102 protein-coding genes and 1 pseudogene (2 of these 103 running past the window's edge) are annotated in these 115,343 nt (G+C 52.1%); 35 read left to right on the top strand and 68 right to left on the bottom strand.

All coding sequences use genetic code 11. The features are described 5' to 3' along the window. From B051_RS0101540 to B051_RS0101500, 9 genes are all read right to left on the bottom strand, one after another. On the bottom strand, positions 1-1,843 hold the 5' portion of the coding sequence (locus tag B051_RS0101540; protein WP_018476413.1) for a peptidylprolyl isomerase. The gene continues 269 nt to the left of window position 1, outside the view; 1,843 of the gene's 2,112 nt are visible here — the first part of the coding sequence; the start codon lies at positions 1,841-1,843; its stop codon lies beyond the left edge, outside the window. Between the two features lie 81 nt (positions 1,844-1,924). After that, on the bottom strand, positions 1,925-3,217 hold the full coding sequence (locus tag B051_RS0101535; protein ID WP_018476412.1) for a hemolysin family protein: 1,293 nt from the start codon (positions 3,215-3,217) through the stop codon (positions 1,925-1,927). An 18-nt stretch (positions 3,218-3,235) separates the two neighbouring features. Further along, complete coding sequence (locus tag B051_RS22345; protein WP_018476411.1) at positions 3,236-3,406, bottom strand: hypothetical protein; 171 nt, start codon at positions 3,404-3,406, stop codon at positions 3,236-3,238. Further along, positions 3,406-3,957 carry an LPS export ABC transporter periplasmic protein LptC gene (lptC, locus tag B051_RS0101525; protein WP_018476410.1) on the bottom strand — a complete coding sequence of 184 codons (552 nt, stop codon included), beginning with the start codon at positions 3,955-3,957 and terminating at the stop codon, positions 3,406-3,408. The genes B051_RS22345 and lptC overlap by 1 nt, the downstream gene beginning before the upstream one ends. A 133-nt stretch (positions 3,958-4,090) precedes the next feature. Further along, positions 4,091-5,383 carry an OmpP1/FadL family transporter gene (locus B051_RS0101520; protein ID WP_018476409.1) on the bottom strand — a complete coding sequence of 431 codons (1,293 nt, stop codon included), beginning with the start codon at positions 5,381-5,383 and terminating at the stop codon, positions 4,091-4,093. Continuing rightward, positions 5,376-6,095 (bottom strand): type III pantothenate kinase, encoded by a 720-nt coding sequence (locus B051_RS0101515; RefSeq protein ID WP_018476408.1) that lies wholly within the window; start codon positions 6,093-6,095, stop codon positions 5,376-5,378. The genes B051_RS0101520 and B051_RS0101515 overlap by 8 nt, the downstream gene beginning before the upstream one ends. Before the next feature lie 7 nt (positions 6,096-6,102). Further along, positions 6,103-7,461 (bottom strand): pseudouridine synthase, encoded by a 1,359-nt coding sequence (locus B051_RS0101510; RefSeq protein ID WP_018476407.1) that lies wholly within the window; start codon positions 7,459-7,461, stop codon positions 6,103-6,105. An 89-nt stretch (positions 7,462-7,550) separates the two neighbouring features. Beyond that, the gene (gene scpB, locus B051_RS0101505) at positions 7,551-8,111 is read right to left on the bottom strand and encodes an SMC-Scp complex subunit ScpB (RefSeq protein WP_018476406.1); all 561 of its coding nucleotides are present in this window, start codon (positions 8,109-8,111) and stop codon (positions 7,551-7,553) included. Between the two features lie 12 nt (positions 8,112-8,123). Continuing rightward, positions 8,124-8,513: a TraR/DksA family transcriptional regulator gene (locus B051_RS0101500; protein ID WP_018476405.1), complete on the bottom strand. Its 390-nt coding sequence runs from the start codon at positions 8,511-8,513 to the stop codon at positions 8,124-8,126. 347 nt (positions 8,514-8,860) lie between these two features. Between B051_RS0101500 and B051_RS0101495 the strand changes: the two genes are divergently transcribed. Next, the gene (locus B051_RS0101495; RefSeq protein ID WP_018476404.1) at positions 8,861-9,457 is read left to right on the top strand and encodes a DUF3575 domain-containing protein; all 597 of its coding nucleotides are present in this window, start codon (positions 8,861-8,863) and stop codon (positions 9,455-9,457) included. 73 nt (positions 9,458-9,530) lie between these two features. On the opposite strand, the gene ribH is transcribed toward B051_RS0101495, so the two are convergent. The 3 genes from ribH to pdhA form a co-directional block, all read right to left on the bottom strand. Then, positions 9,531-10,007: a 6,7-dimethyl-8-ribityllumazine synthase gene (gene ribH, locus B051_RS0101490; RefSeq protein ID WP_018476403.1), complete on the bottom strand. Its 477-nt coding sequence runs from the start codon at positions 10,005-10,007 to the stop codon at positions 9,531-9,533. Positions 10,008-10,174: 167 nt separating this feature from the next. Next, positions 10,175-10,888, bottom strand: a complete 714-nt coding sequence (locus B051_RS0101485) for a tetratricopeptide repeat protein (protein WP_018476402.1) — start codon at positions 10,886-10,888, stop codon at positions 10,175-10,177. Between the two features lie 117 nt (positions 10,889-11,005). After that, complete coding sequence (gene pdhA / locus B051_RS0101480; protein WP_018476401.1) at positions 11,006-12,052, bottom strand: pyruvate dehydrogenase (acetyl-transferring) E1 component subunit alpha; 1,047 nt, start codon at positions 12,050-12,052, stop codon at positions 11,006-11,008. Between the two features lie 132 nt (positions 12,053-12,184). Here pdhA and recF point away from each other — a divergent pair, with 132 nt between their 5' ends. The 5 genes from recF to B051_RS0101455 all read left to right on the top strand — a co-directional run bounded on the left by recF (position 12,185) and on the right by B051_RS0101455 (position 16,726). Further along, positions 12,185-13,291, top strand: coding sequence for a DNA replication/repair protein RecF (gene recF / locus B051_RS0101475; RefSeq protein ID WP_018476400.1), 1,107 nt, complete (start codon positions 12,185-12,187; stop codon positions 13,289-13,291). Positions 13,292-13,327: 36 nt separating this feature from the next. Next, entirely contained in the window at positions 13,328-14,257 is a 930-nt protein-coding gene (locus B051_RS0101470) for a COG2958 family protein (protein ID WP_018476399.1), read from the top strand. A 48-nt stretch (positions 14,258-14,305) separates the two neighbouring features. Beyond that, the gene (locus B051_RS0101465; protein ID WP_018476398.1) at positions 14,306-14,629 is read left to right on the top strand and encodes a DUF721 domain-containing protein; all 324 of its coding nucleotides are present in this window, start codon (positions 14,306-14,308) and stop codon (positions 14,627-14,629) included. A gap of 77 nt (positions 14,630-14,706) precedes the next feature. After that, positions 14,707-15,264 carry an acyl-CoA thioesterase gene (locus B051_RS0101460; protein WP_018476397.1) on the top strand — a complete coding sequence of 186 codons (558 nt, stop codon included), beginning with the start codon at positions 14,707-14,709 and terminating at the stop codon, positions 15,262-15,264. A gap of 85 nt (positions 15,265-15,349) precedes the next feature. Next, positions 15,350-16,726 carry a M20/M25/M40 family metallo-hydrolase gene (locus tag B051_RS0101455; protein ID WP_018476396.1) on the top strand — a complete coding sequence of 459 codons (1,377 nt, stop codon included), beginning with the start codon at positions 15,350-15,352 and terminating at the stop codon, positions 16,724-16,726. Positions 16,727-16,796: 70 nt separating this feature from the next. Here B051_RS0101455 and B051_RS0101450 read toward each other — a convergent pair whose 3' ends face one another. The 5 genes from B051_RS0101450 to B051_RS0101430 form a co-directional block, all read right to left on the bottom strand. Further along, positions 16,797-17,063: a hypothetical protein gene (locus B051_RS0101450; protein WP_018476395.1), complete on the bottom strand. Its 267-nt coding sequence runs from the start codon at positions 17,061-17,063 to the stop codon at positions 16,797-16,799. A 151-nt stretch (positions 17,064-17,214) separates the two neighbouring features. Continuing rightward, positions 17,215-17,943 carry a head GIN domain-containing protein gene (locus tag B051_RS0101445; RefSeq protein WP_018476394.1) on the bottom strand — a complete coding sequence of 243 codons (729 nt, stop codon included), beginning with the start codon at positions 17,941-17,943 and terminating at the stop codon, positions 17,215-17,217. Positions 17,944-18,229: 286 nt separating this feature from the next. Further along, entirely contained in the window at positions 18,230-19,315 is a 1,086-nt protein-coding gene (locus B051_RS21880; RefSeq protein ID WP_018476393.1) for a rhomboid family intramembrane serine protease, read from the bottom strand. Positions 19,316-19,363: 48 nt separating this feature from the next. Then, positions 19,364-19,558, bottom strand: a complete 195-nt coding sequence (locus B051_RS0101435; RefSeq protein WP_018476392.1) for a hypothetical protein — start codon at positions 19,556-19,558, stop codon at positions 19,364-19,366. 78 nt (positions 19,559-19,636) lie between these two features. Further along, positions 19,637-19,816, bottom strand: coding sequence for a hypothetical protein (locus B051_RS0101430; protein ID WP_157578462.1), 180 nt, complete (start codon positions 19,814-19,816; stop codon positions 19,637-19,639). A gap of 180 nt (positions 19,817-19,996) precedes the next feature. On the opposite strand from B051_RS0101430, the gene B051_RS0101425 reads away from it, so the two are divergent. The 4 genes from B051_RS0101425 (at position 19,997) to B051_RS22340 (ending at position 24,209) form a co-directional block, all read left to right on the top strand. Beyond that, positions 19,997-20,812: an N-formylglutamate amidohydrolase gene (locus B051_RS0101425; protein ID WP_018476390.1), complete on the top strand. Its 816-nt coding sequence runs from the start codon at positions 19,997-19,999 to the stop codon at positions 20,810-20,812. Then, entirely contained in the window at positions 20,809-22,659 is a 1,851-nt protein-coding gene (locus B051_RS0101420; protein WP_018476389.1) for a flavohemoglobin expression-modulating QEGLA motif protein, read from the top strand. The genes B051_RS0101425 and B051_RS0101420 overlap by 4 nt, the downstream gene beginning before the upstream one ends. A gap of 70 nt (positions 22,660-22,729) precedes the next feature. Further along, positions 22,730-23,779: a glutathione synthetase gene (locus B051_RS0101415; RefSeq protein ID WP_018476388.1), complete on the top strand. Its 1,050-nt coding sequence runs from the start codon at positions 22,730-22,732 to the stop codon at positions 23,777-23,779. A 280-nt stretch (positions 23,780-24,059) separates the two neighbouring features. Continuing rightward, on the top strand, positions 24,060-24,209 hold the full coding sequence (locus tag B051_RS22340) for a hypothetical protein (RefSeq protein WP_157578460.1): 150 nt from the start codon (positions 24,060-24,062) through the stop codon (positions 24,207-24,209). A 585-nt stretch (positions 24,210-24,794) separates the two neighbouring features. On the opposite strand, the gene B051_RS0101410 is transcribed toward B051_RS22340, so the two are convergent. The 4 genes from B051_RS0101410 to B051_RS0101395 all read right to left on the bottom strand — a co-directional run bounded on the left by B051_RS0101410 (position 24,795) and on the right by B051_RS0101395 (position 27,695). Continuing rightward, the gene (locus B051_RS0101410) at positions 24,795-25,247 is read right to left on the bottom strand and encodes a hypothetical protein (RefSeq protein WP_018476387.1); all 453 of its coding nucleotides are present in this window, start codon (positions 25,245-25,247) and stop codon (positions 24,795-24,797) included. A gap of 22 nt (positions 25,248-25,269) precedes the next feature. Continuing rightward, positions 25,270-25,782: a hypothetical protein gene (locus tag B051_RS0101405; RefSeq protein WP_018476386.1), complete on the bottom strand. Its 513-nt coding sequence runs from the start codon at positions 25,780-25,782 to the stop codon at positions 25,270-25,272. Between the two features lie 18 nt (positions 25,783-25,800). After that, positions 25,801-26,631, bottom strand: a complete 831-nt coding sequence (locus B051_RS21875) for an energy transducer TonB (protein ID WP_018476385.1) — start codon at positions 26,629-26,631, stop codon at positions 25,801-25,803. A gap of 125 nt (positions 26,632-26,756) precedes the next feature. Continuing rightward, a complete protein-coding gene (locus tag B051_RS0101395) occupies positions 26,757-27,695 on the bottom strand; it encodes a hypothetical protein (protein WP_157578458.1) in 939 nt (312 codons plus the stop codon). A gap of 190 nt (positions 27,696-27,885) precedes the next feature. Between B051_RS0101395 and B051_RS0101390 the strand changes: the two genes are divergently transcribed. After that, positions 27,886-29,742, top strand: coding sequence for an ABC transporter ATP-binding protein (locus B051_RS0101390; protein ID WP_018476383.1), 1,857 nt, complete (start codon positions 27,886-27,888; stop codon positions 29,740-29,742). Between the two features lie 281 nt (positions 29,743-30,023). On the opposite strand, the gene B051_RS20700 is transcribed toward B051_RS0101390, so the two are convergent. From B051_RS20700 to B051_RS0101340, 8 genes are all read right to left on the bottom strand, one after another. Continuing rightward, complete coding sequence (locus tag B051_RS20700) at positions 30,024-31,442, bottom strand: FAD/NAD(P)-binding protein (RefSeq protein WP_018476381.1); 1,419 nt, start codon at positions 31,440-31,442, stop codon at positions 30,024-30,026. A 271-nt stretch (positions 31,443-31,713) separates the two neighbouring features. Next, positions 31,714-33,492, bottom strand: a complete 1,779-nt coding sequence (locus B051_RS0101375) for an SLC13 family permease (protein ID WP_018476380.1) — start codon at positions 33,490-33,492, stop codon at positions 31,714-31,716. A 191-nt stretch (positions 33,493-33,683) separates the two neighbouring features. Continuing rightward, complete coding sequence (locus B051_RS0101365) at positions 33,684-34,127, bottom strand: hypothetical protein (protein WP_018476378.1); 444 nt, start codon at positions 34,125-34,127, stop codon at positions 33,684-33,686. A 118-nt stretch (positions 34,128-34,245) separates the two neighbouring features. Continuing rightward, complete coding sequence (locus B051_RS0101360; protein WP_018476377.1) at positions 34,246-34,722, bottom strand: fasciclin domain-containing protein; 477 nt, start codon at positions 34,720-34,722, stop codon at positions 34,246-34,248. Between the two features lie 100 nt (positions 34,723-34,822). Beyond that, complete coding sequence (locus B051_RS0101355; protein ID WP_018476376.1) at positions 34,823-35,449, bottom strand: rhomboid family intramembrane serine protease; 627 nt, start codon at positions 35,447-35,449, stop codon at positions 34,823-34,825. A gap of 125 nt (positions 35,450-35,574) precedes the next feature. Next, positions 35,575-36,549 carry a polyprenyl synthetase family protein gene (locus B051_RS0101350; protein ID WP_018476375.1) on the bottom strand — a complete coding sequence of 325 codons (975 nt, stop codon included), beginning with the start codon at positions 36,547-36,549 and terminating at the stop codon, positions 35,575-35,577. Between the two features lie 14 nt (positions 36,550-36,563). Continuing rightward, on the bottom strand, positions 36,564-38,843 hold the full coding sequence (gene rnr, locus B051_RS0101345; RefSeq protein WP_018476374.1) for a ribonuclease R: 2,280 nt from the start codon (positions 38,841-38,843) through the stop codon (positions 36,564-36,566). Between the two features lie 170 nt (positions 38,844-39,013). Further along, a complete protein-coding gene (locus B051_RS0101340) occupies positions 39,014-40,855 on the bottom strand; it encodes an ABC transporter ATP-binding protein (RefSeq protein ID WP_018476373.1) in 1,842 nt (613 codons plus the stop codon). A gap of 126 nt (positions 40,856-40,981) precedes the next feature. On the opposite strand from B051_RS0101340, the gene B051_RS0101335 reads away from it, so the two are divergent. Continuing rightward, complete coding sequence (locus B051_RS0101335) at positions 40,982-41,626, top strand: HAD family hydrolase (protein WP_018476372.1); 645 nt, start codon at positions 40,982-40,984, stop codon at positions 41,624-41,626. Between the two features lie 81 nt (positions 41,627-41,707). Here B051_RS0101335 and B051_RS0101330 read toward each other — a convergent pair whose 3' ends face one another. The 3 genes from B051_RS0101330 to B051_RS0101315 form a co-directional block, all read right to left on the bottom strand. Beyond that, the gene (locus B051_RS0101330) at positions 41,708-42,325 is read right to left on the bottom strand and encodes a lipoprotein signal peptidase (RefSeq protein WP_018476371.1); all 618 of its coding nucleotides are present in this window, start codon (positions 42,323-42,325) and stop codon (positions 41,708-41,710) included. A 95-nt stretch (positions 42,326-42,420) separates the two neighbouring features. Then, the gene (gene ileS / locus B051_RS0101325) at positions 42,421-45,774 is read right to left on the bottom strand and encodes an isoleucine--tRNA ligase (RefSeq protein WP_018476370.1); all 3,354 of its coding nucleotides are present in this window, start codon (positions 45,772-45,774) and stop codon (positions 42,421-42,423) included. Positions 45,775-46,811: 1,037 nt separating this feature from the next. Beyond that, entirely contained in the window at positions 46,812-48,314 is a 1,503-nt protein-coding gene (locus B051_RS0101315) for a glycine--tRNA ligase (protein ID WP_018476368.1), read from the bottom strand. Positions 48,315-48,540: 226 nt separating this feature from the next. Here B051_RS0101315 and B051_RS0101310 point away from each other — a divergent pair, with 226 nt between their 5' ends. Next, the gene (locus B051_RS0101310; RefSeq protein ID WP_018476367.1) at positions 48,541-49,677 is read left to right on the top strand and encodes a hypothetical protein; all 1,137 of its coding nucleotides are present in this window, start codon (positions 48,541-48,543) and stop codon (positions 49,675-49,677) included. Positions 49,678-49,940: 263 nt separating this feature from the next. Here the strand turns inward: B051_RS0101310 and B051_RS0101305 are convergent, their stop codons facing one another. The 12 genes from B051_RS0101305 to B051_RS0101250 all read right to left on the bottom strand — a co-directional run bounded on the left by B051_RS0101305 (position 49,941) and on the right by B051_RS0101250 (position 64,774). After that, positions 49,941-50,399, bottom strand: a complete 459-nt coding sequence (locus tag B051_RS0101305; protein WP_018476366.1) for a hypothetical protein — start codon at positions 50,397-50,399, stop codon at positions 49,941-49,943. A gap of 77 nt (positions 50,400-50,476) precedes the next feature. Continuing rightward, positions 50,477-50,989, bottom strand: a complete 513-nt coding sequence (locus tag B051_RS0101300; RefSeq protein WP_018476365.1) for a DUF4385 domain-containing protein — start codon at positions 50,987-50,989, stop codon at positions 50,477-50,479. Continuing rightward, positions 50,967-53,039, bottom strand: a complete 2,073-nt coding sequence (locus B051_RS20695; protein ID WP_157578456.1) for a cation:proton antiporter — start codon at positions 53,037-53,039, stop codon at positions 50,967-50,969. The genes B051_RS0101300 and B051_RS20695 overlap by 23 nt, the downstream gene beginning before the upstream one ends. A gap of 1,221 nt (positions 53,040-54,260) precedes the next feature. Further along, positions 54,261-55,868: an Ig-like domain-containing protein gene (locus tag B051_RS0101290; protein ID WP_018476363.1), complete on the bottom strand. Its 1,608-nt coding sequence runs from the start codon at positions 55,866-55,868 to the stop codon at positions 54,261-54,263. A gap of 77 nt (positions 55,869-55,945) precedes the next feature. Continuing rightward, on the bottom strand, positions 55,946-56,833 hold the full coding sequence (locus B051_RS0101285; protein ID WP_018476362.1) for a class I SAM-dependent methyltransferase: 888 nt from the start codon (positions 56,831-56,833) through the stop codon (positions 55,946-55,948). Continuing rightward, positions 56,834-58,696 (bottom strand): tRNA uridine-5-carboxymethylaminomethyl(34) synthesis enzyme MnmG, encoded by a 1,863-nt coding sequence (mnmG, locus tag B051_RS0101280; RefSeq protein WP_026236117.1) that lies wholly within the window; start codon positions 58,694-58,696, stop codon positions 56,834-56,836. Positions 58,697-58,762: 66 nt separating this feature from the next. Next, the gene (gene ybeY, locus B051_RS0101275) at positions 58,763-59,191 is read right to left on the bottom strand and encodes an rRNA maturation RNase YbeY (protein WP_018476360.1); all 429 of its coding nucleotides are present in this window, start codon (positions 59,189-59,191) and stop codon (positions 58,763-58,765) included. Further along, positions 59,175-59,600, bottom strand: a complete 426-nt coding sequence (locus B051_RS0101270; RefSeq protein ID WP_018476359.1) for an ATP-binding protein — start codon at positions 59,598-59,600, stop codon at positions 59,175-59,177. Before B051_RS0101270 ends, ybeY begins: the two co-directional genes overlap by 17 nt. A 29-nt stretch (positions 59,601-59,629) precedes the next feature. Continuing rightward, the gene (locus B051_RS0101265; protein WP_018476358.1) at positions 59,630-62,941 is read right to left on the bottom strand and encodes a DUF4175 family protein; all 3,312 of its coding nucleotides are present in this window, start codon (positions 62,939-62,941) and stop codon (positions 59,630-59,632) included. Between the two features lie 155 nt (positions 62,942-63,096). Continuing rightward, entirely contained in the window at positions 63,097-63,858 is a 762-nt protein-coding gene (locus B051_RS0101260; protein ID WP_018476357.1) for an exodeoxyribonuclease III, read from the bottom strand. Between the two features lie 102 nt (positions 63,859-63,960). Next, positions 63,961-64,311, bottom strand: coding sequence for a hypothetical protein (locus tag B051_RS0101255; protein ID WP_018476356.1), 351 nt, complete (start codon positions 64,309-64,311; stop codon positions 63,961-63,963). A 100-nt stretch (positions 64,312-64,411) separates the two neighbouring features. After that, positions 64,412-64,774 (bottom strand): carboxymuconolactone decarboxylase family protein, encoded by a 363-nt coding sequence (locus B051_RS0101250; RefSeq protein ID WP_018476355.1) that lies wholly within the window; start codon positions 64,772-64,774, stop codon positions 64,412-64,414. Between the two features lie 97 nt (positions 64,775-64,871). On the opposite strand from B051_RS0101250, the gene B051_RS0101245 reads away from it, so the two are divergent. Beyond that, entirely contained in the window at positions 64,872-65,564 is a 693-nt protein-coding gene (locus B051_RS0101245; RefSeq protein WP_026236116.1) for a ComF family protein, read from the top strand. Positions 65,565-65,630: 66 nt separating this feature from the next. Here B051_RS0101245 and gldJ read toward each other — a convergent pair whose 3' ends face one another. Together gldJ and B051_RS0101235 are read right to left on the bottom strand one after the other, a co-directional pair. Continuing rightward, on the bottom strand, positions 65,631-66,863 hold the full coding sequence (gldJ, locus tag B051_RS0101240) for a gliding motility lipoprotein GldJ (protein ID WP_018476353.1): 1,233 nt from the start codon (positions 66,861-66,863) through the stop codon (positions 65,631-65,633). Between the two features lie 65 nt (positions 66,864-66,928). Beyond that, complete coding sequence (locus B051_RS0101235; protein WP_018476352.1) at positions 66,929-67,945, bottom strand: PorP/SprF family type IX secretion system membrane protein; 1,017 nt, start codon at positions 67,943-67,945, stop codon at positions 66,929-66,931. A gap of 107 nt (positions 67,946-68,052) precedes the next feature. Between B051_RS0101235 and B051_RS0101230 the strand changes: the two genes are divergently transcribed. Both B051_RS0101230 and B051_RS0101225 read left to right on the top strand, forming a co-directional pair. Further along, on the top strand, positions 68,053-71,091 hold the full coding sequence (locus tag B051_RS0101230) for an AsmA family protein (protein ID WP_018476351.1): 3,039 nt from the start codon (positions 68,053-68,055) through the stop codon (positions 71,089-71,091). Between the two features lie 153 nt (positions 71,092-71,244). Continuing rightward, positions 71,245-72,036 carry a DUF4382 domain-containing protein gene (locus B051_RS0101225; protein WP_071594839.1) on the top strand — a complete coding sequence of 264 codons (792 nt, stop codon included), beginning with the start codon at positions 71,245-71,247 and terminating at the stop codon, positions 72,034-72,036. Between the two features lie 89 nt (positions 72,037-72,125). On the opposite strand, the gene B051_RS0101220 is transcribed toward B051_RS0101225, so the two are convergent. The 14 genes from B051_RS0101220 to B051_RS0101160 all read right to left on the bottom strand — a co-directional run bounded on the left by B051_RS0101220 (position 72,126) and on the right by B051_RS0101160 (position 82,868). After that, a complete protein-coding gene (locus B051_RS0101220) occupies positions 72,126-72,602 on the bottom strand; it encodes a DinB family protein (protein WP_018476349.1) in 477 nt (158 codons plus the stop codon). 2 nt (positions 72,603-72,604) lie between these two features. Beyond that, positions 72,605-73,009: a DUF6970 domain-containing protein gene (locus tag B051_RS0101215; protein WP_018476348.1), complete on the bottom strand. Its 405-nt coding sequence runs from the start codon at positions 73,007-73,009 to the stop codon at positions 72,605-72,607. Between the two features lie 129 nt (positions 73,010-73,138). Then, complete coding sequence (locus B051_RS0101210; RefSeq protein ID WP_018476347.1) at positions 73,139-73,525, bottom strand: diacylglycerol kinase family protein; 387 nt, start codon at positions 73,523-73,525, stop codon at positions 73,139-73,141. An 88-nt stretch (positions 73,526-73,613) separates the two neighbouring features. Then, complete coding sequence (locus B051_RS0101205) at positions 73,614-73,925, bottom strand: peptide-methionine (R)-S-oxide reductase (protein WP_018476346.1); 312 nt, start codon at positions 73,923-73,925, stop codon at positions 73,614-73,616. Between the two features lie 19 nt (positions 73,926-73,944). Beyond that, the gene (locus B051_RS20690) at positions 73,945-74,349 is read right to left on the bottom strand and encodes a methionine-R-sulfoxide reductase (protein ID WP_018476345.1); all 405 of its coding nucleotides are present in this window, start codon (positions 74,347-74,349) and stop codon (positions 73,945-73,947) included. Between the two features lie 105 nt (positions 74,350-74,454). After that, positions 74,455-74,934 carry a YdeI/OmpD-associated family protein gene (locus tag B051_RS0101195; protein ID WP_018476344.1) on the bottom strand — a complete coding sequence of 160 codons (480 nt, stop codon included), beginning with the start codon at positions 74,932-74,934 and terminating at the stop codon, positions 74,455-74,457. A 47-nt stretch (positions 74,935-74,981) separates the two neighbouring features. Continuing rightward, positions 74,982-75,980, bottom strand: a complete 999-nt coding sequence (locus tag B051_RS0101190; protein WP_211214310.1) for a hypothetical protein — start codon at positions 75,978-75,980, stop codon at positions 74,982-74,984. Positions 75,981-76,169: 189 nt separating this feature from the next. Continuing rightward, positions 76,170-77,519: a hypothetical protein gene (locus B051_RS0101185; protein ID WP_018476342.1), complete on the bottom strand. Its 1,350-nt coding sequence runs from the start codon at positions 77,517-77,519 to the stop codon at positions 76,170-76,172. A 58-nt stretch (positions 77,520-77,577) separates the two neighbouring features. Continuing rightward, positions 77,578-77,994 (bottom strand): hypothetical protein, encoded by a 417-nt coding sequence (locus B051_RS22655; protein ID WP_018476341.1) that lies wholly within the window; start codon positions 77,992-77,994, stop codon positions 77,578-77,580. Between the two features lie 74 nt (positions 77,995-78,068). After that, positions 78,069-78,398 (bottom strand): DUF3592 domain-containing protein, encoded by a 330-nt coding sequence (locus tag B051_RS22335; protein ID WP_071594838.1) that lies wholly within the window; start codon positions 78,396-78,398, stop codon positions 78,069-78,071. A gap of 91 nt (positions 78,399-78,489) precedes the next feature. Next, positions 78,490-79,149, bottom strand: coding sequence for a hypothetical protein (locus B051_RS0101175; RefSeq protein WP_018476340.1), 660 nt, complete (start codon positions 79,147-79,149; stop codon positions 78,490-78,492). A gap of 253 nt (positions 79,150-79,402) precedes the next feature. Continuing rightward, positions 79,403-80,341 carry a TerC family protein gene (locus B051_RS0101170; RefSeq protein WP_018476339.1) on the bottom strand — a complete coding sequence of 313 codons (939 nt, stop codon included), beginning with the start codon at positions 80,339-80,341 and terminating at the stop codon, positions 79,403-79,405. Positions 80,342-80,639: 298 nt separating this feature from the next. Further along, the gene (gene fumC / locus B051_RS0101165) at positions 80,640-82,034 is read right to left on the bottom strand and encodes a class II fumarate hydratase (RefSeq protein ID WP_026236115.1); all 1,395 of its coding nucleotides are present in this window, start codon (positions 82,032-82,034) and stop codon (positions 80,640-80,642) included. A gap of 117 nt (positions 82,035-82,151) precedes the next feature. After that, positions 82,152-82,868, bottom strand: a complete 717-nt coding sequence (locus B051_RS0101160; RefSeq protein WP_018476337.1) for a hypothetical protein — start codon at positions 82,866-82,868, stop codon at positions 82,152-82,154. A gap of 270 nt (positions 82,869-83,138) precedes the next feature. Here B051_RS0101160 and B051_RS0101155 point away from each other — a divergent pair, with 270 nt between their 5' ends. From B051_RS0101155 to B051_RS0101130, 6 genes are all read left to right on the top strand, one after another. Then, positions 83,139-86,060 (top strand): CHASE domain-containing protein, encoded by a 2,922-nt coding sequence (locus B051_RS0101155; protein WP_018476336.1) that lies wholly within the window; start codon positions 83,139-83,141, stop codon positions 86,058-86,060. 166 nt (positions 86,061-86,226) lie between these two features. Then, the gene (gene radA / locus B051_RS0101150; RefSeq protein ID WP_018476335.1) at positions 86,227-87,612 is read left to right on the top strand and encodes a DNA repair protein RadA; all 1,386 of its coding nucleotides are present in this window, start codon (positions 86,227-86,229) and stop codon (positions 87,610-87,612) included. Positions 87,613-87,811: 199 nt separating this feature from the next. Then, positions 87,812-89,233 (top strand): TlpA disulfide reductase family protein, encoded by a 1,422-nt coding sequence (locus tag B051_RS0101145; protein ID WP_245539553.1) that lies wholly within the window; start codon positions 87,812-87,814, stop codon positions 89,231-89,233. 210 nt (positions 89,234-89,443) lie between these two features. Further along, entirely contained in the window at positions 89,444-90,631 is a 1,188-nt protein-coding gene (locus B051_RS0101140; RefSeq protein ID WP_157578452.1) for a baeRF7 domain-containing protein, read from the top strand. Between the two features lie 136 nt (positions 90,632-90,767). Next, positions 90,768-91,790: an SPASM domain-containing protein gene (locus tag B051_RS0101135; RefSeq protein WP_018476332.1), complete on the top strand. Its 1,023-nt coding sequence runs from the start codon at positions 90,768-90,770 to the stop codon at positions 91,788-91,790. A 36-nt stretch (positions 91,791-91,826) separates the two neighbouring features. Then, entirely contained in the window at positions 91,827-92,753 is a 927-nt protein-coding gene (locus B051_RS0101130) for a mechanosensitive ion channel family protein (RefSeq protein ID WP_018476331.1), read from the top strand. Positions 92,754-92,807: 54 nt separating this feature from the next. Here B051_RS0101130 and B051_RS0101125 read toward each other — a convergent pair whose 3' ends face one another. The 6 genes from B051_RS0101125 to B051_RS0101100 form a co-directional block, all read right to left on the bottom strand. After that, on the bottom strand, positions 92,808-93,146 hold the full coding sequence (locus tag B051_RS0101125; protein ID WP_018476330.1) for a hypothetical protein: 339 nt from the start codon (positions 93,144-93,146) through the stop codon (positions 92,808-92,810). A 138-nt stretch (positions 93,147-93,284) separates the two neighbouring features. Further along, positions 93,285-93,461, bottom strand: a complete 177-nt coding sequence (locus tag B051_RS22135) for a FeoB-associated Cys-rich membrane protein (protein ID WP_071594837.1) — start codon at positions 93,459-93,461, stop codon at positions 93,285-93,287. Positions 93,462-93,495: 34 nt separating this feature from the next. After that, positions 93,496-94,299 carry an inositol monophosphatase family protein gene (locus B051_RS0101115; protein WP_018476328.1) on the bottom strand — a complete coding sequence of 268 codons (804 nt, stop codon included), beginning with the start codon at positions 94,297-94,299 and terminating at the stop codon, positions 93,496-93,498. A gap of 52 nt (positions 94,300-94,351) precedes the next feature. Next, positions 94,352-96,037, bottom strand: coding sequence for an apolipoprotein N-acyltransferase (lnt, locus tag B051_RS0101110; protein ID WP_245539552.1), 1,686 nt, complete (start codon positions 96,035-96,037; stop codon positions 94,352-94,354). Beyond that, positions 96,003-96,689, bottom strand: a complete 687-nt coding sequence (gene rsmI / locus B051_RS0101105; protein ID WP_018476326.1) for a 16S rRNA (cytidine(1402)-2'-O)-methyltransferase — start codon at positions 96,687-96,689, stop codon at positions 96,003-96,005. The genes lnt and rsmI overlap by 35 nt, the downstream gene beginning before the upstream one ends. 52 nt (positions 96,690-96,741) lie before the next feature. Beyond that, a complete protein-coding gene (locus B051_RS0101100) occupies positions 96,742-97,020 on the bottom strand; it encodes a 4a-hydroxytetrahydrobiopterin dehydratase (RefSeq protein ID WP_281163439.1) in 279 nt (92 codons plus the stop codon). A 103-nt stretch (positions 97,021-97,123) separates the two neighbouring features. Here B051_RS0101100 and B051_RS0101095 point away from each other — a divergent pair, with 103 nt between their 5' ends. The 7 genes and pseudogenes from B051_RS0101095 (at position 97,124) to B051_RS0101070 (ending at position 104,689) form a co-directional block, all read left to right on the top strand. Further along, positions 97,124-97,993 carry an SDR family oxidoreductase gene (locus tag B051_RS0101095; RefSeq protein WP_018476324.1) on the top strand — a complete coding sequence of 290 codons (870 nt, stop codon included), beginning with the start codon at positions 97,124-97,126 and terminating at the stop codon, positions 97,991-97,993. Between the two features lie 77 nt (positions 97,994-98,070). Then, positions 98,071-98,385: a hypothetical protein gene (locus B051_RS0101090; RefSeq protein ID WP_018476323.1), complete on the top strand. Its 315-nt coding sequence runs from the start codon at positions 98,071-98,073 to the stop codon at positions 98,383-98,385. A gap of 93 nt (positions 98,386-98,478) precedes the next feature. Continuing rightward, positions 98,479-98,712 carry a hypothetical protein gene (locus B051_RS0101085; RefSeq protein ID WP_018476322.1) on the top strand — a complete coding sequence of 78 codons (234 nt, stop codon included), beginning with the start codon at positions 98,479-98,481 and terminating at the stop codon, positions 98,710-98,712. A gap of 95 nt (positions 98,713-98,807) precedes the next feature. Next, positions 98,808-99,503: a metallophosphoesterase family protein gene (locus B051_RS0101080; RefSeq protein WP_018476321.1), complete on the top strand. Its 696-nt coding sequence runs from the start codon at positions 98,808-98,810 to the stop codon at positions 99,501-99,503. Between the two features lie 1,575 nt (positions 99,504-101,078). Then, positions 101,079-101,708: a T9SS type A sorting domain-containing protein gene (locus B051_RS0101075; protein WP_157578450.1), complete on the top strand. Its 630-nt coding sequence runs from the start codon at positions 101,079-101,081 to the stop codon at positions 101,706-101,708. A 728-nt stretch (positions 101,709-102,436) separates the two neighbouring features. Next, positions 102,437-103,819, top strand: a pseudogene (locus tag B051_RS23025) (Ig-like domain-containing protein); the annotation flags it as partial. Between the two features lie 51 nt (positions 103,820-103,870). Then, complete coding sequence (locus tag B051_RS0101070) at positions 103,871-104,689, top strand: T9SS type A sorting domain-containing protein (protein WP_245539551.1); 819 nt, start codon at positions 103,871-103,873, stop codon at positions 104,687-104,689. A gap of 79 nt (positions 104,690-104,768) precedes the next feature. Here the strand turns inward: B051_RS0101070 and B051_RS0101065 are convergent, their stop codons facing one another. Then, complete coding sequence (locus B051_RS0101065) at positions 104,769-106,865, bottom strand: T9SS type A sorting domain-containing protein (RefSeq protein ID WP_169336187.1); 2,097 nt, start codon at positions 106,863-106,865, stop codon at positions 104,769-104,771. 514 nt (positions 106,866-107,379) lie between these two features. Here B051_RS0101065 and B051_RS21870 point away from each other — a divergent pair. The 4 genes from B051_RS21870 (at position 107,380) to rpiB (ending at position 112,857) form a co-directional block, all read left to right on the top strand. Beyond that, on the top strand, positions 107,380-110,064 hold the full coding sequence (locus B051_RS21870) for a T9SS type A sorting domain-containing protein (protein WP_157578448.1): 2,685 nt from the start codon (positions 107,380-107,382) through the stop codon (positions 110,062-110,064). Positions 110,065-110,262: 198 nt separating this feature from the next. After that, positions 110,263-111,537, top strand: a complete 1,275-nt coding sequence (gene glyA / locus B051_RS0101055) for a serine hydroxymethyltransferase (RefSeq protein ID WP_018476316.1) — start codon at positions 110,263-110,265, stop codon at positions 111,535-111,537. Positions 111,538-111,573: 36 nt separating this feature from the next. Next, the gene (gene tatC / locus B051_RS0101050) at positions 111,574-112,416 is read left to right on the top strand and encodes a twin-arginine translocase subunit TatC (RefSeq protein ID WP_026236112.1); all 843 of its coding nucleotides are present in this window, start codon (positions 111,574-111,576) and stop codon (positions 112,414-112,416) included. 3 nt (positions 112,417-112,419) lie between these two features. After that, positions 112,420-112,857, top strand: a complete 438-nt coding sequence (gene rpiB, locus B051_RS0101045; protein WP_018476314.1) for a ribose 5-phosphate isomerase B — start codon at positions 112,420-112,422, stop codon at positions 112,855-112,857. Between the two features lie 18 nt (positions 112,858-112,875). On the opposite strand, the gene B051_RS0101040 is transcribed toward rpiB, so the two are convergent. Continuing rightward, positions 112,876-114,282, bottom strand: coding sequence for a hypothetical protein (locus B051_RS0101040; RefSeq protein WP_018476313.1), 1,407 nt, complete (start codon positions 114,280-114,282; stop codon positions 112,876-112,878). A gap of 102 nt (positions 114,283-114,384) precedes the next feature. Between B051_RS0101040 and rbfA the strand changes: the two genes are divergently transcribed. Both rbfA and B051_RS0101030 read left to right on the top strand, forming a co-directional pair. Next, on the top strand, positions 114,385-114,789 hold the full coding sequence (gene rbfA, locus B051_RS0101035) for a 30S ribosome-binding factor RbfA (RefSeq protein WP_018476312.1): 405 nt from the start codon (positions 114,385-114,387) through the stop codon (positions 114,787-114,789). A gap of 17 nt (positions 114,790-114,806) precedes the next feature. Beyond that, positions 114,807-115,343, top strand: the 5' portion of a protein-coding gene (locus B051_RS0101030; RefSeq protein ID WP_018476311.1) for a class I SAM-dependent methyltransferase. 273 nt of this gene lie beyond the right edge of the window; only the first 537 of its 810 coding nucleotides appear in the window; its start codon is at positions 114,807-114,809; its stop codon lies beyond the right edge, outside the window.

Raw genomic sequence — 115,343 nt, 5'->3', positions numbered from 1 at the left:
AGGCGAAGTTCACGTCATCAGCCGTTCTTACCATCGCGTCTGGGCCGTAATTAGCTGCTATCTCATCCAAAGAGCCTTTGCCGCCCTGTAGCTTCTCGATAATCTGCTTGGCTTTCACTTCGTTGCGAACGGCAGCTGTCAGCTCCTCCTTCACGTCCTCTACCTTGGCATAGCCTTTCTCACGCTTGCCTGTCAGGACGGCCACTACGTACTGGTCGTTGATTTCAAATACCGGGGAAACGTCGCCTACTTTTGTGTCTTTGGCATAAGTCCAGCGAACCAGTTCACGGGCGTCGTTCAAGTTACCCACCAGGATGTTGTTCTTGCCTATGTTTGAGGCCTCCTCCTTTACAAGCGATTCGTTTTTAGCCACGTTTGCTCTGAAGTCTTCCAGGTTCTCACTGGTGCCTGCCAGTTCATCAGCTACGGAGTAAGCCAAGTCGCGTGTGGTCTCGCTCGCTTCGATAGAGCGCTGTACGGTAGCTAATTTGTAGGTACGCTTGGACTTTGGAGCAGTCACTTTGATGATGTGGTAGCCATACTCTGTCTCAACCGGTGCTGGCAGCAGCCCTTCAGCAGTGGCACCGAAAACGGCTTTCTCAAAAGCTGGTACCATGCGGCCTTCGGTGAAGTAACCCAGGTCGCCACCTACGGAGGCAGTACCGTCTGTTCCGTGCTGTGCCGCCATGGCAGCGAAGTCAGCACCTTTCTGAATCTGAGCCAGCACGTCTTTCGCTTTGGCCAGCGCAGCGGCTTTCGCCTCTGGGGAGTCGTTCTCAGGTTTAATCAGGATGTGGCTGGCTCTTACCGTGTTAGCGCTACCATCTCGCACATCTACCACTTTGTAAATGGTGTATGTCTCGTCCTGCGTGAACGGGCCGTATACCTTGCCTTGCTCCAGCGGCAGGTTGCTGCGCAGCTGCTCTGGCAACTCACCTGCGTGCAGGTAGGCATTGTCGTAAGGAACATCCGAGTTGGTGTTCACGAAAGCAGAGTCGTTGGTGGTGGCCTTGAACTGCTCAGTAAGTGTGGTTATCTCGTTTTGGACGTAGTCTCTGTCTTCGGTAGAAGCGGCCACAGGTATGGTCACAAACTCTACAGAACGGCCTTCCTCTACTTTATACAGGTCTTTGTTGCGCTCATAGTAGTCCTTCAGCTGGGCATCCGTCACCTTAACCGCTGAGTCTGCTATAGAGAAGTAAGGAACATACAATACTTTCAGGCTGGCAGTGGTATTCTGCGCCTCGAAATGGTTTTTGGCCTCAGCCGTGGTCACGTATACCGACTTGCTGAGCAGGTTGCTGAACTTGGACTGGATGCGGTCAGACAGGATGCTCTGCTCGAAGTTCACCCACATTGGGCGAGCCTCAGGGCCCATCTGGTCTAGGTTCTGCAGGTACTGCAACACTTGGGCGCGGTCAAACTGACCAGTCTGCGGATTGGTGAAAGCCTGCTGCACAGATGGGTGGATGTTGTTACCCTGTACCATGTCAGCCAGTTCTTCTTCTGTCACCTCAATGCCAAGGCGGTCGTATTCTTTCTGTAAGGCTATTTGGAAGATTAGCTGGTTCCAAGCCTGCTCACGAATCATAGCCAGCTCGCTTTCGGTGGCTGCACGGCCTATCTGGCCTTCGTAATTGGCTTTTATCTGCTGGAACACCTGGTCAAAACGCTGGAAATCAATCTTCTCGCCAGCAATCTCACCTACAGTGGCTGCATCGTTACCCAAAAGTCTGGAGTTTGGCCCCAACAGGTCGCCACCTACCACAAATATGCCAAGCCCTATGGCGATGGCGCCGATAGCCCAACCCGACTTTTCTCTAATCTTGTTAATTAATGCCATTTGTTATACAACTTAATAAAGGATGTGCAAAATAAGGTTAATCGTGCAAAAATTCAAAATTTTGTGTGCAACTGTTTCAAATCAGGCATCTGCCTGGAAGTCTGTGTCTTTCACCAGCTTCACCGCATTCACCCGGTTCTCGTCCATGGACAGGATGGTGATGGTCAGCGGCGGCAGCTTCACCACGTCGCCCGCCTTTGGTATCTCGCCCAGCACTGAGAATATCAGGCCGCCCAGGGTCTCGTAGTCGCCCTCGGGCAGCTCAAGGCTGTATTTGGAGTTGAGGTAGTCTATCTCGTGGCGGGCACTGAACAGGTATAGCTGCTTCTCAGGGAACACCTGCTCCAGCAGCGCGTCGTAGTCGTACTCGTCCTCTATCTCCCCGAAAATCTCCTCTATCACGTCCTCTACCGTCACGATGCCGGACGTGCCTCCAAACTCGTCCACCACCACGGCCACAGTGCGGTGCTCGGTGCCGAAACGCAAAAACAGCTCGCTGGCCAGCATGCTCTCCGGCACCAGGCTTACCGGCGCCAGTATTTCGGCTATTTGCTTGGGCTGCTGGAACATAGCCAATTGGTGGCAGTAGCCGATGATGTTGTCAATGCTGTCCTGGTAGACGAGTATCTTGGAATGACCCGTCTTGATGAAGGCGTCGCGCAGTGCCTCTACCGGCTCGTTCACCTCCACGGCCTCCACTTCGGTGCGGGGCACCATACACTCCTTCACCCGTACTTTCTTGAATTCCAGCGCGTTGTGGAATATCTCCTGGTTCACCTCCGGCGCGCCCTCCTCCACCGGGTGGTAGAGCCGGTTTTTGATATAAGCGTTCAAATCCGTGAAGCCAAATATGGGCTTATCGTCAGGGAACTCGATTTTCAGCACCCGCTCGGCTACCCACTTGCTCACGCCCACCAGCAGGTATACCACCGGCGACAGCAGGTAGTGGAGCACCAGAACGGGAACTGCTAGGATATGCAGCATACGGTTCGGGTTGATGGCAAAGAGACTGCGGGGCAGGAACTCCGCCGTCAGCAACACGACAATGGAGGCGGCCAGCACCTGCAGCACCAGGATGAGCGGGGCAAGCTGCAGCGTATCGGGCAGGAAGAACCGCAGCAGGCTGTGCAGCAGGCCTGCTATCACAAAGCCATACAAGACCAGGGAGATGGTATAGCCAACGAGCGCGGTGCCCATCAGGCGGGAAGGGTGCTGCAGCAGGTGCGTGAGGATGCGGCCAGACAGCACATTGTTTTTTTCGTCCAGCTCTATCTGAAGCCTGTTAGCGGCCATGAAGGCTATCTCTATACCTGAAAAGAAGGCACAGCTCAGCAGCGCGATGAACAGCAAAAGTATCTGACTGGGGTCTATCATGTTATGTTACAGACGAGTTCAGGCGCTCTTCCTTTTCCGATAGTTATACACCAGGTATAGCATGATGCCTATCATGAAAATCCAGTAGTTGCGCCCTATGTCGGATTCTTCTATGCTTCTGTGTATGCCGATGACCATGGCCACAAAAGCCAATGCTAATAGTATGGAGTTGACCAGTTTTGGGTTCATTATTCCTGTAGGCTGAATACGCCCGTCACTTTTCTGATTTTGTAGTTAGAGAAATCTTGGTTGGCCTGCAAGCCGTGGCCCATCAGTATCTCCTCCGGCGTCGTTATCTTCACGAACTTATCGGTATATATTTGCGCTTTGTTCTTGTTCCAGTAGAGTTCTTCTGTCTCCAGCTTCTCCTGCTTCACCAGGTTGTGCACCACCACGTTCCCCCGCACCAGGTATATGTCTTTGTTGCGCTCCTGCTTGCCGTAGTTGGCCCGCAGCGTGGAAGTAACGGCCCCTCCCTGCTCGTAGAACTCCACGTTGATGCCCTTCGGGAAAACCATGTCGCCGTTTTCATAATCCTCCTGCACCGGCGCCTGCAGCTTGATGAGCACCTTGGCAGAGTCGCTGTACAGCGTCAGCACGTTCTCTGTCTGCCTGAACGGGCCAATGTGTTTTTCCTCTTTGTCAGGGTCTTTCAAATCTCTTCCGCACCCGGTGGCCAAGAAGCCTACGGCCGCTATGAGGAGGAAGAAAAAAGTTTTCGGTATACCTCTGTTACACATTTCAGAGTGAAGTTAGTAAAAAATTGTCATGTGGCACTTCTATAAAGCAAACACCTTGCCTGTACCACTTTATGTAAAAAAGACCGTTACATGAACGGTCTTTTTTACATAATGCTTTTTATGTCGGATTGGTTTACTCTATGCGGCGTTTTATGAACCAGCGGCTGTTGATGGTCACTCCCACACTGAATTGGAAGTAGTTCTCTGCAATCAGCCCATTGTCTGTGGTGCCGCGGCGGCCATAGGCGAAAGCGGTGTTCAGTTGGTACAACTCATAGAAGGAGCCGCGTCCGATGGGGAAGGTCAAACCACCTGTAACGGCCATGTCTTTTATTTCGGTGCCGTTGATGGTATAGGGCGTTTTGCCATAGTTAAGGCCGCCCCGGTAAGTGATGCGCTCGAAATAGCTGTCAATGGCATTGGCATTGGGCGTGTATTCAGCTCCCAGTGCTACTTTGTAGCTGTTGCCGAGTTCTCTTTCCCCATCCAAGTTTTCATAGGAGGACCAGTCCTGGGTGAAGAGCTCTGCCCCGATGGTCAGGTTGCTGCCGTTGTCGTAGCTCAGGCCCGCCCGCAGGCTTGCCGGCACGTTCACAGACCCTTCCACACTATCTGGCAGCAACGGTGCGCCCAACGAACCATCGGAGAGTGTGCGGCGCTCATAGGCCGTCTTACGCTTGGCACCCAAGTCGGCGCTAAGGTCGTAGACTACGCCTGCGCTCAGGTAGCCTTTCTCGGTCACCTTTTTGCGATAGTTCGCCCCGGCTCTGAAGAGCAGGTCGCTGTAGCGGGTGCGCTCGCTGTATACAACACGCTGCAGGTTCATGTCGCTCACGGTCGTGTCAGCCACCACCGAAGAAGACTCCTGAATGATGGTACCAAACAGGTAGGATGCACTGGCTCCTACCGTCAGTCCGTTCGTAATCCGGAACCCGTGACCGAAGTTGAGCTCAGAAATGCCGCCCTCTCCTTTATATTCGTTGACGATGACGGCTTCCTGTCTGCCTGGCAACGACTGCACACTGCTGATTTGGTAGTCCACGGTGCTGTATGGCCTCAGGCTAAGGGCAGAGCTCCAGCGCTTTGAGATAGGCACAGCCAATGTTAGGTTGCTCAGGTTGGCATCGCCATCACGCTGCGATTGGTTGCTGTTCTTGATGGTCTTGTACTGGCCCGCCACCCCTACATCGAAAGTCGTGATGCTGTTGTAGTAGAGCAAGGCCGGGTTGGCTGTGTTGGGGTGGAAGCTACTGCCTGCACTCACACCCAGCCCCCCCATACCCGCTGTGCGGATGTTGCCGAGGTTGGTGTTGAGCTCTCCCAGACCATAGCGGGAGTAAGGCGAGTTACCAATGCTTTGCGCCTGCACAGCCTGTGCCAGGCACAGTACAGATGCGCAAATAAGTAAACGTAGCGTTTTATACATTATGCTTCAATATTCTATGGAGTCCAATCAGGACCAATTCAGGAATCACAAAGATGGGGTCTTTTAGCGTACTTTCAAAAAATCCTGCATCTCCTCCGCAAAGTATAACCAACAGGCGCTCTGTTTTTCGCCTGTAGGCCCGGATTATACCTTCCACTTCGGCTAGGGTGCCTGCCAAAACGCCACTCTCCAGTGACTCCTGCGTAGTCTGGCCAATTAGGGGGAATTCTGCTTTGATTTCCTGTACTAACGGCAGGCGGCCTGTAAAAGTATGCAGGGCCTTAAACTTCATGTGGATGCCTGGTGCTATACCTCCTCCCTGATAGTGGCCTGCTGCGTTGATGAAGTCATAGGTGATGGCCGTACCGGCGTCTATGACCAGACAGTTGCGCTCCGGGAAGAAGTAATGGGCTCCTACGGCCGCCGCAATACGATCTGCGCCCAGCGTCTCAGGTGATTTATAGTCGTTGGAAACAGGCAGGGCTGTCTGCGCCGAAAGCTCTAGGATGCTTCCGGACACTGACAGCCCTGCTTTTATACTCTCCAACTCACCAGACACGGAGGCCACAATGGCATGGTCGAAGGTTTGGGAAGTCAGCACTTGCGGCAACCCCTCCTGTTCCTTGAAATAGCCTTGGGCAGTGATGGCATCCTCCTCGAAGATGCCATACTTCACCCCTGTGTTACCTATATCAATGACGAGGCTTCGCATAGGTTGATTACATGAAGTATTTGAGACGGATTACCTCTTTCTCAGACAGGTAGCGCCACTCGCTGCGCGGCAGGTCTTTTTTAGTCAGTCCAGCGTACTGTACGCGGTCCAGCGACACTACCTCATAGCCCAAGTGCTCGAAAATGCGACGCACGATGCGGTTACGGCCGATGTGTATCTCTATACCTAGGAACTTCTTTGAATCGCCAATCATGGCTACGTCGTCCACTTCCGCTTTGCCGTCTTCCAGTTCCAAACCTTCTGCCACTTTTTGGAAGTCATCCTTGGTGATGGGCTTGTCCAGCTCTACCTGGTATATCTTCCTGATTTCGTTAGAAGGGTGCGTCAGCTTCTGGGCCAATTCTCCGTCGTTGGTGAACAGCAATAGTCCGGTTGTGTTGCGGTCCAAGCGGCCTACTGGGAAGATGCGCTCGCTAGAGGCTTTCTCCACCAGGCTCATCACGGTCTTTCTGCCCTCAGGGTCCTCCGTTGTCGTGATGAAGTCTTTTGGCTTGTTCAGCAGCACGTATACGAGTTTCTCACGGTTCAGCAGCTTTTTACCATACTGTACTGTGTCAGAAGGCTGTACTTTGAAGCCCATTTCTGTCACCACCTCTCCGTTCACCTTGATTTCACCTGCTAAAATCAACTCATCCGCCTCGCGACGGGAGCATACGCCAGCATTGGCGATGTAACGGTTCAGACGGATAGTTCCATCTTCATCAGCCTCCTTGCGGTTGGTCTTCTTGATGCGTGGGTTGTCCTTGTAGCGGCTCAGGTTGTAGTTCGGCGTCTCCGGATTGCTTTCTCCATCGCGGTCACGGTCGTAGCTACGTCCTTTGCGCTCATCGCCTCCCTTGCTGAATTTGTTATCTCTGCGTTCGAAGCTTTTGCGCTCTCCACCTTCACGACGGTCACCATAGGGCTTGCGCTCGCGGTCTCCACCAAAAGAGCGACGTTCTCCGCCCTCTCTGCGGTCGCCGTACGGTTTGCGCTCGCGGTCTCCACCAAAAGAGCGACGTTCTCCGCCCTCTCTGCGGTCACCATACGGTTTGCGCTCGCCACGGTCCTCGCCCTCACGGCGGTCGCTGTAGGGCTTGCGCTCTCTGTCGCCGCCGAAGCTGCGGCGCTCGCCTCCCTCGCGGCGGTCGCCGTAGGGTTTGCGTTCGCCTCCTTCTCTTCTATCTCTGTCTCCGTAGGAGCGGCGCTCTCCGCCGTCTCTTCCTTCGCCCTTATCTCTTCTGTTAAAGATTTTTTTCTCTCCGCGGTCGTTGTAAGGTCTGTCAGATGAATCTCTGCCAGTTTCTCTTCTGCCAGCTCCTTCGCTATCGTTGTCGCGGGCTGGTCTTTCGTTATCTTTTGCCATTGTATAAATATTAATGATGCAGTATCGCTACTGTACCTGTGTGTGCAGTAAGTATTGAATTATATACTAATCTAGCCAGTGGGGGTTCGCTAATCAGCCACTTCGCCTATCATATTCTCTTCTGAGGCGAAATCCTTTAGCTGGGGTAGGTCTTTGATGTGGTTGATGCCGAAGTAGTCCATGAATTTCTGGGACGTGCCGTACAGCACGGGTCTTCCTATGGTCTCGGCCTTGCCTTTTATTTCGATGAGTTCTTTCTCCAGCAGTTTGTGGATGGCGTAGTCACAGCCCACGCCTCGTATCTGCTCAACTGCCGAGCGGGTAATCGGCTGCTTGTAAGCAATGATTGCCAGCGTCTCCAGAGAAGACGCTGACAATTTCTTTTTGGACTTATGCTTCAGGTACAGACTCACTGTATCCTGATACTCGGGTTTGGTCAGAAATTGATACCCGCCCCCGATAGCGTATATCTGGAAAGCAAAACCAGCCGCTGCCAGCTGCGCATTGATTTCCTCAATGGCCTCCAGCACGTCACTTACCAGCACCTCCATACCTAGCGCCTCCGTAAGGCAGCGCTGTATCTCCTCAATGCTGATGGGCGACTGGGCACAAAAAACCAGTGCCTGGATGTGGTTCTGCAGTATATTCAAGGTATAGGTTTACTAGTCGTTACGCTGAAGTTTGGCTTCTATTGTGTGCTGCGTGTGCGGCACGGCGCGAAGTCTTTCCTTCGGTATCAGTTTGCCAGTCACGATGCAAACACCGTAGGTGCCGTTTTTGATGCGGATAAGGGCGTTCTCCAACTGCTGGATGAACTTCATCTGGCGGGAAGCCAGTTGGTTCAGGCTTTCCTTCTCTGCCGTGTCAGCACCATCTTCCAATACCTTCGTAGGAGAGGCTGTGTTATCCGTGCCGGAGTCGTTGCGACGGCTCAGGGTCTCTTTGATGAACGCCACTTCCCTACGCGCATTTGTAAGCTTCTCAACAATGATTGCCTCAAACTCTGCCAATTCCTCTCTGGAATACCGCTGTTTCTCTTCGTTTGTATTCATTATGCTATCTTAGAACTACGTTATAGTTTTTTGAACTTGCTAGTTAAAAAACCATTCCCGCTCATGATACACCGTGTTATGTGCGTATCAACAGCATCAGGATTGATTTAGTTTATTACAGAAATTATTTAACCAAAAACCGAACCACTTAGAGTTCAGGATGTTATTCCAGCTAAATTTCGTGCAAAAATAGCAGTTATATTTATTCTTTGCTACCTACCTTGTTTATTTTAATTTTTATTTTCCGGCGCGCTTTTTCCTTTTGAACCTATCTTTTCTGGAATGGTAGTTGCTATCTTGCTGCCTGAATGCGGCCATAGCAGCTGCCTTAACCAGATGTTACATCCATGAAAAAATTTCTTCTCTCCGTCTTTGCCGCTGCCCTATTTGCAGCGGTTCCCTTTCAAGAAACAGTCGCTCAGGCGCAACAGCCGAAGCGCGCCGTTATCAAAGTGAACGTGCTCAGCCCCTTTGCCCTCACCGGTTCCGGCTTTCTGGAGTATGCTGTCACGGATAGGGTCAGCGCCCAGTTTGGAGCCTTCACAACGGGCATTTCTGTCTCTGATGTGAAGTTCAAGGGCTATGGCTTCACGCCGGAGGTGCGGTATTATTTCTCCGATAACAAGACGGCTCCCGCAGGTCCATACCTGGCCGGTTATGGCCGCATCCAGAATTTCAAGCTTACGGTGAAGAACAAAGATGAAGAGGGAAGTGACTACAGTGCCACCTATGCCCCGGTTGGCGCGGGTGTGGCCATCGGCAACCAATGGATTTTTAACAGCGGCATATCGCTGGATGTGTTCCTAGGGGCCGGCTACAATGGCGGCAGCCTGAAAGTGAATACGGGTACGGAGGAAGACTTTGATACAGGCATCATCGGCGACATGATTATCGGCAGCGGTTTTGGCCTCCGACCAGGCCTGACCATCGGGTACAATTTTTAGTCTTTCCTGACCTCCTATACCTATACCTAAAAACACAGGCCCCTGCTTGTCAAGAGCAGGGGCCTGTGTTTTTTTAGAAGCTCAGCATATGGATGGCCGCTGCGGCTGCCTCCACGCCTTTGTTGCCGTGCTTCCCTCCCGCCCGGTCTAGCGCCTGCTCCAGTGTGTTCGTGGTCACCAGGCCAAAAGAGACCGGCTTGTTGAACTTCAGCGACACGTTGGTCAGGCCATTGGCCACGGCATGGTTGATGTAGTCGTCGTGCTTGGTATCGCCTTTGATAACCACCCCGATGCAGATGACGGCATCGATTTCCTCCTGCAGCGCCAGGAACTGCGCTCCCAGCGTCAGCTCGAAGCTACCGGGCACGGTGTTGCGGAAGATGTTCTCCTTCTTGGCCCCGTGCTGCAGCAGCGTATCTATAGCACCGGCGCACAGCACATCCGTGATTTCGTTGTGCCACTCGGCCACTACAATGCCAAATTTCTTATCTGAAATGTCAGTGAAGCTGTCCTTCTTGTAGTCGTTGAGGTTCTTTAGGGAAGTAGCCATCTTGTGATTGTTGCTTGTTTAGATTGTTGGTTGTTGCTCCCGCAGGTATAGCACTGGCCCCCAAAGGTATAGCGCATGTGCATTTAGCCCTACGTGCTAAAAAAGAAGCGCTTTTGCCGGACAGACAAAAGCGCTTGTTATGGGTGAGGCATTCGCCTGGCTATAGCTCAGTTTTTGCCACCTGCCAGCATTTCGGCACGGGCCTTGTATTTTTTCGCGTCTGCTACTTCGGCAGATGCCACATAGCCCTTGATGATTTTGTCATAGGAGCTGGCGGCTGCCTGGTAGTCATTAGCGGCTTCGTAGGCTATACCTGCTTTCATCAGGTACTGTGGCGAGAAGTACTGGTTGGCGTTATGCTCAGCGGCTTTGTTATACATGTCTGCCGCTTCCTTGTACTTGCCTTGCTCTGATAGGGCATCACCGGTCAGGCTGTAGGCACGAGCCTGCATCAGGTAGTCATCGGATTTGAAGTCCTCTAGGTGGGACTGCGCCTCGGCAAACTGCCCCTGCTTCAGTAAAGCCACGCCAGCGTAAAAGTTGGCCAGGTTGCCGGCATCGGTTCCGCTGTACTCATCCGCAATCTTCAACAAACCGTCGTACTGTCCATCACCGTTGAGGGCTTTGCCCAATGAGTCGGCCTCAAAGTAGTACACCGCCTGGAACATGGCCTCTTGTGCGTCCTGGTTCTGGGTGGTGCGGTGGTTGTAGTACAGGAATCCTGCAACGATAAGTGCGGCAATGGCGGCAAACACACCGAGCAGCTTGGTCTTGTTTTTCTTCACAAAGTCCTCCGACTGCGCCAGGCGGTCAGCCAACACATCCGGATTCTCTACCAGCTCCTCAAACTCGCTGTGCTTCTTTACTGTCTCTTTTGCCATTAGTTTAATTGAAATAAGAACTCAAAAATAGGAATTAAAAATGATTTGTTCCAAATCTCACAAGACCAGAACATCAAATTTACATTTTTTAATTCCTAATCCTTAATTATTTAGAGTTTAGTCCATTATGTAAGGATAGTCCGGCTCGACGTAGATGTCGGTATACAGTTCAGAAGGGTCAGGGAAAGGAGAATCCTCGGCAAACTTCACGGCATCAGCCACGATTTGCTTCTGCTTCTCGTCAATCTGCTCCAGTTCTTCTTCTGTCGCCCAGCCGTTCAGCAGGATGGTCGCCTTCACAGCCTCTATCGAGTCGCGGCCTTTGTAGTCTTCCAGTTCTTCTTTGGTTCTGTACTTGGCAGGGTCCGACATGGAGTGTCCCTTGTAGCGGTAGGTCTTGAACTCCAGCAGGGTTGGACCCTCGCCGGCACGGGCGCGCTCAGCGGCTCTTGCTACGGCTTCGTGCACGTTCTCCACGCTCATCGCCTCTACCGGCTCAGATGGCATCTCGTAGGCGTGACCCAGTTTGTACAGGTCGTTCACGTTGGAGGTACGCGTTACGGAGGTACCCATTGCGTAGCCGTTGTTCTCAATCACGAAAATCACCGGCAATTTCCAGGTCATGGCCATGTTCAGGGCCTCGTGGAACGCACCCTGGCGCACGGCACCGTCACCCATGTAGCAGATGCACAGTTTGCCCGTCTTGTTATACTTCTCAGCGAAGGCAAGGCCTGCACCCAGGGGCACCTGACCACCCACAATACCGTGTCCACCTACGAAGTTCACTTCTTTGTCGAACATGTGCATGGAGCCTCCTTTACCTTTGGAGCAACCGGTTGATTTGGCGTACATTTCGGCCATTACTGCTCCTGGCGATGTGCCAAGGGCAAGTGGGTGGGCGTGGTCACGGTAAGCGGTAATCCATTTGTCGCCTTTTTCAAGGGCTGTCACGGCACCTGCCACGCAGGCTTCCTGGCCGATGTAAAGGTGGCAAAAGCCTTTTATTTTCTGCTGGCCATAGAGCTGGCCGGTTTTCTCTTCGAAGCGGCGGATGAGTTTCATGTTCTCATACCACCACATGTAAGTCTCTTTTGAAAATGTTGGTTCAGCCTGTACCTTTGCTTTCTGCGACTTCGCTCTTGCCTTTTCTTTCGTATCAGCCATGGGTATTTGTTGTATCGTTATGAATGCCCGCACAGCGTTTCAGCGTGATTCGGGCCAAAATGGGCGGCAAATCAGGTTACTGACGGGTTTTAGCATGCGAAATTAAGAAAAAAGAAATCAAAGAAGAAACTAATGCTCCTCGAAAATCTAAGTCTGCTGTTTTTCAAGAACTACGACGATGCTTCCATTAGTTTCTCGCCTCACATCAATTGCTTCATCGGCGACAACGGCAGCGGCAAGACCAACCTGCTCGACGCCATACATTACCTCTCCATGACCCGGAGCGCCTTCAACAGCTCCGACGCGCTCAACATCAAGCAGGGCGAGGAGTATTTCATGGTGAAAGGCCGCTTCGTGATTGACGAGGAGAAGCATACCGTTACGTGTAGCCTCAAGCAAGGCCAGAAGAAGACTGTGGTGCATAACAAAGTGGCTTATGAGAAGATGAGCGACCACATCGGCCGGTTTCCGGTGGTGCTGATATCGCCTTACGATACGGATTTAATACGCGAGGGCAGCGAAGAGCGCCGCAAGTACTTCGACAGCCTCATCTCACAGCTCGACCATACCTACCTGGAGCGGCTCATCCAGTACAACTACATCCTCAAGCAGCGCAACTCGTTGCTCAAGCAGTTTGCCGAGCGCCGCTACTACGATCGTGACTACCTGCACATCCTTAACGAGCAGTTGGTGCCACTGGGGGAGCAACTGGCGCAGGAGCGTATGGCTTTCCTAAAGGGTTTTGAGCCGGTTTTCCAGAAGCACTACCGCCACATATCGGACAGCAGCGAGACGGTAACGCTCACCTACAAAAGCCAACTGCCCGGCGCCGACTTTGCCCAGCTGCTGGAGCAGGCCGAACAGAAGGACCGTGCCCTGCAGCGCACCACCGTGGGCACTCATAAGGACGACTTCGTGTTCCTGATGGACGGCAACCCGGTGAAGAACTTTGGTTCGCAGGGCCAGCAAAAGAGCTACGTGATTGCCCTGAAACTGGCTCACTTCGAGGTAATGGCCGAGCGCCAACACCACAAGCCCCTCCTCCTCCTCGACGACATCTTTGACCGCCTCGACGAGAAGCGCATCACCCAACTCATGCAAATGGTCGCTGCCCATACCTTCGGCCAGATTTTCCTGACCGATACCCACCTGGAGCGGACAGATAAAATACTCTCCGGCCTCTCAGAAAGTATCCGTAGATTTGAAGTAAAGGAGGGGGCGGTGAAGGTGATTAATTAGCTATTAAATTATTGATTATTAAATCAAGAAATCCCGATGACATTTATTGAATTGGCCGAAAAAGTACTAGCTGAACAAAAGCAGCCTTTAACAGCAAATGAGATTTGGCAATTCGCAACTGATAAAGGTTACGACCAATTGCTTAACAGTAATGGCAAAACTCCTTGGGCTACATTAGGTGCTCAAATATATGTCAATGCCAGGGATAATAATAAAACACCTTTTGATGTTGTAGGCACTAGGCCTAAAAGATTTTATCTCAAGAAGTTGAAGTCTCAAATTGATTTGAAGAAGTACGAAGATATTCAAGAGAATGTGCCTTTAGAGAGACCATACAAATCTTCATATCTAGAAAAGGACCTTCACGCATTTCTTACTTACTATGCTTTCTTTTTCTTAAGATGTTATACAAAAACAATTAATCATTCAACATCTGGGAAAAAGGAGTTCGGCGAATGGGTTCACCCTGACATCGTTGGGTGCTACTTTCCTATAGATGAATGGAAAAACCATGTCTTAGAACTTAGTTCTGCAATTGGCAACATATCTATACGAATCTTATCATTTGAACTCAAGAGACAATTGAGCTTCTCTAATTTAAGAGAAAGCTTTTTTCAAACCGTTTCAAACTCTTCGTGGGCAAACGAGGGCTATTTGGTTGCCTCTGAAATTTCCAAAGATGAGGATTTTATGAACGAGTTAACGCGGCTTTCTTCCGCTTTTGGAATTGGTGTTATCAAATTAAATATCGAAGACCCAAATTCTACGGAAATCATTCTCCCAGCAAAGTTCAGAGAAAACCTAGATTGGGAAACTATCAATAAGCTAGCAATGAATAAAGACTTTGAAGACTTCTTGAAAAGGATTAAAGTTGATATAACTAGTAGAGAGATTCGGAAGGAAAAGTATGATAAGATACTTGAATCCGAAGAGCTAGTAAAAAGGATAGCGAAGAGCGTTTCTTAAACTATATTATCATTATAAAAATCACTCACTCATCCATAACATACCCCCGTGCGCTACTACAAGAAGAAAGAGGAGATTGCGAAGCGAAAGGCCGACGTGCAGACCATTGGCGACAGCATCAAAGGGCTGCTGAAGGCGTACCGGCTGCAGGGCAAGCTCAACGAGGTGGACCTGGTGCAGCGCTGGGAGGAAATCATGGGCAAACCCATTGCCATGAAAACCAAGGAACTATACTTCCGGGACCAGAAGCTGTTTGTGCGCCTCACCTCCGCCCCGCTCAAGCACGAACTCAACATGAGCAAAAGCAAGGTGGTGGAGCTTCTGAACCGCACCATGGGCGACGAGGTGGTGAAAGAAGTGGTGTTTCTGTAGGCGCTATACCTGATTCTACGAACATCTTTCTGCGGTACTGGCTACGTATACACCACACGTATACCTAAACAGCCTCTATGACTACTCCTGATTTCCGGCCCGTCTCCTACTCCCGCACCACCCTCACCGAACTCATGATTCCGAGCTATGCCAACTTCGGCGGCAAAATACATGGTGGCATCCTGCTCTCGCTCATGGACAAAGTGGCCTATGCCTGCTCGGCCAAGCATGCCGGCAACTACTGCGTCACCGTCACCGTGGATGGCGTTAACTTCCTGCAGCCCGTGGAGGTGGGCGAACTGGTATCGCTCATGGCCTCGGTCAACTACGTGGGCAACACTTCGCTCATGGTAGGTATAAAGGTGATTGCCGAGAACGTCAAGACAGGTATGGTCAAGCACACGAACACCTCCTATTTCACGATGGTGGCCAAAGGCGACGATGACAAACCCACCCAGGTGCCTGGCCTTATTCTGGAAGACCGCGATGACGCACGCCGCTTTCTGGAGGCCCTTAAGCGCCGCGAGCTGGCCCAACGCTACCAATCGGAGTTCACGGAGGCCAAAAACGTGCTCGCCGTAGAACAGGAACTCTACAAACTGGCAGGAGAGCGCTGTAAACTTACCTTTGTATAGGCTGCTTTTTCATTCCTCCCAATTGCTCCCTATATTTAGAACCTCATTCTAATCTACTACGCACGTATACCCTCACCCAACACAAATGACCTACAAAACCAAACTCACCCGACTGCTGGCGCTTTGCATGCTGGCAGGGCTATACCTGACCCAAACCGTTGCCGCCCAGGCGCCTTCCACCCACGACGATGAAATCCAGAAGATGGTAAACGAGGTGTCGGCGGAGAACCTGCGGGCGCTGGTGCAGCGCATGGTCGACTTTGAGACACGCCATACCCTGAGCACGACCACCAGCAAAAAAACAGGTATAGGCGCCGCCCGCGAGTGGGTGAAGTCCGAGTTTGAGAAATACGCCAAGGCCTCCGGAGGCCGCATGACCGTGGACATGGACCGCTATACCGTAAAAGCCGACGGCCGCCGCATCCCGCAGGACGTGGAAATGGCCAACGTGGTGGCCACACTCAAAGGAACTGACCCGACTGACGACCGCGTCATCATCGTGAGCGGCCACCTCGACTCCCGCGCCACCGACGTGATGGACGCCAAAAGCAAGGCTCCCGGCGCGAATGACGACGCTTCCGGCGTGGCCATCGTGATGGAGATGGCCCGTGTGATGGCTTCTCGCCAGTTCCCGGCTACGCTCGTGTTCGTCGCTTTCCAAGGCGAGGAACAGGGGCTGTACGGCTCCCGCCACATGGCTGAGCGCGTGAAGAAGGAAGGCTGGAACCTGGTGGCGGTGCTCAACAACGACATCGTGGGCAACTCCTACTCCGCCGAAATGGGCACACACGACAATACTCGCGTGCGCGTGTTCAGCGAGGCCACACCATCCAACGAGACAGAAGAGCAGGCACGTCTGCGCCGCACCCTGGGCTCTGAGAACGACGGCCCGAGTCGCAACCTGGCCCGCTACATGAAAATGGCCGGAGAAGCTTATGTGGACCAGATTGAGGTGATTCTAGGTTACCGTCCGGACCGTTTCCTGCGTGGCGGCGACCACACACCCTTCAACCAGCAGGGCTACGCGGCTGTGCGCATGAGCGAGATGAACGAGGACTTCGACCACCAGCACCAGGACGTGCGCAAAGAAAATGGAAAGCAGTACGGCGACTTGATTGAGTTCATGGACTTCGAGTACCTGCGCAAGAACACAGCCGTGAACCTGGCCACGATGGCGAACTTGGGTATGGCGCCTGCGGCGCCCCAAAAAGTGGGCGTGCTGACCTCTGGCCTGACGAACAAAACCGACCTGCAGTGGGAGGCCTCCTCTAAAGGCAAGAAACCAACCGGTTACTATGTGCTCATGCGCGAAACCAACAGCCCTACCTGGGACAAGAAGTTCTTCGTGAAGGACACTAAAGTGACGCTGCCTTACTCCAAGGACAACTATTTCTTTGCGGTGCAGGCCACCGACGCGCAAGGCCATACCAGTCTGCCAGTGCTGCCGGTGCCGGTGCGCTAGGTATAGCCATAGGTATAAACAGAAGAGGCCGGTGCTGTAAATAGCACCGGCCTCTTCTGTTTAGTGTGATTTAGTCTCTGTTTACCAACTTGTTGAAGTTACCGTTGGGGTCGTGGAGCAGGGCGAGCTTGCTGTTGTCAAACTCCTTGAAGAACTCCTCCCAACTGACCTCCTCGAAGGTATCGTTGCTGTCGCTCTTGCCGGGGAAATGTATGCGTAGGAGGCCTTCTCCGCTGCCGTCTTTCTCGGTGCCTTTGATGATGGACGGAACGCCGCCATGCTTCTCGGCCCATTCCTGAATCTCCTTGTGGTTTGTTGTTTTCTTAGCTTCGCTCATCGTTTTGCTCTGGTTAAAGGTTCGGAAATCATGTATAGGCTATACGAACCACAACAGACAGGGTATAGCCCGGCGGCAAAACAGAAAAGCAACCCTATGAGGAGTTGCTTTTCTGAACGGTTATTAGGTAGTAGGTAGTAGATATACTAGCTTACATCTTTGAGATTTTGGCCGCAGCCGACACATTGGAGCTTACCTGCGGACTGCCTTTGTATTCTACTTTGGAGGCGCCTGAGGCGTTGATGTCCAGTCTGTCTTTCGCGAACACACGCACCTTGCTAGCGCCGCTGGCGTCTATGCGGGCTGTTTTGGCCTCAAGTTCGCTCATGTTCACGCTGGACGCCCCCGAAAGGTCCATGACCATCTCATCTGCACGACCCGTGATTTCCACTTTGCTGGCGCCGCTCAAATCGGCATTCAGCTTCTTGGTGTTGATGGCGAGCGTCACTTTGGAGCCGCCGCTCAGGTCCAGGGTAAAGGCGTCGGCCTTGAAAGTGGATTTGCCCGTCACCTTCACACCGCCGCTGATGTCCACCTTGTTCAGCTCCCTGACGGTGATGTAGGCTTTCATGCCCTTGTTGGTGCTGATGCTGCCCTCGTTGTAGATGTGCAGCACCCCATTCTTCACCTCGGTCTTGATGTTGTTGAGCAGGTTCTCCTGCGCCTCTATACGCACGCCTTCTTGGCTGCCCTGCGTGAGCTCTACCGCGAAGCCGCCGCTCACGTCAATGCCTTTGAAGCCCGACACATTCCGGGTCTGTGACTTGAGTTCGCCTTCTCCCTGGATTTGGTTCCGTTGCGCCATGGCGGGCAGGTCTGCCAGCAGGAGGGCCAGAACCAGGACGGCTAATGTGGTGGTGTAGAATTTGATAATCTTCATAGTGGTTTTGGTTAAGGTTTCTTCATGAGGGGGTTCTCTGCCTTGGAACCGGAATCTGACTAAAAGATGCTGAAAATCGGCAATGGTTGCCTCAAGCCCTAAAAAAATTTACGATGGAGATTTCCATAAGCCATACCTGCCGGAGCGGCAGAAGACAGGCTATACCTTGGCAACGCCTGTCAGTGGCAGGAAGGCTTTCATTGCGAGATGTACTGGGGACACAAGACGTTTGGGAGTTGTGCCAGCGCACCCTGCCTATATGCGATTACAGGGTTCCGGTTGATTGCTACTCCTCCGCGTCTCCCTTGGCTTGGCGCAGGCTTTTCAGTTCCTCCACATAGCTGCCGATAGTCAGAAGTACCTGCTGTTGTTCGGTGTTCAACCAAGGCTCGTTGCTCTGAATGTCCTGGAGCAGCATCTCAAAGGACTTTTTGCGGAGCCGGGCGTAGTTCAGCAAGATGTCCACCTCCTTCGCCTCGTGCTCTGGCAGGTCCTGCAGTTCCTCCAGTTCCACTATGCTTTCGTCCCACAGCGCTATACCTTGTTCGAGCGGACCCGTGAACCGGGCTTCATCGGCCTTAACGTCTGCTCCCTTTATGTCCTGCATCACAGCCATCGCCACCTGCTCCCGCTCCCCGAAGCGCTCCAGCGTGGTCAGGTACTTTGCCTGGGAGGCAGGTACCTGAAAAGCCATACCTACAAACGCAGCCCCTATCACCAGCACCGTCACGATGTTGCCCACCGCACTGTAGCTGTGCGTGATATACCTGTCCGAGCGCAGCAACAGGACACTTCCATAGCCAATGCCCAGTAACAGACCGCCGGTATGGGCGGCGTTGTCTATGCCGCTCTGCAGGCCGAACAGCAGGTTGAAGCCAATCACCCACACCATGTTGAGCACCATGCCCTTCTTCTCTTTCCAATCCATCTCCCGCTCCAGCAGCATCACCGCCATGAACATGCCAAACATCCCGAAAATGGCCCCGGAGGCACCGGCGCTTATGCGCTGCTGGTCCCACCACAGGCTGGCCAGGCTGCCCGCCAGACCGCATAGGATATAGGCCATGGTAAACTGCTTTCGCCCTACCAGCGGCTCCAGCACCCCGCCAATGCTGGCCAAGGCATACATGTTCACCAGCAGGTGTATGAGGCCGATGTGCAGAAACATGGAACTGAACAGCCGCCACCACTCACCGGTCAAGGTATAGGGGCCGAAGTTCGCGCCTGCCGCCACCAGGTCCTCCCCTTCCGGGGATAGCACGTGCACGCCAGTCAGGGCCAGCGCCACGAATACCAACAAGTTAAGATTTATCAGGATGGGCGTGATGAAGTAGTGCCGCTGCGGCACGAAAAACGCCCAAAAGGAGTTCATTTTATCGGAATAGGAAGTGGAGGTTGATGGCACGGCTTCCGCCTCGGCCTACTGCTGCAGGGTGTATTGGTGCAGGGCATCCTGCTTTATATGCCCCAGATTCGGGACCGGAAGGTTTCTTCGCTCTGCTTCGTCCGCTGCGGCTAGTATGGCCTCTGCCTCATAGCCTGCGCGCTCCCGCAGTATCTGTAGCAGTTCCGCGTCCCCTTTTCCGGAGACGGCTGCTGCGTATCTGTTTTCCAACTGCTGTTTCGTACTCTTGGTAAAGTTAGGGATTGCTCCTCACAAACCAAGGCACACAGGCAGGTGGCGGCTGTTCTCCTACTTGGCGTCTGCAATCAGCGAGCTGCCCAGCGCGGCTCCCGCTATACCTGTGCCGTACAGCATACCCAACGAGAGCAGGCTGTTTACAGACACTGCCTCAAGCCGCAGGTATTGCATCAGCACCATCAGAAGGAATACGAGGGTGGCGTAAAGCGTATTTTTGTAGAATTGGCGCATAGGCATGTTTTACAGGTGTGGTGCAAAATTCATATATCGCTATACTTGGTAGTTTATAAATTAGTTATGGTATTTTAAAGTTAGGCATTCTGGTTTATTCTGCAAGTATATCAGAGGCTTTTCTGCCGAGTGCCCGATAACCTTCCTCCTCTTTATCGGGTACACCCTACCAAAAACCCAATGCCTGAAACAGACCAAACCAGCTCCTACTTCATCATCCATGAGGGAGAAAGCCCCTTGGTAGCCACTGCCATCCACGATGGGCACAGCATCCGCGACAACGTCAACAGCCTTTGCGCCCTGTCTGAGCAGGACCGGCTCCGCGAGGAGGACCCTTTTACAGCCACTTGGACAAGTATAACCGATAACCAGATAATAGGTTTAAACTCCCGCTTCGAACTGGACCTGAACCGCCCCCGCCACAAGGCCATCTACCGCAAACCCGAAGACGCGTGGGGCCTGCAGGTGTGGAAGGACGAACTGCCGGAAAAACTGGTCGAGGAGTCGTTGGCGCAGTATGACCGGTTCTATGAGGCGGTGAGACGCATGCTGCAAAAGTCTATAGACCGGCACGGCTGCCTGGTGGTGTACGACCTTCATACCTACAACCACAAGCGTGAAGGTGCCGAAGGCCCCGAGGCTGACCCAAAGGAAAATCCCGAAGTGAACCTGGGCACCGGCAACATGAACCGGCAGCTGTGGGCACCGGTGGTGGATGCCTTCACCCAAACCCTGCAGGGCTACGATTACCAGGGACGGCGCCTCGACGTGCGTGAGAACGTGAAGTTCGAGGGCGGCCACTTCATGCGCTGGCTACACGACACTTTCCCTGACCGGGTATGCGCGATTTCCATCGAGTTCAAGAAGTTCTTCATGGACGAATGGACGGGAACGCCAGATGAGAACCAGGTACAGGAAATCAAAAAGGCCCTGCAAAGCACCATACAACCGGTATTGGCGGCACGTGAGCGGGTTTGTCAAACGCTCTCGCTATGACTGACTCCATTTCCGACAGCTTCATCCAGGACATAGTCCGCAGCCTAAAGAAGGGGAAAAAGGTGCGCCGCCGGCTACCGGAAGGCGGGCTGGTGCACCTCGACAGACCCCTGCCTTTCCTTGTCCTGTTCCGCCACCCAAGTGGCGCCCCAGACCACGCCACTGCTAACTTTGTGAAGGCAGAGGCGGCCTACATCATCGCTCAGGAAGGACAGACACCGGAGCTGCGGACGCTGATACGGGAGATAGCCAAGGCCATGTCAGATGAGTTCGGGGCCTTCCTGGTGCTGGAGATTTTCGCAGCACCGGCCATCGCCGCCGCCGATAGCCCCACGTTCCGGGTGCTGGGACCGGAGCAGGCGCTGCCCGCCACCATACGCGTGCTCAAAGAGGAGCTGTTGAAAATAAAGATAAACTACATACCTGCCACCGTGGCCACTGCCTCTAACCAGGCGCTGCTGGAGGGGCCTGGCAGCCTGCTGAGCGAAGAGGAACTGAAACAGATGAGTTGCCTCATGCTTGGGCTGGAACTGCAACCCGTGTACCGGCAAAGCGGCAGCGGCCAGGTATACCCCCTGCTCCTGCGCACCCTCCGCGCCAGTGTCTCCAACGCTATCAAGAAGGCGGTATTCGACTTTGTGCGGGTACAGACGAGCCACCAACCCAAGCATTTCCAGGCGCTTGGCCGGCAAGCCGTGGTGCCTGCCGTCTGGCGCATCGATAAGCAACTGACGGCCATCAGCGACCAATTCCGTTTCCTGCTGCTGGTCACGCCCGTCAATGCGGAAGAGGCATGGGAAGAATTCAAAAGCAAGAAATTCAAACAGGTCCCCTCCTTCCGCTACCGCCTGATGCCCATAGATGCTGACCTGCTCAAGCGCCGCCTCTATAACATCCCCATCGAGAAAGTGGAGGACCCTACCCTGGCCTTTCTGTTCCGGGACAAGCGCCACGAGTTGGACAAAATGCTGACCATGCTTGCCGACCGCAATACACCTGACTTCCTCTACAGCAGTCTGCAGCTGTTTGGGGGCGTGGATGAGCAGTTGCTGAAGCTGGCAGAAGGTATACTGGCCGCCCTGCCGGAACCCGCACGCGACGAAGACGCCCCGCTTATACCTGTAGCGGAGTTCGCGGCACTGGCCGAACAGGAAATCGCTTTTCTCCGGAGCCAATATCCGCCACTCGACTCTGGAGTGGACATACGCAAGGACATCGTAGGGCTGATTGTCTCCAAAGGCAGGCTCAACATAGGCACGGAGGCTAAGATACCGCGCAGTCGGGCGCAGGCGCTCATACAGCATGAGGTGGGCACCCACATCCTCACCTATTACAACGGCAAGGCACAGCCCCTCCAGCAGCTGTACGTAGGCGTACCAGGCTACGAGGAGCTGCAGGAAGGGCTGGCCGTGCTGAGCGAGTATCTGGTGGGCGGACTCGACCAGGACAGGCTCCGCATACTGGCTGCCCGCGTCGTGGCGGTGCATCACCTCATCCAGGGCTGCAGCTTCACGGATAATTTCCAGCGCCTGAGGGAACAGCACCATTTCGACGAGGAGACGGCCTTTGACGTGACCATGCGCGTACACCGCGGCGGCGGTCTCACCAAAGACGCCGTATACCTGCGCGGGCTGGTGCACCTGCTGCAGTACCTCAAGGAGGGCAACGATTTGGAGCCGCTCCTCATCGGCAAAATCCGGCAGGAGTACATCCCGATTATCCAGGAGCTGATATACCGCAACGTGCTGCGGCCGGTGCCCATCAAGCCGCGCTACCTCTTGGACCCTGCCGTGAAACCAAAGCTCGACAAACTGAAGGCGGGTGTATCAGTATTCAACCTTATTTGACGGAAACCGGTACAACTTCCTTCAACCACCAATCATTCAATCAAAACACTCACATACCATTCCAGCACCCATGACTATTGGATTCGTAGTAAACAACATAAAGACCGAAGGCCCTGGCTATGCCACCATCTTCCTGGCGCAATGCATGCACAACCTGGGACACACCGTTTTCCTGATGGGCGTAGGTGACCTGGCCTATTATCCCGACGGCTATATGGGGGCCACTGCCGTACAAGCCGACCCCAAGCATAAGTACAAATCGCCGGCCACCTACCTGGAGGCCATACAGAGCGAAAAAGCCATCACCGTACGTGTGACCGCCCCCGACCTGGACGTGCTCATGTTGCGCAACGACCCCTCCGCCGAAGGGGAAGGCAGGGCCTGGGCACAGAACGCCGGCATCATCTTCGGGCAGCTGGCCCTGCGCCACGGGGTGATTGTGCTCAACGACCCCACCTCGCTCTCCGACGCCGTAAACAAGATGTACTTCCAGCACTTCCCGGAGGCGGTGCGCCCCCGCACCCTCATCACCCGCGACAAGGAGGAGATAAAGGAGTTCTTCCGCGAGCAAAAGAACAACATCATCCTCAAGCCCCTGCAGGGCTCCGGCGGCTCCGGCGTGTTCATGGTGAAAAAGAACGACGCCACCAACCTGAACCAGATAGTGGAGGCCATCAGCCGCGACGGTTACGTGATTGCGCAGGAGTACCTGCCACAGGCCTCTGAAGGCGATGTGCGCCTGTTCGTGGTCAACGGCGAGGCATTGCAATACAAGGGCAAGTACTGTGCGATGCGCCGCGTAGGTGCCAAAGACGATATCCGGAGCAACATGCACGCGGGCGGCTCAGCGCAGGCCGTGGAGGTGGACCAGACCATGCTGGACCTGGTGGAGCTGGTGCGCCCCAAACTCATCCAAGACGGCATGTTCATGGTAGGCCTCGACATTGTGGGCGACAAGTTGATGGAGATAAACGTCTTCAGCCCCGGCGGACTGTCTGATATCACGGAGATGAAAGGCGTGGATTTCTCGGTGCCCATCATCGAGACACTGGAACGGAAAGTACACTACAAGAAGACGTACGGCGTCCAGATAGATAACAAGACTGTTGCGATGATATAGGAAGCAGGCTTGCAGCCATTGGCAGTTTGCATAGTAGTGGTTATAAGTATGTCTTGCTATACCTCCCATCGGTCATTAGCAGCAGCTACTACTACGCCTATTCCTTACCAGCAGTTAAGGCAGACTCCCCGCCTGGGGGTAGGGCCCTCGAAAATGACGAGGAGGGGCAGGGGTGGTTGGACCCGGTCATCCCCATACACGTTCTGTCATTCCGACGATAGGAGGAATCTGTTACCACAGCCACCGCCGGTGCGAACGCAGCGGTAACCAGCGGTGAGACATGCGGGACAATCTATACCTGGCGTTTTCCTCTGTTCCCTTCCTCGCCATACTGACAAAAGCCGCATCTGCGCTGGCGCTGGATGTGCGGCCCGTCGGGTATAAGATTTCTCCTATCGTCGAAATGACAGAACGCAGGAATGACAGTTAGTGCAGTAGGAGTCCCTACTCAAGAGGGAGCAGGGCGGGTCAATCCATAAGGGGTGCAGTGCTTTAGCTGTTACTACAATGCCTATCTTATGGGTATAAGCAACTTGCAAAAGACAAGTAGGCAAGGGAGTACCTAAATCCGGCGAAACGGCGTTGATAGAAAAATTTCAATAGCGCAAATGGAGGCAGGAAAGTCGCTACTTAAGCCTTACACTTAACAGATATACCTCGGTTACAATATGGTGTAGGAGTGCTGGTTTGCAATAAGTGATTGGCTATCAGCAATACAGAAATATTGCAAAAATATTTCTGTATTTTTCTTTTTAATAGAAAAACAAAATCGTAGTTTTGCACCCGAATTAAGAGAAGGAAATTTTTGGGAAAGCTAATATGAGAAATATATTTTAGCCCCGCAAGTCCTCGCTCTGATTTTTTTTGAAAAATATTGTCGCCGCCAAGTGCCGGCTTATCATACAAAGTCAAAATTCCTGCCGCAGCAGGCCAAAGATAAGGTTAGTTAAAGTTTAGATTAGTTTGTTTTAAGGTGAGAGAAGGCCCCAGTCATTTTGACGGGGCTTTTCTCATTTCAGGCGTACAGGAAATAGGCTACGGCTACTGTGACAGGTATAGCGGCCAGCAGCACTTTGAGCACATAGCTGGGCCTAGGTGTGCCTGTCAGCCAGGAGAGCCTGCTCCGGAAGGTATAGCGGAGGCTGGTGATGAAGGCCACCAAGGCCAGCGCCCCGAGCACCACGTGTATCATCAGTAAGATGGTGTCAAGGGAAGCGCCCCACTGCAGCGTTTGTTGGGCGGCGGCCACGTTCCAGTAGAGCAGCACAAGCAGGCAGACAGAGGCAACTGCGGCACCGGCCCGCATACTGAACAGCGTCAGCCACGAAGCCAGCGCGAACAATGGAACGGCTCCCGCCAACCCGACTGTGCGGTAGAACAAGGCGTCCTCGCCCGACAAATCAAAGTAGAGCAGGATGATGAGGGCGTGGGCAAAGCCGGTCAGGAAGAAGAACAGGTACCGCGTCATACGGTACTATACTGCTGAAATCCTATTTCAGATACTTTTCAGGTATAGGCTGCTGCGGCGTCTCGGGGGTGAAGAGCAGGCTGGCAATCCACCAGCGGCCCTTGTCATACACCAACTGGTAGGTGTTGACGCCACGGGCCTCTACCTTCCCTTGCGGGGTATAGCGAGTGTCATACGTCTGGAAGGCGGTGGCTAGGTTACCAAAGCGCTCGATGCGCAGCCCCAGCTGGCTCTCATAAAAGCCATTCTGCTCATAAAAAGGTCCGTTGCGCTCCGCGAACTGAGCCACGGTGGTGATGCGCACAAAGCTGCTGTCGCCCCGGTGGAACACGCCACCCATCTGGGCATCGGGTAGGAAAAGCGCCTTGAACTGCTCCATGTCCCGCTTCTGCCCCTTCGGACCAGAGATTATCTTCAGGCCGGCAGCCGTGATGGCCTCTATGGTGGCGACGTCCTCAGCCGGCACTTTTGCCTGGGCGAAGGAGGTATAGATTAGGCCAATGGTAAACAGCAGGGCAAGCAGAGGCTTCTTCATAGGTATATGGGTTGATAATTATCTGAATGAAAACCGAATAGGAAGCACATAGGAAACCGGAACCACTTCACCCTCCTGCTTTCCGGGCTGCCATCTGGGCATGCTGTTCACCACGCGCAGCGCTTCGGCGTCAGCATCCGCTTGCAGCGGCTTTACCACTTCCAGCCTGTTTATGCTCCCGTCCTTTTCCACCACAAACGAGATGACCACCAAGCCGTTTACCTTCGCCTTGCGAGCTGATTTAGGGAACTTGATGTTGCTGGAAAGGTAGCTCAGCATCACTGCCTCCCCTCCCGGGAACTGGGGCAACTCCTGCGATGGGTAGAAAGCCTGCGGGGTGCCATCCGGTGCGAACACCTCCCCTTTCAGCATTTTGCCAGTCGCGTATACCTCCAGCCTGCGCAAGGCACCGTTCTCATAATAGCCTTTCAGCGTATCTTCCAGCATACCATTCCGGTGGAAGCTGCTGTATTTGATTTGACTGTTCTCGAACCAAGAGGTAGAGGCGCCTTCCTGCTTGTTGTTGATGTAGTTCCCCTCGCTCGCCAGCTGCCCGTTTGGGTGCCACACTTTGTAGGGACCAGACCTCACCCACACCCATTCCCGGTTTTTCTCGAAATCTTTGTAGTTGGTGACGTTTACCAAGGTGCTGTCTATGGTATAACGGGAAATCTCCGCTGTGCCATCGGCCCGGATGTCTATCCGCTCGAAGAAGCGGGCCTCCTCTTTGGCTACTTCCTTGTACCTCTCGTTCACATACCTTAGCTCCTGCTTCTGCGCCTGTGCCGAGGTCCAACCAACAAATGCGGCCAATAAAAGCACCGCCTGCGCTACTCTCTTCGCTTTCAAAATCTGTTGAATAGTTATATCCTGATATTGCAGGCTAAATATATAGATTCTTTCCACACTACGACAGCACACAGGTATAGCCTCTCCGAAAAAGAAGTACCGTACGTTGGCCTGGCAGGTATAACCTATCGGATTTCTTCCCAGGTGTAGTAGGCGAAGGTGCTTCTCAGCAGCGGCTCCTGCCCGTTCTTCGTGGCGATGTGAAGCTGCACCTCGCTTACCTTGCCGTCCGCATCGTAGGTATAGTCCTCGCGCAGGTATGGCTTCTTATCCCGGTTGATGCTGCGCGTTGTGAGCTGCCCGGCCTCATTATAGGTATACTGCACCTCCTCTGGCTGCCTGCCCGATTTTTCTATAACCACCTGCTGCAACTGCCGGTGCGCGTTGTAGTTGAACCGCATGCGCTTCTGCAAAATGCCGTCGAAGGATAGCTGCCGCTCCACAACAAAGCCTTCCTGCCGCCGCTCCTGCCAATTGCGGCCGTGCTCCTGCAACAGGTTGCGCGGGGTGTACTCCTGCACGTATACCTTGTAGAAGTTAAAGGCATTCTGGAGCAGTTCTTCTTTTCCTGTGATGTCGCCCCCTACGCCCAGCTGCAGGTTCAGCAGTGGCTTGAAAGCCTGGACTTTGGAATCATACAGTTCTATGTGTTGCAACTTAGGCATCAGCCCCAGGTCCAGGTTCTTTCTGTACTTGATGGCTATACCTGTCAGGGTGCTGGTGGCTGTGGTGCTCACCATATGGTCGGCGGAGGAGTGCACGTCGGTGATGTGGCCTTTCCCCTGCACCACCAGCGCATCGGCTCCATGGGCATTTGCTCTGGCTTTCAGGTCGTTAATCAAGGTGATGTAGGGAGTGCTCTCACCGCCTCGGGCTTCTAGTGCAGCCAGCTTCACATACTCCTCTTTCGGCCACTCCCCCGCGAAGAACACTTCCACTTCCTTGTTATGGGGTTGCACAGGTAGAGTGGTGAGCCGCTCGTCCACGGCCGGGTAGAAGTCGCTGGTGCAACCTGCCAGCAAAAGGGCTGTCAGCGACAGGGTTATGCGTAAGTGTTTTTTCATATTCGGGTTGTCAGGGTGGATGATGAACGGTTGGACCTCAAACATCGTGCAGCATTGCGTCTGTTGCTGCCTGCCCGTGAATAAATATAGCGAAATACTATATTCAAGCGTGCAGCGGCAGGTATAGCGGCGTGAACAATGTGCACGCTGGCAGGTATAGCTATTGCCGGAACAGGCACGTAAATAGCGTATGGATTCTATCAGAAAAGGAGCAAGAGCGGCCTCCTCCAAGGCCAACCAGGAGAAGAAGAGCTTCCGGGAGCAGATGGGCGCCCTGCGGAACCTGCCCAAGTTTTTCCGGCTGATATGGGAGACGAGCAAGGCGATGACCGTCGGGAACATGCTGCTGCGCCTGATTAAGGCCTCTTTGCCGTTGGCCATGCTTTATGTGGGCAAGCTGATTATTGATGAGGTCATCCGGCTGATTGACGTGACGGGCGAGCGGGATTTGAGTTTCCTGTGGCTGCTGGTGGCCGTGGAACTGGGGCTGGCCCTCGTTTCTGATTTGATTAACCGCGGCATCACCCTGCTCGACAGCCTGCTGGGCGATTTGTTCTCGAACAGAACCTCCGTGGCCCTCATTGAGCACGCCGCCAAGCTGGACCTGGCGCAGTTCGAGGATGCCACCTTCTACGATAAGCTGGAGCGGGCGCGGCGGCAGACGGTGACGCGGGTGGTGCTCATGTCGCAGGTACTCTCGCAACTGCAGGACATGGTCACCATCGCTTTTCTGGCGGTGGGTCTGATTGCGTTCAACCCTTGGCTCATCCTCATCCTGCTGGTGGCTGTGATTCCTTCCTTCCTGGGCGAGACGCACTTCAACGAACGCACCTACTCCCTCTCCCGCTCCTGGACGCCCGAGCGTCGCGAGCTTGACTACCTGCGCTACATCGGCGCCAGCGACGAGACGGCTAAGGAAATCAAGACCTTCAACCTTTCGGGCTTCCTCTCCAGCCGCTTCAAGCAGCTCTCTGACCGTTACTACGACCTGAACAAGGGACTGATTGTGCGGCGGGCGGTGTGGGGCAGCGCCCTCTCCGCCTTGGGTACGCTTGCCTACTACGGCGCCTACATCTTCATTTTGTTCCAGACCGTGGCAGGCGCCATCACCGTGGGTACGCTCACGTTCCTGGCGGGCTCCTTCAGCAGCATGCGCGGTTTGTTGCAGGGCATCATGACGCGCTTTTCTCAGATTGCCGAGAGCGCGCTATACCTGCAGGACCTCTTCGACTTTCTGGAGCTGCAGCCTCAGATTACGCCGCCTGCCAACCCACTGCAAGTGCCGCGGCCCATCCAGGAAGGCTTCACGTTCGAGGATGTCGGCTTCAAGTACCACAACAGCGAGCGCTGGGCAGTGCGCCACCTCTCCTTCCACTTGCGGGCCGGGGAGAAACTGGCGCTGGTGGGCGAGAACGGAGCCGGCAAGACCACTTTGGTGAAGCTGCTGGCAAGGCTGTACGAACCCACGGAGGGGCGAATACTATTGGATGGAATCGACCTGCGGGAGTACGACCTCAACGATTTGCGACACCAGGTGGGCATTATCTTCCAGGATTATGTGCGCTTCCAGATGACGGCCTCCGACAACATCGCCATTGGGCAAATCAGCAACATCAGCGACAAAGAGCGCATACAGGGCTCGGCGCAGAAGAGCCTGGCAGACCCGGTGATACAGCGCCTTCCCGATGGGTACGAGCAGGTGCTGGGCAAGCGCTTCAACAAAGGCGTGGAATTGTCGGGTGGGGAATGGCAGAAGGTGGCATTAGCACGGGCCTACATGCGTGACGCGCAGCTGCTTATTTTGGATGAGCCTACCTCGGCGCTGGATGCACGCGCGGAGCATGAGGTGTTCATCCGTTTCTCGGAGTTGATTGCGGGCAAGACCGCCGTGCTCATCTCCCACCGCTTCTCCACGGTGCGCATGGCTGACCGCATTCTGTTTCTGGAGCAGGGGCAGTTGAAGGAACTAGGTTCGCATGAGGAGTTGCTGGCCCAGAACGGCAAGTACGCCGAGCTGTTTGCGCTGCAGGCAAAAGGGTATCTGTAGGTATAGCTGGGGGCATGCGCTATACCAGTTGTGACGCATGCGGGCCCTGAACGTTGGCTGGGTTCAATCGACAGAATCATCTTCGGCCATGAAATGCCAAATCAGCACCACCGACGTGAGGCTCAGGATGGCCAGAAAAATCAAAAGCAGGTCTTCTCCCATAGGCTATGCAATGTGTACCGGTTTAGGCGGCGTTGGCACGGTCCGTATTTCTGAATCTGCATTACTGAAGCATGCTGTTCCTATACAGGCTATACCTGCTGCTGTTGGCCAGAGCAGTATCAGGCTACCTGAACAGCTCTGAGGAGTGCATTGTCCCCCTGCAGCAGCTCCTGCACCAGTTCCCGGGCCTGTTGGCGTATCTCGCGCAGCGCCGTGGACTCGTATAGCATCGCCTTCCGCGGTGGCCCCAGCGTGAACAGACCGGTGATGGGTGTGCCTCGCTCATCCAGCAGGGTGCCATTGTGCGACGTGAGCAACCCCAACCGAAAAGCGTCAGGCTGCAGCAGGCCATCTGCCAGTAATTGGCGCATGAGCGGCATTTCTACTTTTGTGAAGTCGCATTGCGGGCCTGTGCAGTTGATGACTCTGTATACCGCCAGCTTCTCCTGGATAGCCTCTCCTCTTCTTTTGATGGTGACAAGAACCGCATCGCCTGTATCCTGCATATCAATCAAGGTGGCCGCCAGCACCTCCAGCTTATCCTGTGCCTGCAGGCGCTGGAGCAGGTCATAGGAAGCGGCGGGCATGCGGTGGCGGTGTGTTTCCCAGTAAGGCCGGATATGGCGCAGGAAGCGCTCCCTCTCCTGTGTCGGCAGCGCCTGCCAGATAGCCGGTATATCCTCCCGCATCGCATCCAGCACACTCCGCCAGGTATAGCCATTCGCGACGGCTTGCCCTATCTCATTCCTGACGAAGCGGAACAAATCCAGGGCAGACAAGGGGGCATTTTGCGGAATAGCCAGCCTGGGGTATGGCGGCGTATTCACATCGAACGGCTGCGGCAGCAGCCCATGCCGCGACACGACGTATACCTTGCCTCTATGGCCCTGTGCCTGCAGGCTGCCTACCAGGTCCACCATCGTGAGGCTCGAGCCAATGAGGAGCACCGGCGCGTCGGCCGGCAAATCGGAAAGGCCCTTGGCCGCCCAGGGCGACGCCACATACCGGCTGTTGCCGTAGAATGCCTGGGTAGGTATAGGCAGATGCCCCGGCGGGAAGTTGCCAGGCGCCAAGACTGCTTTCTCTACCGTTATCGCTTCATTGCTCCTAAACGTGATTTGAAACGCCTTTCCCTCCCTCCGGACTGCAGTCGCCTCGTCATAAATCCTGACGAGCCGCACTCCTTTTGCAGCGCCTGATTCCGCGTCCTGCAGCCGGGCCTTCAGGTAATCGCCGAAAATAGAGCGTGAGATAAAATCTGTTGCGCTTACCGTGCCTTTCAACTGTCCTTTGTACCGGTGCTGATGTTCCAGAATCCACTCGTAGAAATCCTGCGGTTTGTCTGGGAAAAGGCTCATGGCCGAGGCGGGCACGTTGAGTGGCTGGAAAGCCAACTGGCTGGAATAGGCGACGCCGCGGTTCATCCTATACCTGTCCTGCTCTATCAGGTAGACGGTAGTGCCGCCAGAGGCGCGGTTGAGAAGGTGTATGGCTGTCAGAGTGCCGCTCAGGCCCCCTCCTATAATCGCAATCGTCATACATGATACGTTTGGGAACAGATACATTTACGCCAGACAGGCCAGGCCTACACTCTGGCGCCTGTGCATGGGAGGATAGAGCAGTCCGTTACAAGCAAAACCGGCAACACGAACCAAAAAGTACCTGATTTTACGGCAGTTAGCTGCCAGGGTTGATTCGGTATCGGAGAATACGTTTCCGAAAGGCAAGAGTCACGCAAGCTCTATAGGAGCGTCGCGAGCATATGTTGCCCGGCCGGCTTCTCCCTGTCACACGTGGAACATAATCCTCCTAAAATGGGAAGAAGTAGGGAATGATGATGGAGGCCACTATCCAGAGGAGTATGTTAAGCGGTGTGCCCACCCGGAGGTAATCTGTGAACCGGTAGTTGCCGGGGCCGTAAATCATGGTGTTGGTCTGGTAGCCCATGGGCGTCATGAAGCTAAGCGAGGCGGCAAAGGTGACCGCCATCAGGAAAGGGCGCACGCTCACCCCCATCTCCTGGGCAGTCACAATCGCGATGGGAGCCAGCAAAGCCGCCGTGGCGTTGTTCGACATAAAGTTCGTCGTCATGAACGTGATGAAAAAGAAGGCCGAGAGCAACACGTGCGGCCCATACTCCCCGATGGAGTTCACCAGGAAGCCAGACAACAGGCTCGCAGCTCCCGTCTTCTCCAGTGCCGTGCCCATCGACAACACGCCGGCCAGCATGAAAATCACTTTCCACTCGATAGCCTTGTATACCTCATCCAGGCGGATGCACTTGAACAGCACCAGCAGCAGCACCCCTATCAGGGCGCTCAGCACGATGTGGGCCAGGCCTGTGGCCGCTGTTATGATCACGCCTATACCTATGGCCAGCACAGGCAGGATTTTGCTGAAATCGTAGTGGCTTCTTTCTGTCTCGGATACAAGCAGGATGTCTTCGTTGCTCTTGAGATGCGCCGCCTGCTCCTTGTCAGCGGCAATCAGCAGCACGTCACCGGAGGAGAGTTTGGTATGTGTTAGTTTCTCGTGGAGGATTTCATGGCGGTGGCGGATGGCCACTACGGTGGCACCATGGTTGTGCGCCCTGAAATCCAGCTCCTTCAGCGACTTGCCTACTATGTAAGAGTTTGGGGTGATGAGTGCCTCGTAAAGCTTGGAGCTGCCGCCATTCAGCTCCTTGCCAACCGACTTCCGTTCTGATTTCAACTCGATGCCCTTCTCTTCCTTTATCTTCTTCAGCTTCTCCACGTCGCAACGCACCTTGAGCACATCGTTGGCCCGCAGCATGGTATAGGGAGTGGCTTTCAACCTGTGCTTGTCTCGGGTAATCTGCAACACGTCTATGTCCAGGTTCTGCACCAGGCTGGAGCTCCGTAGCGGCACACCTACTGAGGGCGAATCCGGCAGAATTATGATTTCTGTGAGGTAGTCCCCCATGTTGAAGTCTTCGGTCAGGTCCTCGGGAATTTTGCGGCTAGGCAGCAGGAAGCGGCCCACCAACAGCATATAGGCAGCACCTACCACCAGGAAGACAACGCCGGCCGCCGTCAGCTCGAACATTCCGAAAGGCGGCTCTCCCTGCGCCTCAGCTATACCGCTCACCAATATGTTCGTGGAGGTTCCAATCAGGGTGCAGATGCCGCCGAGCAGCGCCCCGAAGGAAAGCGGCATCAGCAGCTTGGCAGGGCTGATGCGGGTGCTGCGCGCCACCTGTATCACGACGGGCATAAGCAGCGCCACCACGGCCGTATCATTGATGAAAGCGGAGAGCAGGCCTGCGATGAGCATGACAGCCAACAGGCAAAGAAGGCTATTCTTCCGTGCGACGCGTGTTAGCAGCAGACCGACACTGCTGAGCGCCCCTGACTTGAAAATGGCCGAACTGAGGACGAACATGCAAGCCACCGTGATAGTGGCCGGGTTGCTGAAGCCGGCCAGTCCCTCAGCGGGCGTGAGTATACCCAGCGCCATGAACAGAGACATGATGAGGATGGCCGTGGTGTCAATAGAGAGCCGCTCGCTTACGAAAAGCACCACAGCAGTCGCTATTACAGCCAGTACGACGCCTATCTCAAATGTCATGCAAAATCAGGTTTCGGATGGAGCCGGCCTGCTCAAAAGCGCACCGGCCAAGAGGCATAGCGCCGTGACTATGATGACGTTACAGCAACCGCTAGGTATAACTTTATTTATACCCGTACGGTTACAAAATTTTGGAGACACTAAGGGAAATGAAGCCGCATGCAGCGGTAGGGAAGGTCAAACGAGGGTGCTTAGTTAAGCCGGGGCGTGAGTTGGTCCAGCCACTGCTCGGCCTCTTCAACGGTCGCAAAGTTTCTGGAGGGAATCAGCGTCTTGTCAGCTAAAGACCCGATTTGGAGTTTGGCTATGTTGTCGGTGGGCATGATGTTGGCTACTTGCAGCACACCAGCCTGCTTCACCTTAATCTGAGCCTCCTCGTGCAGTGTATTCAGGCTTTGGGGATGCGTAATCATGGTGCGCATGTCCGTAATCACCGTGAAACCCGGGCGGGTAAATCTGATTGCTTTGTCCCAGTCATTGAGTAAGTCCGGCACATTCTCTCTACTTTTCCAAAAGCCATGGATGATGAAGCATACTCTGTTTTTGAGCCCACTATAGGAGAGCTCATAGCACAGGTTCTTGGCTATGGACGTGTAGGTACTCTCTGAGGCGGTATAGTTGGTTGCGTCTTCCATTGGGTCTTAACTAATACGCAACAAGTCGATTTCTGACTTAGACGGAACCAAGTATGAGTAGGGTATTTAGATAAATCTGAGCAGACACAGGCAGACGAAAATCTCCTAGCACTTGCGGTTAAGGCACCAGCAGGCCGCTCAATTCCAGCACCACCCCATTGCGCATTTGTCTATGGTTAGCCGACAACCCTTCACCATTGAGCAAGGTCTGCCCTTTTTTACGGCATACGTGCACTTGGTTGCCACTGTAGTCCTGTATAGCGGCCCCTTCCTTAAACTCGTTTTCTTTGTAGCTGCCCTTGATGATATGCGCGGCCAAGGTGGAGCGTATCTTCTCAGTGGGTTCCCCTTTCAGTTTCCGCAGGCTTTCCTCGGGCGGCGCCAGTAAGGTATAGGGCGTATCGCCTGACAGGGCGGGCGCCAGCCCTGCCGCCGTCAGCAGGTCTGCCAGCACGGGCCGCTCTTCTATGGCGTACTGCATGATGGTGGTGCGTTGCGCCTGTGCCGCGTCCTGCGCTGTAACAGCCCCTGCACACAGAAATAATGATACAATCAGCAGGAGCCACAGGGCAGTATATGTTGGTTTCGTTTTCATCCGTATGAATGCTTCTCTCTAACATTCATACGGATTTGAACTGCCGAAGGAGGAAACCTATCGGTTTAAACGATACTAATAAAGTGCAATTATGGCAAAATTAACCAAACATGCGCCAGTTGCTGATTTGCTCAATGAACAGCGGACCTGCCTTTGGCACCAGTGCCAGGCTGATGATAAGCCCATACACGGCGCCGTAGAAATGCGCGTCGTGGTTGATGTTGTCACCCATACGCTTGCCCTGGTAATAAGAGTACATCAGGTATAGCACACCCAGTATAAAGCCTGGTATGCAGAGAATGGCGTAGAGGCAAATGTCCTGCGTTGGGTAGAACAGGATACTGGAGAACACGACAGAGGCCACCCCTCCCGAAGCTCCCAGAGCCCGGTAGGCTGGGTCGTTGCGGTGCTTGAGGTACGTAGGTATATCCGAGATGATGATGCCGCCCAGGTATATCAGCAGGTAGATAAGTATGCCAGTCGTCGTGCCGAAAAGGGCACCGAAGGTCATTTCCACGGCGTTGCCAAAGAAATACAGCGTAAACATGTTGAAGAACAGGTGCGTGAAGTCGGCATGCAGAAAGCCAGAAGTGATAAAGCGGTGCCAGGAGTTATCACGCGCCACGGCATATGGATGGAATATCCAGTTGTGCATCAGGTCGTGGTTCTTCCAGGCATACCAGGAGATGCCCACCGTAAGGATAATCAGGATGATGGTAACGCTCATTCGAAGTAAGAGTTAGAGAGTTAGAAAGTCTGGGAGCTAAAAGTTAGAAAGGTATAATCCTTGCCTACTGCTCTGACTATCAATAATTTTATGGCGCCGGAATAACAATTCAGTAATCAGACAATTTATGAATCCCGCTCCATGAGTTGCAGGGCCAGGCTGCGCAGGGTACTCTTTCGCTCGTCCGGTACCTGCACGGCTTCCAGATGCCGCAACGCCTCCTGGAAATAGAAATCAATCTGCTGCTCGGTCTGCTGGCGTATGTGGAGTTGGTCGTATATGGCCGTCACGGCTTGTACTTTTTCTTCGGTTATACCTGCCGCCGTGTTGTCGCGCCAGTCCAAGATGGTCTGCAGCTGCTCCGGGCTGGCCTGCTCCAGCGCCGTCAGCATCAGGAAGGTTTTCTTGTCGGAAAGGATGTCGCCACCCACCTGCTTGCCAAACTTGTCCTTGTCGCCATACACGTCCAACAAGTCGTCGCGCAGTTGAAAGGCGATGCCCACATTGTCGCCGAATTGCTTCAGGTGCTCCGCATCTGAATCGGGCGCACCCTGCAGGATGGCTCCCAGCTCCAGGCTGAATCCCACCAGCACCGCCGTCTTCAAGGTAATCATGTGGATGTACTCCTGGATGCTGACCTGCTCGCGCTGCTCAAAGTTCATGTCCAGCTGCTGCCCTTCACATACCTCGGCGGCCGTTTTGCTGAACAGCGTGAGCACTTTGCCCAACTTATCAGGTGCTATACCTAGCAGCATCTCGTAGGCGCGCACCAGCATCACGTCACCGCTCAGGATGGCCGTGTTGGCATTCCACTTTTCGTGCACGGTTTGCTGTCCGCGGCGCAGTGGGGCCTTGTCCATGATGTCGTCGTGCATGAGCGTGAAGTTGTGGAAAACCTCTACGGCCGCAGCGGGCAGCAGCACGTTTTCCACATCCTCATCATACATCTTTGCGCTCAGAAGCACCAATAATGGCCTTATCCGCTTTCCGCCCAGCGCCATGATGTAGCGGATGGGCTCGTATAGCTCGGCTGGGTTGTCGCCGTAGCGAAGGGTGTACAGTGTCTGGTTAAGCTGGTTTGAAAGCTGCGCGATATCCACAGAGTACTTTGTGTTTATTTGAGTGTTTTTACCAGTTCCAGGTCGATGGTACGCTCGGCCATGTTGGCGCCTGTCACCTCGACCATCACCTCATCCCCGAAGGAGATGATGCGTTTTGACTGACGACCAATGATGCGGTAGTTGTTGGCGTCCAGTTCATAGTAATCGTCGTTCAGACTAGACAGGCGCACCATACCTTCGCACTTATTTTCTTCAATCTCCACAAATATACCCCATTCTGTCACACCAGACACTATGCCTTTGTATTGGTTGCCGATGGTGTCCTTCATAAACTCCACCTGCTTGTACTTGATGGAGGCACGCTCGGCGTCGGCGGCACGCTTCTCCATCTCGGAGGAATGGCGGCAACGCTCTTCAAACGCCTCCTTGTCCTCTGACTGCCCGCCATCCAGGTAGTGCTGCAGCAGGCGGTGCGCCATCATATCAGGATAACGACGAATAGGCGAGGTGAAGTGCGAATAGTGGTCAAAGGCCAGACCGAAGTGCCCCTCGGGCTCGGTGCTGTACTTGGCTTTGGCCATGGTGCGTATGGCTAGGTTCTGCAGCACGCTCTGCTCGGGCTTGCCTTCTATCTCGTGCGTCAGGTTGTTGAGCTCTTCGGAGATATCTCCTTCGGGGTCTACCTTGTAACCAAACTTGCTGGCAAATAGCGAGAAGGTGCTCAGTTTTTCTGGGTCCGGGGAGCCGTGGGTACGGTATACCATGGTCGGGCGCTTCTTGCCCTTGCCTAGGTTGTACACGTACTCGGCCACCTTGCGGTTGGCCAGCAGCATGAATTCCTCTATCAGCTTGTGGGCATCCTTGCGCTCCTTCACATATATGTAGAGGGGCTTGCCGTTTTCATCGAGCTTGAATTTCACCTCCGTCGTCTCGAAGCTGATGGCGCCGTTCTTGAAGCGCTTCTCCTGCAGTTTCTTGGCTATGCCGTTCAGGATGTTGATTTCCTCTGCAAAGTCGCCCTCGCCCGATTCAATCCGCTCCTGCGCCTCCTCATAAGAGAAGCGACGGTCAGAGTAGGTCACGGTGCGGCCGTACCAGGTGTCGTAAAGCTTGCCGTTGTCATCAAGCTCGAATACCACTGAGAAGGTAAGTTTTTCTTCGTTGGGGCGAAGCGAGCAAAGGCCGTTGGAGAGGCGCTCCGGCAACATCGGGATGGTCCTGTCCACCAGGTATACCGACGTGGCCCTGTGGAAGGCCTCTTTCTCGAGCAGGCTGCGCGGGTGCACGTAATGCGTTACATCGGCGATGTGCACGCCTATCTCCCAGCGCCCGTTCTCGAGTTTCTGTATAGACAAGGCGTCGTCAAAGTCCTTGGCGTCGGCGGGGTCTATGGTGAAGGTGGTCACGTCGCGCATGTCGCGGCGCTTGGCTACCTCGCCGGCGGTGATTTTATCTGATATCTTCTCCGACTCTTCCTCCACCTCCTCCGGGAACTCGAACGGCAGGCCGAACTCGGCCATGATGGAGTGCATCTCCGCCTCGTGCTCACCGGCCTGACCAAATATGCGGGTGACCTCACCGGTCGGGTTCTTGCCCGGCTCCTTCGGCCATTCCACGATTTTCACCAGCACCTTGTCACCGGATTCCGCTCCGTTAAGTCCGCGCTCTCCCACGAACACGTCGAAGTAGAGTTTCTTGAAATCAGGTACCACGAAGCCGAAGTTCTTGGAGAGTGTCATAATCCCTACCAACTCGGTGCGGGTGCGCTCGAGCACTTCCACCACCATGCCCTCGGCGCGGCCGCCCTGCATGGTGGGCAGCACCTCCACCTTCACCAGGTCGCCGTCCATGGCGTACTTCAGGTGCTCGCGGAACACGCGCACGTCGTCCTCGGTCTCTTCTGACACGATGTAGGCGTACTTGCTGTTGGCCAAGTCCACGCGGCCCGTGATGATGTTGACGCGCAGGTTGAGCTGGTACTTGTCGCCGTCTATGAGCAGGAGCTTGTTCTCGCGTACCAGTGCGTTCACGATGTTCTGCAACTCGTCGCGGCCTTTCTTATCTACCACACCCAGGCGGCGGGCCATCTGCCGTTGTGTGAACAGGGTATCGGGGCTGCTGGAGAACATCTCCAACACGATGCCTTTGGCCGACCGGTCTCTGCCGCCTTTGCGGCCCGAACCTGATGAATCTCTTCTGGATGAGTCTCTGCGGGACGATGCCCCTCCTCTTGGCGATGAATCTCTTTTAGAAGAATCTCCTCTGCGGGAGCCACTTCTTTCGCTGCGGCCTTCGTTATCCTTGCCGCCTTTGCTTGGTCTTTTGCTTCTCATGTATCTTGAAATGTCTCTCTGGCCAGGTATGGTGTTACCATGACCATTACAATCTATAACCCGAATGGTTTAGCTACTATACGCCCTAGGGGGGCGCATGGGTTAAATCGAATCCTAAATTCAGGTGAATTTATATAGAAAGTTCTATATATGAACCATGAAGGCAGGTATTAGTTCAGGGCTGCAGGTATAGCTTTGCGCAGTTCTTCCCGCTTTTGCTGGGCGGCCAGTATGTCCGAAGCCCTACCAGTAGGTATAGCGCTGAGCAGTGAGCGGGTATAGGTATGCTGCGGGTTCTGGAACAATTGGGCAGGAGTCCCACTCTCCGCGATGCGTCCCTCGTGCATCACCAGCATGCGGTCCGCCATGTGCTTGGCCACCGCTAGGTCGTGCGTAATGAAGAGGTAGGTCATGTTGAACTCCTGCTTGAGCTCGTTGAGCAGGTTGAGCACCTGCGCCTGCACCGACACATCCAACGCCGACACCGACTCATCGCAAATCAACAGCTTGGGGCGCAGCGCAAGGGCCCTGGCAATGGCAATCCGCTGCCGTTGTCCTCCCGAAAAAGCCTGTGGATAACGCTGCGCCTGCTCTGGACTAAGACCCACCTTATCAAGTAGTTCCAACATCTTTCCACGACGCTCTTTGTCGCTGTTGTACAGGTTATGCACACGCATGGGCTCTAGAATGGCATCCCCTACTGTGCGCATGGGGTTGAGCGAGGTATAGGGGTCCTGGAAAATCATCTGGAAATGGCGACGGCTTTTGCGCAACTCCTCTGGCCTTAAATCGGCCAAGCCTTTCCCCTCAAACAGGATGCTGCCGGCAGTCGGCTTTACCAGTTGGAGGATGGCCCGCCCAAGTGTGGTCTTACCACTCCCCGACTCTCCGACCAAGGCAATGGTTTCGCCGGGCTTCACCTCAAAGCTCACCTCATCCACCGCTTTCACATGGCCTGACGTGCGGGAAAAAATTCCTTTGCGGATAGGGAAATATACCTTCAGGTCCTTCACCTGCAGCAGAGGCGGTTTCTGGTTGTTTTCGCGCTGCTGCTTTATACCGGTCACCGTGCCGACGTAGGCATTCACCACATCTACCAGCGACGGCTCGTATACCTGTGGCTGCCTCTCCCGGATGCCGCCGCTCTCATCTTCCTCCATGAAGTCTGAAACCGTGGGCAATCTAGACTGCGCTTTCGCGGAGAGGCTGGGGCGGCAGGCGAGCAGGCCTTGTGTGTAGGGATGTTGCGGGTTCGTGAAGATATCGAGCACAGTGCCCTGTTCCACTATCTTGCCTTTGTACATCACCAGGATGCGGTCAGCTATCTCTGCCACCACGCCCAGGTCGTGGGTGATGAACAGGACTGCCGTGTTGTGCTTTACGCGCAGTTCGTCAATTAGCTGCAGCATGCGCGCCTGCACCGTCACGTCCAAGGCGGTGGTGGGTTCATCGGCGATAAGCAGAGCCGGCGCACAGGCCATGGCCATGGCTAGCATCACCCGCTGCTTTTGCCCACCTGAGATTTGGTGTGGATAAGCGTCGTATAGCTTATCGGGTCTTGGGAGCCGGGCCTGTTCGAAAAGCTGTAGTACCCGTTCCTTGGCTTCTTTCCTGGTGATTTTAGTGTGCAGCAAGAGCACTTCGGCCACCTGCTGCCCGCAGGTATAGACTGGGTTGAGGGAAGACATCGGCTCCTGGAAGACCATGGAAATCTGGTTGCCCCTGAGCTTCTGCAATTGCTTTTCGGGCAGCTGCAGCAGGTCTACGGGTACAAACTGCCTGGAGTGGAAGATGGCCTTCCCTCCTGCCGTTACGTCGGCCGAGTCGTGGATGAGCCGCATCAGCGAGAGCGCCGTCACCGACTTACCCGAGCCGGATTCTCCCACTATCGCTACCGTCTCGCCGGGGTATACCGCAAACGACACTTTATCCACTGCCCGGGTTATACCTTGCCGTGTGGTGAACGTGGTCTCCAGATTGGTGACTTGCAGTATGGGCGTAGGTATGGACAAAGGTGACTGGGTGTGGTGCCTCTGGTAAAAATAAGGTTTTTTGAATGATTGCGAAGCTTTTGCTGTTTTCCTTTTTCGATTACATTGAAGCTAGACTAACCAAGACCTCTGAATAAAGACTTTGATTTGCTCCGAACCGATGCGGATACGTCTACTGGAACGAATGCAAAAACCACTATTATCTTCGACCTCGGCGCTGTGCTGATTGACTGGAACCCGCACCACCTATACCGCAAACTTTTCGACGACGAAACCGAGATGCTTCATTTCCTGGAGAACGTTTGTACTCCTGACTGGAATGAGGAGCAGGATGCGGGCCGGTCATTGGAGGAGGCCACGGAATACCTGGTCAAAAAGCATCCGGAGCACGAACAGAACATCAGGGCTTACTATGGCCGGTGGGAGGAGATGTTGGGTGGCCCTATTGAGGGAACTGTCGAGGTGTTCCGTCAAATCAAAGAGCAGGGCAGGCACAGGCTTTACGCGCTCACCAACTGGTCAGAAGAGACTTTCCCCATAGCTCTGGAGCGTTACGACTTTCTGGGTTGGTTTGACGGCATCGTGGTATCCGGCACCGAGAAAGACCGCAAACCCTTCGACAGCTTCTACCATACCCTGTTGAACAGGTATAGCGTGCATCCCAGCGAGGCCCTGTTTATCGATGACAACCTGCGCAATGTGAGGGCTGCGGAAAGATTGGGATTAGAGTCTATCCATTTCACTTCCCCTCAGGATTTGCAGGCAAGGCTGGAGAAGATGGGGGTGCTGTAGTTTTCAGTAGACATAAAAAGAAGCGGCTGCTCCACATGGAACAGCCGCTTCTTTTTTGCTTTTGCCTACACCTCACATGCCCTACAGTTGCTGCTCAGCGGCGGTCTTGTTAACCGGCGCTTCGTCATGCGCGAAGAAGCGCTTCTGGTTGAAGAGGATAATCAACACACCAATGAAGATGGCCGAATCCGCTACGTTGAAGATAGGCCATAGCGACATAGGTTTGCCGCCCAACAGCGGGACCCAGTTGGGCACGATGCCTTCCCATATATCCACATAGAACATGTCAATCACCTGCCCATGGAACCAAGGCGTGGAAGAACCATAAGGCGCGTTATCGAACCAGACACCATAGAACGTGCTGTCAATCAGGTTTCCGATGGCGCCGCCCAATATCAGGCCGATGCATACAAGAAGGCCATTGGGCGCCTTGTGCTTCACCAGGTAATAGATGTAGTAGGCGATGCCGAACACTGCCACGAGTCGGAACAGCGACAGCATCAATTTACCGTAGTCAGAGCCAAGCTCCACACCGAAAGCCATACCCGGGTTCAGGGTATAGTGCAGCTTCAGCCAGTCGCCCAGGAGCACGATTTCGCCTGGCATACCCATTTCCATGTTGTAATGCACGATGAGCTTCACAGCCTGATCGATTAGGATGACAGCAAGGGCCACCAGGTAGTACTTCCAATATTTCATGTTTCTTCTATTAGGCTGCATCGCCCTTGTTTAGCCGCTGCAGGATAATGGTGTAAGGTATAGCCCCGGCTGTTTCCCAGCTAGGGCGTCTTGTTTTATGCAATAACCGCTTCGGTGCGGATGTGGATGTTCACCTGGTAGTCATCCACCTCCAAGAGTGTGCCATCTATCACACTGTCAGTCAGTTCAAGACTCAACGCCTGTGTCTCGACCTGTATGTAGTTTCGGAAGTTCTCCACAGCGGCGTTCACCTCCGGCACCGATGCCTGCAACACGATGTGTATCTTGTCCTGCACCTCCAGGTTGCTGTCCTTGCGCAGGTTTTGGATACGGTTCACCAGTTCACGCGCTATACCTTCCTGCTTCAGTTCTTCGGTAATCGTCACATCCAAGGCCACAGTCAACCTGCCTTCGCTAGCCACCAACCAGCCCGGGATATCCTCCGAGGAGATTTCCACGTCGTCCGGCGTTAGTACGGCCGTTTCCTCTTCGGTGATTTGCAACTCGATTCCACCTTCACGCTCTAGGTGCGCAATGTCGTCTTGGTTCATCTGCTGCACGGCAGCGGCCACGAGCTTCATCTTCGGACCAAACACCTGACCCAGCTTCTTGAAGTTCGGCTTGATTTTCTTCACCAGGATACCTGACGTATCGTCGATGTACTCCACGTGCTTGATGTTCACCTCGCTCATAATCAGGTCTTCCACCGCCTGTATCTGGTGGCGGGTATGCGCATTCAGCACCGGTATCAGGATACGCTGCAGCGGCTGACGCACCTTGATGAAGTGCTTCTTGCGCAGCGAGTGCACCAGCGACGAAATGGTCTGGGCCAGCGCCATACGCTCTTCCAGGTCCTTGTCGATGGCAGCATGCTCCACTTCCGGGTAGTAAGCCAAATGCACCGATTCTTCCTTATGCTTTCTGCTCACGTGGTTCAAATCACGGTAGAGTTGCTCCGCGTAGAACGGCGCGATAGGCGAAGCCAGCTTGGCTATGGTTTCCAAACAGGTATAGAGTGTCTGGTAGGCGGCCATCTTGTCCTCGTTGTACTCGCCTTTCCAGAAGCGTTTGCGGTTCAGGCGCACGTACCAGTTGCTCAAGTCATCCACCACAAAGTCCTGGATAGCACGGGCCGCACGCGTCGGGTCGTAGTCCTCTAAGAAAGTGTCTACGTCAGCTATCAGCGTGTTCAGCTTTGAAATAATCCAGCGGTCGCTTTCGGTTCTGCGTTCCAATGGCACTTCGGCTTCAGCAAACGTGAAGTTGTCGAGGTTAGCGTATAGCGCGAAGAAAGAGTAGGTGTTCTGCAGCGTCCCGAAGAAACGGCGCTGCGTCTCTACCACACCCTCCGGGTTGAACTTCAGGTTGTCCCAAGGCGGCGCATTGGCAATCATGTACCAGCGAACGGCGTCGGGGCCGTACTTGCCAATCATCTCGAACGGGTCGATGGCGTTGCCGAGGCGCTTGCTCATCTTGTTGCCATTCTTATCAAGCACCAGGCCGTTGGCGATGACGTTCTTGTAGGCCACGCTGTCTTCCAGCATTACTGCCAGCGCATGCAGCGTGAAGAACCAACCGCGTGTCTGGTCCACGCCCTCGGCGATGTAGTCGGCTGGGAAGTTCTGCTCGAATATCTCCTTGTTCTCAATCGGGTAGTGCCACTGTGCATAAGGCATGGCGCCTGAGTCAAACCAAACGTCAATCAGGTCTGTCTCTCTGTACATTGGCTTTCCGGAGTCGCTCACCAGCACGATGTTGTCCACATAGGGGCGGTGCAGGTCATTTATCTCGACAGCCGCATCCATGTAGCCTTTGTCAACCGCACGGTCTATCTCCTCGCTCAGTTGCTGAATAGAGCCGATGCAGATTTCCTCCTCACCGTCCTCCGTTCTCCAGATAGGCAGCGGCGTACCCCAGTAGCGCGAGCGCGACAGGTTCCAGTCCACCAGGTTCTCGAGCCAGTTACCGAAACGGCCTGTACCTGTAGATTCCGGTTTCCAGTTGATGGTCTTGTTGAGCTCAATCATCCTGTCCTTCACGGCAGTGGTTTTGATGAACCAGCTATCCAACGGATAGTAAAGTACGGGTTTGTCCGTACGCCAGCAATGTGGGTAGGTGTGCTCGTATTTCTCTACTTTGAAAGCCTTGCCTTCTTCTTTCAGCTTGATGGCTATCTTAACGTCAGTAGGCTTGTAGTCGGCACCGCTCTCGTCTTCGCCTGTGTAGTTCTTCACGTACATGCCGGCAAAGTCGGTCACTTCTTTCACGAAGCGGCCTTGCTTGTCCACGAGCGGCATGGGTTTTCCGTTCTCGTCTTCCACTAACAGCGCCGGGATGTCGTTCTGGGCAGCTACCCGGAAGTCGTCCGCACCGAAGGTAGGTGAGATGTGCACGATACCTGTACCGTCTTCTGTGGTCACGAAGTCGCCTACCACCACGCGGAAAGCTGGTTTGTCAGGCTGCACGTACGGCATCAGTTGGTGGTATTCCACACCGGCCAGGTCAGCACCCGTGAATTCCTCTACTATCTTATAAGGTATAAGCTTGTCGCCGGAGCTGTAGTCAGCCAGGGCCAGGTCAGCTGCCTTCGGGTTGAAGAAGCGGCTTACCAAATCCTTGGCGAGTATCACCGAAATCGGCTCGTAGGTATACGGGTTGTAGGTACGCACCTTCACATACTTGATGCCCTTACCCACTGCCAGCGCCGTGTTGGCTGGAAGGGTCCAAGGTGTAGTCGTCCAGGCCAGGAAGTATACCTGCTCTTCCTCATGCTCTAACAGGAACATGTTGCGGGTGATTTTCTTCACCTCGAACTGCGCCACGATGGTCGTGTCCTTCACCATTTTGTAGCAACCCGGCTGGTTCAGTTCGTGCGAGCTCAGACCCGTACCCGCACCCGGCGAGTAAGGCTGGATGGTATAGCCTTTGTAGAGCAGGCCTTTGTCGTAGAGGCGCCTCAACAGGGCCCATACTGACTCGATGTATTCGTTCTCAAACGTGATGTACGGATTATCCAGGTCCACCCAGTAGCCCATCTTCTCGGTCAAATCGTCCCATTGGCCTTTGAAACGCATCACGGTTTCGCGGCAGCGCTGGTTGTACTCCTCTACCGTTATCTTCTTGCCTATATCCTCTTTCGTGATACCCAGCTCCTTCTCTACCTGCAGCTCCACGGGCAGACCGTGCGTGTCCCAGCCGCCTTTGCGGTTCACCTGAAAGCCTTTTAAGGTCTTGTAACGGCAGAAAATGTCTTTCACGGCGCGGGCCATCACGTGGTGGATACCCGGCGTACCGTTCGCTGACGGCGGTCCTTCATAAAACACGAAAGGCTTGTGCCCCTCCCTTGTCGATACCGACTTCTGGAAGATGTTGTGTTCTTTCCAGAAAGCTAGCACGTCCTCGCCCACCTGGGCATAATTCAGATTTTTGTACTCGTTATATTTTGCCATTTTCAGCACTTAATCTTCCGGTGATTCTTCTTCAATTTAAAACCAGCTGGTTTGAGCCAATCTCTTTTTGTTTTCAATTATAAGGACCTGCCTCTCAAAGCCGACGCTGCCATTTGGCAAGATAGTCAGGTTTGAGAACAATTCAATCCATACTGCCCCCGCCACTTTCCCATAGCCCGTTGGAATTCGAAGACCCATTCTTTAGGAAAGACAGCAAGGCAAAGTCATTATAGACTCCGATACTTAGGCACTACAGGTTCGGTACTGGTAAGCTATTTTTCAGATTAAATGCTTGCCTATACACGCTGATATAGAGCCCTTTTCGCGTATCGTATTCCAGCTGTAATGCAAAGGTAAGTATTTTTAATTTTTTGCCGCTTTTCGCATAGCAGCTTGTAGGGCATTCATGCGATTTCAAGCTATACCTTTACCTAACAATCTATTCCTCTTCTTCGTGCTACAGCTATACCTGTGGTGTTGATTACTTTCAATAAAAGCCCCCTTACGCCGTCTGATGGCACATTGGCTTCGCTTTTTTACACGACTGCAGCTATCTTCCTTCGCTATAGCATGGTAAATCCAGTATACCTATCCTATCTGAAAACAAGCATGCAACTACCCTTAGCATATTTCAATGTTTGATTACCTCCTGTTAACTTATTCGGCTCATTTCCTCTCTTCCCACAGATGTAGACTGACTTAAAATAGCACCTCTAAGATAATATTCAACAGGTATGGCTGTGGATTTCTCCTCTTTCCAGAGCACGAAATTGGTTAAATGCCAACTCCTTGCTTTTTAGCTCTGCTATATTCTGCCCTCATTATTCCACATGAAAATAATATCTGATTAACATAACATTGACACTTTTACAAGATTTAGGACAATATAAAAGCCTCTACTAGGTATAGCTATACCTATCCGATGCATTTGATACCTCTTAAATCCCCCTAATTAACTTAGCACATGCACCCACAAAACAAAAGCAGCCCGCGACTTGATGCCGCAGGCTGCTTTCTATACATGCCATACCTATACCTTAAGCTAGCTTCTCGAATATGCTCCTGAAGTTTACCGCCTTGCCGATGTAGCCGTGCAGCTCGCTGATTGGCATACGCACCTGCTCACGGGAATCGCGGTCACGCACAGTCACCGTGTTGTCTTCCAGCGTCTGGTGGTCTACGGCGATACAGAATGGTGTACCAATCAAATCTTGGCGGGTATAGCGCTTGCCGATGGAGTCACGCTCTTCGTAAATCATGTTGAAGTCGTAGCGCAGCGCGTCGAAGATTTCCGTCGCCTTTTCTGGTAGACCGTCTTTCTTTGTCAGCGGCAGGATAGCGGCCTTCACCGGGGCCAGCGCCGGGTGGAACTTCAGGAAGGTGCGTGTCTTGACAGCATCTCCCTCGGTTATCTCTTCTTCGGTATAGGCGCTGCAAAGTGTCATCAGGAACAGGCGGTCGGCGCCTACCGATGTCTCCACCACATAAGGGATGTAGTTGCCGTACGGCTTGCCATCCTCGTTCAGGTCGTTGTCGAAGTACTGCATCTTCTTGCGGCTCAGCTCCTGGTGCTGCGTCAGGTCGAAGTCGGTGCGGGAATGTATACCCTCCACTTCTTTGAATCCGAACGGGAATTTGAATTCGATGTCCACGGCGGCATTGGCGTAGTGGGCCAGCTTCTCGTGGTCGTGGTAGCGGAGGCTGTCAGCAGGTATACCGATAGCTTCGTGCCATTTCTTACGATTCTCTTTCCAGGTGTTGTACCACTCCATCTCCGTGCCAGGGCGCACGAAGAACTGCATCTCCATCTGCTCGAACTCGCGCATGCGGAAAATGAACTGACGGGCTACAATCTCATTACGGAAGGCTTTGCCAATTTGGGCTATACCGAACGGCACTTTCATGCGTCCGGTCTTCTGCACGTTCAGGAAGTTCACGAATATACCCTGGGCCGTTTCGGGACGCAGATAAATGGTGCTCGAGTCTTCGGCCACAGAACCCACCTGCGTCGAGAACATCAGGTTGAACTGACGCACTTCGGTCCAGTTGGTGGTGCCAGAGACAGGGCATTTGATGTTTTCCCGGATGAGGAGCTCGCGCACCGCGTCTAGTTCCTCGGCGCCGAGCAGGCGGCCCATCTCCACCAGCAGCTCGCTGGCTTTCTCGTAGTGGCCGTCGGCTTCGTACTGGGCGGCTTTCTCCTCTATCAGTACATCGGCTCTGTAGCGCTTCTTGGAATCCTTGTTGTCCACCATTGGGTCGTTGAAGCTGTCGATGTGGCCGGAGGCTTTCCACGTGAGTGGATGCATGAAAATGGCGGCGTCTATACCTACCACGTTCTGGTTCAGTTGTGTCATGGACTTCCACCACAGGTTCTTGAGGTTGTTCTTCAGCTCTACGCCCATCTGGCCGTAGTCGTACACGGCCTGCAGGCCGTCGTATATCTCACTCGACGGGAACACGAAGCCGTACTCCTTCGCGTGCGAGATGATGTCTTTCAACTGTGCGTTTTCTACAGGGGTTTTCTCTTGTGTCGCCATGCTGCAAAGATAGAGGTTTAGCCTGTGATTATGCCACACGCCTTTTACTCTTTTTTGCCGCCTTTGCGCCGCCGCTATACCTGCTTAGTAGTAGCATCTTAAACCTCGACTGTGGCTTTTGGGTATATCCCTGGTATGTTAACAATTTGATAACACTGGTAACATTATCGTAACATTCATTTCTATGTAACTTGCGCCGTTTTTTAAAACTCATCCAATTCTCAGCATGGCTAAGAAAAAGAAAGGCCCTAAGCACGTTCTTCCGGCTCAACCCCACAAGTTCACCAAAAGGTACAGCCTCCTCGACGTCACCCTCCAAAAGGAAAAAAAATTCCTGTACTTTATTGCCATCTCCCTGATTGCAGCGGGCGCGCTTTACCCTTATCCTTCCATTGCCATGTGGGTGGGCTTTGCATTTGCCGGCTACTCGGCCATCGCTAACGACAGCATCCAGACCATCGGTACGTTCATCGGCTCCAACGAAGACAAGAAATGGTACTGGCAGTGGCTCTTCATGGGACTTATTTTCGTGGCGACCGTCACCTACAGTTGGGTGATTTTTGATGGGGACGTTTCCTACCAACGTCTGGCTACTCCTGGCCTTGACAAGGCTCCTACAAACTTTGTATACCTGCAGTTGGCCTCTCCTATCATCCTGTTGCTGCTTACGAGGTTCCGTATACCGGTTTCTACCACCTTCATGCTGTTAAGTGTGTTCACGGCCACCTCGGGCACTATCCTGAGCATGATTAACAAGAGTGTGGCAGGGTATATAGTCGCCTTTATTTCGGCGCTCATTATTTACCTGGTGCTCTCCAAAGTGATTAAGCGGTTCATCAAAGGCCAAGCGCATGCTTTCTGGACAGTTGCGCAATGGGTAATCAGCGGATTCCTGTGGTACATCTGGCTGGCCCAGGACTTGGCCAACATTGCCGTATACCTGCCACGCCAGCTCAACGTGTATGAATTTCTGGCCTTCACGCTCTTCATCTTCCTGGGCCTGGGCTTCCTTTTCTACATGAAGGGCGACAAAATCCAGAACATCATCAATGAGAAATCTGAGGTGCGCGACGTAAGGAGTGCCACTATCATAGACTTGGTTTACGCCATCATCCTATACCTGTTCAAGGAGGTGAACAACATCCCGATGAGTACGACCTGGGTGTTCATTGGTCTGCTGGCAGGCCGTGAGTTGGGTATGCGTCTGCGTGCCCAGGAGGGCGGCACTAAAATCGCTAAGACCTTAAACTTGATTGGAAAGGACATACTGTCTGTCACGATTGGCCTGATTATTTCGATTATCCTGGCTGTCGCCATCAATCCGGTCATTCAGGAAGAAATCATGAACTTCTTTTTCAAGTAAGAAGAGGTTCTTCTTTTTGAACAAAAGGCCCGGTTGTCACCGGGCCTTTTGTTTTTATACCTTCTGCCATCGTCATTGCGCTTGTGGATGCCGCTGCTGCCGATTATGGCGTACATGGCTCTAAGAGGTTTTTCTGCCCGCCTTTTCCACAGCCTATACCTGTTCAAGCTTAGGAGCTATACCTGGGTGCTGGCGTTAAAGCAAAAGGTCCCGGCCTGTTTTTCACAAGCCGGGACCTTTTGTATAGGTGTATATCTTCTTATCTATTTCTCTGGCCAGACAACCTCCAGGTTGTCGTTGATGAACACGCCGAAGTTCACGGCTATCAGCTGGTCCTCGTCAAAGTATAAATCTATCATCTCTTTCTCGTAGGAGATGCGGGTTTCGCCGGTCTCCATTTCTTCCTCCTCCAGGTCGGTGATGTTGTGGTCCGCGAACAGCTGCTTTACCTGCTCCTGGCTCATCTCGAATATCCGCTCGTCCCACAGCTTCACGTCGCGGTTGGCCGTCTCGATGCAGCTCAGCTTGTAGTCATCCTCTTTGTCAAAGTATAGCGAATAACCCTCTTCCCAGTAGTTCCAAGCCTGGTGCTCGAACTCATCCTCCTCATCGGACTCTTCAATCTCTTCAGGCTCGCCAAGTAGTTCCTCTATTTCTTCCATTGTGAGGCCAAACTTGATTTTCCCAAGTCCTTTGCCTAACCTGATTTCTTTGTTAATCATTTTGCTTTGGTGGTTTTCTTGTTTGCAAAGATAAGTGAATTACTAATTTCAACATCAAAAGGTTAAGTTGTATACTTTCAGTCGCCTTTTTTTGACTCGTATTTTTCCTTGAACGCCTGCATCAGCCGGAGGTACTCCGGGTTCTGCTTGGCCTCCTGCCATTTTTCCCAGAATATCCGGGCCGATTCCGCCTTCACCGGGTCTTGCTCCCGTGGCAGTTGCTCCCGCCCGTGGGCGCCACTCTGCCCTTTCTTGTCATCCGGCACGGGTCCGTCGTACTTCTTGCCTGACTTGTGGTTGGCATACCTGCGGGAGCGGGTGTAGCCCATCTGCAGGTATTTGCGTGCCATGTCAGCGCCTACAAAGTCCTGCTGCTGCACGTACGCCAGAAAGAGCTGGTAGATGCTCTCCGACGACTCCCGTGCTATCTCAGGCGTCCTGAAGCGCCAGTGCGGCAGTATCTCGGACTTGTATGGCTCCACCAGCAACACACCCTGTTCTCCCTTGCCAACGCGGTACAGCTCCGGGTGCTTCCTGAAATCCGTCTCCTTGAAATTCAGGTCGTAGTCAAACTTCTGTCCTTGTTTCATCTGTCAGGCTTGTCATACCATATTGACCGTCTTCATAGACCATCGGATACTGCTCCGGATACGTAATGATGAAGCTGTTTTCTTTGTAGTTCCTGGAGAGCACCCGTGGCACATAGTCCAGTTCGCCGGTGTAGGATATAGTGCCATGGCGTGCCGATATCACCATGACCATATCATCTTTGCCGATGCCTGTCTTATTGCCTTCAAACTCAGCCATAGATGGTCGTGGCAGGTATTCGGCTTCAATGGCAGGCTTGCTTTGGTTAACAGCTGACTTGAGTTTGTTCAGTGTCCTTCTACCCGACATAAAAACCACCTTTGCTCCTAGCTGCACAGAGAGAAGCTTAACGGATCGCACCCAGCGCAGAAATCCTCTCTCCAGTTCTGCGTTTGCCGGCACAATCACCACAATTCTGTTGGTCGTGTTCAGGGGCTGCACGATTTTACACACCAGTATCATCTGCTCTGTATTCTTCAGCAGGTTGTCTAACACAGTTCCAAATATTCGATCCCGCGTGGTTATCTTGGCGTTCCACCCCAGCACCACCTCCGTTATCATCAGTTCTTTGATAGCCCGAAGTATGCCACTTGCCACGTTGACGTCTATTTTAGAAACCAGTTGCACGTCGTTATCGGTGGCCGAGGCATGCTTGATGGCTTCCTGCAGCATCTTGTTTTTCTTGTAGATTTCCTCTTCCGCTTGCTCGTTGTCCAGTACTACTGCCAGTGGATATATGGGTTCATGGTACTGCGGGTTCTTCAGCATGATGGCCAGATCGACGAGGTTCTCCAATGTATTTGGGTTGCCTATCGGAACCATGATTCTATCGGGTTTTTCACTCAGGTCTGGCTTCTTCCGGCTTTCGATTATAGCCAGCACGCGCGCCGCCTTTTCTGTAATGAAGGAGCTCCCCAAGGAGGAGGCCAATATCAGCACCACTGTCAGGTTCAGGGCCGTCTCGCCAATTATGCCTAGTTCGTAGCCTACCAATATTACCGCCAATGTTGCTGCCGCTCTGGCTGTACTCAGCCCGAACATCAGGTTTCTTTGGGTGACGCTGTAGCCATATAATTTTTGGGTGATGTATGTCGGCAGCCATTTTGTGGCAAAAGCAAGCACAATGATGATGACTGCCATTATCATCGTCTCCACCCCTTCAAACAGAACGCTTATATCCACCAGCATGCCTACGCTTATCAGGAAGAACGGCACGAATATGTTGTTGCCTACAAACTCCAGCCTGTTCATCAGTGCAGATGTATGAGGAATGAGTTGGTTCAGCGCCAAGCCTGCTAAGAAAGCCCCCAATATCGCCTCCACTCCTGCCAGTTCAGCCAGAAAGGCTGCTGCGAAAACGAGCGTCAGCACGAAGATGAACTGCGCTCCTTTCTCACCTTCTATTTGTTTGAAGAACCATTTGGCTAATATGGGGAACACAAACACCACTATGGCCACAAAAATAGATAATGACACGAGCAGCTTTATCCAGTAGCCTATACCTATGTTGCCTTGTGCCACTCCTGCTACCACTGCCAGCACGAGGAGTACAGCCGTATCTGTTATGATGGTTCCTCCTATGGTGACTGTAACGGCTTCGTTTTTCGTAAGTCCCATCTTGCTCACGATTGGGTATGCTAGCAGCGTATGGGATGCGAACATACACGATAGCAAGACAGCAGAGTTGATAGGATAATCATATCCATAGAAAAACAACAAGGTTCCGGTTCCCATAGGTATCAGGAAGGTGAGTGCTCCGTACATGATGCTCCTCCCTTTTGTCTTCTTGAATCCTATCATGTCCATCTCCAACCCAGCCAGGAACATGATGTAGAGTATACCTACTGTACCGAAGAGTATCATACTCGCATCCCGCTGCAGTAAGTTGAACCCGTTTGGCCCTACAATCACACCTGCTACAATCATTCCTATTATGCCTGGTATTTTGAATCTGTTCAGGATGATGGGCGCAATCAATATAATCAGGAGCACCAGCGTGAATATCAGCACTGGGTCTTCGAATGGTGGCACCAGCTTTAGAAGTAATGTCATATGTGTTTCTCTTGTTTCTTTCTTTCCTTAAATATAGGTCTTTTATTTTTTCTCTCATTTCGAAGCCTTTCTTAAGGGACTTTTTCAGCCTTTCCACATTTTCTTCAACCTAATTATTTTAATTAGATAATCTTTTAAAAAGGAATCTTCTTTCATTATTAAGGCTGTTCATTAGTGGATAACTGTGGAACATCTGGAGTTGTCCTCATTTCGATTCTCTCTCCTGTTACTGTTCACCTCTTTGCCCACACCTTTTTTTATTTCAAGTGTATGTTCCACAGCTTCTTGTGTGTCTTATCCACTTTTACCCATTATGTGTTCATTTCTTTTTTCACAATCTTTGTGCAGCGTGGAAAAGCCTTTTTTCGGGCTGTACTTGTGCACCTGTTTCCACTTTTGTGAGGTTCCACAGCTGCTATTCCCTTATGAGGAACCTGCAGATTATGAGTTATCAGATTTTGCCCACAATTGTCCACAGATATACCCACCAGATATGTTGATTTCTTCACAGCTATTCTGAAATATGGCTTTACTGCCTAATTATGGTTTTCGGCTTTGCCTGTTTCTTACGTAAGACGGCCCATTTCTTTCTGTTTTTCTTTTCAGCCCGCAATCCTGTTCCACGAGTATAGTGCCCCGTACCTTATCTTTCCCGACTGTTCCCGCGGTCGCACCTATCCCTTTTACTCTTTTGTGAGAGGCCCTTTTCAGCTTTCATACCAATGTCGGTCTTTCTGTTTTTGGGTAATGCTCGCAGGCTGTTCCCTGGTCAGGTATAGCAGTTCTTGTTGGCTCCTCCCAGAGCAGCCTTGTTTCTTTCTCTTATGGGTTTGCCTCGATGGACAGGTTTGGAAGGTATAGCCTATACAGGTATAGCGGGGGGAAAAATTGTTTGGAGATTCTACTGGGTTTGTAGAGGGTAGGTATGGCAAGAGGTGCAACAACTTGGTGGCTTGCTTGGATAATGGTTTTCTTGATTGCTTCAAGGCTCTTTCGCTGCCGTGGTACTTTAACTCTCTTGTTGCTTCATTTCCTTTGGGTATGGGGTTGCCTTCATAAGGCCTTCTTGCCTATACCTGCTGTCTTGTGATGTGGGTTGAAATTCTGGTTCGATGCTGTTCTTAGTTATTTAGAAGCGTATTTTAGCTTTTGGTTTCCACACATTCAACTTCTTAAAACAGAAAGGGAGCCGTAGTAGGCTCCCTTTCTGTTTGTCATTCTCTAGAATTTTAAATTCTCTTCCATTTCCCAATTGGCGCGTATCTCCAGTTGCTTGTCGTATAGGTATACGTTCTCAGGTTCACGCTCCAGGTTGGGGTCGCCTCCATCCCACTTTCCGTTCTTGTTCTCATCCAGTATCACCCTGATGAAATAGGTGCCAGGCTCCACGTCCTTGAAGTTGTAGGTCTTCTGGTTGCGGAGCTGTCGCTTCACCCTATACTTATCGTCGAGCAGCTGTATGATGTAAGCGGGCTGCTGTGTTGTCACAGTTCCTCTCAGGCTTCCATTGCCCCTCGCCTCTGCTAGCGTCACCTGTAAGGTTGGGAAATTCAGTCGCTCACCCTGCACCGGCACAATATTCACACTGTCCAATGCTATGGTTACTTGCCTGTTGTTGTTTGTCCAGCGCGGCATAGTAAAGGTTATTTCTGTCGCTGACTTATCCAGAGTCACTTGTTCCGGATAGTTCAATGTGGTCACCACTACGGAATCTGCCAGCAACGTGATGGGTGTTTTGGTATTGATGCGCACTGGGGTTTCCAGTTCTATGGTAATTGACTGCCCTTCGCGATAGGTCTCGTTGTTCTTGCCGGCTACTTTCAGTTGGGCTCCCTTTACGCGTTGTGCTCGCTTCCCTTCAAAGGCGACCTGTACGGTGTCTACAGTTCGGTTTGCAGCCGAATCTGTCGCAATAAAAAGGGCGCTGCCTCCCGTGAACTTATTATTTCCGAAAACATCTATCGCTTTTCCATCTGCTGATATTTTGCTTATGAGTGTATCTTTTGGGGCCTGCACCGGATGCGCCATGAAGCTTTCTATACCTTCGTTGTAGTTGCTTATAAAGCGGTCGCCATACCTTTCGCGTCTCTGCAGGAGTGGTTTCTTCGTGTCAATACGCACTGTCTGCAGCAGCACCTCCTGCTCTGTCGGGCTTACCTGTATGGGCTTGGATTTGTAGGCGATGCGCTCCTCCTCATTATCGTAAAGGGAGTTGTTGTTTTTGTCCATGAGCGCATATATGCGATACTCCCCCTCCCTAATGTTTTCAAAAGTATATTCACCTGCCTCATTGGTCTGTGTCTGATAGTAGGGCCTGCTTTTGCGGATGCTCAAGGTGTCGGATGTGGGGAACAGGGCTACCACGGCGTCTTTCTCAGGCTGTTGGGTCAGGAGCTGCAGCACTTGTCCGCTCACCCTGCTGGAGTCTATGAAACTGCCTGTGCTGAACGTGAGCGTGAGCGCCTCCGCCTTATTTTTCTCTGTGATGTCCTCTATTCCTTTCCTGAAGTTCAATGTATAGGTCGTGTTCTCTTCCAGCGGCTTTTCGAATTGTAGTTCCAGCCTTTCCTTGTTGGTTCTTATTTGGTACTTGTTCTCAGTATAAGGCGTTATCAGGAGTTCCTTTGTCAGGTTGCTGGGCTGTACCTCCTCATCAAATTCTAATGTGATGGTTCTGGTCGCTACGTTGAGTTCTCTAGGCTTCGGGTTACTGTTCAGCAATGTTGGGGGCGTCTCATCCTTTGGCCCTCCCTCAGGGTTGTTGATGCTGGCGCAGGAGGAGACGGTCACTACTACGGCCGCGGCTAAAGCGGTGTGGAAAAACTTCATTCTTTCTTCGTTTTAAATAAAAACAGGCAAACTTTCGCTTGCCTTGTTCCAGGATATCAACAGTATTTTGGTATCATCTATTTTCTTTTAGCTACGAAAATCAGGCTGGAGTAATCGTTCCCATTCTTCTCTGCGTAGCTGTTTGATTTGTACCCATTGACTACGCTGCTAAGCATCTTCGTCTTTCCCTCCTTATGCTTTTCACTCAGCATGCTTACGTAATAGGCATCAAATTTCATTGGTAACACCTCCTGCAGTTTCATCTTGTGTCTCTTGAGTAAGCGCTTCATGGTCGGCTGTGTGAAGTGGTACAGGTGGCGGGGCACATCGTACGCTGCCCAGTCCGCTTTGTACTGCTGCGCGTCATGAGAGTCTGCATTGGGCACAGCTATGATAAGTGTTCCTTCCTCCTGCAGTAGCTTTATCAGTTCTTCCAGCGTCTCATTTATGGTATGGATGTGTTCCAGTACATGCCACAGGGTGATAACCTCAAACTTTTCCCCAGCTATTTCCTCCAGATTCTGCGCTATGCTTTCACCGGTTTCCTTGGCTGCCTCCTCTCTTGCCCTTCCGTTTGGTTCTATACCACGCACTTCCCATCCGTCCTTCTTGCAGGCGCTCAAAAACACACCTGTTCCACAACCATAGTCTAGCACGGCTCCTTTTGCCGGAGAGTGCCTGTTGATAAGCTCTACTTTCTGCTTTGTGGTGATGGAGCGCACCACATGGTACGCCCTGTTGATAATGCCCGTCTTGGTGTTGCTGTGCGAGATGTAATCCTCTGACTCATAGTACTGGCCTATGCTCCCTTGGTCCGGCCTTGGGTTGGTGAATTTGAATGTGCAGTTCTCACATTCCACAATCACAAAACTCTCTTTCGAAACAGCATTATCGGTTACTACTAAAAAGTTTTTGAACTCTTCTTTGCCACAGATAGGGCATTGTTCCAGTCGTTCGTAGCTCATCTATTTTCCCAGGTATACCATTAGTACTGAAATGTCAGCTGGTGATACGCCGCTGATGCGTGAGGCCTGTCCAATGGTTTCAGGCTGTACCCGCAGCAGTTTCTCGCGTGCTTCCGCTGAAAGTGCCGGTATGTTGCGGTAGTCTATCCTCTCTTTGATGTTGTAGTTTTCAAGTTCGCTCATCTTGGCAGCCATAGTATGCTCCTTCTCTATATAGCTCTCATACTTCACTGCTATCTCAGCCTGCTCTACGCTGTCGGCTCTGAACTTGCTTAGGTATTCTGCCACAGCTGGAATTGCCGCCGCAATGTGCTGTATCTCGATGTTTGGTCGCTTTATGAGTTGCCCTGCCCTTTGCTTTTCAACTATTGGAGCGGAGCCCATACCTTCCAGCATGCTGTTGATATCTCCTGGCTCGATTGGCTTGTTATTCAAGTAGGTGATTATTTCTGCTGTTTCGGATACCTTATTATCCACAGCTTTCATGCGGCTTTCATCGGCTAGTCCTAGTTCATATCCTAGCTTCGTAAGCCGGATATCCGCGTTATCCTGACGGAGCAGGATGCGGTGCTCAGCTCTGGAAGTAAACATGCGGTAAGGCTCTTCTGTCCCTTTGTTCACCAAGTCATCTATCAACACACCGATATAGGCTTCTGACCGCTTCAGTATAAACGGAGCTTTCTCGTTTATCTTGTTGTGAGCATTTATACCGGCCATCAATCCCTGGCATGCCGCTTCCTCATAGCCTGTCGTTCCGTTTATCTGTCCAGCGAAATAGAGGTTCTGCACCAGTTTGGTCTCCAACGTCAGGTTAAGCTGTGTCGGGGGGAAGAAATCATATTCGATGGCATAGCCCGGACGGAACATCTTCGCATTTTCAAATCCTACGATTTTACGTAGTGCCTTCAGTTGCACGTCCTCTGGCAGGGAGCTAGAAAAGCCATTCACGTATACCTCCACAGTGCTCCACCCTTCCGGTTCCACGAATATCTGGTGTCGGTCGCGGTCAGCGAAGCGGTTTATCTTGTCTTCTATGGATGGGCAATAGCGTGGACCAAGCCCTTGGATGCGGCCCTGGAACATGGGTGATTTCTCGAAACCCGTTTTCAGGATTTCATGTACCTCGGAATTGGTATAGGTAATGTAGCAGCTGCGTTGCTGTTGGAGTGCAGTCGTTTCGGTGTAGGAGAATTTGGATGGATTCGCATCACCGAATTGTTCTTCCATGCGGCTATAGTCCAGGCTGCGTCCATCTACGCGTGGTGGCGTTCCTGTTTTCATGCGGCCGGCTTCAAAGCCTAGTTCAACGAGTTGCTCCGTCAGGCCTTTAGCTGATTTCTCTGCTGACCGGCCTCCGCCCATCTGCTTCTCACCGATGTGGATAATACCATTCAGAAATGTGCCATTAGTCAATACAACGGCTTTTCCACGTATAGTTATCCCCAGGCTAGTCCGGACGCCAACGGCTCTTCCACCCTCTACTTCTATACCTGTTACCATCTCCTGCCAGAAGTCCACGTTTTCTGTCTGCTCCAGTGTCAGGCGCCATGCCTCGGCGAAACGCATGCGGTCGCTCTGTGCTCGAGGGCTCCACATGGCTGGGCCTTTGGATTTGTTCAGCATGCGAAACTGAATCATCGTCTGATCTGTGATGATTCCGCTCATACCACCAAGGGCATCCACCTCCCGAACAATCTGTCCTTTGGCTACTCCACCCATTGCCGGGTTACAGGACATTTGGGCGATGGTGTTCATGTTCATGGTAGCCAAAAGGACTTTGGAACCCATTTTAGCTGCGGCTGCTGCTGCCTCACAGCCTGCATGACCGGCCCCAACAACTATTATATCGTATTCTGGAAACATGTATTCTGGATTAAGGATGTTTCACGTGAAACATCAAAGGAAGGCTTGAGATTCCCTTTTGTGCGATTAAAATTTACGCAAAGATAAGGAAGAATCTTCTAGTTTGCGCATAGCAGCCTCTTCCTCTGAGGACTTATCCTTAAAGCCTAATAGGTGGAGCACGCCGTGGATGATGACGCGGTGTAATTCATCGGTGAATGCGGTGCCATGGGTGGCAGCGTTGTCACGGATTCGGTCTATGCTTATAAAAATATCACCTTCGATGGTGCCTTCTTCATCGGCATTATCGAAGGTGATGATATCGGTGAGAGTATCGTGGTCGAGGTACTCCAGGTTGATGTTGTGCAGGTAATCGTCGGAGCAGAAGATATAGGTCAGGCTTATCAGCTCGTGATTATGACGTTCAACGATGTCAGCTATCCAAGCGGCAATCTGTTCTGGGTTGCTTAGTGAGAAGTCAACGTCCTCGCTAAAGAACTCAATTGGATGCTCCATTCTCAGCTGACATGATGTTAAAGATGAGCTGCACCTTTTTGCCATTGTCCAGGAAGTTCACCTCATCGCACAGGTTACGCATCAGGAAGATGCCACGGCCGCCTGGGTTCTCCAGGTTTTCGGGAGCGGTTGGATCTGGGAGGCTGTCGTAGTCGAACCCTGGGCCTTCATCCTCCACTTCAAAAAGAAGCTGGTTGTTTTCTACCTGCAGGGTGAGGTACACTAACTTCTCTTTATCGAATTTGTTGCCATGGCGGATGGCATTGTTCACAGATTCCGTCACAGCTACCATGATGTTGCCATACACGTCATCTTCAAACTCGAATTCTTCCTTTGAATTGTCTATGAAGCTTTCTATTACCCGGATATTCTCGATTAAGGAAGGAATCTGAATTTTAACTTGATTCATAAAACTTATTAGTGTAGCTAAGGTGCGTTTTAATTGCTTATGTTCTGGAAATACTCACTGACCTTTTGTTTATAATAAGGTGACAGTGCTGGTGGCACGGTCTTGAGTAGTTCTGTCTGTTTCTCTTTCGTTCTTAAATACTTTTCAAAGGAGGGGGGAACCTGGCGAGCAATGTCTTGCGCGCTCTTTGCTTCGCGTTTATTGTCCAATTCCCGCTCCTTCATTGACTTCTCCGCTTCCAGCAGGCGAGTAAGGATTTCACGTTGTCGCAAGATGGTTTGCTCAGTCAAACGTTTATTAACGAGATCAGTCTCGCTTTGTTCCATCATCTTGCTAATATTTCCCAGGTTGCCATTCTTGCCGTTTTCACCGGGTTTTTGGCCTTGCTTCTCCATTTCTTTGAGGGCGTTCCGGAGAGCCTCCTGCTCCGCAGCTAATTTAGCTAATTCTTCAGATAGTGCCTTACCTGATTTGCCTCCTTTTTTCAATTCCTCTATTTTTTTGTTCAAAGCGTCCTGCATCTGTCCAATATCGCCGGGCTGAGGCTTGCTGCCCTTCTGCTTGCTGGCCATATTTCCCTGCATCTGCTGCATGGCCTGCTGCATCTGCTTGAGCGCATCATTGAGCATAAGGGCCAGGTTGTTCATAGAGGTCATGGCCAGTTGCTGCTGCGCGGTGGCTCTGCCCACATTGCGGTCACGGAGCTCCTTCATGCTGTTGTCCATGCTCTCGTTCATCTGGGCCACCTCACGGGTCACAAACGACTCCAGTTGGAACACCTTCTTGGAAAGGGCGAAGAGGCTGTCTTCAATCACTTTGGCATTATCGCGCAAAGAAAGTTGCTGCTGCGACAGCGCAATGAAACGAGGGTCGCTTTGGTTGACTCCCCGGAAGGATTTCATGAGGCCCTCTTGGTCAAAGGATAGCTTGATGAGGTTTTCGAGGATGTCGCGCAGGTTGTCCAGGTTCTGCTGCATACCGCCCATGCTCATGCTGTTCTGCATCTGCTCCATCTGCTGGGCCATCTGCTTCATCTTCTCCCCTGCCTTCTGCTGCGACTCACTGGCTTTCTTGTTCTGGTTCTTCTCGAGCTGTTGTTGGCCCTGCTGCATGTCCTGCTCAATCTGCTGTTGCTCCTGCTGCAACTGCTCCTCGTTCATCTGGTTCGGGTTCTGCAGTTTGTCGTTCAACTCCTTTAAGCCTTTCATGTCCTCTTTCAGCTGCTCGAATTCTTCTTTGATGGCTTCCTGTTCCTGTTGCAGCTGCTCGTTGTTCTCCTGCTTTTGCTCCGTCTTGTCAGAGAGCTCCTGTTGCTCCTGTGCCAACTCCTCCAGCTTATTGGTGATGTTGTCGAGCTTCTGCTCAAACTGCAGCTGCTTGAAAAGCTCCAGCGCTCGCTCCAGTTCGCGCTCCAGGTTGCGCTCCCGGTTGTCAAGCTTGCTCAGCAGCTTCTGCAGCTCCGCGTCATTTGGCTGTTGCTCCTGTAGTAGTTTCTCCAGCTCTTCGTAGAGCTTTTTGGTTTCAGGGTCGAGCAGGTCGTTCATCAGCTTCTGCAGTTCCTGCGCCTTTTCAGCCAGCTGCTTGTCCTGCTCGCTCAGCATGTTCTGCTTTTGGTTCAGCTGGTCGAAGAGCTCCTTCATGGACGAGATATCCTGCTCGAGTTGCTTTTTCTTTTCCACCAGGTCTTCCAGCTGTTTCTTGTCCTGCCAGTTGAGGTCACGCTTTGTCTTCATCTTCTCCTCAGAGTGAGTTAATTCCTCTTTCAGTTTAGAGCTTCTCTCCAACGATTGGCTCAGCTGGCTCTCCACCGACTGTGCATTGCTGACCAACTCGTTCTCTAAATCACGCTTGCTGGGTACTTTCAGTTCAAAGGTGCGGGTGCGGGCGCTCTTGTGCCCATGCAACCCGTCGTTGTCCCATACCTGTACAAAGTACTCCAGCTTATCGCCTGGTGCCAGGTTGAGAGAAGCAGTGTTCCACTGGTGGTAATATGTCTGGTTGAGCTGCTGTCTGTTCAGGGGTAGTGATTGGGATTTGTATTTCGCCTGCGGGTTCCTATCATTGGTGACTTTATAATGCAAGGCAAGCCTGGTAAGGCCGTAGTCGTCCGAAATCTCTCCGGCCAATACAGTGAAACGGTAGAGAGCAGAGTCGTGGTACTGTTCTATCGAAATTTGCGGATGACGGTCAGGTATGGTCGTGACCTGATAGCTGATTACTTCTTTGTTGCTGCTGTGCTCGTTGCGGAGCGCGACGGAATAGTTTTGGCTGGAATCAAACTGCTTGCTTGCTGTGAATAAATTACCCTCATTCTTTGCCTCCAATGACTGGGAGGGGTTTTCGAAGATGAGTTTTACACTTTCTGTTTCGGTGGCGGAGAAGTTCCAATGGATGGTACTGCCCTCAGGAACGGTGGCGTTGCCTGTGTTCTGGATTAGTTCCGGCTTTCGCTTCAGGTAGTTCGGGTATACCACTTCCATGTGGAAGTTCTTGAGGTTGGGGCGGGACAGCAGGCGGAGGTTGTAGTCATCTGACATAAAACCAGAGCCCTCTAGCCGGAAAGCAACTGGTTTCTGAAGTTGTTTGAAGGTATAGGTATAGCGGTTGTCGCTGCCTCTGTTCAGCTTTTGCCGCCGTCCGTTGTAGTGAATGAATACCTCGCTAGGCATAGCCTGTCCCTCCAAATCCACCTTCAACTCAAAGTCCTCTCCCCTATAGGTCTGCAGTGACTCATTCTGTACCACGAAACTGAAAGGCGCCAGCGGGGTATAATGTTTTTTGTAGTTGAGGATACGCTCCGTGCCTTGAACGAAAATAGTAGGGTATAGCAGCGCAATCAGCAGCATGACAAAGGCAGGCAGAGCGATGTACTTGAGGAGTGGCCTGTTTTCTTTATATGTGACGGCTTCGGTAAAATGATAGTTCACCAGTTGGCTGGAGCGCTGCTCAATGCTGGCTGCAATGAGTTCATTGGTCCGGTCTAAGTCTTTGAGCTGAATCGCGTTTAGGAGCTTGTCCTTTATTTCAGGGTAAAAGTTGCCCACCCGTGAGGCAGCCTGTTCGTCGGTGAGCAGCTTTTTGAGGTTGGCCAGCGCCGAGAGCGGCATCAGAATCCAACGGACCAGCACATACACCACCAGCCCAATGAAAGAGAAGAGCAGGAAAGCCCGCACATAGGCCGGGAAGTAAAAGAGGTACTCCAGCAGACTGTATATGATGTAAATAGACATAAGCAGCCCCACTGCGAAGATGCTCCCCCGCAACAGGAGGTTGAGGTAGAACTTCTTCTTAAATGCCTGGAGCTGATGCAACAGCTTGTCTAATGCATCATATTGGTTCATATGCTTACTCCTTTTACTATTACGGTTTCATGTTTACAGCTATGGCTTAACCTGACGGTGGTAAGTGGCTTTAATATAAGCAATTAATGATAAAGAGAAGCTTCTCTCCTTATTAACTGCCTGATGTTGTTTTTAGTATACGTAGGTTAGGCTAACTATACTATTTCCAGTAGAACCGGGCAATGGTCGGAGTGCTTCGCCTCCGGAAGTATGGCAGCCCGATGCAGGCGGTCCTGCAGGTTGTTCGATACCATGTTGTAGTCAATACGCCAGCCCAGATTTTTGTTGCGGGCCCCTGCGCGGTAGCTCCACCAACTGTAGTTGTGCGGCTCCTTGTTGAAGTGTCGGAAGCTGTCCGTGAAGCCGCTTTCAATGAACTTGCCCATCCAGCTGCGCTCCTCCGGCAGAAAACCAGAGCTGTTGGCGTTGGATTTCGGATTATGGATATCGATGGCTTGATGGCAGATGTTGTAATCGCCGCTGATGACCAGGCCAGGTAGCGTGTGCTTCAGGTCCCCGATGTAGCCGTAAAAGTCATCCAACCACTGCATCTTGAAACCCTGGCGCTCCTCCCCGCTTGACCCGGAAGGCATGTATACGCTCATGACGGAATAATCGTCGTAATCGGCCCGGATGACGCGGCCCTCGTTGTCGTAGCAGTCCATGCCGCAGCCAATCTCGATGTGCTTCGGCTTTTGCTTGGAGAGAATGGCCACCCCGCTATAGCCTTTTTTTAAGGCCGGGTGCAGGTATACGTTATAGCCTAAATCCTCGAATATGGCACGGTCAAACTTGTCTTCGCAGGCTTTGATTTCCTGCAGGCAGAGCACGTCTGGGTTAGCGGCCTTCACCCAATCCTGAAAGCCTTTGGAAATAGCGGCACGTATGCCGTTCACGTTGTAACTGATGATTTTCATTAGGTTGTTGTCATATCACAGCGCAGCTGTCAGTTCTTACATGCAGGCCACCAGGTATGGAGGCCATCGGCAAGAACGGCGGCAGGCTGAGCAAATAAAATTTTAAGCTTCGTCGGCACGGTCAAAGTACTCGAGTATGTGCCATTTGAGCATCCTGTCCTGCTCTTTGAGGTTGGCGAAAGGTATAGGTTTCACAGAGCGGTAATGCGGCCAACCGTCTTCGTCTACTCGTTCCAATTCATAGTAGCCTGAAAGGCTGAAGACTTTGCAGGTGGCAATGTGCATCAGGTCCTGCTTCTCTTCCTTAGTGAAGTCGGTGATGCCTCTACCGAGCTCCTGTATACCTATGAGAAAAAGGATGGCGTTCAAATCAGGCTTCTTCCCGAATGTCCTCATCATAGAAGCCCGGAGGTTCGTCCATCTGTGGTCCAGGTTGGAGGATTCGTCTGACATAATGTTATCGGGTATAAAAAATGTTGCTAGTTGTCGAAAGGCGAGAGTTGCAAAGTTCCCCATGCCCTCTCCTTCCAACATCCAGCTTTATGAAAAAAGTTTAGGAGCCCTGCTCTGTCGTTTGCTGCGCCTTCAGCTCCTCCCAGTACTCCACGGCTCTCCTGAAGTGCGGAATCACGATGGAGCCGCCCACCAGGTTGGCGATAGAGAACACGTCAAACACCTGCTCGTCCGTCACTCCTTCTTCGTAGCACTTGCCCAGGTGGTATTTGATGCAATCGTCGCAGCGCAGCACCATCGAGGCGACCAGCCCCAGCATCTCCTTCGTCTTCACATCCAGGGCGCCTTCCATGTAGGTGTTGGTGTCCAGGTTGAAGAAGCGCTTGATGACTTTGTTGTCGTAGGACATGATGCGCTCGTTCATGCGCGTGCGGTATTCATTGAATTCTTCTATCTGACTCATTGTTGTGTGTGCTATTGGTGTTCTATGCTAATAAAAAGTATAACAGATAAAGTTAAGCGAAAATATCAAGAATACCTTAAACCACTCTGTCCAGCGTATGTTACAGGATTTACTGTCGTTGCTTTTCCCGGAAATCTGCTATGCCTGTGCTGCTCCAATGGCGCGTGGTGAGAAATATATCTGCACTGAATGCTCGGTCAAGCTGCCCTACACGGATGCGCACGTGCATGGAGCCACCGAACTCAACACTTTGCAGCAAAGGTTCTGGGGCAAGGTGCCGGTGCGATACGCTTTCTCCTACCTTTATTTCCGGCCCAAAGGACGCGTGCAGCGGCTTCTGCACCAACTCAAGTACAAGGGAGCGCATGAACTTGGAGAACATTTGGGCAGGCGCTACGGCTCCCTCCTCTCCGACCACCAATACGGGCAGCAATTTGACTTGATTTTGCCTGTGCCCCTGCACCACGCCAAGTTGCGCCGCCGTGGGTATAACCAATCAGATAGTTTTGCGAAAGGCCTGGCGGATGCAATGAATCTGGAATGGAACAGCCGCATTCTGGTTCGCAACATAGATACTGAAACCCAGACCAAGAAGAGCCGCCTGGACCGTTGGCAGAACGTGGAGAAAGTGTTTGCTGTGAAGATGCCTGAGAAGGTGAAGGGAAAGCGGGTGTTGCTGGTAGACGATGTCCTAACGACCGGTGCTACACTGGAGGCTTGTATTCAGTCGCTGCTCGACAGCGGATGCAGTGAGGTGAGCGTAGCCACGATAGCCACTGCAGAGAAATAGGTATGGCACTAAATGAAAAAAGCCCGGGTAATCCCGGGCCCTTTAGTATAATTAAACTGTTAGTTCTTATCTGTTAGATCCAGCGTTGATCATCGCGCAACGGAAACCAATTGTTGCTGTAGATGAATCCTGCGCCATGAATCTTCTGGTGCCTGGAGACAGCCAGTAGGCCACGTCTTTCCAAGAACCACCTTTGAATACACGCACCTCGTTGTTTATCAGGGAGTGGTATCCTTCAGCCGAATCATAGTTTTCGGCCTCATCCAGGAAACCGTCTCTGCGGAACGGGTTCAAATCTTCCACGTCCTGGAACGAGAGCGGACGATAGATGTCCTGTACCCACTCATTCACGTTACCCGCCATGTTGTACAAACCGAAGTCATTTGGAGGGTAGCTGTAGATGTAGTCCGTAATCATGGCGCCATCGTTCAGTGAGCCTGCCACACCGGCATAGTCACCACGGCCACGCTTGAAGTTAGCCAGGAACTTGCCCATCTGCTTGCCGTGCGGGTTACGCATTTGGGTACCATCCCAAGGGTAAAGTCTTCTGTTGTGCTGGTTTTCGTCCTCGTTGTACTGCGTACCAATCAAAGCCTGTGCGGCGTATTCCCACTCAGCCTCTGTTGGGAGACGGTAGTTCGGAAGCACGTAACCAGACTCGATGGAAAGTGCGCCAGCCTCGGCAGGCTCCTGGGCGGCTTTTCTACCGAACAGGCCTCTTCTTTCGCTGCCACCTGTCGCTTCTTTCGCCAGGTTCTCGTTCACCTTGGCAGTACGCCAGGTGCAATAGTCATTCGCCTGCAGCCAGCTCACACCAACTACCGGGAAGAATCGGAAGCCAGGGTAACGCAGGTAATAAGTCACATAAGGGTCGTTGAAAGACAGCTGGTGTGACCATACTGTCGTGTCAGGCAGGGCAGCCTGGTATACCTCGTACAAGGAGTCAGCCTTGAGGTAGTGCAGGTACTCCAGCCAGTGTATGTTGGCAACCTCGGTCTCGTCCATGTAGAAAGAGGCCACCGTCACCGTGCGCTCGATGTTGTCACGGGTCATGGCAATGTCCTCCTCCATTGAGCCAAGCGTCGTACGGCCACCCTCAATAAACACCAGACCCGGTGCCTGAGGCATGTCCTCGTAATCGTTCACCTGGAAAGCTGTTTCATCCTCGTTGTACTCTATACCGGTGGCAGAGCTGTAGTCTCCAGGGTCAGTGCTTGTCGGGTATCCTCCTCCTTTACCGCAGGAAGACAGAAGTATTCCTCCCAGAACGGCAGCCGATACGTACTTGATAAGTTTCATAGATTAAGACCTACTAAATGAATAAGGTTCTTTTAACGTAATTTAACGTGCAATTATAACTAAATTCAGAATGCCGGACAAACAATGTTATGGTTTATTTTATGCTTGTTCTGGCTCCTGAACAAATAATCGAAATCCACCTGCTCAAATACCAGGCTGACCTCGTTGGCACCCCCTGCCTGCCTGCCGAAACCCCGTAGCCCGACATCGTGGCTGAAGCCAATCCGGAGCTGGTCTAGCTGTATACCTGCAATCACCCCCAGGCTCTGGTCCTGGTCAGCGGCGCCCGTGACGGGTACTCCTTTATATATTACTCCTAACGTCAGCGGCGAATAGATAGTATACAGGGCTATATCTGTTCTGCTTAAATTTTGCTGGTGCGTGAAATGGACGGCAGGGCTTAGGCTGAACTCAGCGTTCCGGCGGCTCAAGCCTGAGGGCAAATAGAACTTGTACCCGGCACTCGCCACATACCGCAAGGGCAGCTGCGTCTTTTCTGCAAACCCGAAGCTGGGTTGGTTAAGATGAGATACCGTGAAGCCTGCCCAAAACTGGTTATTGTACAACAAACCGCCGGCCGCAAAACTCAGGAAGCTGGTGGGCTCAAAGGAATTGGCTTCGGCCGAGGTCAGGGCGGTCTGGCCGTTATCAGAAAGCTGGTCTCCGAAAACCAGGTTATCGTAATTTACGCGGAGGGAGGCAAAGGATGACTGTAGGCCCGCTGAGAAAGCCATGTTCTCCGTCAGCTGGGTATGGTAGGCATAGGCAAGTGCAACCTGTAGTTTCTGCAGTCCCCCTACTCCTGCCTTGTCCTGTTGAAGTACCATACCTACGGCGCTTTTGGTTCCTGCAATCCGATAATCAGCCGACAGTTGGTTGGTGACGAAGGAGCCGTTCAGCGACGGCCACTGGTTGCGGTGCGCTGCGGTGACGCTCCAGCTTCGGCCCAGCCCGCTAAAGGCCGGGTTCAGGTATAGCCGGTTGGCGTACTGCTGCGTAAAGAGGGCATCCTGCGCCACGAGCCCAAGGCTCCAGAAGCAGCAGATGAGGCAGAGCAGTATCTTTTTAGAGGCGGTTAGCATACTTAGTAGGCTCGTTTCCTGTTACTAAACTGAGGCCCGTATAAAATTTGCATGGTTTTGGCTATAAAAATATATAGCTTAGCTTTTACGATAACCAACCAACCTATATGAAAAAAATCGTCATTGGTTTCTTTGTCTTCCTGGCGCTGCTGTTCGCGGCGGCGGCGCTGGTTCCCCTGCTTTTCAAAGATAAAATTAAAGAGGCCCTGGACAAAGAGATTGCCAAGAATATCAACGCCACCGTCTTTTACAATACAGAAGATGTGAGCCTGTCGCTTTTCCGTGACTTCCCTAACATGTCGCTGGGCGTGGAAAACTTGCTCATCGTGGGGCAGGATTCCTTTGCTACTGACACGCTGGCCAAGATACCCTCCTTCCGGATGGGGCTTGACTTAATGAGCGTGATTGGCGGCGACCAACTCAAGATAAATAAAATAGCTTTAGAGGACCCTATCATCCGATTGCTGGTGCTCAAGAGCGGCAAAGCCAACTGGGACATCTTTGTGACCGATACGGCAGCCACCGCTGCCACCGACACCACGGCCAGTGATTTCAGCATGGCTATTAAGCAATGGGACGTGAACAATGGAACGCTTATCTACGATGATTTGAGTATACCATTTGGCATGGTAGCCTATAACGTGCGCCACAGCGGCAGCGGGGACTTTGAGAAGAGCGTGTTCGACATGGACTCCAAAACCACAGCCGAGCGTTTTATGATGACCTATGACGGGGTGAACTACGTGGAGAACGCCGTGCTGGACGCCGACGTGACTATGGCCATGGACCTCGATAAGTCGCTCTATACCTTTAAGGACAACAACATCCGCCTCAACGAGCTCCCGTTCCAGTTTGCCGGCACCATCCTGATGCTGGAGGATGACATTGACATGGACCTGACGTTCAAAGCCACCGAGACGGATTTCCGTAACGTGCTGTCGGTTGTGCCAGGTATGTACCAGGATGACTTCAAAGACATCAAGACAGAAGGAAGCCTGAGCTTTGACGGGTATCTTAAAGGTCGTATGAACGATTCGCTCATGCCGGGCTTCGGCACTGAGTTGAAAATCATGGAGGGCATGTTCAAGTACCCGGACCTGCCGCAGGCTGCCCGCAACATCAACGTGGACATGCGCATCGATAACCCGGACGGCGACCTGGAGAATACGGTGGTGGATGTGCGCAAGCTGCACCTGGACCTGGGCAAGAACCCGATTGACGCGCGTGTGCTAGTAAAAGGTATGGAAACCATGCAGGTGGACGGCAACGTGAAGGCCAATGTGGACCTGGAGGAGATAACCAAAGTGTTCCCCGTGGAAGGTATGACGCTGCGCGGCCTGCTGAAAGTGGACGCCGACGCCAAGGGCACCTACAGCCAGACGAGCATGCCGGTGATAGACGCAGATATGCGCCTGACCAACGGCTTTGTGAAATCAAAGGACTTCCCGGCCCCTATCGAGAACCTGAGCATGGTGACCAACATCCTCAACAAGACTGGCAACACCGACGATACCCGAATCAACGTGGAGCGCTTCAACATGACGCTGGACGGCGAGCCGCTGGAGGGGCGTGTGCTGGTGCAAGGTATAGACAAACCTGTGTTCGATGGGCAAATCAAAGGTATACTGGACCTCACCAAGCTCACCAAGATATTCCCGCTGGAGGACATGACTGTGTCGGGCCGCATCAACGCCAACGTGGCTGCCAAAGGCAAGATGTCAGATATAGAGGCGGAGAAGTACAACAACGTGACCGCCAACGGCACCATGGCCGTCAGCAACCTGAACTTTGTGAGCAAAGACATGCCACAGGGCATCAAAATAAACAGTGCGGATGCGGTGTTCAACAACGAGCGCATCCAACTGAACAACCTGAGGGGCTTCTTGGGCAAGAGCGACATTCAGGCCAATGGCAGTGTGTCAAACTACCTAGGCTATGCGCTGGCGGAAGACCAGCCCCTGCGCGGAAACTTCACCCTGAACTCCAACAACTTCAATGTGAACGAGTGGATGGTGGATGAGAACACTGGCCAGACGACTGCCGCCACGGCAGAGGCTGAGGGTGTGGTGGAAGTACCGGCCAACCTCGACATCACCCTGAATGTAGATGCCAAGCAGGTGCTCTACGATAACCTGAAGCTGAACAATGTGGGAGGCCGCGTGCTCATCAAAGACAAGGTGGCGCGGCTGGATGCGGTGAAGTTCAACACTCTGGGCGGGGCATTTGTGACGAGCGGCAGCTACAACACACAAGACCTGAAGCAGCCCCTCTTCGATATGAAGCTGGATGTACAGAACCTGAACTTCAAAGAGGCTTTCAATGCCTTCAACACCATTAAGGTCGTTGCTCCAATAGCAGGGCTTCTGGATGGCACCTTCTCTACCAAATTCAATTTTGCCGGAGAATTGGGCCAGGACATGACGCCGGTCTTCAAAACCTTGGACGGTTCAGGTATAATCCGGGTGATAAAGGCGGCGGTGCGCGATGTGAAGATTGTGGAGCAAATCAGCTCCCTGACTCATTTCGATGAACTGCGGAATTTCGTGGTGGAGAACCGATACATTGACGCACAGATTATAGATGGAAGCCTGGTGATTAAACCGTTTGACCTGAAGGTGGGCAATGTGGAGATGACAGTGGGCGGAACCAACAACGTGAATGGCAACATTGACTACGTAACGGCCCTCAACGTACCAGCCGGGAAAGTGGGCCGTGAGCTCAATACGCGTTTGGCGGGCATTATCGGCAATGACGCTTTGAAGACCTCCGACCGCATCACCCTGAACTTGAACATTGGCGGCACGCTGTCTGACCCGCGTGTATCGCTGGCAGGTGGCAGTGCCAAGGGGCAGGCCAAAGACCTCGTGGAGAGCGTGGTGAAGAGCAAAGTGGATGACGCTAAACTGAAGCTGGAACAGCGCAAGCAGCAACTGCAGGACAGTGTGCGAAACGAACTGGACAGAAAACGACAGGAAGCGGAAGACAGAGCCCGTCAGGAACTGGAGAAGAAGCGACTGGAGGCTGAGCAGAAAATCAAGAAGCAGGCGACCGATAGAGTCACGGACTTCCTGAGGCCAAAATCTAAACCTGCTGCCAAGCCAGCTGAAACCACACCACCAGATACCACCACGACTGGCAATCAATGAAAAGTCCTATTGCAAGTGCCTTAAATTCCACTACTAGCCAGTAGTGGAATTTATTTTTATATAGCTATATACATCTGTGCAACTTTATGTCGTTATTTCGTGTAAAGGGTGCTAATTGGTACCTGAGTGTATCTAAAAACAAATACAAATTCTATGAAAGCTAGGTTTTTGATTCCATTTATGATGTGCGGGCTGGTATGGTTCAGTTCCTGCGATAGTGCATCTGACAACACCGGTACAGCCAAGATGGAGGTACGTATGACGGATGCCCCAGGCGACTACGATGAGGTAAACATCGACATCCGCTCGGTGCAGATTCACAAGGAGGAAACAGACAAAGAAGAAGGCTGGCTGACGCTTGACAACATCAACCCAGGCGTATACAACCTGCTGGATTTCGCCAATGGCCGCGACACGCTGCTGGCCAGTGCCAGTTTGCCGGCAGGCAACATCTCCCAAATCAGGCTGGTGTTGGGTGACAATAACTCGCTCAAACTGAAAGATGGACGTGTGGTTGCCTTGAAAACACCGAGCGGCCAGACCTCTGGCGTGAAACTGCAAATTGATGCGGAGCTGAAAGAGGATGTGACCTATGTGGTGCTCCTCGACTTTGATGCGGCTAAGTCTATTGTGGCCAGAGGCAACGGGCAGTACAACCTGAAGCCAGTGGTACGCACTATCACGCAGGCTATTGCCGGTGGTATCAAAGGCAAGGTGACTCCTGCTGAATACAAGCCAGGCATTTATGTCATCTCGGCTGCCAACGACACCATAGGCGGTTTCGCCAACGAGGCAGGCGACTTCCTGATTAAAGGTGTGAAAGCGGGCACCTATACCGTGAAGTTCTATACAGAGAACAACGAGCACGACAAAACACTAGAGAACGTCAGCGTGTCGCAGGACCAAATCAAAGACCTGGGCACGGTGGACCTCTCAGTAAAGTAATACCCGAATCCAAATCTGCCAAAATAGAAAAGGGCTCTTCATGTGAAGAGCCCTTTTCTATTTATATAAGTTGTTTGCTAAATCCAGGCTTAGAACACCTGTCCCATCAGTTCGCGCACGTAGGTCACGTAGTCAGTGTTGGGTGGTGTGTGGCCGTTCTTGCGCAGGTCGGTGGCTACCTGGGCGCGGTGGTAGGTGGCGTGGTTGAAGGCGTGCGTCAGGATGTCGAGCACGCGGGTGCTATACTTGTTGCCCTGGCTGTTGGTGTAGTCAATCAGGCGGTTGAACTCTGCTTCGTCGCTGTTGGCTACCAGTTCTGCTATTCTGTAAGAGGCTGACTTGTGCAGCTCCTTTAATTGCTCCAGGTTGTGCTCCTGCCATACCTTAACCGGGCTCTGCGTGCCGGTGATACGTGCAATCCAGATGGCCTGTGCGTTGAGGGCATGGCTGAACAGGCGGGCGGCGTTGTTGGGTACGCTTGGCAGGCTGCTGAATACATCCAGCATGGTCTGGTTGGCCCAGATGTTGTATTCGGATAGGTTCTTTAATACGTCGTTTCCAGTCATCGTCAATTCGTTTCTCTTTTATCTTCCCAAATCAAGGTTTCGTTCGTTCTGGTCTCCAGAAAGTCGGGGCAGCGGCCGTCGCCTTTGCCGGTGATGCCCCCGTCAGGCTCGCATAGCAGGTTGCCGTTCACGTCGTACAGCTTGCTGGGAATGTCGCAGCAGCGGCCGGAGAGGTAGTATACCTCCTGGTCGTTGTAGTTGTAGCGGTATACCTTGACCGGCGGGTTGGCGGGCTGCTCCTCTTCCAGTTCCCGTATAAGGTCGCTGAGCCAGGCAGCGCTCTGGGCATTGGCGTTAGCTCCGTCGGGACCTTGTATCGACTCTTCCAGCGGCTTGCAGGCCACTGACCCGAAGAGCAGCAGAACTCCCAAAGAAAATTTCCAGAACCAGGGTTTTCGTGTGGCCATTGTGGTTTCTTTCCTGAAGAACAGCGCGCAAAGGTAATTATTTACAGCACATGTGAAACGGGTCGCGCCGCTTTTCTCTGTTGCAACACCAAACAAGAGATTCCTATACCTGCCCTCCTCCTGCCAGATTTACAACTCTACATGTACGTAGGAGGCCCAATAAGGGACGAAAATGAAAAGCCCCACAACTACGGATGTGATGGCGGCCATTAGCACGGCGCCCGCCGCCAGGTCTTTGGTTTTGCCAGCCAGTGGGTTCTGCTCCGGCGACACCAGGTTGGTGAGCGTCTCGATGGAGGTATTGAAAATCTCGGCCACCCATACCATGCCAATGCACAGCACCAGCAGGCACCACTCCACCCGCGTCACCTCCAGCCCGTAGGCCATGGCCACCACCACCACGCTGGCAAGCACATGCAGGCGCATGTTCGGCTCCGAGCGGAAGACGGAACTGAGCCCTTTGAACGCAAAACGGAAGCTGTTGTAGCGGGACTTGATGTAGGAGGGACGGCTCATGCAAAGGTATGTAGCGTGGCAGATAAGCAGATTTCGCTGTGAATATACTCAATAAGCTTGATGAAAGTTAAACCAGCACCGCCCAGCGCTATTCTTCTAGTCTCAGGGCATCGGCATTGATGCAGTACCGGACGTTGGAAGGCGTGCGGACATCCTCGAACAGGTGGCCCAAGTGCTGTCCGCATACGCTGCAGAGGAGCTGGATGCGGTGGCGGCCATACGTGTCAAGAAATTTGTACCGCACCTGCTCCCCTAGCTGCGCCCAGAAGCTGGGGAAGCCGGAGCCGACATCAAACTTCTTGCTGGCCTCGAACAGTGCGCTGCCGCAGCTGGAGCAGGTATAGGTGCCGCCTTCCGACTGACCCTCCGCTTCACATATTTTGTCCCTGTGCCTGAACATGGCCTTGAAGGTATAGCCCCTACTGCCCGTCCTTCTCCAGTTCCTCCACCGGCATGAACTTCATGGAGATGGAGTTGACGCAGTGGCGTATGTTTTTGGGGGTAAGGTACTCGCCTTCGAACACGTGACCCAGGTGCCCGCCACAGTTGGCGCAGACAATCTCGGTGCGGCGTCCGTCGGCGTCCGGCACGCGTTTCACGGCTCCGGTGATTTCGTCGTCAAAACTTGGCCAGCCGCAGTGCGACTCAAACTTGTATTCGGAGGTATAGAGGGGGGCGTTGCAGCGGCGGCACAGGTATACGCCTTCGGCTTTGTTATGCTCGTACTCGCCAGTGCCCGGATACTCGGTGCCCTTGTGCACGATGATGCGCTCTTCGTCTGGAGTGAGTTTGTTGTACCCTGATGGGTCCTTTGCTACTTTCATAGGTATAGGTTGGTTTGATTATGGTTGTGGTTATAAGAACAGAAAAACAACCGGGAAGGTTTAGTTGCCGGGTTCTCCGGCTGCCGGGAAGCATAAGCTGAAGGACTATTTGTTGTGCAGGTTCTGGTTGCTGAGCAGCCTGTTTATGGTTTGTACAATGCGCTCTACCTTGGTTTCGTCGGTTTTGGCACTGTAAATCCATTCTATAATAGCTCTCTGTTCGCCATCGGTGCAGTTCCGAAACTGCTCATAAGCTCCGGGCTCATCTTTCAAGCACAACAGTAGTTCTTCCGGCACTTCCTGTGGGGTGTTGTCGGCGTATAGTATCACCTGCACCCAATCGCCTGCCTGCTTCTTTATCTTTTTCCGAATCTCGGCCCTTACCGGCAAGAAAAGCTGGCCGTTGCCCATGGGCATCAGGTGATAGCCCTTTAGCTCATAGCCATCAATGGTGCCCCTTACCCTCACCCAGCCGAAGTGAGCATGTTTATCCGGAGCGATTTCGGGTATAGCCGCATAGGTCCAGCCCCCTTTGCCGGGGAACTTCTCTAACAAGTAAGATTTGTTGGTCAGGAGCTGGGGCATTTTTCTTGGTTTATTTTATCATGTAAGTTTTAGCGAATACTTGTTGGTTATATACAGCTGCAGCCTACCAAGTCTACTTCATCGTACCACAGGTATACGAACCTGTCTTCCAACTTCATGACCAGCCCTCGCAGCGGCGTCTCCAGCTCGTTGTTCAGCGGGAAGGTGTCGGCGTAGGTGAAGTAGAGCCCTTCTACTCCTTTGAGGGAGGCGAATGTCTTTTCCAATTCCCCACTGTTAGGGCAATCCTGGCATTGCTTCTTGTATTGGCTTTTAAGCAAGGCGTCCATTTCAGGTTCATCCTTATAAATCAAGTCCAGGTTATACCTGCTGGCGAATAGCACCTTGTCCTTGTTGCTGAAGGGCTTGCTGTCCACCAGGTAGTTGTAGTACTGCAGGCACTCCCCCTGGTAAGAGCCGAAGTTGGTAATTCGCGTCTTCACCTTTCCGGTGGCGGTATAGGCATAGACCGACTGGTTTCTGTTTTTGAGAAGCGAATCGGCCAGCGTTGGGTAGAGAGCCAGATTGGTTTGAGGTTCATCGTGTGGGGCAATCAGCCCGCGCTCAACCAGTATCTTATACTCCAGCGACGAGTCCCTGATGTCAGGTTTAGCCGCATCATAGGCTGGAAATCCGAATATGCCCAGCTCGTCCTCCTTCAGTTTGAACATCGGGAGCAGGACCCGTTCTACGGCTAAGGTGGAGAGGTGCTCTTTCGAAGTCTGATTTAAAGAGGCTCCCAAGGCAATTAAGAACTCCCGGTTCTGCTCGGTCAGCGCTGGATTGGCGAGGGCATTCGGCAAGAATTCTTTGGCGTAGTAGTCTGCTGAAATAGAATTGAGTCGCTGAATCTCAGCCCAATACTCGGTGCATTCCTTCACCAGCGCTTCGTCTACCTGGGGGGCTTCTTGATGTGTGGCATCGGCCTTTGTTTCTGAAGCTTCTGTTGCCGCATCGGTCTGCACTGTTTTCCCTTGGTCAGGTTGGCAGGACAGCGAGAGGAGTAAAACCAGGTATAGCGGAAGCAGGTATAGGTGGCGTCTCATAGCAAGGGGAGGCAAGGTGAGGAGGCTGGTCATGTTCTGTAGGCTTCGGATTATCTTATAAGTCGTACAGTGGCTGGTCTTGGGAAAATGGAAGTTGGCTCCTTTTAACTTTTGGGTTATTCATCTTTTGAATTGCTGCCAACGGCTTGGCTTTGCCATGGCGAAGCTATTGTTATCTGGTTTAATTTTTTAATCAATTTCTAACTGAGCTACACCAACTAGCTCGCCTTCACAATTGATAATCCGCAAGTTATACTTTCCAGACTGAAGCAAAAAAGCACTGCCTTTCCCGATGATAAATTGGTCTACAGGGACTGACTCCTCTTTTTCACTTTGATGCAATGCTTGAACCAAGAAGCCTTCATAGGCATCGAATTCAGATGTAAGCGGAATCTGTTTGAGCTTTGAGGTCTTCATCCAATGCGGCCGTCCCAGTTCATACTTAGTGGTAGGATGATATACCTGAACATCTGTACCTAGCCTAAGTATAGGGTCTATTATCGCCTCACCCTTGCTGCTCATAAAGACAGTTGGCTCAGAAAGTTCATAATTACGTGCGGCCTCTCTGTAGTACGGATGCAGCTTTAGAGGGTCATTAAGTCCTACCATTTGCACTTGGTCTATAGTCAATATTTCCTGATTTAACAGTTTCTTGAGTTGGTGGCCCATGGGCTCGTAATCCGTATCGCCTGCCTCTGAAATATGATTATAGCCAGCATGGACCAAGACCTTTCCTTTCTGGTCCTTGTTCCATGTCTGCTTAAAGATATTGATTGCTTGGTCCCTGTCTCTTGGTGTTCCGTCATGCTTGTTCTGTGTCTCGTATGCTACTAACGTGTACCCTAGCTGGAGCGCCTCCCTAACCAAGTTGCCAAAGTTTGAATCTTTTAAATAGTAGCCTGATGCAATTATCGGGTAACCACGTTCCTGTAGGCTAATGTCTTCATATCCGAGAGCCTCCAGAGCCAGATACCTGTACCCCTCCTCCCAAAGGGGCTTGAGCAATTCTTTGGTAAATGCTCGGTGCTGTGAATTATAATGTGCTTCATTTATTAGCGTAAAGTGATGCGCTTTGGCTTTTTCAACTATATAGGAGATGGCAGAAACAGACTTTGAGCTAGCAAAAAGCTCTTCCGCGGTCGGCGTAGTCAACAAATCCAAGAAAGTCTGTGCAGAGGACTTGTCCTCTGCAGTGGTACTAGGGTTGCTTATCTCAGCTTGAAGTGCTCTGACTATTTGTGCTTTATCCATTTCACCTGCTGCATGACTAAACCTTTCGGAAGGGTCGGTTGCAACAGGCTCTCTTTTGGTGGCTTGGTCTAATGCAGTTTGGAAATCCCCAAAGAAACTGGCATCAACAGCATTCAACTCAAAATTTGATTTTGGGTCCAGAGCACAGTAGGTTCTGAATTCTGAAGCAAAGTTGCTCACACGCTGCACAGTAACTTTTGAAAATTTATAGTTGCTATTACTTGTACTGCAGGAGTTAATTGTAAATAGGATAGCTAGTAGCGTACAATACAACTTCGTCGTTTTCATTTTGTGGTTTATATCAGATAACGGTTGGTACAGGATAAAGCAAGGCGTCAGCCGAGGCTTAAGCCTGTACAGTGTTAGCTAATGTAGTTCTTCTTTTTTGCTTTACTATACCTGCTACTATCAAAGCCAAAAACAGCTCAAAGATGCCGTAAGTAACATTAATGCCAATTATTCCCATACCCCTTTCTGCTTCGTTCATTTCCATTTCAGACAAGTTCAAAAAGCCGAATACTGTGTTTAAAATAGTTACTGTTAACACTATTGTAAGTGCATAAAAACACTTTTCCCATAGTTGAAGCTTTCTTTCTCCTTTGTAAGTTCTAATCATTAGGATTAGCAGTATCAAGGGGAAGAGGAACATCGTGTAATTCGAAAAACCTTTTACAAGTTTTGTGGCAGGGAGAAAAAAGACTGGAATATAAGTTACAAGAAAAACAGCAACCGTAATTAAATGATACTTGAGAAAATGGTTCATCTGTGATTTCTATATGAGCTAACGGTCTTGGCCATAAGGCGGCAAAGCTGCCTTATGGGTGTGGTTGGCAGGAGTTATTCTATGGTAGTAGTATAATTATTCTTGATAAATCTATAACTTCTTACCACAGAAGGATTGCTTTCTAAATACACTATTTCTAATGAGTCTCCAATTTTATAATTCTCATTTGTCAGTGTGCCTTCATATTTTTGTCCTGAAACATTGTATTGAATTGTTAAATCTACAGTTCCTTTTCCACCTACTTTCTTATTATTAGTTACGACAGCTTTTGTTAAAATTCCAGTTCTTGATAATCGGTAATTTTCAATTGTCTTTTTTGTTGCCCCATACATGAAAACAGTAGTTAAACCCGCAAAAACAAAATATTGTATCTTTCTCTTCATTTGAAGTTAAATCATACTATCAATCACTGCCAACGTACTGGGCCATAAGGCGGCGCAGCTGGCTTATGGGTGTGGTTAGCACCAAGTTATTTTAAATCTTTTTGCTGATTTTGGTTTTAAAGATTTCTTTTTCGGATACTTTTCCATCCTTTCCAATTGTAAAGTGTGTTATAGTCGAATCTCCTTCGATTAACTCACTTCCATCAACTTGGTCAAATCCAACCATTTCTTCTTCAACTGCGACTGCTTCATAAGTGCTGTCAGAGATAAACCTTCCTGATGACTGAAAAGACCAGCCGCCATCACCACAGCCAGTGGCAACTAAAAATTTGTCAATTGTCTTTCCTTCCTTGTTCTGAATGATGTAGTACAGTAGGTCACAGTAACTGCTCTCATCCTGTGTCAATACTGTGAATTCAACAAATTCTGGATTCCTGCTTTGCCAAGAGTAGAGATAATCTCTGTCGTACCCTTGGCCTATGAACTCTCTTTTCCCGTCTTGCCATACCAGTTTGAATGAGGTACTGTCTAATTCTTTATACTTTCCAATTCTTGTATCCCAATTGAAGGAGTCAATGGCAAATGTGTCGAGGTTGTTGTATTTGAACAGGTTTTGGTAATCTGATAAGGATGCGTTCTTAGTTTGAGGAGCATTAAGAACTATATCTTCTTTTTCATCAGCTACTGGTGTAGAGTCGTTACAGCCTAATAGAAGAAGTATGGCTAAGGTGGCAACAAGATTGTTCTTCATTTATTTGTTTTTATTTGTGCTAACTACTAGATAACAGGAATAAACATACGGTTTATTGTCGAAATTGACAGATAACCGTAACTGCATTAACGAATATACTATATATTATGGACTTAATATAAGCAATTGGTTAAAACAGAAAAGCAGCTCCGAAGGGGCTGCTTTTCCGTTGGAATCCTATCCTAACCAGAATGATTCGGAATAGTGTTGCTGAAAGCCCCTCTTTGGATGTGACTCCAAAAAAGGAATAGGTTTAGCTCACAGGCCCGTCCATTTTATCGGTCTTCTCGGTTTTTATGAAGGACAGGACAACACTAGCGGTCAAAATCAAGGCGATGACAAGCAGCGATATGAAAGTGGGAATCTTGTAGATATCGACCATCACCATTTTCAGGCCTACAAATACCAGTATGATGGCCAACCCATAAGACAGGTATACAAAGCGGTCAACTACGTGGGCAAGGGCAAAATACAGCGAACGCAGGCCCAGTATAGCAAAGACGTTTGAGGTATAGACGATGAATTGGTCTTGCGTGATGGCCAGTATCGCCGGGATGCTGTCAACCGCGAAAATCAGGTCAGTGGTTTCAATCAGTATAAGCACCAGGAACAGTGGAGTCGCATACCGCTTGCCATTGAGTTTTACAAAGAAGTCAGACCCATGCAATTCGTTTGTGACCGGCATCATTCTTCTGAAGAACTTCATGACCGGGTTGTTTGCCGGGTCTATCGCTGTACCCTTCTCCGTAAACATCTTGTAGCCGGTATAAATCAGGAAAAGACCGAAAATGTAGACGGTCCAGTGAAACTGCTGGATAAGGGCAACACCTGCGAAAATAAAGATTATCCTCATGACCAGCGCTCCAAGTATGCCCCAGAACAAAATCTTGTGCTGGTAGATGGCAGGTATCTGGAAATAGCCGAATACAAGCACAAACACGAATATGTTGTCTATGCTCAAGGATTTCTCGATGAGGTAACCGGTCAGAAACTCTATGGCTTTGGCCTCACCAAACCAGTAGTAGATAAGGCCATTGAAAATCAAGGCGAGGCTAATCCAGACGCCCGACCAGGTCAGTGCCTCTTTCACAGAAACGACATGCGCTTTGCGGTTAAAAACCCCTAAGTCTAGCGCGAGCATAAGTAGTACAAAAACATTGAAACCTATCCAGAATGCGGCGGTTACTTCCATAAGTGATTAGTTAATCCAGAAAATTGTTATTCTTGCAGGTGTCTGTCCGAAGAAACCTTTTGTTCGAACGATTTATTTTGTCACATCATATTTGAAGCGCATGGCTTTTGGCATGCTTCCCCTGAAGCTTCAGTTCGCTTGACTGTGGAGCCTAATTGGGTTATCGGTAGTATACCATCCAAACGCTTACCAAATCAGCTCCCGAGAAAATTTAGCTAGAAGCCTTAAGCCGACAAAGGAAAAGCAGCCCCTTCTGGAGCTGCTTTTCCTTTACCTGCGACAGGTATAGACCTATACCTTATTTCAGGCTGCCAATCATGTCTTCAGGCTTCACCCACTCGTCGTACTGCTCGTTGGTGAGCAGGCCGAGCTCAATGGCGGCTTTGCGGAGGGTGGTGCCTTCCTTATGCGCCTTCTTCGCTATTTTGGCGGCATTGTCGTAGCCGATGTGCGGGTTCAGGGCGGTTACCAGCATCAGGGAGTTCTCCAGGTTCTCTTTGATGCGGGCCGTGTTAGGCTCTATACCTACGGCGCAGTGCTTGTCAAACGAGTCGCAGGCGTCGCCAATCAGCTGGGCGCTCATGAGCAGGTTGAAAATCATCACCGGCTTGAACACGTTCAGCTCGAAATGGCCGTTCATGCCGCCTACTGAGATGGCCACGTCGTTGCCAATCACCTGCGCGCACACCATGGTCATGGCCTCGGCCTGCGTCGGGTTCACTTTTCCTGGCATGATAGAAGAACCCGGCTCGTTTTCCGGGATAATGATTTCGGCTATACCTGAGCGCGGACCTGAGGCTAGCAAACGGATGTCGTTGGCGATTTTCATCAGGCTCACGGCCAGTTGCTTCAGCGCACCAGATGTCTCCACAATGGCGTCGTGGGCAGCCAGGGCCTCAAACTTGTTGGGCGCCGTGATGAAGGTATGGCCCGCGTACTGCGAGATTTTCTCCGCCACCAGCACATCGTATCCTTTTGGCGTGTTCAGGCCGGTGCCTACAGCGGAGCCGCCCAGCGCCAGTGTGCTCAGGTGGTCCAGCGTGTTGCGGAGCGCCTTCATGCCGTAGTCCAGCTGCGCTGCGTAGCCTGACAGCTCATGGCCCAGCGTAAGCGGCGTGGCATCCATGAGGTGCGTGCGGCCAATCTTCACCACGTCCATGTACTGCTCCGCCTTGCTTTGCAGCGTGTCGCGCAGCTTCTGCACCATCGGCAAGGTATGTTCCACCACCTTCTTGTAAGCAGCGATGTGCATAGCCGTCGGGAAGGTGTCGTTAGAAGACTGCGACTTGTTCACGTCATCGTTTGGGTGGATTTTCTTTTTCTCGTCCATCAGGTCGCCGCCCAGCAGCACGTGCGCGCGGTTGGCCACCACCTCGTTCACGTTCATGTTCGACTGCGTGCCCGAGCCCGTCTGCCATACCACCAGCGGGAACTGGTCGTTCAGCTGGCCAGCCAGAATCTCGTCGCATACCTGCGAGATGATATCGGCCTTGTCCTGTGGTAGCACACCCAGCTGCGCGTTGGCCTGGGCAGCCGATTTCTTGAGTATAGCGAAGGCCTCAATCACCTCCTGTGGCATCAGCTGACCGCCAATCGTGAAGTTTTCCTTGGAGCGCTGTGTCTGGGCACCCCAGTATTTGTCTGCAGGCACCTCTACAGGGCCCATCGTGTCTTTCTCTACGCGAACTTGCATGTCGGTTTATGTTAGGTTTTAAGGAATATCTGTCAGTGGCAAAACTACAAAAAATATTCTTCTGCGCTTTGGAATCTCCTATTGCACTTAGCCTCCCAGCGCTGCGCAGAGCCTCCGTTACCGGATGACGCGGGTGTCAGACTGCTCCGCCATCAGGGCAATCAGTTCAGGCGTTACGGGTTTCAGGTAGGCCGTGTTCAGGGAGGTATGGTCATCAAAGCTGATGAGGTACTCCCCTTCTACACCCAGGTAGCGTATGCTTTCGATGGCGCTGTGCTGGTATGTGCGCTCCTGGTTGAGCAGGTTGGTCACCTGCACCTGGTTCTCGTCCACGTTGATGTGCCAGCGCATGGCAAACCATATAGCTGCCACCGATAAAGCCAGCATCACCCCGAAAAGGATGCCGTAGATGCGCACGGAGCGGAGGCCCTCCTGCTGCTGCATGTATTGCTTGTACAGGTCATACTCACTGCCCAGGAGCGAGCGCTGCGAGAGGCGCAGCGGCAACAGGGCCAGCGTGAGCCCCAGCAACAGACCCGGTGCAAAAAGCGCCTTGAAGTTAGGGGTGAGCACGAACATGTGCTCCGATGACATGTGCAGGATGCTGGAGAGCATGGCCAGCCCGCCGGCGCAGAAAACGGAAAGTATGGTAGCGAACACATAATAGGCAATGGTCAGCTGCCACTCCTTCTTCTGCATGTACTTGGCCTCGTCGGCGCTGAGCTTGCTCAGCTTGCCTGCCGGCGACAGCCTGCGCAGCGCAAAGCGCACGACGGGCAGCAAGATGGCCACCGCCACGAAACTTATCAGTAAGCTTTCAATTATCTCTAGCATGGGAAATCAGTGTGGCTGTAAAATTAATACGGTATTCTTGATTCTTCAGTAAATTAGTGATTTTACCTGGTAAGGAGGCAGCGGACGCGCAATGGAGGCTTGGGCTCACCTGTAGGGGAGTCGGCAGATAATAAGCCTGCGAAAGATTGCGGCGGATAGCTTTTTTTTATTTATTTTTGATGGTAAATCAATTGAACATGAGCTGTTCACGTCGCTGTTTCAACACCTTTTAGCGGCTTTTCTCAAGCTAACAGCCTGTTCATCTTGTCTATGAAACTCGCCAAGCTGGTATCATTTATCCGGGATTACCTTATAGCGATAGCATCCTTCCTGCTTATCTTCCTGCTTACTATCTTCACTTATTCGGAGACCAAGAAGAAGGCGCTGGAGCGCAATGAGAAGCTGTTCGAGATAAAGGTCGGCCAGGTGACGCAGGCGATAGACCTGCGCATGCGCGACTACATGCAGATACTGGTGGGGGCAAAAGGTCTTTTCATCGCCTCCGATACGGTGGAGCGGGAGGACTGGCAGAAATACTACGCCACGCTGAAGCTGGAAGAGAACTACCCCGGTATACAGGGCATCGGCTATACCCTCTTCCTGAGGCCGAACGAGGTGCCCGCACACGTGCGGCACATCCGCAGAGAAGGCCTGAAAGACTATGCCATCCGCCCGGAAGGGAAGCGCCCTGTCTATACCTCCATCATGTTCCTGGAGCCCATGAACGAGCGCAACCGGCGCGCCTTTGGCTTTGACATGTTCAGTGAGCCTATCAGAAAATCAGCCATGCAGATTGCCCGCGATACCCGGCAGCCCGCCATGTCGGGCAAGGTGCGGCTTGTGCAGGAAACGGGCAAGGATGAGCAGCCAGGCTTCCTGATATACCTGCCCATCTACAAAGACAACGCCGACCCGCAATCCATCACGGAACGGCAGCAGCTCATCAAAGGCTTCATATACAGTCCGTTTCGGGCCAGGGACCTGATGCTTGCCATACTCGACGATGACTTCCGCGACATCGACGTTGAGGTATACGACGGCACCACCCCCACAGAGGAGTCACTTCTGTTCAGCACCGACACCACCCTGCATTACCATTCGCCCAAGAAGCGGGAGCTCGCCACCATGAGCACGCTGAGCATAGGCAACAACACCTGGCGCATCTACTGCTCCCCCAAACCCGCATTCATGCGCTCCGCCGACACCGAGCTTCCCTACTTCATCCTGTTGGGAGGCACGATCATCGGCCTGCTGATGTTCTTCATCATCTGGTCGCTCTCGAACACGCGCCGCTCCAACAGCCTCAAGCAGACCATCACCGACAACTCCACGGCTGCCCTCTTCATTATAGACGCTAAAGGCAACACGACCTTCATGAACCCGGCCGCCGAGGAGATAACCGGCTATACCTTTGAGGAGATGAAGAACAGGTCGCTGCACGAAATGGTGCACCATACCTACCCCGACGGCACCCCTTATCCGGCTTACAAGTGCCCGCTCCGCAACACGCTCCACAACCATACCTCAAAGCAGGTATACGATGAGGTGTTCATCCGGAAAGACGGCGGTTTCTTCGATGTGTCGTGCTCGGTGCACCCCATCGTGGAGAGCAGCAACGACGCCTACGCCATCATCGAGGTGCGGGACATCACTGAGGAGAGACGCGCGCAGCAGGCCATCATCGAGAGCGAGGCCCGCTTCCGCACCATGGCCGACAACGCCCCGGTAATCATCAGCATCATGGACATCTGGAAGCAGAGCGTGTACGTGAACAAGCAGTGGCTCGACTTCACGGGGCGCACCTTTGAGGAGAGCATCAACTTTGGCTGGCAGCAGGTGGTGCATCCAGACGACCTGCCAGCATTCGAGGCATCCTACAGCAAGGCCCTGGCAGAGGAGGACGGCTTTCGGATTGAGACACGCATGCGCCGGCACGACGGCAAGTACCGCTGGATGGTATCCACCTGTACCCCCCGCTTCGGCGCCAACAACGAGTTCCTGGGGCACATCAGCTCCACCATTGATATCACCGAGATAAAGGAGGCGGACCGCAAGGTGAAGCAGAACGCGGAGCTGCTCCAGAAGCTGTTCCTGGAAGTGCCGGCCCTGGTGGGCTTGGTGCGTGCGCCAGACCAGCAGTACGTGTTGGCCAACCCGCTCTACCGCAAGCTGTTTGGTAACAGGCTTTTAGTGGGCAAGACCATGCATGAGGCCCATTCCGGATTGGAGAAGCAGGGCCTGTTGGAGCAGGTAGAGCAGGTGATGGAGACGGGCATGCCCATTGTGGGCAACGAGGTGCCGCTGAAGATAGACCGCCTCAACAACGCCACGCTTTCCGAGGGGTACTTCAACTTGGTGTTCCAGCCGCTGATAGACGGCAAAGGCAAGGCGGAGGCTGTGCTCATCTTCGCCGTGGAGGTGACAGAGCTCGTGGCAGCCCGTACCAAACTGGTGTATACCAACGAGGAGCTCAGCCATAAGAACCTGGAGCTGCAGCGCACCAACAACGACCTGGACAACTTCGTGTACACAGCGTCGCATGATTTGAAGTCTCCTATAGCCAACATGGAAGGCCTCACTGCCCTGCTTCGCGACATACTGGACGGCAAGTTGGGAGACGATGACAAGCAGGTGTTGGATATGCTGGCTGATTCCATCAACAAGCTGAAGCAGACCGTAGCAGACCTGGCCGAAATCACGAAGGTGCAGAAGCAGCTCAATGCCAAGGTAGAGCCTGTTGCTTTTGAGCAGGTGCTGGAGGACGTCACATCCGATATCGAAGGGCTTATCACAGAGGCAGGTGCCACCATTCAGGCGGATTTCCAGGCAAAGGAACTGCTATATGCCCGCAAGAACCTGCGCAGCATCATTTACAACCTGGTGTCAAACGCCATCAAGTACCGCTCTCCTGAGCGCCCTGCTGAGGTGAGGGTTTCCACGCACCACGCGGGCGACTACGTGGTGCTGCAGGTGCAGGACAACGGGCTTGGCATCAAGCAGCAGCAGCAGCACAAGCTCTTCACCATGTTCAAGCGCCTGCACAACCACGTGGAAGGAACAGGTATAGGGCTTTACATCGTCAAGCGCATCATCGAGAACAACGGGGGCCGTATTGAGCTGGAGAGCGAGTTGGGCAGGGGGTCTACCTTCAGGGTGTACTTCAAGCTGGAGCCCGTGCAGGAAGTGGTGTAGGCGCAGCCACAACCCTTGGCAGGTATAGCGGTGGAGGTATGTAAACAGGCCTAAAATATGCTATATTTTGCCTGTCGCGGTGACCGTTTTCCCTCCCGTTATTGTTCTCTATAGCCGGGCTATACCTGTCCGGCAGACACATCAAATCTGACAAACGATAAGCTGAATGGCTAAGATAAAGACATCCTATTTCTGCCAGAGCTGCGGCGCCCAGTCCGCCAAGTGGATTGGCAAGTGCCCTGCCTGTGGCGAGTGGAACACCTATGTAGAGGAAGTGGTGCAGCGCGAGGAACTCACCCCCTCCAGCGTATGGAAGGTGGGCAACACCAGCAGCTCGGCTCAGGTGGCTAACAAGCCCAAACCCATCGCGGACATCAGCTACCAGGAGCAGCACCGCATCCAGACACAGGACCAGGAACTGAACCGCGTACTGGGTGGTGGCATTGTGCCGGGTTCCATGGTCTTGATAGGCGGCGAGCCAGGTATAGGCAAGTCCACACTGATGCTGCAGATAGCCTTGAGCCTGTCGGGCCTGCGCGTGCTGTACGTAAGTGGCGAGGAGAGTGAGCAGCAGATAAAGATGCGCGCTGAGCGCCTCAATGCCCAGACCTCCGACTGCTTCATCCTGACAGAGACCGGCACTCAGAACATCTTCAAGCAGATAGAACAGCTGCGCCCGCAGGTGCTCGTCATCGACTCCATCCAAACGCTCCACTCTTCTTTTATAGAGGCAGGCGCGGGTAGCGTGAGCCAGGTGCGGGAGTGTACGGCCGAGCTGCTCAAGTTTGCCAAGGAGAGCGGGACGCCGGTATTCCTGATTGGCCACATCACCAAAGAGGGCAACCTGGCAGGTCCTAAGATACTCGAGCACATGGTAGACACCGTGCTGACCTTTGAAGGCGACCGCCACATGACCTACCGCATCCTGCGCACCACCAAGAACCGCTTTGGCTCCACCTCCGAGCTGGGCATCTACGAAATGTTAGGCACCGGCCTGCGCGAAGTGAGCAACCCATCCGAGATACTCATCTCGCAGCGCGAAGACGCCTTCAGCGGCATTGCCATCGGGGCGACGCTGGAGGGCAACCGGCCCTTGCTGATAGAGGTGCAGAGCCTGGTGACGCCCGCCACCTACGGCACGCCCCAGCGCACCAGCACCGGCTTCGACGGCAAGCGGCTCAACATGCTGCTGGCCGTACTCGAGAAGCGCGGCGGCTACCGCCTTGGCACACAGGACGTTTTCCTGAACATAGCCGGCGGCCTGAAGGTGGAAGACCCCGCCCTGGATTTGGCCGTCTGTGCCTCCATCCTCTCCTCCTTCGAGGACATGGCTATACCTAGCACCTCCTGCTTTGCCGCCGAAGTGGGCCTGGGTGGGGAGGTGCGGGCTGTGAACCGCGTGGAGAACCGCATCTCAGAGGCAGAGAAGCTCGGGTTCCGGGATATTTATATTTCCAAGTACAACAAGAAAGGAGTGGACTTAAGCAAGTTCTCTATCAATGTGCATGCCTTTGGCCGCCTGGAGGAGGTATTCGGCTCCCTTTTCGGATAAGATTTGTACTTTAAGCAGGAACTTGTTTTATCATTCTCATAAAATCGAGGGAACAGTGGGAACTTGGAATTTTAAACTATATACTTAATGTTCAGCAAGCTAGCTTCCAGTCAAATGGCTACGGCGCATGTACTGGAGGCAGGCTTTTTTTGGACATTTATTCCGATAGTTTATAAAACACTTCTACCCGCCCCGACCTATGAGACAAATGCAACTTCTGCTGTTGCTGGCATTCTTGCTGGCAGCAGACACCCTTTGTGCACAGTCCAAGGCTGTCATCAGAGGGAAAATCCAAAAAAGCCTCTCACAGGAAGTCATCGTTGCCTCTTATCCTTCTCCCCTCCTGCCAGAGGAGGTGCAGTTGGTGGCAAAGCTGGAGAACGGCCGCTTTGAGCTCGAGATTCCCATCACACAACCTACCCTAGTGGAACTGGTGCACGGCAACGAAGAGATACCGGTATACCTGGAGCCAGGCTATGAGCTGCAGCTGTCGCTCCATGGGCAGAAACTCCAGAAGTCGGCCAAGTTCAAGGGGAAAGGGGCCGCCGAAAACAATTTTCTGAGCAGCTACAACCTGCGTTTCGATGAGGAGGAAGACTACCAGCCGCTGCCTGACAACATCAAGCTGCGCGAGCAGGAGTTCCTTTCTTTCCTGAAGGAGCGCAGAGAAGACCAGTTGGCCGCCTTGGAGAAATACACTGATTCAAAGACGGTGTCAGAGACATTCAGGAAGGTGATGTTGGCCGAAATAGCGTTCAGTTACGCCAATGACCGACTCACCTACTTCAGCCTGCGGGAGCAGGTCATCATCAACGACGCCAGCCCCGCCCCCTCTGCAGCTTACTATACCTTCCTGCAGGAGCTAAACTTGAACCAGCCTGAGAACCTGACGAGTATCAGCTTCACTTCCTTCATGCGCAACTACGTGGCATACCTGTCCCAGCAGGCGAACCTGAGCAGCAACGACCGACATTTTTACCGCAAGAGCTACGACTTGGTCAGCCAGCGGCTGTCAGGCGAGTCCCGAACAATGGCGCAGGCCCACCTCATCCGGACTTCGCTGCAGCAGGGCAACGTGCTGCACGCGCCTGCCATGCTGCAGCACTTTGGCCGCACGGCTAACAAGCCGCTCCTGCACGCCTCTCTTACCCAACTGCTTGACAGCTACTCCGGCCTGGGTATAGGCAGTGCCGCACCTGACTTCAAACTGAAAGATGTAGATGGCAACGAGGTTTCCCTTCAGGATTTCCGGGGAAAGGTCATCTACCTGGGCTTCTGGCGCACCAACTGCGGGCTTTGCATGATAGAGCAGCCACACGCTCAGGAACTGGCGCGCAGACTGGCGGCCCATGATGTGGTGGTGATGCACATAGGTGTGGATGAGGATGAGCGAGCCTGGCGCCAGGTAGTGGAGTCCAGAGGCAGGTTCGGGGTGCAGCTGCACCTCAAAGGCCAGGGCGCAGAACTTGTGAAACAGTACGGGCTGAAGGATGTGCCAGCGTATTTCCTCATAGACGAGACGGGCAGCATCATCAGCACCAAGCCCCGCAGGCCAAACGACCGTGAGGTCGAGAACGACATCCTGCAGCACGTGACACGAGGCCGCGCATACGCGAAATAGACATTCCATCCCCCTCTTGAAACCATGAAGCCGCCCGCTGCCTGAGAAGGCGCGGGCGGCTTTCGTTTTGCCGCTCCTTTCTCCCATACCGTCCGCTTAAATAACCGTTGATTTGTTTGGCTCGTAATTAAAGTCCTACCCTCTGCCAATGGCAGGGTGCAGGGAGAAATGATTTTTCAGATATCCCATTTATTTAACAGCAAGAGAAATATGGCATTAATCAACATGAAGGACATTGAGAAACTAATCAATGTTCAGAGCAACACGCAGAACGCACTTTGTATCTCCATCTTCATACCTACCCACCGCGCGGGTCACGAGACACTGAACGGACAGGACCACATTCTATTCAAGAATAAACTGAGGGAAGCGCGTACGCTGCTAGGCAGGCATGATGTGCCTGAGGCCGAGATAGATGCCTACCTGAAGCCTGCTGAAGAGCTTTTGAATGACAACAACTTCTGGCGCCACCAGTCGGAGGGCTTGGCCGTGTTCCTGACAAAAGGGTTCTCGGCGCACTACACGCTGCCTATCCCCATGCCAGATGTGGTATACGTATTAGATAGGTTCTTCCTCACGCCGGTGCTGCCTATCCTGAGCCAGAACGGCCGTTTCTTCATCCTGAGCCTGTACCGCGAGAAGGTGGGTTTCTATGAGGCGACGATTGAGCATATCAGGCCGATTGACATCAGCTCCTTCGTGCCGGAGACCATGACCAAGGCACTCAAGTTCGACATCAAGGGCAAAGACCAGGATTTCGTGCATGCTACCACCACCGTGAACGGCTCCAACATTGTGCACGGCCCGGGCAGTACCAAGGGGGATGAGGAGCACGAGCGCGTGCGGGAGTTCATGCTGGAGATAGACAATGGCCTGCAGCAAATCCTGCACAACGAGACAGAGCCGCTGGTACTGGCAGGTGTGGACCATTACTGCGCCATCTACCGCAACATCAGCAAGTACAAGAACATCGTGCCGCAGAACGTCAACCTGAACGAGTCAGTGGCAGGTATGGGACCGAACACGATTCATGAGAAGGCGGTGGAGCTTGTAAAGCCACTGATGCAGCAGAGCCACTCTGATTCGCTGAGCCGCTATGAGAACGTGGCGGGAACGGGCGTCACCTCCGAGGATATCGCCACCGTGGCGGCGGAAGCAGTGCACGGGCGCGTGGACACGTTGTTCATTACGCCAAATGAGCCTGTCTGGGGAACCTACGATGCCAAGAGTGCTACTGCCGTGGTGCACAAAGACTACCAGCGTGGGGATGACGACCTCATCAACCTGGCCGCTATCAAGACCATATCGCAGGGGGGCAAAGTGTTCGTGAGCAGCTATAACGGCCTGGCAGAGGTGAGCGACGGGAACGGCGGCGTGAAGGCGCTCTTCCGCTACTAGCAGTTGATTGTTTTGGCCTTTAGCGCCGTATAGCATACCTTAGTGGGGCAGCCGAAATGGCTGCCCTTTTTTGCTGTTGACGCGTGCCTAAACGAGCCTTGACAGGTATAGAAGGAACCCAACCATACCCTAGTTCATGAAGCTGCACCTGACGGATAAACTCAATTTCGTGTCGAAGCTCACCCCGCTGCGCGTGTTCAACGCCTTGCAGGTGGTAGGCAGCTACTGGTATTCCCGAATCACCCGAAGGCCGGTGCACTGGGGCGACCCACTCAGCATCTCGTTCGAGCCCACCACCTCCTGCAATCTCCGTTGCCCCGAATGCCCCAGCGGGCTCCGCTCCTTCACCCGGCCCACCGGTATGCTGCAGAGTGACCTGTTCAAGCAGACCATTGACCAACTGAAAGGCAAGTTGCTATACCTGATTCTGTACTTCCAGGGGGAGCCATACCTGCACAAAGGCTTCTTGGACATGGTGAAGTACGCCACCGACAGAGGTATTTACACGGCTACCTCCACCAACGCCCACTTCCTGGATGAGGACACCGCCCGCAGAACCGTGGAGTCCGGCTTGGACCGGCTCATCGTGTCCATTGATGGCACTACCCAGGACACTTATGCCGCCTACCGGGTGGGGGGCAAGCTGGATAAGGTGCTGGAGGGCACGCGACAGGTGGTGAAATGGAAGAAAGAGCTCAACTCCCGCACGCCGCACATCATGTTCCAGTTTCTGGTGGTGCGCCCCAACGAACACCAGATTGAAGACGTAAAGGAGTTGGCGCAGGAACTGGGCGTGGACGAGGTGGTGTTCAAAACCGCCCAAATCTATGACTATGCACAGGGCTCACCGCTTATACCTACCATCGACTATTATTCCCGGTACAAGAACAACGGCAACGGAAGCTACACTATCAAGAACAAGCTGCTGAACCAGTGCTGGAAGATGTGGCACTCCTGCGTCATCACCTGGGACGGCCTGGTGGTGCCCTGCTGCTTCGACAAGGACGCTGAATACCGCATGGGCGATATGAAAGCGCAGTCGTTTCGGGAGGTATGGCGCAGCAGCGGGTATAACCAATTCCGAAAATCTTTGTTACAGTCACGGGAAGAGATAGAGATGTGCCGCAACTGCACAGAAGGCACCCGGGTCTGGGCCTAACAGACCAGCAGGATTGACACAACCATAGGAAGCAATATGACCGATATAAACAGAGCACTGGAGCTGCTGCTGAGTAAACTAGACACCTGGGGAGAGCAACTGGTGCTGATGCTGCCCAACCTGTTCGTGGCGCTCATCCTGCTCATCCTCACTTTTTACGTCGCTCGGCTCATCCGAAACGGACTGGACAAAGTAATTGGCCGCATATCCCACAGCCCGGCACTCAATAACCTGATTTCCGCCCTGCTCTATATGGGCCTCTTGGCAGTGGGCTTCTTCTTTGTGCTGAGTGTGCTGCAGCTCGACAAGGTGGTGGTGTCGTTGCTGGCTGGTGTGGGCATCATCGGTCTGGCACTTGGTTTCGCTTTTCAGGACATAGCCGCTAACTTCATCTCCGGCATCATCATAGCGGTGCAAAAGCCCTTCGGAGTAGGCGACATGATTGAGACAAACGACTATTTTGGGGTAATTGAACGGGTGACGCTGCGAACGCTGGATATCAGGCAGCCCACCGGGGAACTGGTGCGCTTGCCCAACAAGATGGTGTTTGAGAACCCGGTGACCAACTTCTCCATAAATGGATTCCGCCGCATCGACCTGGATGTAGGGGTTTCCTATGCCGAGGACCTAGAGCAGGTGCAGCATATCGTCATAGAGGCTCTGCAGGATGTCAAGAACCGCATGAAAACCAAGGAGGTAGAGGTGATGTTCGATGCCTTCAACGAGAGTTCAATTGACTTCAAGGCGCGTTTCTGGGTTACCTATACCCGGCAGCATGATTTCGTTGAAGCCAAGAGCGACGCCATCATCCGTATCAAAAAGGCTTTTGACCAGAACAACATCGTCATACCTTTTCCCGTCAGGACGTTGGACTTTGGAATAAAGGGAGGGGAAAAGCTGAACGAGCAGCTGGGTATGCTGCAGAAACAGTCAGGGAACGGACAGGCAAAAGAAGGAAACTGAGCCTCGGGAGGAGTAATCTAAAAGAGAAAGGGCCGACTTGAAGCGGCCCTTTTTTTATTTGTCTTTTTTATCGAGGTTCTTGCCCAGGTCTTCCACCTGCTTCAGGAAATCATCTACTTTGGCATCGGCGTAAGGGCCATAGGAGTTGCTGAGCGTGCCTCTCAGCCCGTTGTTCGTCTCAATGGCATAGAGAATGGACATGTCATCCGGGTTGCTCTCTCCTTCGAAACGGTAAAAGTCCACGATGCGGACCTGGTCGGGCGTATAAGTGTGCTTGTCTTCCATGGTGCAGAGTCTGCCTTCGGACGACACTTTGAAGTCAAATGTAAAACCGTCTTTGCGCAGCCGGTTGAGCACATTGACTAAAGACCTTTCTTCTACTTTATCTTGCATAGCGTATAGTTTTAAGGGATATTCTATTTAGGTATAGAACTATACGCAAAAACCGCTTTAGGATATGTAAACAAAGGGAATTATTGCCTCTGAAGGGGCAGTGACAGGCTGTAGGCAGGTATGCAGCAAGAGGAGAGGCTATACTGCCTTCTTGTCCAGTTCTTTCTGAATCTTGCTGAAGTCAATAGCCGAGCAGCCGCCGCAGCCTTTGGCGCAGCCGGCGTCTTTGTTGGGCATGAAACTGCGATACATCGCCCGGCCCATGTAGGCCAACGCTACTAAGAAGATGACGAGAATTAAAATTTCCTGTACCATACGCTCTTATCAACTGCCCAAAGATACAAAAAGTTTAGGAAAGCGGCTGTTTCCAATGCTCTGCTATCGTGTCGAGCATCTCTTGGTGTATGTTGCCGTTGCTGGCCACTATCTCCCGCCCGAAAATGTAGTCCTCGTCCTCCAGGAACTTGGAGACACGGCCACCTGCCTCCTGCACAATGATGGCGCCTCCCGCCACATCCCAGGCGTTCAGATTGAACTCGAAGAAGCCTTCGAAGCGGCCGACCGCCACATAGGCCAGGTCCAGCGCGGCGGAACCCAGCCGGCGCACGCCATGCGACTTGCCCATGAACCCGCCCAGCACCTGCAGGTACTGCTGCGTCAGACCGAACTCATGGTAGGGGAACCCGGTGGCGATAAGGGAATCTTTCAGACCCTCTGCCGCTGACACCTGAATGGGATTGTCGTTCAGGAACGCACCGCCTCCTTTGGTGGCGTAAAAGCACTCGTCTTTGTTCACCTCATACACCACGCCCAGCACCACCTCATCGTTTTCCATCAGCGCCACGCTCACCGAGAACAGCGGCAGGCCGTGGGTGAAGTTGGTGGTGCCATCCAGCGGATCGATAACCCAGTTGAAGCGTTCGCCCTTCGTGGTGTCCGTTCCTTCCTCAGTAATGAAACCCGCTTCTGGCAACAGTTCGCGCAGAGCCTCCACCAATTGCTTTTCCGCCTCTTTGTCCACGTACGAGACCAGGTCGTTAAAGCCTTTCATCTCCACTTTGGAGCGGTCAAAGCTGGCTGCTTCGTTCTTGATGAAAGCCCCTACTTTTCTGACGATGATGTTGGTGTTCTGGCAAAGTTGCTGCAGGTTCATAGTTTTGTATTTTTCTGATGCTGTTAGTACGCAAGGTATAGGCGAGCCAGTCCTACGCCTTTACATTTTTATGCAGTGTTTTCTGTTCAGGTCTGTTCTTTTGCACAAGGCCTTTCCCCGTCGCGCCGACAATCAGCAGGAGCGACAGCCAAAGCATGCTGTTGCCAATATATTCTCCGTTCCGTGTGTAAAAGGTCATTTCGCTGTTGGCCAGTATGGTCTGGCGTAAGGAAGCCTCTACCCACCACTCTGAGCGGTCTGTAATCTCACCTTTCTGGTTGATGAAGCCCGAGATACCGGTATTGGCTGAACGGGCGATGCTGCGCCGGGTTTCGATGGCCCGCAGCGTGGCATACTGTAGGTGCTGCTTATAGCCGGGGGAATCGCTCCACCAGCCATCGTTGGTAATCACAAAAATCAGGCTGGCGCCGTTGCGGACGTAGTCAGAAACGAAATCCCCGTAGATGGACTCGTAGCAGATAACCGGAGCGGCGGAGATACCAGGCTGTGTCGCATGCCTGAACACCGAGCGGTAGTCCTGGCTGCCGACGCTGCCCACGGTGCCCCCGAGGTCAATGGCGAGCGGCCCCAGGAACTTGAAGATGTGCGGGTACGGCAGTTTCTCTACCCCGGGTACTAGCTTGGACTTGTGGTACAGGTCTATTTGGCTGTTGGCGTTGATGTGCATACCTGTGTTAAAGGAATCGAAGTAGCCGAAGCCCTCCATGTAGCGCACCGTCGGGCTGGCATCCATGTTGTCGCCATAGAAAGCATAGGAATCCATACCGGCGACCAGCTCCAGGCCAGGGTGCCGCTTCAGGAAAGCCTGTAGCTGCTGGATAGACGAATAGCTGGTGAGTCGGTCTTCCCAATAGCCCTGGTCAATGCGCAAGGCCGTTTCGGGCCATACCACAAAACGGGTGTTGGGCGTAATCAGCTTCTCTGACAGGTCAAGAAGCCGCTGCTGTTGCTCCTCGTAAGGTATGAAGTTGTCGTGCCCGGAGAATTTCTCGCGGTAGGGGTCTATGTTGGGCTGCACCACCACCACTTCGGCCGGCTCGCCTTTCTCGGTATAACTGGCCAGCATAAGGTACGAAATCACAACCGGCACCACTACCAGACCAAGCGGCAGTAACAGGCGCTTCCGTTGTATGGGTCGGGACGGATAATGCTCGATAGCCAGGAAAATGAACAGGTTGACGAGCAGCACCCAGACAGAGCCTCCCAGAAAGCCTGTATACTCATACCACTGCACCCACTGGTTGAGGGTGGCAAAGCCGTTGCCCAGGGTAAGCCAAGGCCAGGTGAGGTCCCAGCTGAGGTGGAACTGCTCAAAAGCCACCCAGTAAACAACGAAGGAGGTATAGCCTACCACGCGGCCCAGCAGCTTTTTGGTGAAGTAGAACGCCATGAGCGGGATGCACTGGAACAGAGCGTTGAAAATCACGGCTGCTATGCCGCCCGGAATAGTAGAATGCATTACCCACCAGGTGGTAAACAGGTTCCAGAGCAGCATGGCCAGGTAGCTGTGCTTAAAGAAGGTATAGCCCGGCGACTTGTGCTGCCCGCTTTCCACAATGAGTTTTTCCAGGTATAGCACCGGCACAAACCCAAAGAACAGGAGAAAGCCGAGCGGCTTGATAGGCCAGCCCAGCCACAGGATGACGGCGCTTGCCAGGGACAGCAGAGGAAGGATATAAGGGCTATTTAGCGCCCTGTACGACAATGACGAATTCACCTTTGATTGCTTTTGTTGTGAAGATTTGTATCAGCTCGTCTAAAGTACCGTTGATGGTTTCCTCGAACATCTTCGAGATTTCACGTGAAACAGATGCCTCGCGTTCGCCTCCAAAGTACTCTTTGAACTGTGAAAGCGTTTTGAGCAGGCGGTGCGGCGACTCATAGAAAATCATGGTGCGCTCCTCCTGCGCCAGACGCTGCAAGCGTGTCTGGCGGCCCTTTTTCAGAGGCAGAAATCCCTCGAAGGTAAACCTGTCGGTACTAAAGCCCGATTTTACCAGTGCCGGCACGAAAGCGGTAGCACCCGGAAGGCACTCTACCTTCAGGTCATGCTTCAGGCACTCCCGCACTAACAAAAAACCCGGGTCAGAAATTCCGGGGGTGCCGGCATCTGATATAAGTGCCATCACCTCGCCCGCCTTCATGCGCTCCGCCAGGTGGGCGCTGGCCTTGTGCTCGTTGTGCAGGTGGTGGCTGTGCATGCGCTTCTCGATGCCCAGGTGCTGCAGCAGCTTGCCGCTGGTGCGGGTGTCCTCGGCCAGAATAACGTCCACTTCCTTCAGTATGCGTATGGCCCGCAGCGTGATGTCCTCCAGATTGCCGATGGGCGTGGGCACCAGGTATAGGTTGGTCTTTTCAGGTTCCTGCATGCAGCAAAGATACTATAGATATTCTGAAAGGTATAGCGGGAAGGTAGGCGGCTCAGGCCCCGGTAGCCATCAGCTTGTCGGCTATGGCATCGATGCGCCGTGCCAGCTCCACATCTTTGGCCGTCACAGTATTACCGGCGTCATGTGTGGTGAGCTCTATCTCCACCTTGTTGTACACGTTGCTCCACCAGGGGTGGTGGTCCAGTTCTTCGGCCACATCGGCCACCTCGTTCATAAAGGCCATGGCGGCTCTGAAATCATTGAACCGGAAGCTGCGCTTGAGTTTGTTGTCCTCTTCTTTCCACATGGGTTGGGTGCTAAGGTATGTCAAGAGTAAACGGCCATTACCTGAATAAGATTGGGGGCCGGGGTAACTAGGCTAAAAATGCCGGCGTATAGTAGGGGACTGCCGTCGCAGTGTCCACTATAAAACTATGAAAACTATGGCAAACAAACCAGAATCCTTACCGCCGCAGAAGCAGGAAAAGCAGCCGGGCGATGAACATAAAATGACCCCACAACCCGAGTACATCCGGGAGAACTACAAGGGGAGTGACAAACTGAAAGGCAAAGTAGCCCTCATAACAGGCGGCGACAGTGGTATAGGTCGGGCCGTAGCCGTGCACTTCGCCCGCGAGGGCGCCGATGTAGCCATCGTATACCTGAACGAGGACAAAGACGCGAAAGACACGCTAGGCCTAATCGAGAAAGAGGGGCGCAAAGGACTGATTATAGCAGGCGACATTGGCGATGAGGCCTTTTGCAAGAAAGCCGTGCAGCAGGCAGTGAAGGAACTGGGCAAGCTAGATATTTTGGTCAACAACGCAGCCGAGCAGCACGAGCAGTCTGACCTGAAGGACATTTCAAAAGACCAGCTGCAGCGCACCTTCCAGACCAACATCTTCTCCATGTTCTACATGACCAAAGCAGCGCTGGAGCACATGAAGGAAGGTAGCACCATTGTCAACTCCACCTCCGTGACCTCCTACCGTGGCTCCGACCACCTCATGGACTACGCCTCCACCAAAGGCGCCATTACGGCCTTCACCAGGTCCTTGTCGGCTAACCTGGCGGAGAAGAACATCCGCGTGAACGCCGTTGCCCCCGGCCCTATTTGGACACCGCTTATACCTGCCTCGTTCGATGAAGACAAGGTGAAGGAGTTTGGGCAGAATGTGCCTCTAAAGCGCCCTGGGCAGCCATCTGAGGTGGCGCCAGCCTATGTTTTACTGGCCTCAGAAGACGGCTCTTACATAACGGGCCAGGTGATACACGTGAACGGAGGCGAGCAGGTAGGAAGCTAGGCTTATTAAACCCATCGGACAGAATTGGAGTAAAACCATGTAGTGGCTCCAGCCAGGAGCAGGATAAAAGCATAACTATGGAAAACCAGGAAAACGATAAACACAATCAGGACCAGCCCCGCAACGGCAACGGACCAAAAGACAGACCAGTGCGCGTCATAGAGGACGACACGACCGACCAGGAACTACGCGCAGGGCACATCATACCAGGCGCTGACCCACCCAAGAATGAGCACCAGCGCGGCGGCTTCGGCAACCGCGACGGCAAGGAGGGCTTCGGCAGCGACACCGCCTCTGAAGGGCCATCCGCCACTGGCGTAAATGACTTCGCAGACGACGGCGTGCCACCACCCGACAACATGCGCACCGAAGAAGAAGGCCGCGGAACCTGATTCAGGAAAAATAAATAGTAAGGAAGCGCAGCGACGCTCTGCCAAAAGGCAAAGCGTGCTGCCAATTGTTGAAAATTAAAAAAGGAGGACATCATGCCATCATACAAGCATACCCAGCCAGGCGGCGAAAACAAAGGACGCCCAACGGGTCAGGGCCAGGACAAGGCCGCAGGTAAACCAGTAAATCCAAACCAGACGAGCGCAGAGCACGACGAGCTCAAGAAGAAGTATACGGAGGGGCCGGATGAGCCGGCAGCAAACGTGCAGACGAATAACCCAAACCGCAACACAGACAAACCCGATTTAGATAACAATACGTATAACTAAGCTATATTTGTAAAAAGCTGGAATAGCACCTGTCCACATACAGGTGCTATTTTTTTACCTCAGCCATACCTTCAACAATACCGCTACAGCCTCTTATGGCCCGATATGCCATCACAGACATCCACGGCTGCGCCCGTACCTTCAGGACGCTCGTGCTGGAGCAACTTCAACTGAAAAAACAGGACGAGCTATACCTGCTGGGTGATTTCGTGAACAAGGGCCCGGATAGCAAAGGGGTGATAGACTTTGTACTGCATCTGCAGAAGCAGCACTACCAGGTGCACTGCCTGCGCGGCAACCACGACCAGATGCTGCTCCAGTCCGCCTCCAAAGGAGAAGCCGCCTTGAACCTATCAGAGCAAGAGAAAAGGCTGGTGCTGCAGAGCTTCGATATACACGACTTCAAAAAGCTCCCCCCGCTATACGCTAATTTCCTGGACTCCCTTCCCTACTACCTCGAACTCCCCGATTATTACCTGGTGCACGCCGGCTTCGACTTTCACCAGGAAGACATCTTCAAAGACAAAGACGCCATGCTCAACATCCGCAATTATGAAGTGGACTGGGAGAAGCTGTCGGGCAAGCAGTTAGTGCATGGCCATACCCCCACCCCACTGCACAGCATCAAGAAGAGCGCCTCTCATAACAACTCCAAAATCAACCTTGACGCCGGTTGCGTCTACTACCGAAACGCCTCCTACGGCAACCTCGCCGCCCTGGATTTAGATTCAAAAGAGCTGTCCGTTCAGTGCAATCTAGACCGCCCCTACTTCGTGCGGAGGAAGAACTAATATGAATTTATATTAATATTCGAATTTAATTTTTTATTAATACATGTATCTTATAAATATAGAAGAGATGTTGATAAAAAAGTCGGTTTAAATGCAGGAAATTGATTTATCTATATTTAATATTGCTTTACACTCACAAGAGTTGATAGGAGATTAAGATTCAGCGCAGGCTGGCTTAACACCTGTCAGCAGAAGCCAAAGCCGCAGTGGGAAAATCAATTATCTTGGTTTTTCAGTCATAAAAAATGCTGCTCCTGGTTTCTACTTCTGATGAAGCCGCCGCCATAACTACAACAAACTTAGTTTCTTTTGCAACGCTTACCAGTAGCCGGTCAAGCTGCTGCATATGTTTTTAGTATAGAACTTTCAATCCTTACATTTTTTATGAAACACGTTTACAGTTCAACTTTAGCCACAGCACCTGCCTGGTCTGGCATCACTGCCTTAGCAACGGTGTTGAGTGGCGCGAAGAAAATTTTCACCTTGATGCTGCTAGTCTTTTTCCTGCTGGTGAGCGGGGAGGGATTTGGGCAGACAACATTTATCGCTTGGAAAGCTATAAAAGGCGGTGGTAAAGATGGTGGTGTAGCAAACAACAGTTGGAGCAATCCTGAAGTTTGGGGACTTCCTGCCAAAGCTAACCCAATAGCGGGCATAGATTTTCCTGGAGCCAATGATATAGCCAGAATTGAGCAGTCAGCTGCTGTTGTTGTAGATGGTGAGCACTCCTGCCTTAACCTACAGTTAGATGCCAAAACTGGTGGAGGTACACCAGGACTTACTTTAGCCACGGGAAGCAAATTGACTGTACAAGACTTAGATATTCTAGTTGAAAATAATGGCACCAACGCTAAAGCTGCTATAAGTATTAGCGGAACCTTAGTTGTGCAAGGTGAGGTAGAAATAGGTACTGGAAAGTTTGACTTTATCTGCAACACATCAAGTACTGTAGAGTACCACGGTACTACCAATATAATAGCACCTCAAACAGTGCAAGATAATAAAACACAGGCTGTAGAAGGCAACTACTTTAACCTCAAAGTTGTAGGAGGATTGGTAAAGACGCCACGGAATGTGACAGTTGAAGGGGAGCTTAGCCTTCTAGAAGGCGGAAAGCTGTCGACAATTTCTGATGCAACTACAAGCACTCCCTCAACAATGTACACACTCACGTTAGGAGAGAGTGCAAGACTGACTTCATTGGAAACTGCAAATGAATATATCACAGGTAGAGTAAGAGCCGAACGTTCTGTTGCAGCAGGTACAACTCCAAATGATTTTGGAGGTATAGGCGTTGCTGTAACACATTCAGCAAACTCTGCCCGTAACATTGTTATTACAAGAACAACCGGTACCAAGCTTTCTGTACAGGAGCAAGGCACTACAATCCCCAAACTGTCGGCTAGCCGCTACTTCCAGGTCAGCGCAGGCAGCACCGGACAAGCTGCCACTAGTGCGGACATAAAATTTAATTTTTTGGCACACGAACGTATTGCCACAGAGCCGAATTATGGCTTGTATAGAGAAACAGCAACAGCGGGCACTTTCTCAATGGTATCAAATATAAGCGAACCCTTGAATACAACCTTTAGTGCAACAGGAGCACCTATTCCAAGTCTATACACAATAGCCCCTACTCCGGCTCCAATTCCCCTCCCGGTAGAGTTGGTGTCGTTCAAGGCACAGCGGCACGCGCAGGGGGTGCAGCTGACGTGGGCGACGGCCTCGGAGCAGGACAACAGCGGCTTCGAGGTGCAGGTGTCCACGGACGCGCGCGCCTTCCACACGCTGGGCTTCGTCAGGAGCGAGGTGGGCACCACGTCGATGGCGCAGCGCTATACCTTCCTGGACACCAGGGCCGTGTCGGGCACGCGCTACTACCGCCTGGCCCAGGTGGACCTGGACGGCACGACCACCCTCTCCTCGGTGCAGGCCGTGTCCCTGGACGGCGGCAACGGAGCAGTAACTGCATACCCGAATCCCTTTGAGAATGTGATAACCGTTAAACTGAACGGAGGCGATACCCGCAAGGTACACACTATCCTCTCCAACGCTCATGGGCAGGTCATCCTCAACCGCCAGCAGGAGGTGACCGGCACCACCCTCACCATCGACACCGGACACGTGACCCACAAGGGCATCTACATCCTGCACGTAATTGAGAGCGACGGCACCAAGCACACCTTCAAACTCATGAAGAACTAAGAACTTAAGGTATAGCTTTAAAAGGAGAAAGGCCCGCAGCGGATGCTGCGGGCCTTTCTCCTTTTAAAGCTATACCTCCTCCTCCAACTATACATCCCAACAGCTATCGCAACAGCGGGCTGCCATCACAAACATTGCTCTGCTGTTAAAGTAAAGTAATGTAGGACTCTTGCTCCTCCTTCCTCCTATATAGACTCCGTTGCTTTAGCAGTCTATCGACATGTGTTTGAATTCAAAGCTGTCTTTCCCATTGGTATTGGCACTCAATTGGCGCGACTGCAAGAAGGGATAAGATGGGCTTGTGCACAGCCTAGTTCATGCGTCATGACTGCGCCGATTCACTCATCCACTGCCGTAGTATGAGTTTCCACCCATATTACCACCCTAATTGAAGAGTTTTAGAACTAATTTTAAAAATTTTTGCATCATGTTATAAAAAAACTTCCCATTGTTATAGGTAATGGAGAAACAAATATATAATATTGCCTTATTATAATATTTAATTTAATACATGCGCTATTCAGCCAAATAAATCTGCTGAATACTCCAGTATACAGGTAAGCAACTAGCACTCAAAATCACTGCTTTTATAGGACTTCAGGTATAAAAAGTAGCTAGCAAAGGCTTGCTGTGATTGGTGGTAAAGTTAATATGTATTAAAGACCACTTTGAGCAGCGCTCGCCTATTAATCAATACAGATTACCAATAGATATAACCGATATTTGTCATGAAACACTTCTACAATTTAGAGTCTACCATCTCTTGTGCACGCCCTGCTCTTAAAGCAGTGGGAGTAGTGCTAAGCGGCAGAACGAGGCTCTTTTCTCTACTGTTACTGGTTTTATTCCTTCAACTGGGTACAGCAGCGTATAGCCAAGTGGTACCGTTGTATGGACCAAATGCTTTTGATAGTAGTGCAGGTTTGAGTATACAGGGAATAAGTCGAGGCGGCATTGGAGTATCAGGAGGACAATTACAGGCATTGACAGTAAATGGCAATGAACCAGGCTATAGCGGTTATGTCGTTATCAGTTCTCATCCGTTGACTTTAAGAGCAGGCTATACCTATACCGTGTCGTTCCAGGCACGTGCAAATAACCAAAATGCAGCAGCATCGGGGAATATAGAGGTACTTCAAGGTAGTAGTATTGTTGAGGCTGGAAGCGCTAGCGGAACTGCAAAGGGTAGTGTTGCAGTAAACAAAAACTCAGAGCTTTCCGGCTATGCCATTACCTTCACTGCACCGAATACTGAGAACAATCAATACATAGCTCTGAGGTTGTTTAGCCAAGCAAATGAAAATAATTCGCATCTGTATCTGGATAATTTATCCATTATAGAATCTTGCGAGCCACCTGCACCGCAGGTGGTCCCAGCCAGTAGTTGCTCTGCTGCTACCTTTACCCTAACGGTTGCAGGAAATACAGCAGGCGCGAGTTATCGCTGGTACACTGCCGATGGCACACTGATTAATGGACAGAACAAGTCTACTTTAGAAACAGGCCAAATTTCGATTTCAACTACTTACTACGTGTCCAGGGTGAATGGTAACTGTGAGAGTGACAGAACTCCTGTAACGGTGCTTGTTGGTAATGTTCATGCTCCAGTCGTAGCCACTACAGAGGACTGTCCATCAGGGAATGTAACGTTGGTAGCGAGTGGTGCCGCGCCAGGTGATACTTATGTTTGGTACGACGCAAGTGGAGCTGTAGTATCAGGAGCAGTAGCTGTTGGTACTACATCAAGGTTGGAAAGAAAGAGAGCAAACCAGAGCGGGGGCTATACTGTAGAGATAGTAAAATCGGCTGCGGCAGGAGGATGTAGAAGCTTGCCGACTCCCGTGCACGTCATGCATCAAGGAGAGACCGTAGGTACACCTGGTGTAGCGCCAGCAGGCCGTTGTGGTGCAGGTGCGGTTACGCTCTCAGCTACAGGCGCGATACCAGGCGAGGATTATCTCTGGTATACCAGCTTGACCGGAGGGACAGCTATACACAGAGGAGCCAGCTACACCACCAGCACCTTACCTGAAGGCACAACCTATTTCTATGTGAGCAAAGTAAACAATGCATTGGGATGCGAGAGTGTAACCAGAGCTACAGTGCCAGTCACTGTAACACCTTCTGTCCAAGCTGCCGGCAGCATCATAGAACCATCCGGAATGGAAGCAGGTAAGTCTGCAACTTTTACCTTTACATCTAACATACCTGCAGCGGAAATCGAGGCTTATCAGTGGCACTACCAGATTACGGGTTCTACAGATTGGGTACAAGGGGCCAATACTCCTGCCTATACCATTCAGTCGATGCCAGGGAATATTGATGCACTCAGATTAGACCTTACGATTCGGGAGCAGTACTACTCCTGCTATTCTAATGTGATTGCACCAAATAGGATTTACCGCATTACTAATACAAGTATTGTTCCCCTCCCCGTAGAGCTAATCTCCTTCAAGGCGCAGCGGCACGCGCAGGGGGTGCAGCTGACGTGGGCGACGGCCTCCGAGCAGGACAACAGGGGCTTCGAGGTGCAGGTGTCCACCGACGCGCGCGCTTTCCAGAACCTGGGCTTCGTCAGGAGCGAGGTGGGCACCACCTCCATGGCGCAGCGCTACTCCTTCCTCGACACCAGGGCCGTGTCGGGCACGCGCTACTACCGCCTGGCCCAGGTGGACCTGGACGGCACGACCACCCTCTCCTCGGTGCAGGCCGTGTCCCTGGACGGCGGCAACGGAGTGGTGGCGGCCTACCCGAACCCGTTTGAGGAAGTGGTGACTGTGAAGTTGAACGGTACGGAGCCGCGTAAAGTGAAGGCCACGGTGATGAATGTGCATGGGCAGTTGATTGCAGACCAACTTATCGAGACGTCGGGCAATACGGTTACTGTCAACACGGCGCACGTGACACAGAAAGGCATTTACTTCCTGCACGTGGTGGATAGTGACGGCACTAAGCACACCTTCAAACTCATGAAGAACTAAAATCTCAAGGTATAGCTTTAAAAGGAGAAGGGCCCGCAGCATCTGCTGCGGGCCCTTCTCCTTTTAAAATGCTGGCTGATTATTCTGCTATCATCAGCTTAAAGGTCTGGACTCCTTTTTCCGTGATGATTCTGCCGATGTAGATGTTGTTCGGGCCGATGCTGCGCTTTAGCTCATAGTTGAGTTCCTGCCCGGCTTGGACCTCCCCTTTATGCAGCTTCAACACCACTTTGCCATTCATGTCCAGTATATCAATAGTGATGTTGCCCTTCTCTTTGGTGATGACGTGTAGCTGTGACTGGCTGGACATCGGGTTAGGGAACACAGATACGATAGCCCCCTCGGTTGACTCCTCTTTCGCATCGGTTGTTGGGCTGTCGCTGCAGTCACCTACTACACATCCGTGGTCTAAGTGAGCCTGCACAGCTTGGGGAGCGATGCAGATTGGCTTTCCTTTATGACACACCACTACCTTTTCCTTCTTGTTACCACAACGCACATCCTTTACAAACACCGTTACTTCATCTGAACTGGTACAGCCAAATGCATCGGTCAAGGTTACGGTATAGGTGGTAGTAGTGGTGGGGCAAACCTTGATGGTCTGGGTAGTGGCTCCGTTGCTCCAGCGGTAGGTATAGGAGGTGCCTTCTGCGCTTGCAGTAAGCGTGGCGCAGGCTGCGGCAGAATTATACCCTACCGTCACCGTCTGGTCAGGGCCAGCATTCACAGCGGTAGGCGCTACAACCGTTATACGTTGCGATGCGGTGCTGCTGCATCCTGACTCGTTAGTGTAGGTATAGGTGATGGTGTGTGTGCCTACTCCCGCCACTGCAGGATGGAATGAGCCATTAGTAACCCCGGTGCCTGTATAATTGCCTCCAGCCGGAGAGCCCCCTGACAAAGCAAGAGGAGAAGCGCTTGCGCATATGGAAGACGTGGGCAAGGCAAATATAACATTAGATGAAGCCTGAGTAGTCAGTTTAACTTGCACCGGTGCGCTGGTGCATCCCTTGGCGTCCTTCACCACAGCTGAGTAAGTGCCGGCAGCCAGTTTGTCGAATGTAGCAGAGGCCCTGAAGCTGGTACCACCGTCTAAGGAATAGGTATAGGGGGCTGTACCGTTTGTGCCTGTGAGGGTTACTTTGCCGTTGCTCCCTCCTGCGCATGGGGCAGAATTTATCGTGTAGGTAACGCTTGTAGCGCATACCTCCTCCTTCTTTTCAACCACGTTGATATACACCGTCATCTGAGCGGAAAGCGGCACGATGTCAGAGTCAGTGGCTACAAACTGCACAGCATACCTGCCCAGGTCTTCGGCTTTGGTTGCCCAAGTGAAGGTGCCCTTAGCTGCATTGCCAAACACAGACTGTGCAAAGGTGGCTCCTTTCTCTAAGAGCGAGCTATTCGCATTCAATGCTATGTTCTGTTGCTGGGCATCCTGAGCAGACACCTCAAAGGAGATGGTCTGGCCTTGGGTCACATACTGCTCCTCTACAGAGGTGAAAACAGGAGGTGTATTGTCGCTGGAGGTGATGTTCAGTATGAAGTCGCGGAGTACGAAAGCCCCAGTGAACTCACCGTTTATTTTCTCCCGGAGCTTTACGTTTACCAACCACAAGCCCTTCAGCGGCTTTTCCCAGCTGATGATGCCATCGTTGCTGATGCTGAAGCCGGTCTCCTTCATCAGTTTGTATGGGTCGCCTGTCAGCCCGTAAGGAATCTCCAGCGAATACTCCTGCCCATGCCCCTCCGCGTCTTCCATGTTCATGTTGAAGCTGATGGCGCTTTCCACGTTGTAGTTGAAGATGGGCAGGTCATAGAACTGAGGCGAGGAGCTTACGGCATCGGGATTATAGTTCACTGCTGCAAACAAGCCACTTTCCTCCGCCCCAAAGTTAGAGCCATTGGCCCGGCAGCAGCTTTTCCAGGAGATTTGGTACAAACCAGGCTTTGACCAGGTGATGCGCTGCCGCTGGATGTGCTCTACCGTCATGCCGTCAGGAAGCAGTGTTTTTGACACGGTGGTGGTGCCTGTGTTGATAGTAGGCGAGCCTTCGTAGCTCAGTACGACGCTTCCTACTGCATCTTTGTCCCAATAGCCCTTTGTAGTCATCTCATACTGCCCGTTGCCCAGGTACTTGTAAGTTACTTGCCCACCTTTGAAGTGGGAAGCCACAGCAGGCACGCTTAATAGTACAAGAAACAGTAAGGTAAGCATGCTCTTTAGCAATAGACTTTCAGAAGGGCGTAATGGTACTGTTTTACCCCTACTTTTTTCTTGGTGAAGGGGGAGTGAGTGTTGTAAAGGTTGTTCCATAGGTTTAGCGATTTTAAGTGATACAATTCTATTATTGAAATTTTCTAATACATTATTATTCGCTTTTGTCAGCTTAATATTAGGGAATCTATTGGGTTTTATATATATATACAAATCATTATGTTATAATATTTACAATATGTTAGCTTCGTTATAATTAAAACTAACAAAATCAAATAAGGCCACTATAAAACATTGAGAGCAGGCCTTCACTGAGCTGGCAATTGGATTGCAGGAATAACTATCGCGTTAGTGGTATAACAGATGATGGGGCGCCTTCATTAAACAGCCAATAGGCTACAAAGTATGTGGAAGGAATTTCCGAGTTTATATGGCAGTAAATTGGTTATTGGTTTAATCCTAAATTCTACAAGTGGATTATCTGATAATATTTATATATAAGTTTTTGGTAAATATGTTTGCCTTTTGTATTAGCTTTGCATTATATTTATCAACAGTAAGTAAGGCATTAGGAGCTGAAAGCCACTTTTGGAGAAGAAAGCTCTCAAAGGAATTGGCCCGGAAGCCGAAAGCCAAGGAAACATTAAGCATTATCAATTCATTATTTATTTTTTTCGGGTTATTTAATCGCTACGCTATGGCACAAACTTCTACCCTTATCTCTTCCTTTTTCAAAGGGAAAACTTTAACGAGGCTACTGTTGCTTCTGTTCTTCTGTTTAGCAGGAGCAGTACAAGCCTATAGCCAAGTTGCCACGTTGAACACAAGCTATGGAGGTCCGTGGAGTAACATCGATAAAGATAAAACACCAGGCTGGGTTTCTACTAAGCTAGGCGTGGACAAGGAGTCGATTAACATGGGAGAAAGCGAGGCAGGCGGCTCGGCAAGCTTTGATAAAAAGGGCTCTGCTATAGAAATAACTTTTGATGATATAGCCGGGCTTGTCACCTTCTGGGTAAGATCAGAGGGGAATCGAAATTTTACTGGTGCAACTATAAGTGTATTTGAGAAGGCTACTGGGGGTGATTATACTTTGGCTGGAGATAGGTTTATTCAAAAAACAAATACTACTACAGGGGAGAAAGTTACCTTCAGCTTGAAACCAGAGACTAGAACTGTAAAGATTGAATTATTAAATATCACATCAGGAACAATCGTAGTGGATGATGTTCATGTTATGAAGGCAGTACCAAAAATAAACATCAAGCAAGGAACAGCAGATATATTAAGTCCAGATGGCAGGTATTCTTTTGGAAGGATTCCAGTAGGTTCACGAAGCCAGGCTGTTGTATTTAGTATTGAGAATACAGGAACGGCTGACCTACTTCTTACAGAAACTCCTATCATTGACATATCTGGTGTAGATGCTTCCGAATTTGAACTAGACTTTACCGCAACAAATGCAGTGATACCTCCTGGTGCTAGTACTACTTTTAGTATAGCTTTTAGGCCAACGAAAGAAGCTTTAATGTCTGCAACTATAACTATTGCAAATAATGATGAAGAAATAAACCCCTACATTTTCACAGTAACTGGTGAAGGCTGGCTTTGCCCTGAGACTAAAGAACTTGATGTATATGATGGTATAGTTGGAAGCCAAATCTATGTGCATGGTTCTAACTTCAGCAGAACATCAAGAGTAACTGTTGGAGGGGTAGATGCAAACTACTATGTGGAAAGTGATAACCTTATAGATTTACAGATTCCTGAAGGAGCTCAGTCAGGTCTTATTATAGTCTATAATGCTGTTTGCTCTAGCCAAGGGATAGAGTTCACAGTAAAGCAACCTCTCATTACGATATCTAAATCTGATATAAGCATAAGTGCGAATGTTGGGGAAAGTATTGTTGAACAGTATCAGGTAAGTGCAGAATTTCTAAATGCAGGAGCTGGTGTGTCGTTGGAGATGAGTAGTGAAACAGGGGTGTTCACCATATCTAAAAGCATTGATGGTCCTTTTTCAAGTTCTATAATTATCAACGATAATATTATTGTGGATGGAGAGGTTAATGAGGAGGGGGAGTTTATTAATATTGTTAATCGAACATTAGCACCAATTGATATCTGGGTAAAATATACTCCTACTTCGGCAGGCAACACAACTGCCTCTATCACCCATGAAACATCCAACGCTGAGACTAAAACGCTCAATATAAACGCTACTGCGACAGTAGCACCGCGTAAACCAGTAATTACTATCTCAGAAACAACCATGAACCTGAGTGCTGCTGTGGGAGTTACTGACAAGAAGCTGTACCAAGTTAGTGCAGTAAATCTAAACGATGGTGCCAGTGTGACAGTGGACGTGAGTGGTGCCCTTGGAGCCTACACTATCTCTAGAAGCGAGAATGGTCCATTCACTAAAACGCTTGTGTTCACCGATGAAATTGTAGACAATACCTTGCAGTCATCTGAGATTTGGGTACAATTCGCTCCGACAGTTGCTGGTAACTCTACTGCATCTATCACTCATGAATCAGCGGATGCAGAAACCAAGGTGCTTGTTATCAATGGTGTAACTCCTTCTACCCCTCTCCCAGTAGAACTTATCTCCTTCAAAGCGGTGAAGCAGAATGATGCGGTGGCGCTGACTTGGGCAACGGCTTCGGAGCAGGACAACAACTACTTCGATGTAGAAGTGTCTGAGGGTGCGCAGGCTGAGTTTAAAGCAGTAGGTAGAGTGCATAGCAAAGTGAACACTACTTCCATCAAGCAAAATTACCAGTTCCGCCACATGGGCAGCTTCACCGGCACACGTTACTACAGACTGAAGCAGGTGGACCTAGATGGCACGTTCGAGTACAGCAAAGTAGTAGCTGTGGAATCAAGAGGTATAGGAATGACGGCAGGCGTAAAGGTATACCCTAACCCAGTTACGCCAGAGTCTAAGCTGGTATTCCCGGCTGCAGAAGCAGGCAAGCTGAACGTGACAGTGCTGAACATGAACGGCTCCAGAGTAGACAGCAAGTCGTACGACATTGAAGCTGGCGAAAACAGAATCGAGCTGAACTTGAGCAGCAACCTGCCAGCCGGCATCTACATCCTGATGACGGAGTTCAACGGAAAGACAGAGCAGGTGAAACTGATAAAGCAGTAACATCTACCTCACAAGGTATAGGAAAGCCCGCCAGTCAATGGCGGGCTTTCTTTTTGCGCCATACCTATCGGCACCCAAAAGAAAAAGGAAGAGCAGTAAAATCCAGTCGCTGTGGCAGCGGCGTATATAAACTTTTGAAACATTGGTTTATTCCGGTGCAAGCTTTAATTTTGGAGGATTCACAAAACCATAGCAGCAATGAAAAGAGATACAGCCATTTTCGACCTGATTGCCAAGGAAAAAGAGCGCCAGATGCATGGCATCGAACTGATTGCCTCCGAGAACTTCGTGTCGGAGCAGGTGATGCAGGCCATGGGCAGCGAAATGACCAATAAATACGCGGAAGGGCTTCCAGGCAAGCGCTACTATGGTGGCTGTGAAATCGTAGATCAGTCAGAGCAGTTGGCCATTGACCGTGCCAAAGAACTGTTCGGCGCCGCTTGGGCCAACGTGCAGCCGCATTCAGGGGCACAGGCAAACGCGGCGGTGATGCTGGCCGTGCTACAGCCTGGCGATAAAATCCTGGGGTTTGACCTTTCCCACGGCGGTCACCTGACGCACGGATCCCCGGTGAACTTCTCTGGCAAGCTATACCAGCCTTCGTTCTATGGCGTGGAGCAGGAAACTGGGCTAATTGATTTTGATAAAGTAGTAGAGTCCGCTCGACGCGAGAAGCCGAAGCTGATTATCTGCGGAGCCTCCGCCTACAGCCGTGACTGGGATTACAAGCAATTGCGGGCCGCTGCCGATGAGGTGGGCGCACTGCTGCTGGCCGACATTTCCCACCCATCTGGCCTAATTGCCAAAGGGCTGTTGAACAACCCATTTGAGCATTGCCACATTGTGACGACCACTACGCACAAAACGCTGCGTGGCCCAAGAGGCGGTATGATTATGATGGGGAAAGACTTTGAGAACCCATTCGGTCTGAAAACACCAAAGGGTGAAACCCGCATGATGTCGTCTCTGTTGGATGGCGCTGTGTTCCCTGGAACGCAGGGCGGGCCACTGGAGCACGTCATCGCTGCCAAGGCGGTGGCGTACTTTGAAGCCCTTTCTGATGACTATACCTCCTACATCCAGCAAGTGCAGAAAAACGCACAGGCAATGGCTGCCGCCTTCGTGGAGCGCGGTTACAACATCATCTCAGGTGGTACAGACAACCACATGATGCTGATTGACCTGCGCTCGAAAGGTATAACCGGCAAACTGGCTGAGAACACACTGGTGAAGGCTGACATCACCATCAACAAGAACATGGTGCCGTTTGATGACAAGTCACCATTCGTGACGTCTGGTATGCGTGTGGGTACGGCTGCTATCACAACACGAGGCCTGAAAGAGAACGATATGGCCCGCATTGTGGAGTTGATGGATGACGTGCTGACTAACCATGACAACGATAGCAAGCTAGAGGCGGCGCGCAAAGAAGTGAACAGTTGGATGAAGCAGTACCCGCTTTTCGCTTACTAAAAATTGACAAACGGTATACAGAGGGCCACTAGATAGATGGATCAACCATATTTGGAAGAAGGAGAGCAGCAGCAGGAGATGTCCTTTGTGGACCACCTGGAAGAGTTGAGATGGCACCTTATCCGTTCTTTAGGCTCAATTCTCGTTTTTGCGATAGCGGCTTTTCTGGCTAAGGAGTTCGTGTTTCATGACATAATCCTGGCTCCTTCCCGGCCGGACTTCTTCAGCTATCAGTTCATGTGCGAAGTTGGGCAGAAAATGGGCTCTGATGTGCTTTGCATCACAGAATTGGGCTTTACGATACAAAGCCGGCAGATGAGCGGGCAGTTCGCGATGCACATCATGGTGTCGCTGGTGCTGGGTTTGGCCTGTGCCTTTCCGTATGCCTTCTGGGAGATATGGCGTTTCGTGAAGCCAGGTCTGTACCCGCAGGAGCAGAAGAACTCGCAAGGGGCTGTGTTCTGGGTCTCTATTCTGTTCATGATGGGCTTGCTGTTTGGCTACTACGTAGTCTCTCCTATCTCCATCAACTTCCTGGCAGGCTATCAGGTAGACCCTTCTATTGTCAATGAGTTCGATTTGTCCTCATACATCTCTACCCTCACTACGCTCTGCCTGGCCTGTGCCATTATGTTCGAGCTGCCGGTTATCGTATACTTCTTTACCAAGGCTGGCCTGCTCTCACCGGAGATTATGAAGCTGTACCGCCGTCACTCCGTCGTGGTGATTCTGGTTGTTGCGGCCATCATCACTCCCCCAGATGTGATAAGCCAGTTGCTGATAGCCCTGCCGCTCATCATACTTTACGAAGTTAGCATACGGGTGTCCGGGTCCATCATCAAACGTGATTTGAAAAAGTTAAACGAAAACAACTCTTAAGGTATGGCATACAAGATAGCGATAGGCGGTGATCACGCCGGCTTCACCTACAAAGGCCTCTTGAAGGAACAGTTGGCTGCGGCAGGCCACGACGTGATGGACTTCGGCCCAGGCTCAGATGCCTCCGTCGATTACCCCGACCACGTGCACCCGCTTGCCAAAGCAGTTGTGAGCAAAGACGCTGACTTCGGCATCCTGATTTGCGGTAGCGGCAACGGCGTGGCCATGACGGCGAACAAGTACCAGGAGATACGGGCAGCGCTGTGCTGGAAAGCAGAGCTGGCCGAGCTCGCCCGGCAACACAACAACGCCAATGTGCTGTGCATACCTGCCCGCTTCGTGTCGGAGCAGGAGGCGGCGGACATGGTGCGTGTGTTCCTGGAGACAGACTTTGAAGGGGGGCGCCACCAGAACCGCGTAGACAAAATTCCGGTTTGCTAAAGGTATAGCAACAGCGATTTAACGAGACTTTCTATAGACTGCCGCTGTCTGTGTGGGCGCATATACCCCGAAGACGGACGGCAGTTTGTGTTTCAGCTGTGGCATCAGGCCGGCTTGGTCCACAATGTAGGCTGGCGACTCTTGTCGGAAGTTCAGGTATAGCTCATACACGGCCTGGTACTCGTCTAGTCGCCCGAAGTGCCGCTGCGAGAGCTCCCAGTTCAGGTATGGCGTGGCCGGCTTGTTCTGTTCATAGTAACTATAGTCATCCCCCAGCACAAGCACGGTGCTGCCCGTCATCATTTCAGGCTGCTGTCGCTGTGGCAGCAACAGCCTTGAATCGTCTACCTGCACAAGTCTGTTGATGCCGAGCGGCTCCCGGTAGCGTAATAGGAGCACTCCACCTAGCAATAGGAAGAAGTATAGGTTCAGAATCCATTTTTTGGTGCGGCTAGCGAAGAGAAACTCTCCGAAGTAGGCAATAGGCGGCAGCATGACCAGGAAAGTCCCCACTGATATCTCCTGCCGCGTGAACACTAGCACGGCACTCACTAACAGCCATACCGTCATCAGTTGTTGGAATTTATCCTGAAACACGAGCCGCTGCGGCAGCGAAGTGGTACTGATGAGAGAGAGCAGCAGGAGCAGGCCCGGCAGCAGCAACGCCTTGGCCAGGTGAGCAGGCGGCAGCAGCGTGCTGATTTGGAACTGCCAGGGCTGCAGCAGGTGCATCTCCAGGAAGTAAGAGGCGGTGTTGGTGTACAGGTAGTACGTCACCAGCAACGCGTACGGAAAAGCGAAACCGCACAGCATGAGCAGGAAGCTGCGGAACGTGTTCGATGAGAAAAGCACTACCCCAAAGGCCGCCACCAGCAGGAACAAAGCCAGCGGCAAATAACAGAGCGCAGCCAAACCCACCATAAAGCCCCCTACAAACAGGCGGTTATTGTCCAGGCCTTCGCGAGAAATGGTGATGATGTAAGGCAGGGAGAAGATGATGAACGTGTTGCCGATGAGCAGCGGCGTCAGCATGTCAAACTCAAAGGTGATGCTGCCCATGAGCAGGTAGAGCAGGGCCGGGATGTAACCTTTGCCTGCGTATACCTGGTAGCGGTTGAGGGTAACATTGAAGAAGACTGCCTGCAGCAGCAACAGGAATGTAGCCGTAAGCCGGTACGTCAGGTAAGAGCGCCCTGCTGCCACGTCTATGGTCCAGTAAAAGAAGGCGGAGAGCGGTCCTGTGCTGTCGTAGATGTCGCGGTACATGGCAAAGCCATCGGCCATGCGCTCGCCCACCAGCATGTAGAGCAGCTCCGACACAGTAGCCGGTACACCCAGAAAAACCAGGGGAATCCGGATGGCCAGGAACAGCAAGATAAGCAGAAACAGTCGGGAAGGCAGTATGCTTCGGAAGTAACTAATCAAAGGAAGACGGAGTTAGAGGGAACTATACACCGGCCTGAAACGAAATGAGTAAGGCACAATTGGGGTAAAAATGCGAAATTAATATGATATTTGCATCTTCATATGGAAAGTAAAAGACAACAGAAATTTTCGCGCCTCATTCAGAAAGAGATGGCAGAAATCTTCCAGAGGGAAGTGCCGCACTTGTTCGGTGGCGCCTACATCTCGGTGAGCGTGGTGCGCGTGTCGCCTGACCTGGGGCTGGCCCGGGTATACCTGAGCGTGATGAACGCCAAGGAGACCAACGAGGCCATGCTGCAGGAGCTGCGCGTGAACACCAAAACCATCCGCCACCTGCTGGCGCAGCGCATCAAAAAGCAGGTGCGCGTCATCCCGGAGCTCGTTTTCTACCTCGACGACAGCGCCGAGTATGCTGCACACATCGATAAAATATTCTCCAACCTGGACATACCCCCTGCCCCCGAAGAAGACGAGGACGCAGAGGAAGATGAGACCAATTCCCGCTAGTTTTTTGCATCACCCTTATGCAGTATGACCCGATTAAGCGTGTGCTGGGGAACGTGTTCAACCAGACACCCTTCCTGCGCCGCGTATTCTACAATTTGCTGGACCTGTTGCTGTTGCGCGCCTGGCATGTGCACAAAGAGCTGAATGCCTGGGCCTCCAGCCGCAAAGGCCAGGAGCAGCACATCTTGGACGCCGGCTCCGGTTTTGGACAGTATACCTACTGGCTCTCCAGCCAAAGTGCCAAGTGGAGCATCCTGGCGGTTGACGTCAAGGAAGAGCAGATTTCAGACAGTAACCGCTTTTTCCGCAACATAGGGCGGCAGAACGTCATTTTCCGCATTGGCGACTTGGTTAAGTATAGAGAGGACAACACCTACGACCTCATCCTTTCCGTGGATGTGATGGAGCACATACTCGAAGACGTGGAGGTGTTCCGGAACTTTCAGGCGTCGCTGGTGCCGGGCGGCATGCTCGTCATATCCACCCCTTCTGACCAGGGCGGCTCTGACGTGCACGGCGATGGCGAGACGTCTTTCATCGAAGAACACGTACGT

The sequence above is a fragment of the Pontibacter roseus DSM 17521 genome (assembly GCF_000373265.1).
In the GTDB taxonomy this organism is placed as follows: Bacteria; Bacteroidota; Bacteroidia; order Cytophagales; family Hymenobacteraceae; genus Pontibacter; species Pontibacter roseus.
The sequence above is the reverse complement of the archived record's forward strand: the minus strand, read 5'-3'. Positions and strand labels throughout refer to the sequence as shown.

Bases quoted from the DNA above. Each gene is read 5' to 3' on its own strand.
- B051_RS0101140 (WP_157578452.1), top strand. From the start codon at position 89,444: ATGGCATTAATCAACATGAAGGACATTGAGAAACTAATCAATGTTCAG.
- gldJ (WP_018476353.1), bottom strand. From the start codon at position 66,863: ATGAAACTTATCAAGTACGTATCGGCTGCCGTTCTGGGAGGAATACTT.
- fumC (WP_026236115.1), bottom strand. From the start codon at position 82,034: ATGCAAGTTCGCGTAGAGAAAGACACGATGGGCCCTGTAGAGGTGCCT.
- tatC (WP_026236112.1), top strand. From the start codon at position 111,574: ATGGATCAACCATATTTGGAAGAAGGAGAGCAGCAGCAGGAGATGTCC.
- B051_RS0101255 (WP_018476356.1), bottom strand. From the start codon at position 64,311: ATGTCAGACGAATCCTCCAACCTGGACCACAGATGGACGAACCTCCGG.
- B051_RS0101310 (WP_018476367.1), top strand. From the start codon at position 48,541: ATGGCTAAGAAAAAGAAAGGCCCTAAGCACGTTCTTCCGGCTCAACCC.
- ileS (WP_018476370.1), bottom strand. From the start codon at position 45,774: ATGGCAAAATATAACGAGTACAAAAATCTGAATTATGCCCAGGTGGGC.
- B051_RS0101205 (WP_018476346.1), bottom strand. From the start codon at position 73,925: ATGTTCAGGCACAGGGACAAAATATGTGAAGCGGAGGGTCAGTCGGAA.
- B051_RS0101390 (WP_018476383.1), top strand. From the start codon at position 27,886: ATGGATTCTATCAGAAAAGGAGCAAGAGCGGCCTCCTCCAAGGCCAAC.
- pdhA (WP_018476401.1), bottom strand. From the start codon at position 12,052: ATGGCTGATACGAAAGAAAAGGCAAGAGCGAAGTCGCAGAAAGCAAAG.
- B051_RS0101070 (WP_245539551.1), top strand. From the start codon at position 103,871: ATGGAAGCAGGTAAGTCTGCAACTTTTACCTTTACATCTAACATACCT.
- B051_RS0101160 (WP_018476337.1), bottom strand. From the start codon at position 82,868: ATGCTAGAGATAATTGAAAGCTTACTGATAAGTTTCGTGGCGGTGGCC.
- B051_RS0101215 (WP_018476348.1), bottom strand. From the start codon at position 73,009: ATGGCCACACGAAAACCCTGGTTCTGGAAATTTTCTTTGGGAGTTCTG.
- lptC (WP_018476410.1), bottom strand. From the start codon at position 3,957: ATGTGTAACAGAGGTATACCGAAAACTTTTTTCTTCCTCCTCATAGCG.
- B051_RS0101460 (WP_018476397.1), top strand. From the start codon at position 14,707: ATGACTACTCCTGATTTCCGGCCCGTCTCCTACTCCCGCACCACCCTC.
- B051_RS22345 (WP_018476411.1), bottom strand. From the start codon at position 3,406: ATGAACCCAAAACTGGTCAACTCCATACTATTAGCATTGGCTTTTGTG.
- B051_RS22135 (WP_071594837.1), bottom strand. From the start codon at position 93,461: ATGGTACAGGAAATTTTAATTCTCGTCATCTTCTTAGTAGCGTTGGCC.
- B051_RS22335 (WP_071594838.1), bottom strand. From the start codon at position 78,398: ATGAAGAGAAAGATACAATATTTTGTTTTTGCGGGTTTAACTACTGTT.
- B051_RS0101290 (WP_018476363.1), bottom strand. From the start codon at position 55,868: ATGAAGTTTTTCCACACCGCTTTAGCCGCGGCCGTAGTAGTGACCGTC.
- B051_RS0101230 (WP_018476351.1), top strand. From the start codon at position 68,053: ATGAAAAAAATCGTCATTGGTTTCTTTGTCTTCCTGGCGCTGCTGTTC.
- B051_RS0101135 (WP_018476332.1), top strand. From the start codon at position 90,768: ATGAAGCTGCACCTGACGGATAAACTCAATTTCGTGTCGAAGCTCACC.
- B051_RS0101155 (WP_018476336.1), top strand. From the start codon at position 83,139: ATGAAACTCGCCAAGCTGGTATCATTTATCCGGGATTACCTTATAGCG.
- B051_RS0101520 (WP_018476409.1), bottom strand. From the start codon at position 5,383: ATGTATAAAACGCTACGTTTACTTATTTGCGCATCTGTACTGTGCCTG.
- B051_RS0101270 (WP_018476359.1), bottom strand. From the start codon at position 59,600: ATGAATCAAGTTAAAATTCAGATTCCTTCCTTAATCGAGAATATCCGG.
- B051_RS0101170 (WP_018476339.1), bottom strand. From the start codon at position 80,341: ATGGAAGTAACCGCCGCATTCTGGATAGGTTTCAATGTTTTTGTACTA.
- rbfA (WP_018476312.1), top strand. From the start codon at position 114,385: ATGGAAAGTAAAAGACAACAGAAATTTTCGCGCCTCATTCAGAAAGAG.
- rsmI (WP_018476326.1), bottom strand. From the start codon at position 96,689: ATGCAGGAACCTGAAAAGACCAACCTATACCTGGTGCCCACGCCCATC.
- B051_RS0101130 (WP_018476331.1), top strand. From the start codon at position 91,827: ATGACCGATATAAACAGAGCACTGGAGCTGCTGCTGAGTAAACTAGAC.
- B051_RS0101305 (WP_018476366.1), bottom strand. From the start codon at position 50,399: ATGATTAACAAAGAAATCAGGTTAGGCAAAGGACTTGGGAAAATCAAG.
- B051_RS0101420 (WP_018476389.1), top strand. From the start codon at position 20,809: ATGACTGACTCCATTTCCGACAGCTTCATCCAGGACATAGTCCGCAGC.
- B051_RS0101245 (WP_026236116.1), top strand. From the start codon at position 64,872: ATGTTACAGGATTTACTGTCGTTGCTTTTCCCGGAAATCTGCTATGCC.
- B051_RS0101085 (WP_018476322.1), top strand. From the start codon at position 98,479: ATGCCATCATACAAGCATACCCAGCCAGGCGGCGAAAACAAAGGACGC.
- B051_RS0101445 (WP_018476394.1), bottom strand. From the start codon at position 17,943: ATGAAGATTATCAAATTCTACACCACCACATTAGCCGTCCTGGTTCTG.
- B051_RS0101375 (WP_018476380.1), bottom strand. From the start codon at position 33,492: ATGACATTTGAGATAGGCGTCGTACTGGCTGTAATAGCGACTGCTGTG.
- B051_RS0101190 (WP_211214310.1), bottom strand. From the start codon at position 75,980: ATGAGACGCCACCTATACCTGCTTCCGCTATACCTGGTTTTACTCCTC.
- B051_RS20700 (WP_018476381.1), bottom strand. From the start codon at position 31,442: ATGACGATTGCGATTATAGGAGGGGGCCTGAGCGGCACTCTGACAGCC.
- B051_RS0101535 (WP_018476412.1), bottom strand. From the start codon at position 3,217: ATGATAGACCCCAGTCAGATACTTTTGCTGTTCATCGCGCTGCTGAGC.
- B051_RS0101175 (WP_018476340.1), bottom strand. From the start codon at position 79,149: ATGAAGAACAATCTTGTTGCCACCTTAGCCATACTTCTTCTATTAGGC.
- B051_RS0101210 (WP_018476347.1), bottom strand. From the start codon at position 73,525: ATGAGCCGTCCCTCCTACATCAAGTCCCGCTACAACAGCTTCCGTTTT.
- B051_RS0101125 (WP_018476330.1), bottom strand. From the start codon at position 93,146: ATGCAAGATAAAGTAGAAGAAAGGTCTTTAGTCAATGTGCTCAACCGG.
- B051_RS0101470 (WP_018476399.1), top strand. From the start codon at position 13,328: ATGACATTTATTGAATTGGCCGAAAAAGTACTAGCTGAACAAAAGCAG.
- rpiB (WP_018476314.1), top strand. From the start codon at position 112,420: ATGGCATACAAGATAGCGATAGGCGGTGATCACGCCGGCTTCACCTAC.
- B051_RS0101410 (WP_018476387.1), bottom strand. From the start codon at position 25,247: ATGACGCGGTACCTGTTCTTCTTCCTGACCGGCTTTGCCCACGCCCTC.
- B051_RS0101395 (WP_157578458.1), bottom strand. From the start codon at position 27,695: ATGAAAAAACACTTACGCATAACCCTGTCGCTGACAGCCCTTTTGCTG.
- B051_RS0101495 (WP_018476404.1), top strand. From the start codon at position 8,861: ATGAAAAAATTTCTTCTCTCCGTCTTTGCCGCTGCCCTATTTGCAGCG.
- B051_RS0101260 (WP_018476357.1), bottom strand. From the start codon at position 63,858: ATGAAAATCATCAGTTACAACGTGAACGGCATACGTGCCGCTATTTCC.
- B051_RS0101235 (WP_018476352.1), bottom strand. From the start codon at position 67,945: ATGCTAACCGCCTCTAAAAAGATACTGCTCTGCCTCATCTGCTGCTTC.
- B051_RS0101425 (WP_018476390.1), top strand. From the start codon at position 19,997: ATGCCTGAAACAGACCAAACCAGCTCCTACTTCATCATCCATGAGGGA.
- radA (WP_018476335.1), top strand. From the start codon at position 86,227: ATGGCTAAGATAAAGACATCCTATTTCTGCCAGAGCTGCGGCGCCCAG.
- B051_RS22655 (WP_018476341.1), bottom strand. From the start codon at position 77,994: ATGAACCATTTTCTCAAGTATCATTTAATTACGGTTGCTGTTTTTCTT.
- recF (WP_018476400.1), top strand. From the start codon at position 12,185: ATGCTCCTCGAAAATCTAAGTCTGCTGTTTTTCAAGAACTACGACGAT.
- B051_RS21880 (WP_018476393.1), bottom strand. From the start codon at position 19,315: ATGAACTCCTTTTGGGCGTTTTTCGTGCCGCAGCGGCACTACTTCATC.
- B051_RS0101145 (WP_245539553.1), top strand. From the start codon at position 87,812: ATGAGACAAATGCAACTTCTGCTGTTGCTGGCATTCTTGCTGGCAGCA.
- B051_RS0101430 (WP_157578462.1), bottom strand. From the start codon at position 19,816: ATGCGCCAATTCTACAAAAATACGCTTTACGCCACCCTCGTATTCCTT.
- B051_RS0101080 (WP_018476321.1), top strand. From the start codon at position 98,808: ATGGCCCGATATGCCATCACAGACATCCACGGCTGCGCCCGTACCTTC.
- glyA (WP_018476316.1), top strand. From the start codon at position 110,263: ATGAAAAGAGATACAGCCATTTTCGACCTGATTGCCAAGGAAAAAGAG.
- B051_RS0101450 (WP_018476395.1), bottom strand. From the start codon at position 17,063: ATGAGCGAAGCTAAGAAAACAACAAACCACAAGGAGATTCAGGAATGG.
- ribH (WP_018476403.1), bottom strand. From the start codon at position 10,007: ATGGCTACTTCCCTAAAGAACCTCAACGACTACAAGAAGGACAGCTTC.
- B051_RS0101095 (WP_018476324.1), top strand. From the start codon at position 97,124: ATGAAAACTATGGCAAACAAACCAGAATCCTTACCGCCGCAGAAGCAG.
- B051_RS22340 (WP_157578460.1), top strand. From the start codon at position 24,060: ATGCGGGACAATCTATACCTGGCGTTTTCCTCTGTTCCCTTCCTCGCC.
- rnr (WP_018476374.1), bottom strand. From the start codon at position 38,843: ATGAGAAGCAAAAGACCAAGCAAAGGCGGCAAGGATAACGAAGGCCGC.
- B051_RS0101185 (WP_018476342.1), bottom strand. From the start codon at position 77,519: ATGAAAACGACGAAGTTGTATTGTACGCTACTAGCTATCCTATTTACA.
- B051_RS0101405 (WP_018476386.1), bottom strand. From the start codon at position 25,782: ATGAAGAAGCCTCTGCTTGCCCTGCTGTTTACCATTGGCCTAATCTAT.
- B051_RS0101355 (WP_018476376.1), bottom strand. From the start codon at position 35,449: ATGAGCGTTACCATCATCCTGATTATCCTTACGGTGGGCATCTCCTGG.
- B051_RS0101220 (WP_018476349.1), bottom strand. From the start codon at position 72,602: ATGACTGGAAACGACGTATTAAAGAACCTATCCGAATACAACATCTGG.
- B051_RS0101285 (WP_018476362.1), bottom strand. From the start codon at position 56,833: ATGAGCTACGAACGACTGGAACAATGCCCTATCTGTGGCAAAGAAGAG.
- B051_RS0101500 (WP_018476405.1), bottom strand. From the start codon at position 8,513: ATGAATACAAACGAAGAGAAACAGCGGTATTCCAGAGAGGAATTGGCA.
- B051_RS0101365 (WP_018476378.1), bottom strand. From the start codon at position 34,127: ATGGAAGACGCAACCAACTATACCGCCTCAGAGAGTACCTACACGTCC.
- B051_RS20690 (WP_018476345.1), bottom strand. From the start codon at position 74,349: ATGAAAGTAGCAAAGGACCCATCAGGGTACAACAAACTCACTCCAGAC.
- B051_RS0101195 (WP_018476344.1), bottom strand. From the start codon at position 74,934: ATGCCCCAGCTCCTGACCAACAAATCTTACTTGTTAGAGAAGTTCCCC.
- B051_RS0101300 (WP_018476365.1), bottom strand. From the start codon at position 50,989: ATGAAACAAGGACAGAAGTTTGACTACGACCTGAATTTCAAGGAGACG.
- B051_RS0101515 (WP_018476408.1), bottom strand. From the start codon at position 6,095: ATGCGAAGCCTCGTCATTGATATAGGTAACACAGGGGTGAAGTATGGC.
- B051_RS0101225 (WP_071594839.1), top strand. From the start codon at position 71,245: ATGAAAGCTAGGTTTTTGATTCCATTTATGATGTGCGGGCTGGTATGG.
- B051_RS0101115 (WP_018476328.1), bottom strand. From the start codon at position 94,299: ATGAACCTGCAGCAACTTTGCCAGAACACCAACATCATCGTCAGAAAA.
- B051_RS0101485 (WP_018476402.1), bottom strand. From the start codon at position 10,888: ATGGCAAAAGAGACAGTAAAGAAGCACAGCGAGTTTGAGGAGCTGGTA.
- B051_RS0101315 (WP_018476368.1), bottom strand. From the start codon at position 48,314: ATGGCGACACAAGAGAAAACCCCTGTAGAAAACGCACAGTTGAAAGAC.
- B051_RS20695 (WP_157578456.1), bottom strand. From the start codon at position 53,039: ATGACATTACTTCTAAAGCTGGTGCCACCATTCGAAGACCCAGTGCTG.
- B051_RS0101415 (WP_018476388.1), top strand. From the start codon at position 22,730: ATGACTATTGGATTCGTAGTAAACAACATAAAGACCGAAGGCCCTGGC.
- B051_RS0101360 (WP_018476377.1), bottom strand. From the start codon at position 34,722: ATGAAAACGAAACCAACATATACTGCCCTGTGGCTCCTGCTGATTGTA.
- B051_RS0101090 (WP_018476323.1), top strand. From the start codon at position 98,071: ATGGAAAACCAGGAAAACGATAAACACAATCAGGACCAGCCCCGCAAC.
- mnmG (WP_026236117.1), bottom strand. From the start codon at position 58,696: ATGTTTCCAGAATACGATATAATAGTTGTTGGGGCCGGTCATGCAGGC.
- B051_RS0101250 (WP_018476355.1), bottom strand. From the start codon at position 64,774: ATGAGTCAGATAGAAGAATTCAATGAATACCGCACGCGCATGAACGAG.
- B051_RS0101510 (WP_018476407.1), bottom strand. From the start codon at position 7,461: ATGGCAAAAGATAACGAAAGACCAGCCCGCGACAACGATAGCGAAGGA.
- ybeY (WP_018476360.1), bottom strand. From the start codon at position 59,191: ATGGAGCATCCAATTGAGTTCTTTAGCGAGGACGTTGACTTCTCACTA.
- B051_RS0101455 (WP_018476396.1), top strand. From the start codon at position 15,350: ATGACCTACAAAACCAAACTCACCCGACTGCTGGCGCTTTGCATGCTG.
- B051_RS0101330 (WP_018476371.1), bottom strand. From the start codon at position 42,325: ATGAAATATTGGAAGTACTACCTGGTGGCCCTTGCTGTCATCCTAATC.
- B051_RS0101265 (WP_018476358.1), bottom strand. From the start codon at position 62,941: ATGAACCAATATGATGCATTAGACAAGCTGTTGCATCAGCTCCAGGCA.